Annotated in this window: 101 protein-coding genes and 1 pseudogene (3 of these 102 only partly in view); 39 read left to right on the forward strand and 63 right to left on the reverse strand. The window is 52.7% G+C overall.

The window, feature by feature from the left end:
- Positions 1–222, reverse strand: the 5' end (the start) of a protein-coding gene (locus tag ACLHV9_RS22775; protein WP_028018020.1) for a PilN domain-containing protein. Its footprint begins 273 nt before the window's first position; the window shows 222 of its 495 coding nt (coding positions 1–222); its start codon is at positions 220–222; its stop codon lies beyond the left edge, outside the window.
- Entirely contained in the window at positions 219–995 is a 777-nt protein-coding gene (locus ACLHV9_RS22780) for a DNA utilization protein HofM (protein ID WP_407221095.1), read from the reverse strand. The genes ACLHV9_RS22775 and ACLHV9_RS22780 overlap by 4 nt, the downstream gene beginning before the upstream one ends.
- Before the next feature lie 120 nt (positions 996–1,115).
- Between ACLHV9_RS22780 and mrcA the strand changes: the two genes are divergently transcribed.
- On the forward strand, positions 1,116–3,668 hold the full coding sequence (gene mrcA, locus ACLHV9_RS22785; RefSeq protein WP_407221096.1) for a peptidoglycan glycosyltransferase/peptidoglycan DD-transpeptidase MrcA: 2,553 nt from the start codon (positions 1,116–1,118) through the stop codon (positions 3,666–3,668).
- Positions 3,669–3,745: 77 nt separating this feature from the next.
- Here the strand turns inward: mrcA and nudE are convergent, their stop codons facing one another.
- Positions 3,746–4,306, reverse strand: a complete 561-nt coding sequence (gene nudE / locus ACLHV9_RS22790; protein ID WP_108091125.1) for an ADP compounds hydrolase NudE — start codon at positions 4,304–4,306, stop codon at positions 3,746–3,748.
- A 325-nt stretch (positions 4,307–4,631) separates the two neighbouring features.
- On the opposite strand from nudE, the gene ACLHV9_RS22795 reads away from it, so the two are divergent.
- The 5 genes from ACLHV9_RS22795 (at position 4,632) to pckA (ending at position 10,768) form a co-directional block, all read left to right on the forward strand.
- Positions 4,632–6,767, forward strand: coding sequence for an intracellular growth attenuator family protein (locus ACLHV9_RS22795; RefSeq protein ID WP_407221097.1), 2,136 nt, complete (start codon positions 4,632–4,634; stop codon positions 6,765–6,767).
- Positions 6,768–6,833: 66 nt separating this feature from the next.
- Positions 6,834–7,517 (forward strand): GMP/IMP nucleotidase, encoded by a 684-nt coding sequence (yrfG, locus tag ACLHV9_RS22800; RefSeq protein ID WP_049007368.1) that lies wholly within the window; start codon positions 6,834–6,836, stop codon positions 7,515–7,517.
- Positions 7,514–7,915, forward strand: coding sequence for a ribosome-associated heat shock protein Hsp15 (hslR, locus tag ACLHV9_RS22805; protein ID WP_023333710.1), 402 nt, complete (start codon positions 7,514–7,516; stop codon positions 7,913–7,915). The genes yrfG and hslR overlap by 4 nt, the downstream gene beginning before the upstream one ends.
- 23 nt (positions 7,916–7,938) lie before the next feature.
- Positions 7,939–8,817: an Hsp33 family molecular chaperone HslO gene (gene hslO, locus ACLHV9_RS22810; RefSeq protein WP_023309492.1), complete on the forward strand. Its 879-nt coding sequence runs from the start codon at positions 7,939–7,941 to the stop codon at positions 8,815–8,817.
- Between the two features lie 331 nt (positions 8,818–9,148).
- The gene (pckA, locus tag ACLHV9_RS22815) at positions 9,149–10,768 is read left to right on the forward strand and encodes a phosphoenolpyruvate carboxykinase (ATP) (protein ID WP_407221098.1); all 1,620 of its coding nucleotides are present in this window, start codon (positions 9,149–9,151) and stop codon (positions 10,766–10,768) included.
- 79 nt (positions 10,769–10,847) lie between these two features.
- Here pckA and ACLHV9_RS22820 read toward each other — a convergent pair whose 3' ends face one another.
- The 4 genes from ACLHV9_RS22820 to ompR all read right to left on the reverse strand — a co-directional run bounded on the left by ACLHV9_RS22820 (position 10,848) and on the right by ompR (position 14,128).
- Positions 10,848–11,417, reverse strand: a complete 570-nt coding sequence (locus ACLHV9_RS22820; RefSeq protein ID WP_407221099.1) for a transposase — start codon at positions 11,415–11,417, stop codon at positions 10,848–10,850.
- Between the two features lie 23 nt (positions 11,418–11,440).
- Positions 11,441–11,809, reverse strand: coding sequence for an IS110 family transposase (locus tag ACLHV9_RS22825; RefSeq protein ID WP_410397563.1), 369 nt, complete (start codon positions 11,807–11,809; stop codon positions 11,441–11,443).
- 256 nt (positions 11,810–12,065) lie between these two features.
- The gene (gene envZ, locus ACLHV9_RS22830; protein WP_410376078.1) at positions 12,066–13,412 is read right to left on the reverse strand and encodes a two-component system sensor histidine kinase EnvZ; all 1,347 of its coding nucleotides are present in this window, start codon (positions 13,410–13,412) and stop codon (positions 12,066–12,068) included.
- Positions 13,409–14,128, reverse strand: coding sequence for a two-component system response regulator OmpR (gene ompR, locus ACLHV9_RS22835; protein ID WP_001157751.1), 720 nt, complete (start codon positions 14,126–14,128; stop codon positions 13,409–13,411). The genes envZ and ompR overlap by 4 nt, the downstream gene beginning before the upstream one ends.
- Positions 14,129–14,356: 228 nt before the next feature.
- Here ompR and greB point away from each other — a divergent pair, with 228 nt between their 5' ends.
- From greB to feoC, 5 genes are all read left to right on the forward strand, one after another.
- Positions 14,357–14,830, forward strand: coding sequence for a transcription elongation factor GreB (greB, locus tag ACLHV9_RS22840; protein WP_022649631.1), 474 nt, complete (start codon positions 14,357–14,359; stop codon positions 14,828–14,830).
- Between the two features lie 86 nt (positions 14,831–14,916).
- A complete protein-coding gene (locus ACLHV9_RS22845) occupies positions 14,917–17,247 on the forward strand; it encodes a Tex family protein (protein WP_407221101.1) in 2,331 nt (776 codons plus the stop codon).
- Positions 17,248–17,512: 265 nt separating this feature from the next.
- Positions 17,513–17,740: a ferrous iron transporter A gene (feoA, locus tag ACLHV9_RS22850; protein WP_010436417.1), complete on the forward strand. Its 228-nt coding sequence runs from the start codon at positions 17,513–17,515 to the stop codon at positions 17,738–17,740.
- Positions 17,741–17,770: 30 nt separating this feature from the next.
- The gene (gene feoB / locus ACLHV9_RS22855; protein WP_129324596.1) at positions 17,771–20,089 is read left to right on the forward strand and encodes a Fe(2+) transporter permease subunit FeoB; all 2,319 of its coding nucleotides are present in this window, start codon (positions 17,771–17,773) and stop codon (positions 20,087–20,089) included.
- A gap of 10 nt (positions 20,090–20,099) precedes the next feature.
- Positions 20,100–20,336: a [Fe-S]-dependent transcriptional repressor FeoC gene (feoC, locus tag ACLHV9_RS22860; protein WP_028018031.1), complete on the forward strand. Its 237-nt coding sequence runs from the start codon at positions 20,100–20,102 to the stop codon at positions 20,334–20,336.
- 33 nt (positions 20,337–20,369) lie between these two features.
- Here the strand turns inward: feoC and ACLHV9_RS22865 are convergent, their stop codons facing one another.
- Both ACLHV9_RS22865 and bioH read right to left on the reverse strand, forming a co-directional pair.
- Positions 20,370–20,639, reverse strand: a complete 270-nt coding sequence (locus tag ACLHV9_RS22865; RefSeq protein WP_129324595.1) for a YdgH/BhsA/McbA-like domain containing protein — start codon at positions 20,637–20,639, stop codon at positions 20,370–20,372.
- Positions 20,640–20,750: 111 nt separating this feature from the next.
- Complete coding sequence (bioH, locus tag ACLHV9_RS22870) at positions 20,751–21,524, reverse strand: pimeloyl-ACP methyl ester esterase BioH (protein WP_129324594.1); 774 nt, start codon at positions 21,522–21,524, stop codon at positions 20,751–20,753.
- 37 nt (positions 21,525–21,561) lie between these two features.
- On the opposite strand from bioH, the gene gntX reads away from it, so the two are divergent.
- From gntX to gntT, 3 genes are all read left to right on the forward strand, one after another.
- Positions 21,562–22,245, forward strand: a complete 684-nt coding sequence (gene gntX, locus ACLHV9_RS22875) for a DNA utilization protein GntX (RefSeq protein ID WP_407221102.1) — start codon at positions 21,562–21,564, stop codon at positions 22,243–22,245.
- Positions 22,246–22,306: 61 nt separating this feature from the next.
- Positions 22,307–22,882, forward strand: coding sequence for a Fe-S biogenesis protein NfuA (gene nfuA, locus ACLHV9_RS22880; protein WP_028018035.1), 576 nt, complete (start codon positions 22,307–22,309; stop codon positions 22,880–22,882).
- Between the two features lie 307 nt (positions 22,883–23,189).
- Positions 23,190–24,506 carry a gluconate transporter gene (gene gntT / locus ACLHV9_RS22885; protein ID WP_014171973.1) on the forward strand — a complete coding sequence of 439 codons (1,317 nt, stop codon included), beginning with the start codon at positions 23,190–23,192 and terminating at the stop codon, positions 24,504–24,506.
- 36 nt (positions 24,507–24,542) lie between these two features.
- Here the strand turns inward: gntT and malQ are convergent, their stop codons facing one another.
- Positions 24,543–26,624 (reverse strand): 4-alpha-glucanotransferase, encoded by a 2,082-nt coding sequence (gene malQ / locus ACLHV9_RS22890; RefSeq protein WP_407221103.1) that lies wholly within the window; start codon positions 26,622–26,624, stop codon positions 24,543–24,545.
- Between the two features lie 9 nt (positions 26,625–26,633).
- On the reverse strand, positions 26,634–29,027 hold the full coding sequence (gene malP, locus ACLHV9_RS22895; protein WP_407221104.1) for a maltodextrin phosphorylase: 2,394 nt from the start codon (positions 29,025–29,027) through the stop codon (positions 26,634–26,636).
- Positions 29,028–29,614: 587 nt separating this feature from the next.
- Between malP and malT the strand changes: the two genes are divergently transcribed.
- Entirely contained in the window at positions 29,615–32,320 is a 2,706-nt protein-coding gene (gene malT / locus ACLHV9_RS22900) for an HTH-type transcriptional regulator MalT (protein ID WP_028018038.1), read from the forward strand.
- An 82-nt stretch (positions 32,321–32,402) separates the two neighbouring features.
- Here malT and ACLHV9_RS22905 read toward each other — a convergent pair whose 3' ends face one another.
- Genes ACLHV9_RS22905 through glpE form a run of 3 tightly spaced genes read right to left on the reverse strand, consistent with a single transcriptional unit; the run spans position 32,403 to position 34,388 of the window.
- Complete coding sequence (locus ACLHV9_RS22905) at positions 32,403–33,161, reverse strand: DeoR/GlpR family transcriptional regulator (protein ID WP_008503060.1); 759 nt, start codon at positions 33,159–33,161, stop codon at positions 32,403–32,405.
- 16 nt (positions 33,162–33,177) lie between these two features.
- Positions 33,178–34,008 (reverse strand): rhomboid family intramembrane serine protease GlpG, encoded by an 831-nt coding sequence (gene glpG, locus ACLHV9_RS22910; RefSeq protein WP_028018039.1) that lies wholly within the window; start codon positions 34,006–34,008, stop codon positions 33,178–33,180.
- 47 nt (positions 34,009–34,055) lie between these two features.
- Positions 34,056–34,388, reverse strand: a complete 333-nt coding sequence (gene glpE, locus ACLHV9_RS22915; protein WP_014885552.1) for a thiosulfate sulfurtransferase GlpE — start codon at positions 34,386–34,388, stop codon at positions 34,056–34,058.
- Positions 34,389–34,576: 188 nt separating this feature from the next.
- Between glpE and glpD the strand changes: the two genes are divergently transcribed.
- On the forward strand, positions 34,577–36,085 hold the full coding sequence (gene glpD / locus ACLHV9_RS22920; RefSeq protein ID WP_407221105.1) for a glycerol-3-phosphate dehydrogenase: 1,509 nt from the start codon (positions 34,577–34,579) through the stop codon (positions 36,083–36,085).
- Between the two features lie 88 nt (positions 36,086–36,173).
- On the opposite strand, the gene glgP is transcribed toward glpD, so the two are convergent.
- The 6 genes from glgP to asd all read right to left on the reverse strand — a co-directional run bounded on the left by glgP (position 36,174) and on the right by asd (position 46,876).
- The gene (gene glgP / locus ACLHV9_RS22925; RefSeq protein WP_407221106.1) at positions 36,174–38,621 is read right to left on the reverse strand and encodes a glycogen phosphorylase; all 2,448 of its coding nucleotides are present in this window, start codon (positions 38,619–38,621) and stop codon (positions 36,174–36,176) included.
- 18 nt (positions 38,622–38,639) lie between these two features.
- Entirely contained in the window at positions 38,640–40,073 is a 1,434-nt protein-coding gene (glgA, locus tag ACLHV9_RS22930) for a glycogen synthase GlgA (RefSeq protein ID WP_028018042.1), read from the reverse strand.
- Positions 40,073–41,368: a glucose-1-phosphate adenylyltransferase gene (glgC, locus tag ACLHV9_RS22935; RefSeq protein ID WP_049005379.1), complete on the reverse strand. Its 1,296-nt coding sequence runs from the start codon at positions 41,366–41,368 to the stop codon at positions 40,073–40,075. Before glgC ends, glgA begins: the two co-directional genes overlap by 1 nt.
- 17 nt (positions 41,369–41,385) lie before the next feature.
- Positions 41,386–43,359, reverse strand: a complete 1,974-nt coding sequence (glgX, locus tag ACLHV9_RS22940; RefSeq protein WP_108091135.1) for a glycogen debranching protein GlgX — start codon at positions 43,357–43,359, stop codon at positions 41,386–41,388.
- Positions 43,356–45,542, reverse strand: a complete 2,187-nt coding sequence (glgB, locus tag ACLHV9_RS22945) for a 1,4-alpha-glucan branching enzyme (RefSeq protein WP_108091136.1) — start codon at positions 45,540–45,542, stop codon at positions 43,356–43,358. Before glgB ends, glgX begins: the two co-directional genes overlap by 4 nt.
- 230 nt (positions 45,543–45,772) lie before the next feature.
- Positions 45,773–46,876: an aspartate-semialdehyde dehydrogenase gene (gene asd / locus ACLHV9_RS22950; protein WP_407221108.1), complete on the reverse strand. Its 1,104-nt coding sequence runs from the start codon at positions 46,874–46,876 to the stop codon at positions 45,773–45,775.
- A gap of 177 nt (positions 46,877–47,053) precedes the next feature.
- On the opposite strand from asd, the gene yhgN reads away from it, so the two are divergent.
- A complete protein-coding gene (gene yhgN, locus ACLHV9_RS22955) occupies positions 47,054–47,647 on the forward strand; it encodes an NAAT family transporter YhgN (protein WP_025759646.1) in 594 nt (197 codons plus the stop codon).
- A 63-nt stretch (positions 47,648–47,710) separates the two neighbouring features.
- Here yhgN and tusA read toward each other — a convergent pair whose 3' ends face one another.
- The gene (tusA, locus tag ACLHV9_RS22960; RefSeq protein ID WP_028018047.1) at positions 47,711–47,953 is read right to left on the reverse strand and encodes a sulfurtransferase TusA; all 243 of its coding nucleotides are present in this window, start codon (positions 47,951–47,953) and stop codon (positions 47,711–47,713) included.
- Positions 47,954–48,120: 167 nt separating this feature from the next.
- Between tusA and ACLHV9_RS22965 the strand changes: the two genes are divergently transcribed.
- Both ACLHV9_RS22965 and ACLHV9_RS22970 read left to right on the forward strand, forming a co-directional pair.
- On the forward strand, positions 48,121–48,786 hold the full coding sequence (locus tag ACLHV9_RS22965) for a 7-cyano-7-deazaguanine/7-aminomethyl-7-deazaguanine transporter (protein ID WP_028018048.1): 666 nt from the start codon (positions 48,121–48,123) through the stop codon (positions 48,784–48,786).
- A gap of 72 nt (positions 48,787–48,858) precedes the next feature.
- Positions 48,859–49,416, forward strand: coding sequence for a DcrB family lipoprotein (locus ACLHV9_RS22970; RefSeq protein WP_407221109.1), 558 nt, complete (start codon positions 48,859–48,861; stop codon positions 49,414–49,416).
- A 4-nt stretch (positions 49,417–49,420) separates the two neighbouring features.
- Here ACLHV9_RS22970 and ACLHV9_RS22975 read toward each other — a convergent pair.
- A pseudogene (locus tag ACLHV9_RS22975) lies at positions 49,421–50,673 on the reverse strand (MFS transporter).
- Between the two features lie 109 nt (positions 50,674–50,782).
- Between ACLHV9_RS22975 and ACLHV9_RS22980 the strand changes: the two are divergent.
- Together ACLHV9_RS22980 and acpT are read left to right on the forward strand one after the other, a co-directional pair.
- Positions 50,783–51,832 (forward strand): AI-2E family transporter, encoded by a 1,050-nt coding sequence (locus ACLHV9_RS22980; protein WP_108091139.1) that lies wholly within the window; start codon positions 50,783–50,785, stop codon positions 51,830–51,832.
- A 104-nt stretch (positions 51,833–51,936) separates the two neighbouring features.
- Complete coding sequence (gene acpT, locus ACLHV9_RS22985; RefSeq protein ID WP_028018052.1) at positions 51,937–52,539, forward strand: 4'-phosphopantetheinyl transferase AcpT; 603 nt, start codon at positions 51,937–51,939, stop codon at positions 52,537–52,539.
- On the opposite strand, the gene arnF is transcribed toward acpT, so the two are convergent.
- The 8 genes from arnF to ACLHV9_RS23025 form a co-directional block, all read right to left on the reverse strand.
- On the reverse strand, positions 52,490–52,894 hold the full coding sequence (gene arnF, locus ACLHV9_RS22990; RefSeq protein ID WP_028018053.1) for a 4-amino-4-deoxy-L-arabinose-phosphoundecaprenol flippase subunit ArnF: 405 nt from the start codon (positions 52,892–52,894) through the stop codon (positions 52,490–52,492). The two genes, acpT and arnF, sit on opposite strands and share 50 nt — an antisense overlap.
- Positions 52,891–53,226 (reverse strand): 4-amino-4-deoxy-L-arabinose-phosphoundecaprenol flippase subunit ArnE, encoded by a 336-nt coding sequence (arnE, locus tag ACLHV9_RS22995; protein ID WP_032666873.1) that lies wholly within the window; start codon positions 53,224–53,226, stop codon positions 52,891–52,893. Before arnE ends, arnF begins: the two co-directional genes overlap by 4 nt.
- A complete protein-coding gene (arnT, locus tag ACLHV9_RS23000; RefSeq protein WP_407221110.1) occupies positions 53,226–54,881 on the reverse strand; it encodes a lipid IV(A) 4-amino-4-deoxy-L-arabinosyltransferase in 1,656 nt (551 codons plus the stop codon). Before arnT ends, arnE begins: the two co-directional genes overlap by 1 nt.
- Entirely contained in the window at positions 54,878–55,780 is a 903-nt protein-coding gene (gene arnD, locus ACLHV9_RS23005; protein ID WP_407221111.1) for a 4-deoxy-4-formamido-L-arabinose-phosphoundecaprenol deformylase, read from the reverse strand. The genes arnT and arnD overlap by 4 nt, the downstream gene beginning before the upstream one ends.
- Complete coding sequence (gene arnA / locus ACLHV9_RS23010) at positions 55,777–57,759, reverse strand: bifunctional UDP-4-amino-4-deoxy-L-arabinose formyltransferase/UDP-glucuronic acid oxidase ArnA (protein ID WP_028018057.1); 1,983 nt, start codon at positions 57,757–57,759, stop codon at positions 55,777–55,779. Before arnA ends, arnD begins: the two co-directional genes overlap by 4 nt.
- Complete coding sequence (gene arnC, locus ACLHV9_RS23015; RefSeq protein WP_028018058.1) at positions 57,756–58,739, reverse strand: undecaprenyl-phosphate 4-deoxy-4-formamido-L-arabinose transferase; 984 nt, start codon at positions 58,737–58,739, stop codon at positions 57,756–57,758. Before arnC ends, arnA begins: the two co-directional genes overlap by 4 nt.
- A gap of 1 nt (position 58,740) precedes the next feature.
- Complete coding sequence (arnB, locus tag ACLHV9_RS23020; protein ID WP_028018059.1) at positions 58,741–59,880, reverse strand: UDP-4-amino-4-deoxy-L-arabinose aminotransferase; 1,140 nt, start codon at positions 59,878–59,880, stop codon at positions 58,741–58,743.
- Positions 59,881–60,330: 450 nt separating this feature from the next.
- Positions 60,331–60,837, reverse strand: a complete 507-nt coding sequence (locus ACLHV9_RS23025) for a phenolic acid decarboxylase (RefSeq protein WP_028018060.1) — start codon at positions 60,835–60,837, stop codon at positions 60,331–60,333.
- Between the two features lie 99 nt (positions 60,838–60,936).
- Here ACLHV9_RS23025 and ACLHV9_RS23030 point away from each other — a divergent pair, with 99 nt between their 5' ends.
- The gene (locus ACLHV9_RS23030) at positions 60,937–61,818 is read left to right on the forward strand and encodes a LysR family transcriptional regulator (protein WP_407221112.1); all 882 of its coding nucleotides are present in this window, start codon (positions 60,937–60,939) and stop codon (positions 61,816–61,818) included.
- Between the two features lie 32 nt (positions 61,819–61,850).
- The gene (locus ACLHV9_RS23035; protein ID WP_028018062.1) at positions 61,851–62,645 is read left to right on the forward strand and encodes an SDR family NAD(P)-dependent oxidoreductase; all 795 of its coding nucleotides are present in this window, start codon (positions 61,851–61,853) and stop codon (positions 62,643–62,645) included.
- 5 nt (positions 62,646–62,650) lie between these two features.
- Here ACLHV9_RS23035 and ACLHV9_RS23040 read toward each other — a convergent pair whose 3' ends face one another.
- Entirely contained in the window at positions 62,651–63,178 is a 528-nt protein-coding gene (locus tag ACLHV9_RS23040; RefSeq protein ID WP_049005363.1) for an NlpC/P60 family protein, read from the reverse strand.
- Between the two features lie 239 nt (positions 63,179–63,417).
- Here ACLHV9_RS23040 and ACLHV9_RS23045 point away from each other — a divergent pair, with 239 nt between their 5' ends.
- Entirely contained in the window at positions 63,418–64,077 is a 660-nt protein-coding gene (locus ACLHV9_RS23045) for an HAD family hydrolase (RefSeq protein ID WP_028018064.1), read from the forward strand.
- Between the two features lie 44 nt (positions 64,078–64,121).
- Here the strand turns inward: ACLHV9_RS23045 and ACLHV9_RS23050 are convergent, their stop codons facing one another.
- The 12 genes from ACLHV9_RS23050 to pcoA form a co-directional block, all read right to left on the reverse strand.
- The gene (locus ACLHV9_RS23050; RefSeq protein ID WP_028018065.1) at positions 64,122–65,147 is read right to left on the reverse strand and encodes a TerC/Alx family metal homeostasis membrane protein; all 1,026 of its coding nucleotides are present in this window, start codon (positions 65,145–65,147) and stop codon (positions 64,122–64,124) included.
- A 68-nt stretch (positions 65,148–65,215) separates the two neighbouring features.
- A complete protein-coding gene (locus tag ACLHV9_RS23055; protein WP_028018066.1) occupies positions 65,216–65,614 on the reverse strand; it encodes a potassium channel family protein in 399 nt (132 codons plus the stop codon).
- 340 nt (positions 65,615–65,954) lie between these two features.
- Positions 65,955–67,493 carry an IS66 family transposase gene (tnpC, locus tag ACLHV9_RS23060; RefSeq protein WP_003843773.1) on the reverse strand — a complete coding sequence of 513 codons (1,539 nt, stop codon included), beginning with the start codon at positions 67,491–67,493 and terminating at the stop codon, positions 65,955–65,957.
- 49 nt (positions 67,494–67,542) lie between these two features.
- Entirely contained in the window at positions 67,543–67,890 is a 348-nt protein-coding gene (gene tnpB, locus ACLHV9_RS23065; RefSeq protein ID WP_003843771.1) for an IS66 family insertion sequence element accessory protein TnpB, read from the reverse strand.
- A complete protein-coding gene (gene tnpA / locus ACLHV9_RS23070; protein ID WP_032939119.1) occupies positions 67,887–68,267 on the reverse strand; it encodes an IS66-like element accessory protein TnpA in 381 nt (126 codons plus the stop codon). Before tnpA ends, tnpB begins: the two co-directional genes overlap by 4 nt.
- A 241-nt stretch (positions 68,268–68,508) precedes the next feature.
- Entirely contained in the window at positions 68,509–68,943 is a 435-nt protein-coding gene (gene pcoE, locus ACLHV9_RS23075; protein ID WP_000723069.1) for a copper resistance system metallochaperone PcoE, read from the reverse strand.
- Between the two features lie 217 nt (positions 68,944–69,160).
- Complete coding sequence (gene pcoS, locus ACLHV9_RS23080; RefSeq protein WP_001211180.1) at positions 69,161–70,561, reverse strand: copper resistance membrane spanning protein PcoS; 1,401 nt, start codon at positions 70,559–70,561, stop codon at positions 69,161–69,163.
- Complete coding sequence (pcoR, locus tag ACLHV9_RS23085; RefSeq protein ID WP_001188930.1) at positions 70,558–71,238, reverse strand: copper response regulator transcription factor PcoR; 681 nt, start codon at positions 71,236–71,238, stop codon at positions 70,558–70,560. Before pcoR ends, pcoS begins: the two co-directional genes overlap by 4 nt.
- A 54-nt stretch (positions 71,239–71,292) precedes the next feature.
- Positions 71,293–72,171 carry a copper resistance inner membrane protein PcoD gene (gene pcoD, locus ACLHV9_RS23090; RefSeq protein WP_229692861.1) on the reverse strand — a complete coding sequence of 293 codons (879 nt, stop codon included), beginning with the start codon at positions 72,169–72,171 and terminating at the stop codon, positions 71,293–71,295.
- 55 nt (positions 72,172–72,226) lie between these two features.
- A complete protein-coding gene (gene pcoC / locus ACLHV9_RS23095) occupies positions 72,227–72,607 on the reverse strand; it encodes a copper resistance system metallochaperone PcoC (protein ID WP_000025662.1) in 381 nt (126 codons plus the stop codon).
- Positions 72,608–72,646: 39 nt separating this feature from the next.
- Positions 72,647–73,537, reverse strand: coding sequence for a copper resistance outer membrane transporter PcoB (gene pcoB / locus ACLHV9_RS23100; RefSeq protein WP_001378118.1), 891 nt, complete (start codon positions 73,535–73,537; stop codon positions 72,647–72,649).
- A 5-nt stretch (positions 73,538–73,542) separates the two neighbouring features.
- Complete coding sequence (gene pcoA / locus ACLHV9_RS23105) at positions 73,543–75,360, reverse strand: multicopper oxidase PcoA (RefSeq protein WP_407221113.1); 1,818 nt, start codon at positions 75,358–75,360, stop codon at positions 73,543–73,545.
- Positions 75,361–75,594: 234 nt separating this feature from the next.
- Between pcoA and ACLHV9_RS23110 the strand changes: the two genes are divergently transcribed.
- Positions 75,595–76,044 (forward strand): copper resistance protein, encoded by a 450-nt coding sequence (locus tag ACLHV9_RS23110; RefSeq protein WP_001023257.1) that lies wholly within the window; start codon positions 75,595–75,597, stop codon positions 76,042–76,044.
- Positions 76,045–76,332: 288 nt separating this feature from the next.
- Positions 76,333–77,070 carry a peptidoglycan DD-metalloendopeptidase family protein gene (locus ACLHV9_RS23115; RefSeq protein WP_000287501.1) on the forward strand — a complete coding sequence of 246 codons (738 nt, stop codon included), beginning with the start codon at positions 76,333–76,335 and terminating at the stop codon, positions 77,068–77,070.
- A 33-nt stretch (positions 77,071–77,103) separates the two neighbouring features.
- Here ACLHV9_RS23115 and ACLHV9_RS23120 read toward each other — a convergent pair whose 3' ends face one another.
- From ACLHV9_RS23120 to silC, 7 genes are all read right to left on the reverse strand, one after another.
- Positions 77,104–77,301 carry a DUF2933 domain-containing protein gene (locus tag ACLHV9_RS23120; RefSeq protein ID WP_000843494.1) on the reverse strand — a complete coding sequence of 66 codons (198 nt, stop codon included), beginning with the start codon at positions 77,299–77,301 and terminating at the stop codon, positions 77,104–77,106.
- 40 nt (positions 77,302–77,341) lie between these two features.
- Complete coding sequence (gene silP, locus ACLHV9_RS23125) at positions 77,342–79,789, reverse strand: Ag(+)-translocating P-type ATPase SilP (RefSeq protein WP_001353604.1); 2,448 nt, start codon at positions 79,787–79,789, stop codon at positions 77,342–77,344.
- 126 nt (positions 79,790–79,915) lie between these two features.
- On the reverse strand, positions 79,916–80,356 hold the full coding sequence (locus tag ACLHV9_RS23130; RefSeq protein WP_000758225.1) for a DUF411 domain-containing protein: 441 nt from the start codon (positions 80,354–80,356) through the stop codon (positions 79,916–79,918).
- An 86-nt stretch (positions 80,357–80,442) separates the two neighbouring features.
- Positions 80,443–83,589 carry a Cu(+)/Ag(+) efflux RND transporter permease subunit SilA gene (gene silA, locus ACLHV9_RS23135; RefSeq protein WP_000574029.1) on the reverse strand — a complete coding sequence of 1,049 codons (3,147 nt, stop codon included), beginning with the start codon at positions 83,587–83,589 and terminating at the stop codon, positions 80,443–80,445.
- A 10-nt stretch (positions 83,590–83,599) separates the two neighbouring features.
- Positions 83,600–84,892, reverse strand: coding sequence for a Cu(+)/Ag(+) efflux RND transporter periplasmic adaptor subunit SilB (gene silB, locus ACLHV9_RS23140; protein WP_000157620.1), 1,293 nt, complete (start codon positions 84,890–84,892; stop codon positions 83,600–83,602).
- Between the two features lie 113 nt (positions 84,893–85,005).
- Entirely contained in the window at positions 85,006–85,359 is a 354-nt protein-coding gene (cusF, locus tag ACLHV9_RS23145) for a cation efflux system protein CusF (protein ID WP_001246155.1), read from the reverse strand.
- A 27-nt stretch (positions 85,360–85,386) separates the two neighbouring features.
- Complete coding sequence (gene silC / locus ACLHV9_RS23150) at positions 85,387–86,772, reverse strand: Cu(+)/Ag(+) efflux RND transporter outer membrane channel SilC (protein WP_000475506.1); 1,386 nt, start codon at positions 86,770–86,772, stop codon at positions 85,387–85,389.
- Between the two features lie 189 nt (positions 86,773–86,961).
- Between silC and silR the strand changes: the two genes are divergently transcribed.
- The 4 genes from silR to ACLHV9_RS23170 all read left to right on the forward strand — a co-directional run bounded on the left by silR (position 86,962) and on the right by ACLHV9_RS23170 (position 90,290).
- Positions 86,962–87,642 (forward strand): copper/silver response regulator transcription factor SilR, encoded by a 681-nt coding sequence (silR, locus tag ACLHV9_RS23155; protein ID WP_000697968.1) that lies wholly within the window; start codon positions 86,962–86,964, stop codon positions 87,640–87,642.
- Positions 87,635–89,116 (forward strand): copper/silver sensor histidine kinase SilS, encoded by a 1,482-nt coding sequence (gene silS, locus ACLHV9_RS23160; RefSeq protein ID WP_000555736.1) that lies wholly within the window; start codon positions 87,635–87,637, stop codon positions 89,114–89,116. The genes silR and silS overlap by 8 nt, the downstream gene beginning before the upstream one ends.
- 244 nt (positions 89,117–89,360) lie before the next feature.
- Positions 89,361–89,792 (forward strand): silver-binding protein SilE, encoded by a 432-nt coding sequence (gene silE / locus ACLHV9_RS23165; protein ID WP_000790485.1) that lies wholly within the window; start codon positions 89,361–89,363, stop codon positions 89,790–89,792.
- Positions 89,793–89,939: 147 nt separating this feature from the next.
- Positions 89,940–90,290 (forward strand): DUF305 domain-containing protein, encoded by a 351-nt coding sequence (locus ACLHV9_RS23170; protein ID WP_000647571.1) that lies wholly within the window; start codon positions 89,940–89,942, stop codon positions 90,288–90,290.
- 168 nt (positions 90,291–90,458) lie between these two features.
- Here the strand turns inward: ACLHV9_RS23170 and ACLHV9_RS23175 are convergent, their stop codons facing one another.
- From ACLHV9_RS23175 to ACLHV9_RS23210, 8 genes are all read right to left on the reverse strand, one after another.
- On the reverse strand, positions 90,459–92,285 hold the full coding sequence (locus ACLHV9_RS23175; protein WP_001239419.1) for an AAA family ATPase: 1,827 nt from the start codon (positions 92,283–92,285) through the stop codon (positions 90,459–90,461).
- A gap of 563 nt (positions 92,286–92,848) precedes the next feature.
- On the reverse strand, positions 92,849–93,148 hold the full coding sequence (locus tag ACLHV9_RS23180) for a helix-turn-helix domain-containing protein (protein ID WP_001097216.1): 300 nt from the start codon (positions 93,146–93,148) through the stop codon (positions 92,849–92,851).
- Between the two features lie 352 nt (positions 93,149–93,500).
- Positions 93,501–94,427, reverse strand: a complete 927-nt coding sequence (locus ACLHV9_RS23185; protein WP_407221114.1) for a hypothetical protein — start codon at positions 94,425–94,427, stop codon at positions 93,501–93,503.
- An 11-nt stretch (positions 94,428–94,438) separates the two neighbouring features.
- Positions 94,439–95,995, reverse strand: a complete 1,557-nt coding sequence (locus ACLHV9_RS23190) for a TnsD family Tn7-like transposition protein (RefSeq protein WP_001324699.1) — start codon at positions 95,993–95,995, stop codon at positions 94,439–94,441.
- A gap of 40 nt (positions 95,996–96,035) precedes the next feature.
- A complete protein-coding gene (locus ACLHV9_RS23195) occupies positions 96,036–97,484 on the reverse strand; it encodes an ATP-binding protein (protein WP_001049180.1) in 1,449 nt (482 codons plus the stop codon).
- Complete coding sequence (locus ACLHV9_RS23200; RefSeq protein ID WP_000351437.1) at positions 97,484–99,607, reverse strand: transposase; 2,124 nt, start codon at positions 99,605–99,607, stop codon at positions 97,484–97,486. The genes ACLHV9_RS23195 and ACLHV9_RS23200 overlap by 1 nt, the downstream gene beginning before the upstream one ends.
- Positions 99,594–100,436 (reverse strand): TnsA endonuclease N-terminal domain-containing protein, encoded by an 843-nt coding sequence (locus ACLHV9_RS23205; protein ID WP_000090707.1) that lies wholly within the window; start codon positions 100,434–100,436, stop codon positions 99,594–99,596. Before ACLHV9_RS23205 ends, ACLHV9_RS23200 begins: the two co-directional genes overlap by 14 nt.
- 142 nt (positions 100,437–100,578) lie before the next feature.
- Entirely contained in the window at positions 100,579–101,781 is a 1,203-nt protein-coding gene (locus tag ACLHV9_RS23210; RefSeq protein WP_407221115.1) for an NAD(P)/FAD-dependent oxidoreductase, read from the reverse strand.
- A 228-nt stretch (positions 101,782–102,009) separates the two neighbouring features.
- Between ACLHV9_RS23210 and pitA the strand changes: the two genes are divergently transcribed.
- The 3 genes from pitA to ACLHV9_RS23225 all read left to right on the forward strand — a co-directional run bounded on the left by pitA (position 102,010) and on the right by ACLHV9_RS23225 (position 104,459).
- Complete coding sequence (gene pitA / locus ACLHV9_RS23215) at positions 102,010–103,509, forward strand: inorganic phosphate transporter PitA (protein WP_028018333.1); 1,500 nt, start codon at positions 102,010–102,012, stop codon at positions 103,507–103,509.
- 175 nt (positions 103,510–103,684) lie between these two features.
- Positions 103,685–104,074: a polymorphic toxin type 44 domain-containing protein gene (locus tag ACLHV9_RS23220; RefSeq protein WP_336215455.1), complete on the forward strand. Its 390-nt coding sequence runs from the start codon at positions 103,685–103,687 to the stop codon at positions 104,072–104,074.
- Positions 104,052–104,459, forward strand: a complete 408-nt coding sequence (locus ACLHV9_RS23225; protein ID WP_129324576.1) for a hypothetical protein — start codon at positions 104,052–104,054, stop codon at positions 104,457–104,459. Before ACLHV9_RS23220 ends, ACLHV9_RS23225 begins: the two co-directional genes overlap by 23 nt.
- A 42-nt stretch (positions 104,460–104,501) precedes the next feature.
- Here ACLHV9_RS23225 and uspB read toward each other — a convergent pair whose 3' ends face one another.
- Positions 104,502–104,837, reverse strand: a complete 336-nt coding sequence (gene uspB, locus ACLHV9_RS23230; protein ID WP_028018336.1) for a universal stress protein UspB — start codon at positions 104,835–104,837, stop codon at positions 104,502–104,504.
- Between the two features lie 282 nt (positions 104,838–105,119).
- Here uspB and uspA point away from each other — a divergent pair, with 282 nt between their 5' ends.
- On the forward strand, positions 105,120–105,557 hold the full coding sequence (uspA, locus tag ACLHV9_RS23235) for a universal stress protein UspA (RefSeq protein WP_003861223.1): 438 nt from the start codon (positions 105,120–105,122) through the stop codon (positions 105,555–105,557).
- Positions 105,558–105,596: 39 nt separating this feature from the next.
- Here uspA and rsmJ read toward each other — a convergent pair whose 3' ends face one another.
- On the reverse strand, positions 105,597–106,349 hold the full coding sequence (gene rsmJ, locus ACLHV9_RS23240) for a 16S rRNA (guanine(1516)-N(2))-methyltransferase RsmJ (protein ID WP_407221116.1): 753 nt from the start codon (positions 106,347–106,349) through the stop codon (positions 105,597–105,599).
- 7 nt (positions 106,350–106,356) lie between these two features.
- On the reverse strand, positions 106,357–108,399 hold the full coding sequence (gene prlC / locus ACLHV9_RS23245) for an oligopeptidase A (RefSeq protein WP_407221117.1): 2,043 nt from the start codon (positions 108,397–108,399) through the stop codon (positions 106,357–106,359).
- Positions 108,400–108,576: 177 nt separating this feature from the next.
- On the opposite strand from prlC, the gene ACLHV9_RS23250 reads away from it, so the two are divergent.
- The 3 genes from ACLHV9_RS23250 to ACLHV9_RS23260 all read left to right on the forward strand — a co-directional run bounded on the left by ACLHV9_RS23250 (position 108,577) and on the right by ACLHV9_RS23260 (position 112,674).
- Complete coding sequence (locus ACLHV9_RS23250; protein WP_108091144.1) at positions 108,577–109,419, forward strand: 23S rRNA (adenine(2030)-N(6))-methyltransferase RlmJ; 843 nt, start codon at positions 108,577–108,579, stop codon at positions 109,417–109,419.
- A 71-nt stretch (positions 109,420–109,490) separates the two neighbouring features.
- The gene (gene gorA, locus ACLHV9_RS23255) at positions 109,491–110,843 is read left to right on the forward strand and encodes a glutathione-disulfide reductase (RefSeq protein ID WP_108091145.1); all 1,353 of its coding nucleotides are present in this window, start codon (positions 109,491–109,493) and stop codon (positions 110,841–110,843) included.
- Positions 110,844–111,024: 181 nt separating this feature from the next.
- Entirely contained in the window at positions 111,025–112,674 is a 1,650-nt protein-coding gene (locus ACLHV9_RS23260) for an alpha,alpha-trehalase (protein ID WP_407221197.1), read from the forward strand.
- On the opposite strand, the gene ACLHV9_RS23265 is transcribed toward ACLHV9_RS23260, so the two are convergent.
- On the reverse strand, positions 112,675–114,264 hold the full coding sequence (locus tag ACLHV9_RS23265; protein ID WP_108091146.1) for an STY4199 family HEPN domain-containing protein: 1,590 nt from the start codon (positions 114,262–114,264) through the stop codon (positions 112,675–112,677).
- A gap of 148 nt (positions 114,265–114,412) precedes the next feature.
- On the opposite strand from ACLHV9_RS23265, the gene ACLHV9_RS23270 reads away from it, so the two are divergent.
- Both ACLHV9_RS23270 and ACLHV9_RS23275 read left to right on the forward strand, forming a co-directional pair.
- Positions 114,413–114,952: a GNAT family N-acetyltransferase gene (locus ACLHV9_RS23270; protein ID WP_108091147.1), complete on the forward strand. Its 540-nt coding sequence runs from the start codon at positions 114,413–114,415 to the stop codon at positions 114,950–114,952.
- Positions 114,953–115,023: 71 nt separating this feature from the next.
- A protein-coding gene (locus tag ACLHV9_RS23275) for a lysozyme (RefSeq protein ID WP_049005586.1) crosses the window boundary here: on the forward strand, positions 115,024–115,343 show its 5' portion. The gene runs 19 nt beyond the window's last position; only the first 320 of its 339 coding nucleotides appear in the window; its start codon is at positions 115,024–115,026; the stop codon falls past the right edge of the window.
- Positions 115,341–115,343, reverse strand: partial view of a response regulator transcription factor gene (locus tag ACLHV9_RS23280; RefSeq protein ID WP_108091148.1) — the final stretch only. 600 nt of this gene lie beyond the right edge of the window; 3 of the gene's 603 nt are visible here — the last part of the coding sequence; its start codon lies off the right edge, out of view; the stop codon is at positions 115,341–115,343. The genes ACLHV9_RS23275 and ACLHV9_RS23280 overlap by 22 nt on opposite strands.

A 115,343-nucleotide genomic window follows, 5' to 3' on the forward strand; every position in this document is an offset into this window, starting at 1 on the left:
CACCTCTGTGGTCAGCGTCTGGCGAGACATAAGCGCGTGACGCACGGACTGCATTCCCGCCAGTTCAGCTCGCAGAGCGTGCAGCCTCACCAGGTGGTTTATCCTCAGGCAGAAAATGACCATCAGCATCACCAGCCATGCGCCGACGAACATCGCGCCCCAGAAACGCAGACAACGCGCCCGCCGTTGCTGTCGCCACGGTATAAAGTTCGTCATGTTCACTCAGGGACCTCGCTCATGGCCAACGCCAGCGCGACGGTGTAATCAGCACCGCATTCCGGTAGCGGGGCATGGCAGCGCTCCAGGGTTTCCCATGGGTCACGTCGGCTATCAAACAGAGCGATATCGCCCGGACTCAGGGCCAGTAGCGCCGCCAGCTCCGTCACGTTTGCAGCTTCTGTGGTAAAGCGGCGTCCCCACTGATGACGCATAGCCCAAAGCCACTGATGTTCATCTCGCCAGGCGACGCAATGCGCCGGGGCAACTGCGGGAAGAAGGTTCGCCAGTGCGCTGGCATCCGGGGTAATCGTCACCAGCCGCAAACGTAGCGTTTTCGCCAGCGCCAGGAGAGTTTCAACCTCTTTGTTTTGTGCGGCGGTAACATGAAATATGTTGCTGAACGTGTCCTGCACGTAATCGAAACAGAGCGTTTCTGCTGGTATCTCCAGTTCGCGCGATAGTGCCGCGCCCAGCCATGAAAGTTGCTCGCTGTCGCGCAGCGCAATGGCCGGACGGGGAAGTGAGCGTTGCAGGGTGCGTGCTGCCGGGAAAGAGAGGAACACACGGTGCTGGAGTGGCAACGTCTTACGCCAGTCGCGCAACGCGTCAACCAGCTGTTCTGGCTGGCATATTTTACCTTCCCGAATGACGCCTTCGGTCAGAGGGATTGCCCACCAGCGACGCAAGCACCAGCCAGTTCTCTCCCGGGCCAATGCGACGATGAGCACCCTATCCTGTTGAATATGAACGCCCGTTTGCCATGTTTTGAAAGCCATGCTTCACGATCTCCTTATCGCCCGTCACCGTGACGGCTATATCAATGAATCAGGCTTGCCTTTATACTACCGCGCGATTGTTTAGAAACTGCCCAAGTGAAACCAAATGGGAAATCTCCGGTGAAGTTCGTAAAGTATTTATTCATCCTTGCAGTCTGTTGCATTCTGCTGGGAGCAGGCTCGATTTACGGTTTGTACAAATATATTGAGCCACAGCTACCTGATGTCGCTACGCTTCGCGATGTGCGACTCCAGATCCCGATGCAAGTCTATAGCGCCGATGGCGAGTTGATGGCGCAGTATGGCGAGAAGCGCCGTATTCCGCTGACCTTAAACCAAATTCCACCTGTTATGGTGAAAGCCTTTATCGCCACTGAGGACAGCCGTTTTTACGAGCACCATGGTGTCGATCCGGTGGGAATTTTCCGTGCCGCAAGCATTGCGTTGTTCTCCGGTCATGCCTCTCAGGGGGCGAGTACCATTACGCAACAGCTGGCACGTAACTTCTTCCTCAGTCCGGAAAAGACGCTGATCCGTAAGATCAAAGAGGTCTTCCTTGCGATCCGTATCGAGCAGCTGTTGAGCAAAGACGAGATCCTGGAGCTGTACCTCAATAAAATCTATTTGGGCTACCGCGCCTATGGTGTGGGGGCTGCAGCACAGGTGTACTTCGGTAAACCAGTTGAGCAACTCACCTTAAGCGAAATGGCAACCATCGCGGGTCTGCCGAAAGCGCCTTCTACGTTTAACCCGCTCTACTCGCTCAATCGCGCCACCGCACGTCGTAACGTCGTTCTGTCCCGTATGTTAAGCGAAGGCTATATCAGCCAGAGCGAGTACGACCAGGCGCGTAATGATGTTATTGATGCCAACTATCACGCCCCTGAGATCGCCTTCTCTGCCCCTTATCTGACCGAAATGGTTCGCCAGGAGATGGTGAATCGTTATGGTGATAAGGCCTACGAAGATGGTTATCGCGTTTACACTACTGTTACCCGCAAGGTTCAGCAGGCAGCACAGGAAGCGGTGCGTAATAACGTGCTGGATTACGATATGCGTCACGGCTATCGCGGCCCGTCAAACGTGCTCTGGAAAGTGGGCGAAAGCGCGTGGGACAGCAAAAAAATCACCGGTACGCTGAAAGCGCTGCCAACCTATGGTCCGCTCCTTCCTGCCGTGGTCACTCAAGCCGATCCTCAGGAAGCCGTTGCAATGCTCGCGGACGGAACCTCAGTGTCCCTGCGTATGGATGGCATCCGTTGGGCGCGTCCGTACCGTTCAGATACCCTGCAAGGTGCAACGCCGCGTAAAGTGACCGATGCGGTACAAACCGGACAGCAAATCTGGGTGCGCAAGGTAGGTGAGGCCTGGTGGCTGGCGCAAGTTCCGGACGTTAACTCGGCTCTGGTCTCCATTAATCCTCAGAACGGCGCTGTAATGGCCCTGGTCGGTGGGTTCGATTTTAACCAGAGCAAATTTAACCGTGCTACCCAGGCACTGCGTCAGGTCGGTTCCAATATCAAGCCGTTCCTCTACACTGCCGCGATGGATAAGGGCCTGACCCTTGCCAGCATCCTTAACGACGTTCCCATCTCTCGCTGGGATGCCGGTGCCGGTTCCGACTGGCAGCCGAAGAACTCCCCGGCGGAATATGCCGGCCCTATTCGTCTTCGTCAGGGTCTGGGACAATCGAAAAACGTGGTAATGGTGCGTGCCATGCGCGCGATGGGCGTCGACTATGCTGCCGAGTATCTGCAACGCTTCGGTTTCCCGGCGCAGAACATCGTTCGCACCGAATCGCTGGCGTTAGGCTCAGCCTCCTTTACACCGCTTCAGGTTGCACGCGGATACTCGGTAATGGCCAACGGTGGCTTCCTGATTGATCCGTATTTTATCAGTAAAATCGAGAACGATCAGGGCGGCGTACTGTTTGAAGCGAAGCCGAAAATTGCCTGTCCTGACTGCGATATTCCGGTCATTTACGGCAATACGCCGAAATCTGACGTGCTTGAGAACAAGGACATGGAAGACGTTGCCGTGTCTCAGGAGCAGCAGAATGGCGTTGTGCCACAGCCACAACTGGAACAGGCGAACCAGGCGCTGGTGGCGCAGACAGGTGCACAGGAGTATGCCCCGCATGTGATCAACACGTCGCTGTCATTCCTGATCAAAAGCGCGCTGAACACTAACATCTTCGGTGAACCAGGCTGGCAAGGTACCGGCTGGCGTGCAGGACGTGATTTGCAGCGTCATGACATCGGCGGTAAGACAGGGACAACCAACAGCTCGAAAGATGCGTGGTTCTCCGGCTACGGCCCGGGTGTGGTGACCTCAGTCTGGATCGGTTTCGACGATCATCGTCGCGACTTAGGCCGTACAACGGCATCTGGCGCGATTAAAGATCAGATTTCCGGCTATGAAGGCGGTGCGAAAAGTGCGCAACCTGCCTGGGATGCCTATATGAAATCTGTTCTTGAAGGTGTTCCAGAGCAGCCGCTGACGCCACCACCAGGCGTGGTGACAGTCAATATCGACCGCAGTACGGGCCAGCTCGCCAACGGCGGGAATAGTCGCGAAGAGTATTTCATCGAGGGCACGCAGCCAACCACACAGGCGGTGCATGAGGTGGGTACTGAGATTATTGATAACGGCGAAACGCACGAGCTGTTCTAAATAAAAATGCCCGATAAAAATCGGGCAAAGCATCGCAGGCCGGGTAAGGCGAAGCCGCCACCCGGCTTTTTTGTGGCCTACAGTCGCCCCTGCCCCTTCAACCACTCCCGTACCAGGAATAGTGCACTCACATTACGCGCTTCGTTAAAGTCCGGGTCTTCCAGCAAATCCATCAGGTGTGCTAGCGGCCAGCGAACCTGCGGCAACGGCTCCGGCTCGTCTCCTTCCAGCGATTCTGGATAGAGATCTTCGGCTACCACGATATTCATTTTGCTGGAAAAATAAGAGGGTGCCATGCTCAGTTTTTTCAGGAACGACAGCTCATTCGCGCCAAACCCCACCTCTTCTTTTAGCTCGCGGTTTGCCGCTTCAAAGACAGTTTCACCCGGGTCGATAAGCCCTTTCGAGAACCCAAGCTCGTAAGACTCCGTTCCCACAGCGTATTCGCGGATCAAAATCAGATGATCGTCGACAATAGGAACAATCATCACCGCTTCGCGCGCAGAGGGGCGCATACGCTCATAAACGCGACGCACACCGTTGCTGAACTCCAGGTCCACGCTTTCGACATTAAACAGGCGCGATTTTGCGACAGTTTCAACATTCAGAATGGTGGGTTTTTGTAGTGGTTTGCTCATCTTGACGGGTCTTAGCAGTGAGAACGGGCTTTATTGTGCGATATGCCGCACGGTTTCGGCAATGTCAATCGTTCTTTATTTACATTTATGCAACGTAATAAAGATCAATCCTCAATTCAAAACAAATGTCAAGAGGTTGAAATGTTTCCAGGAATTTGCTGATATCGCGCCATAACAGGCTTTGCTATCATCATCGGTCACTGGGATGCGCTTCAGAATGCTCAAGTTCGACTCCATACTTGCCGATAGCCAACCACAGACTCTCATTCAATATTAAAGGTGCTACAGACTACACCTGTAAGAAGATAAGTAAGATGGGGAAAGCATGAGCACCATTTTGATTGTTCTCGCTGCTATGCTGGCCGGCGCATTGTTTGCAGGATGGGTATACAGGCGTCGCATACAACGCCGTTACCGGTTGCCTTTTTTAAATGCGTTCGCTGGCGCAACGACGCGTAAACTCACGCAGGACGAGCGCGATGCAGTTGAAAACTATCTCGAAACGCTGAACCGTTCTCAGTTAACCCCTGGGCCGACGGGAGCCACTACTGCGCCAGTCTCACTTAAGCTTAATGCGCAAAGTGATACCGTGCTGTGCCTGACGCGCTCCATCACGCGCTATGGCATCACCACCGATGATCCCAACAAATGGCGCTATTACCTTGATTCTGTCGAAGTGCATCTGCCCCCATCCTGGGAGCAATACATTACTGACGAAAACAGCGTTGAACTGATCCACACCGATTCATTACCTCTGGTCATCTCGCTTAACGGTCACACGCTGAGTGAATACCTTCAGGAAGCACCGAGCTTTGCGCTGGAGCGTGCAAGTTCAACCCAGGCTTCCATCCGTGGCGAAGAGTCAGAGCAGATCGAACTGCTGAATATCCGCCAGGAGACGCATGAAGAATATGCCCTGAGCCGCCCGGATGGCATTCGTGAAGCCATCCTGATCGTTGCCGCTTTCCTGCTCTTTTTCTGCTGTCTGCTGACGCCGGATGTGTTTGTGCCCTGGCTGGCTGGCGGAGCGGTGTTACTGTTGGCTGCCGGGCTTTGGGGGCTTTTTGCCCCACCAGCAAAAACCTCGTTGCGTGAGATCCACTGCCTGCGCGGTACGCCGAAGCGCTGGGGTCTGTTTGGTGAAAACGATCAGGAGCATCTCAACAATATCTCACTCGGCATTATCGACCTTATCTACCCGCGCCACTGGCAACCATGGATTGCGCAGGATTTAGGACAGAAAACCGATATTGATATCTACCTTGACCGCCACGTTGTGCGTCAGGGCCGATTTTTATCTCTACATGATGAAGTGAAAAATTTCCCGCTCCAGCACTGGTTACGTAGCACGGTTATTGCCGGAGGCGCCGCGCTGGTCTTTGTCATGCTGCTGCTTTTCGTGCCGCTGGATATGCCCATCAAATTCACCCTTTCGTGGATCAAAGGGGCGCAAACCATCGAAGCGACCAGCGTCAACAAACTGGATGAAGCCGGTGTGCGCGTAGGAGACACGCTGCGCCTGAAGGGAACCGGGATGTGTAATATTCATACCCCAGGGGCGTGGAATACGCGCCAGAACTCACCGTTCATGCCGTTCGATTGCTCGCAAATCATCTGGAACGACGCGCCGCCGCTGCCGTTGCCGGAATCCGAAGTGGTGAATAAAGCTACCGCCCTCACTCAGACGGTCAACCGCCAGTTACATCCGAAGCCGGATGATGATTCGCGCGTCAGCCCTGCGCTGCGCTCAGCCATTCAGAAATCAGGCATGGTTCTGCTGGATGATTTTGGCGACATCGTTCTAAAAACGAAGGATTTATGCTCCTCGCAGGACGAGTGTGTGCGTCTCAAAAACGCCCTGGTAAACCTGGGGAACAGTAAAGACTGGGACGCGCTGGTGAAACGTGCCGAAGCGGGTCGGCTGGATGGCGTCAACGTGCTGCTGCGTCCGGTTAGCGCGGAATCGCTGGACAACCTGGTGGCCACTTCGACGGCACCGTTCATGATGCGCGAAACCACCCGTGCGGCTCAGGCGCTGAACAGCCCGGCACCGGGTGGCTTTGTCATTGTCAGTGATGAAGGTAGCGACCTGGTCGATCAACCTTATCCGCAGGTTGCGCTTTATGATTACCCGGCACAAGAGCAGTGGAGCCAATTTCAGCGCCTGGCGCAGATGCTGATGCAAACGCCGTTCAGTGCCGAAGGGATCGTCACGAGTATTTATACTGATGCCAACGGTACCCGTCATATCGTTCTGCACCGGATGCCGGATAGCGCAGGTTTGTGGCGCTACATTGGTACCTCGCTGCTGATGCTAGCCATGCTGTTCTCCATCTTCTGGAACGGTTTTATGGCCCTGCGTCGCTACCAGCGCTCACGCACCCGGCTGGCTGACATCCAGCAATATTACGAAAATTGCCTCAATCCTAAGCTGCTCCCCTCCTCTGAGAGCCTGATCTGATAACGTCCTTGCGCGACAAGATGTGCTACCCTGTCGCGCACGTTTCTTCTGGCTGGAGTACCCCTTATGCATCTTGATATCGCCTGGCAGGAGGTTGATACCGTTCTGCTGGATATGGACGGCACACTGCTCGATCTCGCCTTTGATAACTATTTCTGGCAAAAGCTGGTTCCGGAAACCTATGGCGAACAGCAGGGGATCTCCCCGGCAGAAGCGCAGGCATTCATTCGTTCGCAATATAGCGCGGTGCAGCATACGCTAAACTGGTACTGTCTTGACTACTGGAGCGAACGCCTCGGTCTGGATATTTGTGCCATGACTACCGCTCAGGGTCCACGCGCCGTGCTGCGTGAAGATACTGTACCTTTTCTGGATGCGCTGAAAGCCAGCGGCAAGCGCCGTATTTTGCTGACCAATGCGCATCCTCATAATCTGGCGGTAAAGCTGGAACATACGGGTCTGGCTTCACACCTTGATTTATTACTTTCTACCCACACATTTGGTTATCCGAAAGAGGATCAGCGGTTGTGGCACGCGGTGAAGGAAGAGACGGGTTTGCAGCCTGAACGTACGCTGTTTATTGACGACAGCGAGCCCATTCTGGATTCCGCAGCCACCTTTGGCATTCGCTATTGTCTGGGGGTCACTAATCCTGACTCTGGCCTGGCTGAAAAAAGCTATTTGCGCCATCCGGGGCTGAACGACTACCGCCAGATGATCCCCTCACTCACCGTGAAGGAGACGCCATGAAAGAAAAACCCTCTGATGGGGTAAGACTGGATAAATGGCTGTGGGCAGCGCGTTTTTATAAAACACGCGCCCTTGCCCGCGAGATGGTTGACGGCGGAAAAGTGCATTACAACGGCCAGCGCAGCAAACCGAGCAAGCTGGTTGAGTTGAATGCCACCCTGACGCTGCGTCAGGGCAACGATGAACGAACGGTGGTGATTAAAGCCATTACCGAACAACGGCGGCCTGCGACCGAAGCCGTACTGCTTTATGAAGAGACGGCTGAAAGCATTGAAAAGCGAGAGAAAACCGCGCTGGCGCGCAAAATGAACGCGCTGACTATGCCACACCCGGACCGGCGGCCGGATAAAAAAGAGCGCCGCGATCTGATGAAATTTAAACACGGTGAGACTGAGTAACCTCACCCGCACGAGAGACTAAAATGGCCCAACACGACCAATTACACCGCTATCTGTTTGAACAATTCGCCGTGCGCGGCGAGCTGGTCACCGTATCCGAAACCTGGAAACAGATTCTGGAAAACCACAACTACCCGCTGCCGGTGAAGACCCTGTTGGGCGAACTGCTGGTTGCCACCAGCTTGCTGACGGCGACGCTGAAATTCGCGGGTGATATCACCGTACAATTACAGGGTGATGGCCCGATGACGCTGGCGGTGATCAACGGCAATAACCAGCAGCAGATGCGCGGCGTGGCACGCGTTCAGGGCGATGTACCTGAAAATGCAGATTTGAAAACGCTGGTGGGTAATGGCTACCTGGTGATCACCATCTCCCCTGAGGAAGGTGAACGCTATCAGGGCGTGGTCGGTCTGGAAGGCGATACGCTGGCGGCCTGCCTGGAAGATTACTTCATGCGTTCTGAACAGCTGCCAACCCGCCTGTTCATTCGCACCGGTGAAGTGGACGGCCAGCCTGCTGCGGGCGGTATGTTGCTGCAGGTTCTGCCTGCGCAGGACGCACAGACCAATGATTTCGAGCACCTGGCGACGCTGACCGAAACCATCAAAGCGGAAGAGCTGTTCAACCTGTCGGCGACCGACGTGCTGTGGCGTCTGTATCACGAAGAAGAAGTGACCGTTTACGACCCGCAGTCAGTAGAGTTTAAGTGCACCTGTTCACGTGAACGCTGTGCCGGCGCACTGAAGACGCTGCCGGATGAAGAGATCGACAGCATCATGGCGGAAGACGGCGAAATTGATATGCACTGTGACTACTGCGGTACGCACTATGTGTTCAATTCGATGGATATCGCTGAGATCCGCAATAACGCCTCCCCGGCAGACCCACAGGTTCACTAATACTTTCCCCTCTCCCCTTTGGGGGAGGGGGAAAATCCCCGCCCATGCTGAATCGTTTTCATAATGTAACTCTTACGTAATTTTCTTACGTGTATGCGATTACATTCACATTCCTTCCGATAATATCACCAGCCTTTAACCTTTTCGGAACATTTTCCCCAACCAAAAAGCGATTCCTGCGATAATCCGCCTGCCCTGTGACTGGAGTCGCAGCGTTTTCCGTTAGTAAGGGTTTTGTCCAGATGCGTAAATCTATGAGCCCCGTCGCGGTTAACAACCTCAGAAAAACCCTACAATTTCAGGTAGTACATATTGGCTAAGGAGCAGTGATATGCGTGTTACTGGTTTAACCCCGCAAGATCTCAAGGCTTATGGTATTAACGACGTCCAGGAAATCGTCTACAACCCCGACTACGATACGCTGTATCAGGAAGAGCTCAATCCAGCCCTGGAAGGATACGAGCGCGGTGTGTTGACGAATCTTGGTGCTATCGCCGTCGATACCGGTATCTTTACCGGTCGTTCGCCGAAAGATAAGTATATCGTCCGCGACGAAACCACCCGCGATACGCTGTGGTGGGCTGACAAGGGCAAAGGGAAGAACGATAACAAACCGCTCTCCCCGGAAACCTGGCAGCATCTGAAAGGGCTCGTCACCCATCAACTTTCCGGCAAGCGTCTGTTCATTGTCGATGCTTTCTGTGGCGCTAACGCCGACACCCGTCTCTCCGTGCGTTTTATTACCGAAGTGGCCTGGCAGGCGCATTTCGTGAAAAACATGTTTATTCGTCCAACCGACGAAGAGCTGAAGAATTTCACCCCGGATTTCATCGTGATGAACGGTGCGAAATGCACTAACCCACAGTGGAAAGAGCAGGGTCTGAACTCCGAAAACTTTGTTGCCTTCAACCTGACCGAGCGTATCCAACTGATCGGCGGTACCTGGTACGGCGGCGAAATGAAGAAAGGGATGTTCTCCGTCATGAACTACCTGCTGCCGCTGCGGGGCATCGCCTCCATGCACTGCTCGGCTAACGTCGGTGAAAAAGGCGACGTGGCAGTGTTCTTTGGTCTTTCCGGTACCGGGAAAACCACCCTGTCCACCGATCCGAAACGTCGTCTGATTGGCGATGACGAACACGGCTGGGATGACGACGGTGTATTCAACTTTGAAGGCGGTTGCTACGCGAAGACCATTCGCCTGTCTGAAGAGGCCGAGCCGGATATCTTCCACGCTATTCGTCGCGATGCGCTGCTGGAAAACGTCACCGTGCGTGCCGATGGCTCCATCGACTTCGACGATGCGTCGAAAACGGAAAACACCCGCGTCTCTTACCCGATCTACCACATCGACAATATCGTGAAGCCGGTGTCAAAAGCGGGTCATGCCACGAAGGTCATTTTCCTGACGGCCGATGCGTTCGGCGTGCTGCCTCCGGTGTCTCGCCTGACGGCCAGCCAGACACAGTACCACTTCCTCTCTGGTTTCACCGCTAAGCTGGCGGGTACCGAGCGCGGCGTGACAGAACCCACCCCAACCTTCTCAGCCTGCTTCGGCGCGGCATTCCTGTCGCTGCACCCGACGCAGTACGCTGAAGTGCTGGTAAAACGCATGCAGGCTTCCGGCGCGCAGGCGTACCTGGTGAACACGGGCTGGAACGGTACCGGCAAGCGTATTTCCATCAAAGATACGCGCGCCATTATCGACGCCATTCTGGATGGTTCTCTGGATAACGCTGAAACCTTCACGCTGCCAATGTTTGATCTGGCGATCCCAACAGAGTTACCGGGTGTGGATACGCATATCCTCGACCCACGCAACACTTACGGTTCGCCGGAACAGTGGCGCGAGAAAGCGGAATCGCTGGCGAAGCTGTTTATTGAGAACTTCGAGAAGTACACCGATACCTCGGCGGGTGAAGCGCTGGTGAGTGCGGGACCGAAGCTGTAGGTAAAAGCAAAAAGGCAACGAAAGTTGCCTTTTTTAATGTTTTCTCCCTCTCCCCGTGGGAGAGATACCGTCTTGCCGGTTATCCGGCAAGCGGTATTTCAGCATTAAATTCATGCCCGGATTTCACCACACCATAAGCCAGTTGCAGTAATTTCCTCATTCCGGCACATACTCGTTCTTTTCCTGTCTTTCCCCGGGCTGCAAGCCTGTCCATCAGGTTTTTCACCACCTCATTGCATCTTCCTGCCACAATCGCTGGCATATACAGTGCGCTGCGTAGCTCTGCATGGCCCACTTTCGACAGCCTGCTTTTTCCTTTCCACATCCCTGACTCACAACGACGCGGATTCAGACCGGCGTATGCCACCAGAGCTTTGCTGTCGCTGAACCGTCGCAGGTTACCTGCGAACGCCAGCAGGCTCACACTCAGCATGTCTCCTATTCCGGGGATACTCTTCAGTAGCTCCCGGTCCCGCTTCAGATCCGGGTTGTCATCGATGTGCCGGTTGATTTTCTTGTGCGTTTCTTCAATCAGTTCCTCCAGCATCGCAACGTGTTCATTCAGGGAAGGAACAATGACTTCATCCGCTGCTTCAAGACGATTTATCTCCATCTGACGCATCTCTTCCAGGTTACGCAGGTGGCGCACCAGAGCTGTCAGTTGCCGTTCGCTCAGCGGAGCAGGATGCCAGGGGCGGGCTGATGCAGGGCGCAGTAGCGTGCTATCAGCGCCGCGTCGCTTTTGTCCGTTTTATTGCGGGTCAGTTCAGTGCTTGCGAACGCATGGATACGTGCCGGGTTTTCAAGGCTGACGCAGCAGCCATTATCGGCCAGCAGGGTGGCCAGTTCAGTGCTGTAGCAACCTGTTGCTTCCATGCAGACGTGGCAGTCGCCAAAACGTGCCAGCCAGTTCAGGAATTCACGGCATCCGGCAGACGTATTAGAGAATTTTTTGGTTTTGTACTTCTGATTTGGCAGCAGGACAGCAACATCAAATTTGAGTTTGGCAATATCAACGCCGACAGGGACAAGATTCATCATGGCACTCCGTAACCTTATGAATAATATCGCCGGACCATCCTTATATGTGGGTGCTCAGGGCACAGGATACCGTTCGGTCTTGAGGCGACAGGGAAACGGGTTACCGGGGCATAATCTCTCCCGCGGGCTCAGGGGCGCCAGGGCCGGGTGATGCTCACCGGTAACCTCCCGATGATCAATCGGGGATCTTCTCCGCCGGAGCAGAGAAGATCAATACATAAGGGCCGGGGTGAGGGCATCAGGCCGCACCCTTTTGTTAACTCTCTTTCACCTGCCCGCGCGTCACCGGTACCGGCAACCAGGCGCGAATGCTCAACCCGCCCCGCTCGCTGGTGCCAATCTCCAGCAACCCGTTATGGTTATCGATGATACGCTGTACAATCGCCAGACCTAAACCTGTACCGCTGGTGCTGCGCGCGCTGTCGCCACGCACAAACGGCTGGAACAGATGCTTACGCTGCTCAGGCTTGATGCCCGGACCATCGTCTTCCACCTGGAACCAGGCGCGGTTAAGTTCAGACCCGCTGCTGACTTTAATCCAGCCATTGCCGTAACGCGCCGCATTGACCACCATGTTGGCAACCGCACGTTTGATAGAAAGCGGATGCATGCGAACCTGGATCTCCCCCGCCTGAAGGTCGGTATCAATCTCGCGCTCGTAGCCGCTTTCCGCCGCCACCACTTCGCCCAGCACCGCGTTCAGATCCGCCATCTCCATTGGCATCTCCTGGCCGGTGCGCAGGTAGTCGATGAACTGCTCAATGATGGCATTACACTCTTCGATGTCCTTGTTGATGGACTCGGCAAGATAGCCGTCCTCTTCCCCCATCATCTCCGTCGCCAGACGGATACGCGTTAGCGGTGTGCGCAGGTCATGGCTCACACCGGCCATCAGCAGCGTACGGTCATCTGCCAGTTGCTTCACACCGGCCGCCATATGGTTAAACGCACGCGTCACCGAACGGACCTCAGAGGCACCATACTCACGCAATGGAGGAGGAATAATCCCTTTACCGACCTGCAGCGCAGCGTGCTCCAGGTCGACCAGCGGTCGGTTCTGTATACGAATAAACAGCCAGGCTCCGCCTATCGCCAGCAGCATAATCGCCAGGGTGTAGCGGAATATCGGTGAGAAGTCGCCCTGATGGATTTCGGTCAGCGGAACGCGAACCCAGATATTGGGTGACAGCCAGGTTTTCAGCCAGACAACAGGCGAGCTTTTGTTGACCTCGACGCGCACTTCCGTCGGGCCGCCGAGCTGCTGCGCCATCTGCTGGCTAAGGAATTCATAATGCTGCGCCCAGCGCAGGCCCGCGTCTTCCGCCGCTTCGTTTGAGTAGAGAGAAATACCCAGCTCACGGTAAATTTCACGACGGAAGGCAGGGGGGACAACCAGCTGCGTGCCATCCTCCAGCTGCAGCTTATCGGTCATCAGCATACGCACTTCGTAGGCCAGGACCTTATTAAACTGCTGGAGGCTCGGCAGGATCGCAAAGTTCAGCACCACCAGATAGGTCGTCACCAGGCTGACGAACAGCAGGGTGACGATCAGTAACAGGGTGCGGGCAAACGAGCTTCGCGGCGAGAAGCGCATTCGCCTCATGCTTTAGAGCCGTCCGGAACGAACACGTAGCCCAGACCCCAAACGGTCTGAATATAACGAGGATGCGCCGGATCTTCTTCCACCATGCGGCGCAAACGAGAGATCTGCACATCGATGGAGCGTTCCATTGCGGAGTATTCGCGGCCACGCGCCAGGTTCATCAGCTTGTCACGGGACAGAGGCTCACGTGGGTGGCTAACCAGTGCTTTGAGAACTGCGAACTCGCCGCTGGTGAGTGGCATAGGTTCGTCTTCACGGAACATCTCGCGCGTGCCGAGGTTCAGTTTGAACTTACCGAAGGCAATGACAGCCTCTTCCTGCGACGGTGCGCCAGGCAGTTCATTTGCCTGACGGCGCAGTACGGCGCGAATACGTGCCAGCAGTTCACGCGGGTTAAACGGTTTTGGAATGTAGTCGTCAGCACCAATTTCGAGGCCCACGATACGGTCAACTTCCTCGCCCTTCGCCGTCACCATGATGATCGGCATCGGGTTGCTCTGGCTACGCAGACGACGGCAGATAGAGAGCCCATCCTCACCTGGCAGCATCAGGTCGAGCACCATCAGGTGGAAAGATTCACGGGTCAGCAGACGATCCATCTGCTCAGCGTTCGCGACGCTACGAACCTGGAAGCCCTGCTCGGTCAGATAACGTTCCAGCAGCGCACGCAGGCGCATGTCGTCATCCACGACCAGAATTTTGTAGTTCTCTTGCATTGTATTTACTCCCAAAGGTTCGGATAGTCTTTGTAACAGCGTATTCTAAAAAAGTGCACGTGTTCGACCAGCTAATTCTGGTATAAATTCTAGTCGAAATTGTTACAAAGCATATTTAACAGCAGCTTATCTGCTCATTTCATCACATAAATCATTATTAATCCTGTCTGTTACACTGTGTGGTACGTATTGTGCGCAAGACAGAAAACCGGCAGCAAAGGCTTTACCATGAAAACGCCCCTGATCACCCGCGAAGGGTACGAAAAACTCAAAAAAGAGATGGATTACCTGTGGCGCGAAGAGCGTCCTGAAGTGACGAAAAAAGTCACCTGGGCCGCGAGCCTGGGCGATCGCAGCGAAAATGCTGATTATCAGTACAACAAGAAGCGGCTGCGTGAGATCGACCGTCGGGTACGCTATCTGACGAAATGCCTTGAGAACCTTAAAATTGTCGATTACTCCCCGCAGCAGGAGGGCAAAGTGTTCTTCGGCGCATGGGTGGAGATTGAAAACGATAACGGCGATACCCTGCGTTTTCGCATCGTCGGCTACGATGAAATTTTTGGTCGAAAGGATTACATCTCCATCGACTCCCCGATGGCCCGCGCGCTGCTGAAAAAGGAAGTGGGCGACCTGGCCGTCGTTCAGACCCCTGCCGGTGAAGCCAGCTGGTACGTCAATGAGATCGAGTACGTAAAATAGTCTGAGAGCGCCCTCCACGGCTGGCATTTTGCCGTGTCAGCCCGTATAACTATCCCCTGATTTTTGACCCACAAGATGATAAAGCCATGATGAAAGATTCGCTCTGCCGCATTATTGCGGGTGAACTTCAGGCCAGAGCCGAACAGGTAGAAGCTGCCGTTCGCCTGCTTGATGAAGGGAACACCGTGCCGTTTATTGCACGTTATCGTAAGGAAGTCACCGGCGGTCTGGATGACACACAGCTACGTAACCTGGAGACCCGTCTGGGTTATCTGCGCGAACTGGAAGAACGTCGTCAGGCGATCCTCAAATCCATCGGCGAACAGGGTAAACTGACCAGCGAGCTGGAAAGCGCTATTAACGGTACCCTGAGCAAAACCGAACTCGAAGACCTCTATCTGCCGTACAAACCAAAGCGCCGCACGCGCGGGCAGATTGCGATTGAAGCGGGTCTTGAGCCGCTGGCCGACCTGCTGTGGAACGAACCTTCCCACGATCCAGATACCGAAGCGGCGAAATTCATCGACGCTGACAAAGGCGTAGCGGACACCAAGGCCGCCCTCGACGGCGCGCGTTATATTCTGATGGAACGCTTTGCCGAAGACGCCGCCCTGCTCGCCAAAGTACGTGATTACCTGTGGAAGAATGCCCACATCGTCTCGACCGTCGTCGCGGGTAAAGAGGACGAAGGCGCGAAATTCCGCGACTACTTCGATCACCACGAACCGATTTCAACGACCCCGTCTCACCGTGCGCTGGCAATGTTCCGCGGCCGCAACGAAGGCGTGCTGCAGCTTTCCCTGAATGCCGACCCTCAGTTTGACGAGCCGCCGAAAGAGAGCCACTGCGAGCAGATCATCATCGATCACCTCGGCCTGCGTCTGAACAACGCCCCGGCAGACAGCTGGCGTAAAGGTGTGGTGAGCTGGACGTGGCGTATCAAAGTGCTGATGCACCTCGAAACCGAGCTGATGGGCACCGTGCGCGAGCGCGCCGAAGATGAAGCGATCAATGTGTTTGCCCGCAACCTGCACGACTTGCTGATGGCCGCCCCGGCGGGCCTTCGCGCCACCATGGGTCTCGATCCGGGTCTGCGTACGGGCGTAAAAGTGGCGGTAGTTGACGGCACCGGTAAGCTGGTGGCAACCGACACCATCTATCCACACACTGGCCAGGCAGCGAAAGCGGCTGTCGCAGTGGCAGCACTGTGCGAGAAATACAACGTGGAGCTGGTTGCTATCGGCAACGGTACGGCGTCCCGCGAAACCGAACGTTTCTACCTCGACGTGCAGAAACAATTCCCGAAAGTAACGGCGCAGAAAGTGATCGTCAGTGAAGCGGGGGCATCCGTCTATTCCGCATCTGAACTGGCGGCGCAGGAGTTCCCGGACCTGGACGTTTCTCTGCGCGGCGCGGTCTCTATCGCTCGTCGTCTGCAGGATCCGCTGGCAGAACTGGTGAAGATTGACCCGAAATCCATCGGTGTGGGCCAGTATCAGCACGACGTGAGCCAGACTCAGCTCGCCCGTAAGCTGGATGCGGTGGTGGAAGACTGCGTAAACGCCGTCGGTGTAGACCTGAATACCGCCTCAGTTCCCCTGTTGACCCGTGTTGCAGGCTTAACCCGCATGATGGCGCAGAACATCGTCGCCTGGCGTGATGAGAACGGTCAGTTCCAGAACCGTCAGCAACTGCTGAAGGTGAGCCGTCTGGGACCGAAAGCCTTTGAGCAGTGTGCGGGCTTCCTGCGCATCAACCACGGTGATAACCCGCTGGATGCCTCAACCGTTCACCCGGAAGCGTACCCGGTGGTAGAACGCATTCTGGCTGCCACTCAACAGGCACTGAAAGACCTGATGGGTGATAACAGTGCGCTGCGCAACCTGAAAGCCGCGGATTTCACCGACGATAAATTTGGTGTGCCAACCGTCACTGACATCATCAAAGAGCTGGAAAAACCGGGCCGCGATCCACGTCCTGAGTTCAAAACCGCGACCTTTGCCGACGGCATCGAGACCATGAACGACCTGCTGCCAGGCATGGTGCTGGAAGGCGCGGTGACCAACGTCACCAACTTTGGCGCATTTGTGGATATCGGCGTGCATCAGGATGGCCTGGTCCATATCTCATCCCTTGCCGACAAGTTCGTTGAAGACCCGCACACCGTGGTCAAAGCGGGCGATATCGTGAAGGTCAAAGTGCTGGAAGTGGATTTACAGCGCAAACGAATTGCCCTGACCATGCGTCTGGATGAACAACCCGGCGAAACCAACGCGCGCCGTAGCGGCAATGGTGGTGGCCGCGAGCAGCAGCGCCCGGCCGCTAAAGCCGCGAAACCGCGTGGGCGTGATACTCAGCCTGCAGGCAACAGCGCGATGATGGATGCGCTGGCGGCCGCGATGGGTAAAAAACGCTAACCTCTCACCCTCTCCCCACAGGGGAGAGGGGATCGCGCAGTACGGTATATTCTCTCACTCCTTTATTTAAACCAATAATTAGCACGCCATTAACAAATAGGCCGCTTCTCTCGTCGCCGCATATTCAGCAAATATTGAGCAAGGTCAAACAGGCCGTAAATTAATCCCGCAAACAACATTCCGTCACAGTTTTATTATTGCTGATACAAACTATTCTCATTATCATCGCATAGTAGATTATTTAACCTTCGTGGGATCAGGCATTATGCAATTCACTCCAGACAGTGCATGGAAAATTACCGGTTTTACCCGTGAAATTAGCCCGGCCTATCGGCAAAAGCTGCTGTCACTGGGCATGCTACCCGGCTCGTCTTTCCAGGTCGTGCGCGTTGCCCCGTTAGGTGATCCCGTTCATATCGAAACCCGCCGCGTGAATTTGGTGCTGCGTAAGAAAGACCTCGCATTAATAGAAGTCGAAGCCTTATCTCAATAACAAGCCAGCGGTTTCAGTGAGTCTACTAAAATGAAAAAATTAACTATTGGCTTAATTGGTAATCCAAATTCCGGCAAGACCACGTTATTTAACCAGTTAACCGGAGCGCGTCAGCGCGTGGGTAACTGGGCAGGTGTGACGGTTGAGCGTAAAGAAGGCCAGTTCACGACGACAGACAACCAGGTGACGCTGGTTGACCTTCCCGGCACCTACTCCTTAACCACCATTTCGTCGCAAACCTCGCTCGATGAGCAAATTGCCTGCCACTATATTCTTGGCGGCGACGCGGATCTCCTGATCAACGTGGTCGATGCTTCCAATCTTGAGCGTAACCTCTATCTGACGCTGCAACTGCTGGAACTGGGTATTCCCTGCATCGTGGCGCTTAACATGCTCGACATTGCGGAGAAACAAAAGCTGCGTATCGACGTCGATGCCCTCTCCGCACGCCTGGGTTGCCCGGTGGTTCCGCTGGTGTCGACGCGTGCTCGCGGCATTGATGCCCTGAAGTTGGCGATTGACCGTCATGCGGGGAATCGCGACGTTGAGCTGGTGCATTACGCGCAACCACTTCTGCACGAAGCCGGTCTGCTGGCAGAGGAAATGGACAAAAGCATGCCCGCAAAACAGCGTCTGTGGCTCGGCCTGCAGATGCTGGAAGGGGATATCTACAGCCGTGCATACGCCGGGCATGCGGCAGATAAACTGGATGTCACAATCGCCCGTCTTAGCGACGAGCTGGATGACCCAGCCCTGCACATCGCCGATGCACGTTACCAGACAATTGCCTCGATTTGCGACGTTGTCAGTAACGCCCTTACGGCGGAACCGAGCCGTTTTACCGCTGCGGTAGACAAGATTGTGCTTAACCGTTTCCTGGGTTTGCCGATCTTCCTGCTGGTGATGTACATAATGTTCCTGCTTGCCATTAACATCGGTGGCGCGCTGCAGCCTATTTTCGATGCGGGCTCCGTCGCGGTCTTCGTACACGGTATTCAGTGGGTGGGTTACACCCTGCACTTCCCGGAATGGCTAACCATTTTCCTGGCCCAGGGGATCGGTGGCGGTATCAACACCGTTCTGCCACTGGTGCCGCAAATCGGCATGATGTATCTGTTCCTCTCCTTCCTGGAGGATTCCGGTTACATGGCGCGCGCGGCGTTTGTCATGGACCGTCTGATGCAGGCTCTTGGTCTGCCGGGCAAATCCTTCGTCCCGCTAATTGTTGGCTTCGGCTGTAACGTGCCGTCGGTGATGGGCGCGCGCACCCTTGATGCGCCGCGTGAACGTCTGATGACCATCATGATGGCGCCGTTTATGTCCTGCGGTGCGCGCCTGGCCATCTTTGCGGTTTTTGCGGCAGCCTTCTTTGGCCAACAGGGCGCGCTGGCGGTCTTTTCGCTGTATGTGCTGGGTATTGTGATGGCGATCCTCACCGGTCTGATGCTGAAGCACACCATCATGCGCGGTGAAGCGTCGCCGTTTGTGATGGAGCTGCCGGTGTATCACGTGCCGCATCTAAAAAGCCTGGCGATCCAGACCTGGCAGCGCCTGAAAGGCTTTGTGCTGCGCGCCGGTAAGGTAATTGTCATCGTCAGCATTTTCCTGAGCGCGTTGAACAGCTTCACCCTCAGCGGACAGGCGGCAGATAACATCAACGATTCTGCTCTTGCCTCCGTCAGCCGCGTCATCACGCCAGTCTTCAAACCGATTGGCGTGCATGAGGATAACTGGCAGGCGACGGTTGGCCTGTTCACGGGTGCGATGGCAAAAGAAGTGGTTGTCGGCACCCTGAACACGCTTTACACCGCTGAGAACATTCAGGAGCAGGAATTTAATCCGGCAGAGTTTCACCTCGGTAACGAACTGTTGGGTGCAGTAGAGGAAACCTGGCAGAGCCTGAAAGACACCTTCAGCCTGAGCGTGCTGGCAAACCCTATTGAAGCCAGCAAAGGCGACGGTGAAATGGCGACGGGGGCTATGGGCGTGATGAGTGAGAAGTTTGGCAGCGAGTCTGCAGCTTACAGCTACCTCATCTTTGTCCTGCTCTATATTCCGTGCATCTCCGTGATGGGGGCGATTTCCCGTGAGTCCAGCCGTGGCTGGATGGGATTCTCCATTCTGTGGGGGTTAAACATTGCTTACTCGCTGGCGACGCTCTTTTACCAGACCGTTAACTTTAGCCAGCACCCACGTTATAGCCTGGTCTGTATTCTGGCAGTTGTCCTCTTTAACGTGTTAGTTATCAGTCTGCTACGCCGGGCACGAAGCCGCGTCGATATCGACCTGCTGGCAAACCGTAAAACCGCCGCCACTTGTTGCAGCAGCCCGGCGGGTGACTGTCACTAAGGAGTAAGCCATGGCATCGTTGATTCAGGTTCGTGATCTGCTGGCATTACAAGGGCGGATGGAGGCGAAACAACTGAGCCTCAGCCTGCATACGCCGCAGCCGATGATCGATGCCATGCTGGAAAGGCTGGAAGCCATGGGGAAAGCCGTGCGGATTCAGGAAGACGCGGACGGCTGTCTCTCCGGCAGTTGTAAAAGCTGCCCGGAAGGTAAAGCCTGCCTCAAGGAGTGGTGGGCCTTGCGTTAATAAAGCCGGGCAGAGATGCCCGGCTTTATCGTATTACTTATAGACTTCCGCCGTTGCGCGCACGTTTTTTGTATCTTTATTCGCACTGGTCACCACGTAGTACGTCCCGCCCAGTTCATCCGCCTTTTTCGACAACTCTCTGCGAGCGTCCATCGGCGCGGTGGTGTCAGACGTAGAAATCTCACCAATTTTGGTCAGATTCATCCCGGCAACTTTATCTTTTTCCAGCTCTTTTGCCGCAAAGACGCCAAATGAAAGTGACCCAATAACCAGAGAAGTGACAATACCTGTAACAAGTTTCATAGCCTGACTCTCCTTAGGATTGTTGTTTTGATTGTCGTAGGCAGAACCACCGCAACGACATCTGGAGTATGGTTGCGGTGTAAGACTTTTTCCAGGCTGGATAGAAATTAATCAGTCTAAACGTTGACTTAACGCAATGAGCGCTGAGCAAAACTCCGCCGGATGAGAGATAAACGGGGCATGCGCCGCTTTGGCAATGATCTGCGATTCACTTTCCGGCCAGAGCGAATCCAGCAATGGAACCACTTTCCGTGGAACCAGTCCGTCGAGGTAGCCATAGATACGCAGATGCGGCATCGTCAGCGCAGACAGCGGTTCACGCAGGTCAACCGTTTTCAGGATCTCAAGACCACCGTTAAGCACCGCCACGTCCGGCATCGGCAGGGAAAGCACGGTCTGCTTCAATGCTCTCGCATCCTGACGTGCGGTTTCGGTCCCCATCGTTTGCAATGCGAGGAACCGTTCAACGGTCCGCTGAAAATCTTCACTCAGCTGTTGCTGGAAGCCCGCCAGCACATCCGGTTTTATACCCGGCCACGACGCTTGCGCACTAAAGCATGGCGACGAGGCCACGGTCACCAGCGCGCTCACGCGTTCTGGTCGGGAGAGCGCAATCTGGCTTGCTACCAGCCCGCCCAGGCTCCAGCCCAGCCAGATAGCGTTTTGTGGCGCGGCGGCAAGAACCTGCTGCGCCATCTCATCAAGCGACATAGGGCCAAAACCACGGCTGCGACCAAAACCCGGTAAATCCACCAGATGCAGCGTGAAATGCGAGGCCAATTCCTCGTTTATGCAATTCCATACTTCCGCATTCAGGCCCCATCCGTGCAGCAGCACAAGATGGCAATTTCCTGTCCCTACAGTCTGCCACCACAGCGTCTTCATCAGTTACTGTTCTCTTTATTTCACATGGAGGTTGCACATGCTAACAGTGCCTGGCTTGTGCTGGCTATGCCAAATGCCACTTACACTCAGTGGGTGGGGGATCTGTTCCGTCTGCACGCGGTCGCTGGAAGGACGTCTCACGGTCTGCCCACAATGTGGTTTACCGGCCACGAGCCGACATATACCCTGCGGACGCTGCCTGAAAAAATCCCCGCCCTGGAGCGCGCTGGTGGCGGTGGATGATTATGTTCCACCGTTGAGCAGGCTCATTCACGCCCTGAAGTTTTCCGGCCAGAGTTCGCTGGCGCAACCTCTCGCCCGCCTGTTATTGCTGGCGGTGTTACAGTCTCGTCGTAGCCGCACCCTGCCGAAAATCGACAGAGTGGTGAATGTCCCCTTATACCGACGCCGACACTGGCGGCGCGGCTACAACCAGAGTGACCTGCTCTGTCGACCACTCGCCCGCTGGCTCGGCTGTGAGTATGATGCCTCTGCGCTCACGCGTGTCCATGCCACCGCCATCCAGCATCAGCTCAACGCCCGGCTTCGCAAAAGAAACCTCAAAAATGCCTTTCGCCTTGAATTAGCGGTCAAAGGCCTCCATATCGCGATTGTGGATGATGTCGTCACCACAGGCAGTACCGTTGCTGAACTTTCCCGACTGCTTTTGCGAAGCGGCGCCGCGTCGGTTCAGGTATGGTGTCTGTGCCGTACCTTGTAGCCCTTCTTCAATGGGCGTATGATTATACCCAGGTAATTTAGTCAACTATTAGGCCAAAGCTATGATCCGTATTTCCGATTCTGCACAAGCGCACTTTGCCAAACTGCTGGCAAATCAGGAAGAAGGGACGCAGATCCGCGTGTTTGTGATCAATCCAGGCACTCCGAATGCAGAATGTGGTGTCTCTTATTGTCCGCCGGATGCGGTAGAAGCAACTGACACAGCCCTTAAATTTGAACAGCTCACCGCCTACGTTGATGAGCTGAGCGCACCGTATCTTGAAGATGCGGAGATCGACTTCGTCACCGACCAGCTGGGTTCTCAGCTGACTCTGAAAGCGCCGAACGCGAAAATGCGTAAAGTGGCAGACGATGCGCCGCTGATGGAGCGCGTAGAGTATCTTCTGCAGTCCCAAATCAACCCACAGCTGGCGGGCCACGGTGGTCGTGTTTCCCTGATGGAAATCACCGACGAAGGCTTCGCCATTCTGCAGTTTGGCGGCGGCTGTAACGGGTGTTCCATGGTCGATGTGACCCTGAAAGAAGGGATTGAAAAGCAGCTGCTGAACGAATTCCCGGAACTGAAAGGCGTGCGTGATCTGACCGAGCACCAGCGCGGCGAGCACTCTTACTACTGATTCAGTGCCCGTCTGTATCGCCCGGTGGCGCTGCGCTTACCGGGCCTCGCTTCTCCCCCTTCATTCCCTCCATATGTTGACCTGCGTCTCATAATTCAAATTTAGCCTCCCAGGGTGATTCTCAATCACATCATGTTACCCGTATCATTCTCGTGGGCACTAAGCACTCTCATAACAGCCGACTAAACTTATTGGTTTCCAAGGTATCAGTACTAGTGCCGTAATCACTCTGTTCCCAGTTGGGACAATCGGAATTTGTCGTTGAAACAATGACGTTACCCATAACAATTCAAAGGCCAGGTAAATCATGCCATTAGTCATCGTTGCTATCGGTGTTGTGTTATTACTGCTCTTGATGATCCGTTTCAAAATGAACGGATTTATCGCTCTGGTTCTGGTGGCACTTGCAGTCGGTCTGATGCAAGGGATGCCGCTGGTGAAAGTCATCAGCTCCATTAAAGCCGGTGTCGGCGGGACGCTCGGCAGCCTGGCGTTGATCATGGGCTTCGGTGCCATGCTCGGCAAAATGCTGGCGGACTGCGGTGGTGCTCAACGTATTGCCACCACGCTCATTGCCAAATTTGGTAAGAAGAACATCCAGTGGGCGGTGGTTTTAACCGGTTTTACCGTCGGTTTCGCGCTGTTCTATGAAGTGGGCTTTGTGCTGATGCTGCCACTGGTGTTCACCATTGCGGCGGCGGCAAACATCCCTCTGCTGTATGTCGGTGTACCAATGGCCGCTGCGCTGTCCGTGACGCACGGCTTCCTGCCACCGCACCCGGGTCCAACCGCTATCGCGACCATCTTCCACGCCGATATGGGTAAAACGCTGCTGTTCGGCACAATTCTCGCTATCCCAACAGTGATCCTGGCAGGCCCGGTGTATGCCCGTTTCCTGAAAGGCATTGATAAGCCAATCCCGGAAGGTCTGTACAGCGCAAAAACCTTCACCGAAGAAGAGATGCCTGGCTTTGGCGTCAGCGTCTGGACCTCTCTGGTGCCGGTTATCCTGATGGCGATGCGTGCCGTGGCAGAGATGATCCTGCCGAAAGGTCACCCATTCCTGTCCGTTGCGGAGTTCCTGGGCGACCCGGTGATGGCAACCCTGATTGCGGTATTGATCGCGATGTTCACCTTTGGTCTGAACCGTGGTCGTTCAATGGATCAGATCAACGACACGCTGACCTCCTCCATCAAAATCATTGCCATGATGCTCCTGATCATCGGCGGTGGCGGTGCGTTCAAGCAGGTACTGGTCGACAGCGGCGTGGATAAATACATCGCGGCCATGATGCATGAAACTAACGTGTCACCGCTCCTGATGGCCTGGTCTATCGCCGCGGTTCTGCGTATTGCACTCGGTTCTGCGACCGTGGCCGCCATCACCGCCGGTGGTATCGTTGCACCGCTGATTGCCACGACGGGTGTTAGCCCTGAGCTGATGGTTATCGCAGTCGGTTCCGGTAGCGTGATTTTCTCTCACGTAAACGATCCGGGCTTCTGGCTGTTCAAGGAGTACTTCAACCTGACTATCGGTGAAACCATCAAGTCCTGGTCTGCGCTGGAAACCATTATTTCAGTGTGCGGTCTGGTCGGGGTTCTGCTGTTGAATATGGTTATCTGATGTAAAAAAAGAACCCGCCAGTTGGCGGGTTCTTTTTTATTTCTTCTTCACTACTGCTCTTCTGCGCTTATCCAAATCCTTAATCAGCTTGTTCACCCCATCATCGGCAAACATCTTCTCAAGACTCACGGACAACTTGCGACGCCAGTTCTTGTACTGATAGCTGGTTCCCGGAATGTTCACCGGCCCGGCCATATCAATCCAGTCTTCCGGTTGCAGACCCAGCAGGGCACTGTTGCTGTCAGCAATATAGCGCTGCAAGCCACGGTTGAGCGTCGGGGTCATCGCCATCAGCGACGCCTTATGCCCGGCACGTTTCGGCAGACAGCCATGCTTATGCAAGGCATCCAGCAAGCCCTGTTTCGCCAGCTCACGATCCTGATACAGACCGCGTAACACCTCCTCATCAGGATACAGCCCCAGCGTTTTACCGAGCGTCAGATCACCGCTTTCCCAATAGCCACGCAGCGTAGGAAGATCATGCGTCGTCGCGACTGCCATTGACTGTTCAGGGTACGCTTTCGGCGCGCGGAAGGTTTTCTCATGGTCGTTTTCAAAATAGAGCACTTTATAGGAATACACACCGCTATCACGCAGTTTACTGACAATCTCCACTGGCACAGTACCCAGATCTTCACCGATCACCATGCACTGATGGCGCTTACTTTCCAGCGCCAGGATCGACAGCAGATCGTCAACCGGATACTGTACATACGCCCCGTGGTCCGCCGTTTCACCGTATGGGATCCACCACAGACGCAGCACGGACATCACATGGTCGATACGCAGCGCCCCGCAGTTCTGCATGTTAGCGCGCAGCAGGTCGATAAACGGCTCGTAAGCACGCGCCGCCATCACGTGCGGATCCATCGGCGGTAAGCCCCAGTTCTGACCGAGCGGGCCAAGGATATCCGGTGGCGCCCCCACAGAGGCTTTCAGGCAGTAAAGTTCACGGTCACACCAGGTTTCCGCCCCGCCTTCAGCCACACCCACGGCCAGGTCACGATACAGGCCGATCGGCATCTTGTAGCCCTGGCTTACCTGCCAGCAGGCAGCAAACTGGCTGTACGCCAGCCACTGCAGCCACAGGTAGAAATCCACCTCGTCAGCATGCTTCTTACAGAACGCTTTCACTTCCGGGGTATCAACAGATTGATACGCTTGCGGCCATACCGGCCAGCCCCAGCGCATTTCATCCTCTTTCACCTGGTATGCGTGCAATGCGTCAAATGCCGCCTGCCAGTAAAGGCTTTCGCCCTCCTGGGTAACAAACTGACGAAAAGCCGCCATCTGCTCATCATCGCGCCGGGCAAAACCTTTCCACGCCAGGCGTAAAGCCGCCATCTTCAGCGAGGTAACCGTAGAGTAATCAACCCATTCTGCGTCACGAGCCTGCTTCAGCATCTGCTGGGTGGTCGGAAGTTTCCACCATGCCTGGGCTTCTTTGTTGATTTTGAAGTCATCTAACGCGTTAACGTCGATATAGATGACGTTCAGCCAGCGACGGGACGACGGGCTATACGGGCTGGCACTTTCCGGGTTGGCCGGATAGAGCGCGTGAATAGGGTTAAGACCAATAAATGCGCCGCCGCGCTCCCCCACCGATGCCAGCATTTTTTTCAGGTCGCCAAAATCGCCAATGCCCCAGTTGCTGTCGGAACGCAACGTGTAGAGCTGCACGCAGGCGCCCCACAGCTTTTTACCTTCAAGCAACGCCTGCGGTTCATAGCAACGTTTTGGCGCCACAATCACCCGACAAGGGTATCGCTGGTCGTCCTGAGTGAGCGTTAAGGTGTGATAGCCCTCCGGCAGTTTTGCCGGAAGGTTTAGCATTTTGCCGCCGGTGGCGTGGCCTTTGTGCTGATGCCCTTCTTCGGTGGTGAGCAGCCAGCTAAACTCGCCCCGCCCCTCCACCGCCAGTGGCATCTTTTTGCCTGAAGTGAATACCTTCACATTCGGCACCGGCGCAACCGACGCTTTCGCGTCGGTTTTGTGCATGGCATCCAGCAAACGTCTTTTGGTGTCTGCGCCAATAGACTGCGGTTTGCCGTGAGCATTAATGTAACTGAGGCTGATCCCCGCCGCCTGCGCGGCGCTGTCCAGACGTTTACTCTCCATCGCGCTTCCTTAGCGTTTTGCCTGCCAGATACGGGCCTGATAATCACGAATTGAGCGGTCAGAGCTGAACATACCGCAGCGGGCGGTATTCAGAATGCACGCCCGGGTCCAGGCTTCCTGGTCGCGATACAGAACATCAACCTGTTTTTGTGCGTCGACATAGGCTGTGAAGTCCGCCATCACCAGATACGGGTCACCGCCATGCTTGTCCATGCTGTGCAGCATCTGGTCAAACGCGTGCTTGTCGCCGTCGCTGTATTTACCGCTTTCCAGTTCCTTCAGCACCGCATCAAGCACTTTGTCTTTCTTACGCCATTTCACCGGGTCATAGCCTTTGGCCTTGATGGCTTTCACCTCTTCCACGGTATGACCGAAGATGAAGATATTCTCTTCACCCACTTTCTCGGCGATTTCGACGTTTGCACCGTCCAGTGTGCCAACCGTCAGCGCGCCGTTAAGCGCCAGCTTCATGTTGCCGGTACCGGATGCTTCTTTACCCGCCGTAGAAATCTGCTCAGAGATGTCCGCCGCCGGGATCAGCATTTCAGCCGCCGAGACGCAGTAATCTGGCAGGAATACGACCTTCAGCTTGTCGCCCACTTTCGGGTCGTTGTTTATAGCTTCAGCAACCTTGTTGATGGCCAGAATAATGTTTTTCGCCAGGTAGTAGCCCGGTGCCGCTTTCGCACCGAACAGGAACACGCGTGGTACGCGGTCAGCCTGCGGGTTCTCGCGGATCTCTTTGTACAGCGCCAGAATGTGTAGCAGATTCAGGTGCTGACGTTTGTACTCGTGCAGGCGTTTGATCTGAATATCGAAAATGGCATTCGGGTTGATCTCAATTCCGGTACGCGCTTTGACAAACGCTGCCAGGCGAACTTTGTTTTCCCGCTTGATCGCACGGTACTGCTCGCGGAATTTCGCGTCGTCGGCGTATTTTTCCAGGTTGATGAGCTGGTCCAGATCGTTGGCCCACTCTTTCTTCAGGGTTTTGTCCAGCAGCCCTGCCAGCAGTGGGTTGCACTGCTTGATCCAGCGACGCGGCGTGATGCCGTTGGTCACGTTGTGGAATTTGGTCGGCCACAGCTGGTGATATTCCGGGAACAGATCTTTTACCACCAGATCCGAGTGCAGCGCTGCCACACCGTTTACGGCAAAGCCGCTCACCACGCACATGTTCGCCATGCGCACCTGTTTGTCATGAACCACTGCCAGCTTCGCCCAGACTTCTTTGTCGCCAGGCCAGGTCTTTTTCACCAGCACTTTAAAGTTGTCGTTAATCTTGTTGATGATCTGCATATGACGCGGCAGCAGGGCTTTCACCAGCTTCTCGTCCCAGCACTCCAGCGCTTCTGGCATCAGGGTGTGGTTGGTGTAAGCGAATGTGCGGCTGGTGATGGCCCAGGCGTCATCCCAGCTCAGCTGATGCTCGTCGATCAGCACGCGCAGCAGTTCAGGGATTGCGATCGTCGGGTGTGTGTCGTTGAGCTGAATCACTTCGAAATCAGGCAGCTGCGCCAGCTTGCGGCCCGCCAGATGATGACGACGCAGGATATCCGCCACGGAACAGGCACACTGGAAGTACTGCTGCATCAGACGCAGTTTTTTACCCGCCAGATGGTTGTCGTTCGGGTAGAGGACTTTTGTCAGTTTTTCGGCGTCGATACCTTGCTGTTCAGCACGCAGGAAATCGCCGTCGTTGAATTTGGTCAGGTTGAACGGATGCGCGTGCTTCGCCTGCCACAGACGCAGAGGCTGCGCCACGCCGTTACGGTAACCCAGCACCGGCAGGTCCCAGGCTTCGCCAGTAATGGTGAATGCCGGTTCCCAGAGACCTTGCTTCGTCACTTTCCCGCCAATCCCGACCTGCACATCCAGCTGCGCGTTGTGGCGGAACCACGGGTAAGTATTGCGGTGCCAGTCGTCCGGCGCTTCCATCTGATGACCATCGGCAAATGACTGACGGAACAGGCCGTACTGGTAGTTGAGACCATAGCCAATTGCTGACTGGCCGACGGTTGCCATGGAGTCAAGGAAGCAGGCAGCCAGACGTCCCAGTCCACCGTTACCCAGCGCGGGGTCAATCTCTTCTTCCAGCAGGTCGGTCAGATTAATGTCATGCTCTTTGAGCACATCACCAACGTCCTGATACCAGCCAAGGTTCAGCAGGTTGTTGCCCGTCAGACGGCCAATCAGGAATTCCATCGAGATGTAGTTCACGTGTCGCTGGTTTTTCACCGGCTTTGCCAAAGGCTGAGCATCCAGCTGTTCCGCGAGCGCACCACTCACCGCCTGCCACCACTGGTGAGGCGTCATTTCGTTTGCCGCATGAAGGCCAAAACGCTGCCACTGACGCGTCAGGGCAGCCTGGAATTGAGCTTTGTTGAAGGTAGGCTGTGACATAGGGGATCGGCATCCTTTAGAAAGAAAACACAAGTTGGCGCTAGTGTGCCTGGCTCATTTCACCTCTTCCTCCTCCTGTGGGGGATTAGACAGGGAGGAGTAGCGGGGATGAGCATGAAAATGTGATCGAGGCCACTCTCAGAGCATAGTTCGAGTGTGCCCTGAAGATAAAAAAGTAACCGGGGAGAATGTCAAAGAAATGAAATGCAGTTTCGGGGGTTAATTAAACCCCTCTGAAATGATTACTTACGTAGAATAATATTTCTGCAATCGGGTAATAACTAAGGAGATTATTAATCACTTATAATTTTACCCGAACTTTATTACATTTGACGTCACTATCCCTTTCTGAAACCAGTTTCAGCGCAGCCGTACCAGAACCATACAAGCCAGCATTGACGCGGTGTTAAAGCCTATTCCAGAAAGTTCCATCATCTGTCTGAATGTTTTGTGACAGAGTGCAAATTCAGAGCCACCAAATCCAGACATAACTTGCAATAGTTCTCTTTCTGGCCGACCTTATATCGTATTAATTACGAAGCGCAAGAAAAATAAAATCTCTCGTTCCCCACAGTGAAGTGAAACCTATGTTGATTCCGTCTAAATTAAGTCGCCCGGTTCGCCTTGACCATACAGTGGTCCGCGAGCGCCTGTTGGCTAAACTTTCCGGCGCGCATAATTTCCGACTGGCGCTGGTTACGAGCCCTGCAGGCTATGGAAAAACAACGCTCATTTCGCAATGGGCCGCAGGTAAGAGCGATCTTGGCTGGTACTCCCTTGATGAGGGCGATAACCAGCAAGAGCGTTTTGCCAGCTATTTGATTGCCGCTATTCAACAGGCCACCAATGGACACTGCGTCGCCAGTGAAGTGATGGTGCAAAAGCGCCAGTACGCCAGCCTGTCCTCCCTTTTCTCTCAGCTATTTATTGAACTGGCCGAATGGCATCGCCCGCTGTATGTGGTGATTGATGATTATCATCTCATCACTAACCCGGTAATTCATGAGTCGATGCGTTTCTTCCTGCGCCATCAACCGGAAAACCTGACTCTGGTGGTACTGTCACGAAACCTGCCGCAGTTGGGTATTGCCAACCTGCGCGTGCGCGATCAACTTCTGGAAGTGGGCAGCCAGCAGCTGGCTTTTACTCATCAGGAAGCGAAACAGTTCTTTGACTGCCGTCTGACCTCCCCCATCGAGGCATCAGAAAGCAGCCGGATGTGTGACGATGTCGCAGGCTGGGCCACCGCATTGCAGTTAATTGCCCTCTCTGCCCGGCAAAACAACAGCCCGGCGCATCAGTCAGCGCGTCGACTGGCTGGGATCAATGCCAGCCATCTTTCTGATTATCTTGTGGATGAGGTGCTGGACAGCGTCGATCCGTCTACCCGTAACTTCCTGCTGAAAAGCTCCCTGCTGCGTTCCATGAACGACGCGCTGATTGTGCGCGTGACGGGCTGCGAAAACGGCCAGCTACAGCTTGAAGAAATTGAACGTCAGGGCCTGTTCCTGACGCGTATGGACGATCCCGGCGAATGGTTCAGCTACCATCCGCTGTTTGGCAGTTTCCTGCGCCAGCGTTGCCAGTGGGAGCTTGCGGTTGAACTGCCGGAAATTCATCGCGCTGCCGCCGAAAGCTGGATGGCACAAGGCTTCCCGAGCGAGGCGATCCATCATGCGCTGGCCGCAGGTGATGCCAACATGCTGCGTGATATTCTCCTCAACCATGCGTGGGGCTTGTTCAACCACAGCGAGCTGACGCTGCTTGAAGAGTCTCTCAAAGCGCTGCCGTGGGAAAGTCTGCTGGAGAACCCGCGTCTGGTGTTGCTGCAGGCCTGGCTGATGCAGAGCCAACATCGCTATAGCGAAGTGAATACCCTGCTGGCACGTGCGGAGCAGGAGATGGAAAGCAACATGGACACGCCCCTGCACGGTGAATTTAACGCCCTGCGGGCCCAGGTGGCGATTAACGACGGCGACCCGGATGAAGCCGAACGCCTGGCGATGGTCGCACTGGATGAACTGCCGCTGGCCAACTTCTACAGCCGGATCGTTGCCACGTCGGTACACGGTGAAGTGCTGCACTGCAAAGGCGAGCTGACGCGCTCCCTTTCGCTGATGCAGCAAACGGAACAAATGGCACGGCGCCATGATGTCTGGCACTACGCGTTGTGGAGCCTGATCCAGCAAAGCGAAATTCTGTTCGCTCAGGGGTTCCTGCAGGCTGCCTGGGAAAATCAGGAAAAAGCCTTCCAGCTGATTCGGGAACAGCATCTGGAACAGTTGCCGATGCACGAGTTCCTGTTGCGTATTCGCGCTCAACTCCTGTGGGCATGGTCACGTCTGGATGAAGCTGAAAGTTGCGCCCGCCAGGGTGTGGACGTGCTTTCTGGCTTCCAGCCGCAGCAACAGTTGCAGTGTCTGGCGCTGCTGGTGCAGTGTTCGCTGGCGCGTGGCGATCTCGATAACGCCCGTAATCATCTTAACCGTCTCGAAAACCTGCTGGGCAACGGTCAGTATCATAGCGACTGGGTATCGAACGCCGATAAGGTCCGGGTGATTTACTGGCAAATGACAGGCGATAAAAAATCCGCCGCCAACTGGCTGCGTCAGACGCCAAAACCGGAATTTGCTAACAACCACTTCCTGCAGAGCCAGTGGCGTAACATTGCCCGCGCGCAGATCCTGCTCGGTGAATTAGAGCCCGCGGAGATTGTGCTGGAAGAGCTGAACGAGAACGCGCGCGGCCTGCGTCTGATGAGCGATCTGAACCGCAACCTGCTGCTGCTGAACCAGCTCTACTGGCAGGCGGGTCGTAAAAATGATGCTCAGCGTGTACTGCTGGAAGCGCTGCAACTCGCGAACCGCACCGGGTTTATCAGCCACTTTGTGATTGAAGGTGAAGTGATGGCGCAGCAGCTGCGTCAGTTGATTCAGCTTAATACGCTGCCGGAACTCGATCAGCATCGTGCTCAACGTATTCTGCGCGAAATCAACCAGCACCATCGCCATAAGTTTGCGCATTTCGATGAGAACTTTGTCGAACGTCTGTTGAACCACCCGGAAGTACCGGAGCTTATCCGCACCAGCCCGCTCACTCAACGTGAATGGCAGGTACTGGGGCTGATCTACTCCGGCTACAGCAATGAACAAATTGCGGGTGAACTGGCGGTGGCGGCGACCACCATCAAAACGCATATCCGCAACCTGTATCAAAAGCTGGGCGTGGCGCACCGTCAGGATGCGGTCCAGCATGCGCAGCGATTGTTGAAGATGATGGGGTACGGAGTGTAATTCATTGCCCGGCAGCGCTACGCTTGCACGGGCCTACGGAGTTTTGTAGGTCGGGTAAGCGCAGCGCCACCCGACACAATTCCTAGCACAATTCCAGCTGCAAATTATTATCTTTAATCACCTGCATCACGCCCGCCGGCGGCATCACGTCGGTATAGACCGCATCCACCATGCTGATGCTTCCCATGTTTACCATCGCATTACGGCCAAACTTCGAATGGTCTACCACCAGCATCACATGACGTGAGTTTTCAATAATCGCGCGCTTGGTACGCACCTCGTGATAATCAAACTCCAGCAGCGAGCCGTCGCTGTCGATGCCGCTGATCCCGAGAATGCCAAAATCGAGGCGGAACTGAGAGATAAAGTCGAGGGTCGCTTCGCCGATAATCCCGCCGTCGCGGCTTCGCAGTTCGCCGCCCGCGAGAATAATGCGGAAATCGTCTTTCTGCATCAGGGTGTTGGCGACGTTCAGGTTGTTGGTGACCACGCGCAGGTTCTCGTGATCCAGCAGCGCATGGGCGACCGCTTCCGGCGTGGTGCCGATATCAATAAACAGCGTCGCCCCGTTAGGGATCTGGCTGGCGACCTTACGGGCAATGCGTTCTTTCTCTGCCGTCTGCGTGGCTTTACGATCGTGCCAGGAGGTGTTGACCGAGCTGGACGGCAGCGCCGCCCCGCCGTGGTGGCGCAGAATACGGTTCTGATCGGCCAGATCGTTCAGGTCACGACGGATGGTTTGCGGGCTGACGGCAAACTGCTCAACCAGCTCTTCAGTACTGACGTATCCCTGTTTTTTTACCAGTTCGATAATGGCGTCATGACGTTGTGTTTGTTTCATCAATTATCCCTGAGAATTATGTTCGTTTTCGCGCATGGAGCGTATCGGCAAAGGCCATTGCCAACCCGACAACCAGGCCAGTGACGTGTGCCCCATTGGCGATAGACATACCAAACAGATCAAACCATCCGGCAATTAGCCATATTAACGCAAAGGTTATGAGTCCGCGTTGCAAATAGATGCCGCTTTCCGGGTCGCGTTCCCCGCGAAGCCAGACGTAGCCCATCAGGGCGTATACCACGCCAGACAGCCCACCGAACCACGGACCGCTGAATTTATGCTGCACATAGCCGCTCAGCAGGGCGCTAATAATGGTGATAACGATCAGCTTGCCGCTGCCGAGCCGCTTCTCAACGATACCGCCGAGATACCACCACCACAGCAGGTTAAAGAGGATGTGCATCACCGAGAAGTGCATCAGCGCGTGGGTAAAGTAGCGCCAGACATCAAACTCCAGAGAGGGGTCGTACGGCCACGCCAGAGCGATCATCACGCTCTGGTCACCCACCACGTTCATAATGATAAAGACGACAATACAGGCCGCCATCAGCAGTAGCGTAAACGGCCCTGCACGTTCACGCACGGTGGCGAAGAAAGGAAAACGACGATAATGCAACCCACTGCCCGTCTGGCCAGATTGCCAGCTGGCAGCCAGATAGCGCGGGTCGCCGGGGTTCTCAAGAAAACGCGCCAGCTCCTCGTTTACCCGCCCTGCCTGGCTCTCGTCGGCCAGCCAGACATCGGTCTGAGTATGTTGCTGGATGGTCAGAATAACACCCTGCGTCGCCATGTAGTCGACAAACGCCTGGGCGACACGCGGGTTGGTAAAAGAGGTGATCATCAACATGGGTAGCGGTCGCTTATTTCCACACAAAAGGGGACAGTATAGCGGGATCAGCGCTCAAACGCGTACTCAACTTCTGCCGGGAAATGGCGATGCCAGGCATCGAATCCGCCGTCGACGCTGTATACCGCATCATAACCCTGCTGAAGCAGGTACTGCGCCGCACCTTTACTGCTGTTGCCGTGGTAGCACATGACCATCACCGGTGTGTCGAAGTCGTTATCGCGCATAAACGCGCCCAGCGTGTCGTTGGTAAGGTGGAACGCGCCCGGCGTGTGGCCCATCGCAAAACTCTGCGGATCGCGGATGTCCACCAGCACCGCCGTTCCCTGGTGCATTTTCTGATGGGCTTCTTCTACGTTAATACATTCAAACTGATCCATGGTGTTCTCTTTACATTGGTCAACGGCACTATTTTACCCCGTAGTGTACGTCCTGGCGGCGGGTAAACGCCATTATGTTATCCATATCACTCTAAATTGTTTTTTTGATGTTACCAAAAGCGCGTTCCTTTGCTATTATGAGCGATATCGAACATTTCTGAGCTTTAACGAAAGTGCATGAGGGTGTTATGGAAACCAAAGATCTGATTGTGATAGGCGGTGGCATCAACGGTGCCGGTATTGCGGTCGATGCCGCAGGACGCGGATTATCCGTACTGATGCTGGAAGCTAACGATCTCGCCTGCGCGACGTCGTCCGCCAGCTCCAAACTGATTCACGGTGGCCTGCGCTACCTGGAACACTACGAATTCCGCCTGGTCAGCGAAGCGCTGGCTGAACGTGAAGTATTGTTGAAAATGGCACCGCATCTGGCGATTCCGATGCGTTTCCGCCTGCCCCATCGCCCGCATCTGCGTCCGGCCTGGATGATCCGAATCGGTCTGTTTATGTACGATCACCTGGGTAAACGCACCAGTCTGCCGGGTTCGAACGGTTTGCGTTTTGGTTCAGAATCGGTCCTTAAACCTGAAATCGTGCGCGGATTCGAATATTCCGATTGCTGGGTAGACGATGCACGTCTGGTTCTGGCGAACGCACAGATGGTGGTGAAGAAAGGCGGCGAGGTGAAAACCCGCACCCGCGCGACCTCTGCTCGTCGTGAAAACGGTCTGTGGATTGTCGACGCGGAAGACATCGATACCGGCGAGAAATTCAGCTGGAAAGCACGCGGCCTGGTCAACGCCACCGGTCCGTGGGTGAAACAGTTCTTTGACGAAGGCATGCACCTACCTTCACCGTACGGTATTCGCCTGATCAAAGGCAGCCATATTGTGGTGCCGCGCGTACATACTCAGAAGCAGGCTTATATTCTGCAGAACGAAGATAAGCGCATCGTGTTTGTGATCCCGTGGATGGACGAGTTTTCGATTATCGGCACCACCGACGTGGAGTACAAAGGCGATCCGAAAAACGTTGAGATCGACGAGAGCGAGGTCAACTACCTGCTGAAAGTGTATAACGCGCACTTTAAGAAACAGCTGTCTCGTAATGATGTGGTCTGGACTTACTCCGGCGTGCGTCCGCTGTGCGATGACGAATCGGATTCACCGCAGGCCATCACCCGCGACTATACGCTTGATATTCACGACGTAGATGGGCAGGCACCGCTGCTGTCGGTGTTTGGCGGCAAACTCACCACTTATCGTAAGCTGGCCGAGCACGCGCTGGAAAAACTGGTGCCGTATTATAAAGGCATTGGCCCGGCATGGACCAAAGGTGCCGTGCTGCCTGGCGGAGATATCGGGGGTAACCGCGATGATTATGCCGCGAAGCTGCGTCGCCGCTATCCGTTCATCACCGAAGGGATGGCACGCCATTATGCCCGTACTTACGGTAGCAACACGGAGTGGATCCTGGGTGAAGCCAAAGAGATTGCCGATCTGGGCGAACATTTCGGCCATGAACTGTACGAAGCCGAGTTGCGTTATCTGGTTGAACACGAGTGGGTGCGCCGCCTGGATGACGCCATCTGGCGTCGTACTAAAGAAGGGATGTGGCTGGATGCCGAGCAGCAGTCTCGCGTGGCGCAGTGGTTACTGCAAAATGCGGGGAAGCGTGAGCTGTCGCTGGCGTCCTGATGTGAAAAAATGCCCGGTGGCGCTACGCTTACCGGGCCTACGGGATCAAGTAGGCCGGGTAAGGCGTAGCCGCCACCCGGCTTTGTTTTTACAACCTTACCGGATCAATATGCCAGATCGTCTCGGCATACTCTTTGATGGTCCTGTCTGACGAGAAATACCCCATATTGGCGATATTGTGCATCGCGGCACTGGTCCATTTCTCCTGCTGCCGGTACAGTTCGTCTACTTTATCCTGACAATCCACGTAGCTGCGATAATCCGCCAGCACCTGATAGTGATCGCCAAAGTTAATCAGCGAATCCACCAGGTCACGATAGCGGCCAGGCTCGTCAGGGCTAAACACGCCGGTGGCGATTTGCGTCAATACCTGGCGTAGCTCTTCATCCTCTTCGTAATATTTACGCGGCGAGTAACCCTGCTTACGCAGCGCTTCGACCTCTTCCGTTGTGTTACCGAAGATAAAGATGTTATCTGCACCGACATGCTCCAGCATCTCAACATTCGCCCCGTCCAGCGTACCAATGGTCAGCGCGCCGTTAAGGGCAAACTTCATGTTACTGGTACCGGACGCTTCCGTACCTGCCGTGGAAATCTGCTCAGAGAGATCCGCCGCCGGGATGATCAGCTGCGCCAGGCTGACGCTGTAGTTCGGGATGAACACCACCTTCAGCTTATCGCCAATTTCCGGATCCAGGTTGACCACCTTCGCCACATCATTGATGAGGTGGATGATATGCTTGGCCATGTAGTAGGCGGAAGCCGCCTTACCGGCAAAGATCTTCACCCGTGGCACCCACTCGGCCGTGGGATCGGCCTTGATGCGGTTGTAATGGGTGATCACATGCAGCACGTTCATGAGCTGACGTTTGTACTCGTGGATGCGCTTGATCTGCACATCGAACAGCGCTTTCGGGTTGGCGACTACGTTCAGGTGTAGTGCAAGATATACTGACAAACGCTTTTTGTTCAGCAGCTTGGCTTCACGCACGGCTTTGTTGACCGTCGGGAAATCAATGTGCTGTTCCAGCTCGCTCAGCTGGCTCAAATCGGTACGCCAGGTGCGGCCGATATTCTCATCCAGCACCTCAGAGAGCGGCTGATTGGCCAGCGCCAGCCAGCGTCGTGGCGTCACGCCGTTGGTCACATTGCAAAAACGTGTCGGGAAGATCTTCGCGAAGTCAGCAAACAGCGACTGTACCATCAGGTTTGAGTGCAGTTCGGACACTCCGTTAACCTTGTGGCTGATCACCACCGCCAGCCAGGCCATGCGCACACGGCGGCCGTTCGACTCATCAATGATCGACGTACGACTCAGCAGGCCGGTATCGTTCGGGTACTGCTCCTGCAACGTCTTGAGGAAGTAATCGTTAATCTCAAAGATGATCTGCAGATGGCGCGGCAGGATTTTGCCGAGCATATCCACCGGCCAGGTTTCCAGCGCTTCGCTCATCAGCGTGTGGTTGGTGTATGAGAACACCTGACAGGTCACTTCAAACGCATCATCCCAGCTGAACTTATGTTCGTCGATCAGCAGGCGCATCAGTTCTGGAATGGAGAGCACCGGGTGGGTGTCGTTGAGGTGAATCGCGGTTTTCTCCGCCAGGTTGGCGTAGGTTTTGTGCAGCTGGTAGTGACGGCTCAGGATATCCTGAATTGTCGAGGACACCAGGAAATACTCCTGGCGCAGACGCAGCTCACGCCCGGAGTAGGTTGAGTCATCCGGGTAAAGGACACGGGACACGTTCTCGGAGTGGTTTTTATCTTCCACCGCCGCGAAGTAGTCACCCTGGTTGAATTTACCGAGGTTAATTTCACTACTGGCCTGGGCGCTCCACAGGCGCAGCGTGTTGGTGGCGTCAGTGTCGTAGCCCGGGATGATCTGGTCATAGGCCACGGCCAGGATCTCTTCGGTTTCCACCCAGCGGGATTTTTTCCCTTCCTGTTGAATACGTCCACCGAAGCGCACTTTGTAGCGCGTGTTATGGCGTTTGAACTCCCAGGGGTTGCCATATTCCAGCCAGTAGTCCGGCGACTCTTTCTGACGTCCGTCGACGATGTTCTGCTTGAACATGCCGTAGTCATAGCGAATACCGTAACCACGACCCGGCAGCGCCAGCGTCGCCAGCGAATCCAGGAAGCAGGCTGCAAGGCGTCCCAGACCGCCGTTACCGAGACCCGGGTCATTCTCTTCGTCAATCAGTTCTTCTAAATCTAACCCCATCTCTTCCAGGGCGTTTTTGACGTCGTCATAAATACCGAGCGACAACAGCGCATTGGAAAGTGTGCGGCCAATCAAAAATTCCATCGACAGGTAATAAACCTGACGCGTTTCCTGTGAGAGCTGGGCACGGTTGGAGCGCAGCCAGCGTTCAACTAAGCGGTCACGCACGGCAAACAGGGTGGCGTTCAGCCACTCGTGTTTGTTCGCGATGACCGGATCTTTCCCGATGGTAAACATCAGCTTGTAGGCGATAGAGTGCTTTAACGCCTCAACGCTGAGTGTGGGTGAAGAGTAGCTAAAAGGTGCATTCATATCAGTGACTCCGCCTTGTTACATCAAGCGTTGATAAAGATCGCGGTATGACTGCGCCGCAACGTGCCAGCTAAAGTCCATGCTCATCGCCTGGCGCTGAACATAACGCCACAAGGAAGGCCGGGACCATAAAACAAAAGCACGCCGAATCGCCCGTAACAACGACCAGGCATTACTGTCTTCAAACACAAACCCGCTGGCGATACCGTCCGCCAGGTTTTCCAGAGAGCTGTCGGAAACCGTGTCAGCCAGCCCACCCGTGCGACGCACCAGCGGTAACGTGCCGTATTTCAGGCCGTAGAGTTGCGTCAGGCCGCAGGGTTCGAAACGGCTTGGCACCAGGATGACGTCCGCGCCGCCCATAATGCGGTGCGAAAACGCCTCGTGATAGCCAATCTGCACCCCAACCTGACCGGGATGTTCCGCCGCAGCAGCCAGAAAACCCTCCTGCAGCACCGGATCACCCGCGCCAAGCAGCGCCAGTTGCCCTCCCTGCTCCAGTAAACCAGGCAGCGCTTCCAGCACCAGATCCAGCCCTTTCTGGCTGGTCAGACGGCTGACCACGGCGAACAACGGTACTTTGTCGTTCACCTTCAGACCCATGGCAATTTGCAGCTGGCGCTTGTTTTCGGCTTTGTCCTCGACCGAATCACGGCCATAGCGCGACGCCAGCAGGAGATCGGTTTCCGGGCTCCAGATCTTTTCATCCACACCGTTCAGAATACCCGACAGGCGCCCTTCACGATGCCGCTGTCGCAGTAGCCCTTCCAGGCCATAACCAAACTCCGGCTGGGTAATTTCCCGGGCGTAAGTCGGGCTCACGGCGGTAATATGATCGGCATAGTAAAGCCCGGCTTTCAGAAACGAGATCTGCCCGTTAAACTCCAGCCCGTGCATGTTATAGAACGACAGTGGCAGATCGATTTCATGCATGTGATGGGCATAGTACATCCCCTGATATGCCAGGTTATGCACGGTAAAGACTGACCTTGCCGGGTGGCCGCGCGCGGCCAGATACGCCGGGGCAAGCCCGGCGTGCCAGTCGTGCGCGTGCACCACATCCGGACGCCAGAACGGATCCAGCCCCGTCGCCATTTCTGCACCGACCCAGCCGAGCAACGCAAAGCGCAGCACGTTGTCCGGGTAAGCAAACAGGTTGGTGTCGTGATACGGACTCCCGGGCCTGTCGTATAAGTGCGGCGCGTCAATCAGGTAGATCCCAACGCCGTTGTAATGTCCAAACAGCAGGGTGATGCGCCCGGCAAAAGTCTCACGACGCGTCACCACTTTTGCATCAGGAATACCACGCCGGATATCCGGAAATGCGGGCAGCAGGACTCGGGTATCCACCCCTCCGGCGATTTGCGCCGCCGGTAATGCACCAAGAACATCCGCCAGGCCGCCCGTTTTTAACAACGGAAACATCTCAGAACATACGTGTAAAACCTGCATCATCGCTCCTGTTTGATCTGCAGCTTCCGCAACATTTCCCGTGTTACTAACACGATTCCCTCTTCCGAACGGTAGAAGCGACGCGCGTCTTCTTCCGCATTTTCACCAATGACCATCCCCTCTGGAATGACACAGGCGCGGTCGATAACGCAACGACGCAGGCGACACGAACGTCCTACCCAGACATCCGGCAATAAGACTGCCGAATCAATATTACAGAATGAATTTATCCGCACGCGGGGGAACAGCACAGACTGCACCACCACCGACCCTGAAATAATGCATCCGCCAGAAACCAGCGAGTTCAGTGTCATACCGTGGCTACCCGAACGGTCCTGAACGAATTTGGCTGGCGGCAGCGATTCCATATGAGTACGAATCGGCCAGTTCTGATCGTACATATCCAGCTCAGGGGTCACCGAAGCCAGGTCGAGGTTCGCCTTCCAGTACGCCTCCAGCGTTCCCACATCGCGCCAGTAAGGTTCCGCATTTGGGTCGGATTGCACGCAGGACAACGGGAAGGGATGTGCATACGCCATGCCAGCTTGCGTAATTTTCGGGATGATATCTTTGCCAAAGTCATGGCTGGAGTTTTCGTCTTTGTCGTCTTCTTCGAGCAGTTCATAAAGGTAATCTGCATCAAAGACATAGATCCCCATACTGGCGAGTGATTTCGTATCATCTCCCGGCATGGTCGGCGGGTTTGCAGGTTTTTCGACGAAGTCGATAATTTTGTCGTCCGCATCCACGTGCATTACGCCAAACGCCGTCGCTTCAGCAACGGGCACCGGCAGACACGCCACGGTGCAACGCGCCCCTTTTTCGACATGGTCGATGAGCATGTGGGAGTAGTCTTGCTTGTAAATATGATCCCCGGCGAGGATCACGATGTATTCCGCGTTATAACGACGAATGATATCGAGGTTTTGCGTCACCGCATCCGCCGTGCCCCGGTACCAGTTTTCGCCGTGAACGCGCTGCTGGGCCGGGAGGAGATCGACAAACTCATTCATCTCTTCGCTGAAGAAGGACCAGCCGCGCTGGATATGCTGCACCAGCGTGTGTGATTGATACTGCGTAATGACGCCAATGCGGCGGATGCCAGAGTTGAGGCAATTGGAGAGTGCGAAATCAATGATACGGAACTTACCACCAAAGTGAACAGCCGGCTTGGCGCGTTTGATGGTCAAATCTTTCAGACGGGTACCACGCCCACCAGCGAGTATCAGGGCAACCGTTTTTAATGGTAGCTGGCGTGCCAACATTAAGGGATCGTTCTTCTCTAATCTAACCATGACTAACTCCTTTTTTATCATCTTTGGAATACACACACTCCGTGCGCAGGCCCGTGCCAGACAGCCATTACTACCGGATTATCCGCTCCGGCAAAGGGGGGAACGGCGCGCCATTCCCCTTCAGGTAAAACAATCTCTGCGACATCATCCGTCGCGTTCAGCGTAACCAGCCATTTATCCGAAAGCAGGATTTGCAGCCGTGGTACACCGTGTTGCCACTCTTGCGCGCTTAGTGGTTGCGCGTCTTTATTCAACCAGCGAACGTTTCCGTCCCCCTCTTCCCACCAGCGGTCGGTGGTCAGGGCCGGGATTTGCTGGCGAAGGTGGATCAGCGCAGCGGTAAAATGGATCAGCCCGCTGTTCGCCTCCCCCCAGTCAAGCCAGGTTAAGGTGTTGTCCTGGCAATACGCATTGTTGTTACCGTGCTGGCTGTGGCCGTGCTCATCGCCCGCCAGCAGCATCGGCGTCCCCTGCGACAACAGAAGCGTTGTCAGCAGCGCATGAACGCTGGCGCGCCGCCGCTCGATAACGTCAAGGCTTCCGCCTAACCCTTCTATACCATGATTGAAGCTATGGTTATTGTTAGTGCCATCGCGATTCTCTTCGCCGTTAGCCTCATTGTGTTTCTGATTGAAACAAACGCAGTCCCTGAGCGTAAAACCGTCGTGCGCCGTCAACAGGTTGACGGTTGCCGACGGTCGTTTACCGTCGCGCTTAAAGAGATCGCTTGACGCGGCAAAGCGCCCGGCAAATTCCCCCAGCGAGAGATTTCGCTCCAGCCAGAAGCGGCGCGCGGCATCGCGATAGTGATCGTTCCACTCGGCAAACAGCGGAGGGAAATTCCCGACCTGATAACCGCCTTCGCCGATGTCCCACGGCTCCGCGATGAGCTTCACCTGCGAGAGCACCGGGCAGTTTTTTATCGCCTCAAACAGCGGCGCCTGCTGGCTGAACGCCGGCGTGCGTCCCATCACGGGCGCCAGGTCGAAACGAAAACCGTCCACGTGGAACGTTTCCACCCAGTATTTCAGGCATTCATAAGCAAAATGCGTGACCGCCGGATGGCTGAGATTGAGCGTGTTACCGCAGCCGGTCCAGTTCTCGTAATCGCCATCCTGCCTGATCCAATAATAGCTACGGTTATCAATTCCGCGCATGGAGAGCGTCGGACCATCGAGATCGCTTTCTGCGCTGTGGTTCAACACCACATCCAGAATGACTTCAATTCCCGCAGCATGGAGCGCTTTCACCGCATCGCGGAACTCGTCCCGCGCTTTTTCCGGATGGACGGCATAGCGGGGTTCGAGCGCGAACATCGCCAGCGGGTTGTAGCCCCAGTAGTTGCTCAACCCCAGCCGCTGCAGACGCGGCTCGCTGGCAAAATGGGCAACGGGTAACAGTTCAAGAGCGGTGATGCCGAGGTGTTTCAGGTAGGCGATCATCGTCGGATGCCCGAGCGCCTTGTAGGTGCCGCGCATCTCTTTGGGGATGGAAGGATGCAGATACGTCAGCCCTTTGACATGGGCCTCATAAATGACGGTTTTGCCCCACGGCGTGGCCGGTGGCGCATCGTCCTCCCAGTCATAGAGATCGTGCACTACCACGCTTTTTGGCACCACATGGGCACTGTCGCGATGGTCAGGCTCACCATAACCAACATGGAAAATCGGGTCGTCTTTAAACTCACCGTCCACGCGATGCGCACACGGATCAATCAACAGCTTTGCAGGGTTAAACCAGTGCCCTTGCGCAGGTTCCCACGGACCATGAACGCGAAAACCATAGTGCATACCTGGCCGTCCTCCGGCCAGGTAACCGTGCCAGGTATCCCCCGTGCGCGACGGCAAATCGTAACGGTGCTCGTTACCCTCACCGTCAAAAACACACAGTTCTACCCGCTCAGCGTGAGCAGAAAAGAGGGTGAAATTCACACCCTTTCCGTCAAAACTCGCCCCGAGCGGTTCGGGTTGACCTGCCGTAAGCTGCGTCATTCACCCTCCCTCATCAGCCAGATAGTGCCAAGCGGCGGTAGCGTGAGACTCAGGGAGTTTGGCCGCCCGTGACTTTCGATGGCATCGCTTTGCACCAGACCACCATTGCCGGTGTTGCTGCCATGGTAGTGCATGGAGTCGGTATTCAGGATTTCGCGCCATTTACCCGGCTGATTAATGCCAAAGCGATAGTGTTGACGCGGTACAGGCGTGAAGTTGCTGGCGACGATGATCTCGTTACCCGCTTTATCTCGCCGCACAAAGACAAACACCGAGCGCTCATGGTCATCCACCACCAGCCACTCAAAGCCGTACGGGTCAAAGTCGAGCTCATGCAGCGCTTTGTGATGACGATAGGTCAGGTTCAGGTCACGCACCAGACGCTGCACGCCGTGGTGCCAGTTGTCACCGCCTTCCAGCAGATGCCAGTCGAGGCTGGCGTCGTGGTTCCATTCGCGTCCCTGAGCGAACTCATTGCCCATAAACAGCAGTTTTTTGCCCGGGAACGCAAACATCCAGCCGTAGTAGGCGCGCAGGTTGGCAAATTTCTGCCACGCATCGCCCGGCATGCGGTCGAGAATGGATTTCTTGCCGTGCACCACTTCATCGTGCGACAGCGGCAGCATGAAGTTTTCGGTGTAATTGTAGAGCATCCCGAACGTCAGCTTATCGTGATGGTACTTGCGGTGAACCGGATCCAGCTTCATGTAGTCGAGCGTGTCATGCATCCAGCCCAGGTTCCACTTGTACCAGAACCCCAGTCCACCTAATGACGGCGGACGGGAGACGCCCGCAAAGTCGGTCGACTCTTCCGCCATGGTCACGGCACCGTCCACCTGCTCACCGATAATGCGGTTGGTGCTGCGCAGGAACTCAATCGCTTCCAGGTTTTCACGGCCGCCAAACTCGTTCGGGATCCACTCTCCCTCTTTGCGGCTGTAATCGCGATAGATCATGGATGCCACGGCATCAACACGCAGAGCATCAATGCCAAAGCGCTCAATCCAGTACAGGGCATTTCCGACCAGGTAGTTCGCGACTTCGCGGCGACCGTAGTTGTAGATCAGCGTATTCCAGTCCTGGTGATAACCTTCTCGCGGGTCGCTGTGCTCGTACAGATTCGTACCATCAAACTCTGACAAGCCAAAGTCATCCGACGGGAAATGGCCTGGTACCCAGTCGAGGATCACATTCAGCCCGGCGGCATGCGCGGCATGGATGAAATAGCGGAAGTCATCGCGCGTGCCGAAGCGGCGCGTAGGCGCATACAGCCCGGTTGGCTGATAACCCCAGCTACCGTCGAACGGGTGTTCGTTGACCGGCAGCAGCTCAAGGTGAGTAAAGCCCATCCATTTGGCATACGGCACCAGCTGGTCGGCAAGCTCCCGGTAGCTGAGCCAGAAGTTGTTATCGGTGTGGCGGCGCCAGGAGCCAAGATGCACTTCATAGACGGAGATAGGTGCATCGAAGCGGTTGGCCTGTTTGCGCTCTTCCGTCTGAGTGATCTTCTCTGGCAGGCCACAAATCAGCGATGCCGTATCCGGGCGCATCTGGGCTTCAAAGGCGTACGGGTCGGCTTTAATGCGCAGCTTGCCGTGGGCATCGATCATCTCGAATTTGTAGAGCTGTCCGTTGTGCGCCCCGGGGATAAACAGTTCCCAGATCCCCGTTTCCCGGCGCAGGCGCATCGGGTGGCGACGACCGTCCCAGTAGTTGAATTGTCCGACAACGGAGACGCGTTGGGCGTTGGGTGCCCACACGGCAAACCGCGTGCCGGTGATACCATCCATCGTGTCTGCATGGGCACCCAGCGTTTCATAAGGCCGCAAATGGGTTCCTTCAGACAGCAGCCATGCGTCCATCTCCTGCAAAAGAGGACCAAAGCTGTAGGGATCATCAATGAGATTTTGCTGGCCGTGCCAGATGACGGCGAGCTGATAACGGAAAGGGTTTTTACGACGGGGCATCACGCCAGAGAAGAAACCGCGCGAGTCGAGGCATTCCAGATTGCCCACTTTGCGGCCGGTTTTGGGTTCGATAACCCACACTTCTGTCGCATCCGGTAACAACGCCCGGACTTCCAGCCCGGTCTCTGTACGGTGCATCCCCAGCACGGAAAAGGGGTCGGCAAAATGACCCGCAATAAGCGCATTAATCACGTCTCTATCCACACGATCGGACATGGTATTCATCCTGTTTTTTATGTCGTCCTTTTTTAGCGCCTGGGACGACTTTAATGTGACCTGAACGAGCATCCTCACAGCCCGTCCTAACCTCAGGTAAGAAATGACTCTTCCTTAAAGCATAGCCAACGCTCTAAATGACTCCTGATAAAAAATAAGACATACGCGTTTTACTCCATGTAGTACGCAAAAAAAGGGGGTGAAAATCACCCCCGGTCGTTAACAAATTATTACGCCAGCTGGCGCAGCATGCGGCGCAGCGGCTCGGCGGCACCCCATAAGAGCTGGTCGCCAACGGTGAACGCGGAGAGGTACTCCGGCCCCATGTTCAGCTTACGCAGACGGCCAACAGGCGTGGTCAGCGTGCCGGTCACGGCTGCAGGGGTCAGTTCACGCATGGTGATATCGCGATCGTTTGGTACCACTTTCGCCCACGGGTTGTGCGCGGCCAGAAGCTCTTCCACGGTCGGAATAGACACATCTTTTTTCAGTTTAAGGGTGAAGGCCTGGCTGTGGCAGCGCAGCGCGCCGATGCGCACGCACAGACCGTCAACCGGAATGGTGTTCGCGGTGGAGAGAATTTTGTTGGTCTCGGCCTGGCCCTTCCACTCTTCGCGGGTCTGGCCGTTATCCAGCTGTTTATCGATCCACGGGATCAGACCACCTGCCAGCGGTACGCCGAAGTTGTCCACCGGCAGCTCGCCGCTGCGGGTCAGCTGGGTGACTTTACGCTCGATATCCAGAATCGCGGACGCCGGGTCTGCCAGCTCGGTCGCGACGCTGTGGTGCAACTGGCCCATCTGGGTCAGCAGCTCGCGCATATGACGCGCACCGCCGCCGGAAGCTGCCTGGTACGTCGCCACGGAGACCCACTCCACCAGATCTTGCGCGAACAGGCCGCCCAGAGACATCAGCATCAGGCTGACGGTGCAGTTACCGCCAACAAAGGTTTTCACGCCGTTGTTCAGGCCGTCGGTGATCACGCCCTGGTTAACCGGGTCAAGAATGATGATGGCATCGTCTTTCATGCGCAGCGAAGAGGCCGCGTCAATCCAGTAGCCCTGCCAGCCGCTTTCACGCAGCTTTGGATAGATTTCGTTGGTATAATCGCCGCCCTGGCACGTGACAATAATGTCGAGTGCCTTCAGCGCTTCCAGATCGTAAGCATCCTGCAACGTGCCTGTGGTACCACCAAAGGACGGAGCAGCCTGGCCGAGCTGGGAAGTGGAGAAGAAGACCGGGCGGATAGCGTCGAAATCGCGCTCTTCAACCATGCGTTGCATGAGTACAGAGCCGACCATACCGCGCCAGCCGATAAAACCAACGTTTTTCATAGCATTTTTTTCCTGCAGAGGGTGTGTGCTGTTTGTGCAAGCCAGTATTGAACTGGGATATGCTTCACATTACAAAATGCTGCCAAAGTCGCAAGCGAAATTAATCGATGATTGCCCGGCAATCAGAAAAAGAGCTAATCATCATAATAACCATAGAGAGTTTCAGGGATAATTTACATGAGTGAAATCATTTCCGCGGCGGTTTTATTGATCCTGATAATGGATCCACTCGGAAACCTGCCGATCTTCATGTCGGTGCTGAAGCACACCGAGCCAAAGCGCCGTCGGGCGATCATGATCCGCGAGCTGCTCATCGCGCTGCTGGTGATGTTTATCTTCCTGTTTGCGGGCGAAAAAATCCTCGCCTTCCTGAACCTGCGTGCCGAAACCGTGTCGATTTCCGGCGGGATTATCCTGTTCCTGATTGCCATAAAGATGATTTTCCCGAGCGCGGAAGGCAGCAGCAGCGGCCTGCCTGCGGGTGAAGAGCCATTTATTGTGCCGCTGGCGATTCCTCTCGTCGCCGGGCCGACCATTCTGGCGACGCTGATGCTGCTGTCACATCAGTATCCGAACCAGATGAGCCATCTGGTGATTGCCCTGCTGATCGCCTGGGGTGGGACATTTATCATCCTGCTGCAGTCGTCCCTGTTCCTGCGCCTGCTGGGTGAGAAAGGGGTGAACGCGCTGGAACGCCTGATGGGGCTAATTCTGGTGATGATGGCGACGCAGATGTTCCTGGACGGGATACGGACGTGGATGAAGGGGTGACGTTCTCCCTCTCCCGAAAGGAGAGGGTCGGAGTGAGGGCATCAGGCCGCAGGGGCTGCCCATCTACCCTTTACGAATCAAATACCGGTACGGCAGCGCTTCAGTCTGCTGAGCCACCAGCTCATGCTCCATAAAGGTACAAAATCCGGGGATATCGCGGGTGGTCGCCGGGTCGTCGGCGATGATCAGCAGCGTTTCGCCGGATTGCATGTTACGCACGGTTTTGCGCACCATCATTACCGGCTCCGGGCAGCGAAGGCCCTGGGCATCAAGAGTGTGGTCCGGGCTGGAAAACAGGTCGGTCATGATTTTCTCGGTCAGGTAAAAACGGCTGTAGTTTACGCCCCGTAGCGATCAATGCAAACCAGGTTAACGATTGCGTAAAAACTAACCATTGCAATGTCTGCCCAAAGCAGTATCATGCTGCGGTTTTTATTGGGTTCCCTCACCCCAACGTATAAAAAGGTCACAATATGACGCAGTTTTCTGAATCTCAGCGCGTAAAAGCGTTGTTCTGGCTTTCGCTTTTTCATCTGCTGGTGATCACCTCCAGCAACTATCTGGTACAGCTTCCCATCTCCATTTTTGGTTTTCATACCACCTGGGGGGCGTTCAGTTTTCCGTTTATTTTCCTCGCCACCGATTTGACCGTGCGAATTTTTGGCGCACCGCTGGCTCGCCGCATTATTTTTGCGGTCATGCTCCCGGCGCTGTTCGTGTCTTACGTGATTTCGTCCCTGTTCTATATGGGCAGTTGGCAGGGTTTTGAGGCGCTAACCCACTTCAACCTGTTTGTCGCCCGAATCGCCACCGCAAGCTTTATGGCTTATGCGCTGGGGCAGATCCTCGACGTGCATGTGTTTAACCGCCTGCGCCAGAATCACCGCTGGTGGATGGCACCGACCGCCTCGACGCTGTTCGGTAACGTGAGCGATACGCTGGCCTTCTTCTTCATCGCCTTCTGGCACAGCCCGGATGCGTTCATGGCCGAGCACTGGATGGAGATCGCCCTGGTGGACTACTGCTTCAAGGTGCTCATCAGTATTGTCTTCTTCCTGCCAATGTATGGTGTGCTGCTGAATATGCTGCTGAAAAGGCTGGCAGATAAATCTGAAATCACGGCATTGCAGGCTGGTTAAGGGTTCGCTTTATCAGTTGTGATAAGATGAGCGAATGAGCCGTTATGGCCGTTTATCGAAAGGAAGAAGTCAATGCGCAATCTGGTTAAATATGTCGGGATTGGCCTGCTGGTTGTGGGTCTTGCAGCCTGTGATAACAGCGACACGAAAACGCCTGCTCAGGGTGCATCTGCAGAGAGCAATGCGACCGGTCAGCCGGTGAATCTGCTGGATGGCAAACTCAGTTTCTCTCTGCCAGCCGATATGACTGACCAGAGCGGTAAGCTGGGCACTCAGGCGAACAATATGCACGTTTATTCCGACGCAACCGGGCAGAAAGCCGTCATTGTGATTGTGGGTGACGACACCAGCGAAGATCTGAGCGTACTGTCAAAACGTCTGGAAGATCAGCAGCGCAGCCGCGACCCGCAGCTGCAGGTGGTGACCAATAAGTCCATCGAACTGAAAGGCCACACGCTGCAACAGCTGGATAGCATCATCTCCGCAAAAGGCCAGACCGCGTACTCGTCTGTGGTGCTGGGTAAGGTCGATAACAAACTGCTGACTATGCAGATCACCCTGCCAGCGGACGATCAGCAGAAAGCGCAGACTGCGGCTGAACACATCATTAACACCCTCGTGATCCAGTAATCCTTCACGAGGATGACGTGGCCTCCGGTGCCTGCACCGGGGGCCATTTTTTTAGCCGCCATGTCAGCATCAAGGCGATAACCACCAGACCCGCCGCAGCAAGATAAATAACCGGTACTCCTGCCCAGGTCATCACCAGCCCTGCCAGCGGGCCGGTAATGCCCAAAGACATATCCATAAATACCGTGTAGGTTGCCAGCGCCGCCCCCTGGTTCTGCTGCGGCACGGCTTTTACCGCCACCACCCCCAGCGCCGGGAAGACCAGTGAAAAACCTGCTCCCGCAAGGAAGACGCCCACTTTTGCGACCCATGGCATCATCGCTATGCCGGTCAACAGCAGCCCGACTATCTCTACCGCAAAGCAGATCATTGCCACGTTCAGCCCGCCCAGACGGTTGATACCGTTCGGGAAAAGCAAACGCGCGCCAACAAACGCGCAGCTAAACAGGGTTAACGCGAAAGCTGCGCCGTCCCACCCTTTGGCGTCATAGAAAAGGGTAATGAAGGTCGCAATCACACCGAACCCCGTTGTCGCCAGCGCCAGGGCCATACCATACGGCCAGACGCGCCCGAGCACCGCCCGAAACGGCAGTGGCTTGCCCTTGCTGGCCTTCACTTTCGGGCGCGGCAGCGCAAAGAGGATCGCCAGAGCCGCAACCGCCATAATGGTAGTCGCCAGCCCATACAGACCACCAAACGCATAACAGGCCACACCAAGCGGCGCACCCAGCGCCATTGCGCCGTAGGTGACAATGCCATTCCACGAAATCACCCGACCAATGTGCGGCGCGCCTACCACCCCCACGCCCCACAGTGTCGAACCGGTTCCCGCCAGACTTTGACCGATACCCAGGATCACGCGACCCAGGCAGAGCAGTACCAGGCTAACCAGGGGCCAGTGGCTGGTGGTGGCGGCCAGAAAATAGCTCAGGCCACTCAGAAAGCAACCGCACAACCCTACAACCACGATGCTTTTTGGGCCGAAAAGGTCCGCGTAACGCCCGGCATGCGGACGGCTCAGAAGCGTGGCGAAATACTGCAGGCTAATCACCAGCCCCGCCCAGAAGGCGCTAAAGCCCATCACGTCATGGACATAGCCAGGCAAAACCGCCAGCGGCAGGCCAATGGTCAGATAACTGGCGAAATTGAAAATAACAACGGAGACGATGCGCAGATTGAGGCGCAGTCCGCTCAGCGCCGGTTCAGCGGCAGGTTCGGGCATGAGGTTCTACCTGGATTTTTACAACAGTGTTTCACTATTACCACGACACAATAAGAAAATCAGCACCGACTTTCAGATTAACAGCCCCAGACGAAGCGAACCGCGGACACTACACTTACCGGGTCATCATTTTAAGGAACGCGTATGATCGCTAACCCGTCCGACAAAGCTGGGCTCCACATCTTATTAAAACTCGCCTGCCTGGTGGTTATCCTTGCGGGTATCCATGCCGCGGCTGACATTATTGTGCAGCTCCTGCTGGCGCTCTTTTTTGCCATTGTGCTTAATCCGCTGGTGAGCTGGTTTTTACGTCGGGGCGTCAGTCGCCCGGTGGCCATCACCATCGTCGTCATCGTGATGCTAATTGCCCTGACGGCGCTTTTCGGCGTGCTGGCGGCTTCGCTGAGCGAATTCTCCACGATGTTGCCACAGTACAACAAAGCGCTGACGCGGAAGATCGTGGCGCTGCAGGAGATGGTGCCTTTCCTTAACCTGCATATCTCGCCAGAGCGGATGCTGCGTCGGATGGATTCAGAGAAAGTCATGACCTACGCCACCACCCTGATGACGGGACTTTCCGGCGCGATGGCCAGTATTCTTCTGCTGGTCATGACGGTGGTGTTTATGCTGTTCGAAGTGCGCCACGTCCCCTATAAGCTGCGCTTTGCGCTGAATAATCCACAAATTCACATCGCCGGATTACACCGCGCGTTAAAGGGCGTCTCCAAATATCTGGCGCTGAAAACGCTGTTGAGCGTCTGGACCGGCGTGATTGTCTGGCTGGGGTTGATGTTGATGGGCGTGCAGTTTGCGTTGATGTGGGGCGTACTGGCGTTTTTGCTCAACTATGTGCCCAATATTGGCGCGGTACTCTCCGCCGTACCACCGATGATTCAGGCATTCCTGTTTAATGGTTTCTATGAATGCATGTTGGTCGGGGCACTTTTCCTCGTCGTGCATATGGTGCTGGGGAATATTCTCGAACCGCGCATGATGGGGCACCGGCTGGGTATGTCGACGCTGGTGGTATTCTTATCGTTACTGATCTGGGGATGGCTGCTGGGCCCGGTCGGGATGCTACTGTCGGTCCCGCTAACCAGTGTGTGTAAGATCTGGATGGAAACCACCAAAGGCGGAAGCAAGCTGGCGATCCTGCTCGGGCCAGGGCGACCGAAAAGCCGATTACCAGGGTGAGCATCCCTGTCTGGTTAGCAATTCAAGGGGGCAATGGATTATAGTAATAGTTTCGCCGCTCAACTTTACGGCTATCATCGTTTTAACTGAAGGCCAGACGCTATATGTACCAGGTTTTTCTGGGAAAAATTTCCTCGCTGAGCACAAACTGCTGGGCTGAAGCACTCTCCCGACACGCACCGGAAGGCGCTCAGCGTGCTCGCTGGCTGGCCGATCACGGGTTGCTTTCTCGGCTGTTGGCTCCAGAACAACTCCCGGAGATTATCTACAGCGAACAAGGGAAAGCCATTTTTGCTGGCGACTATCCACTGTGGTTCAGCAGTAGCCACTCGGGCGACGATATTGCTTTAATTATCAGTGATGAAGGCGATGTTGGCTGTTCGCTGGAACACATTCGCCAGCAGGATAACTGGCGTACGCTTGCCAATGCCGTGTTCAGCAATGCCGAGCATGATGAGCTGGAAAAGGAAACGCCAGAAGGCCAGCTTACGGCATTCTGGCGCATCTGGACGCGAAAAAAGGCGATTCTTAAACAACGTGACGGTCATGCCTGGCAGATGGTCAGCATTGACAGTTCAGCCCGCGCGCTCCATTCATCAAGCCAGTGCCAGGTCGGTTTACTCAGCCTTGCCGTTTGCACCGCAACACCCTACGAACTCACTGACGCGCGGATTCATTCGATTGACGACGCACTGGTCGGAAAATAGTCAACACGCCCAGAATAATAAACCCCACCCCCACCAGCCCGTGCCAGGAGAAACGTTCCTCCCAGCCTGGCAACAGGATTGCGGCGCCCCACACCAGGATATAACTGAGGCTCAGCAAGGCATACGCTTTGCTGAGCGCCATACGATGCAAGGCCAGATACCAGCAGCCCATAGAGGCTACATACCCCGTTAACCCCAGCAGCAGCGCACCGGTACCGGATGAGAAATCCCAGAGGGCAGAAATTAACGCCAGGACATCACTGACGGGGGGAAGCGCCTGCATGGCGCTTCGCAGCAGGAGCTGCGCGGCGCTGACTAACAGTACGCTGCATAGGGCCCAGAACGTTCCTTTCACAGGCTTCCTCCCAGCACAATAATGCCAATGATGATAAACCCAACACCCAGCCAGTGATGCGAAGCAACGTTCTCACGCCAGACGGTCTTCGCCGCCAGCGTCACCCAGACAAAATTGAGGCTTAACATAGGGTAAGCAATGCCCACAGGCATACGTTGTAAGACCACCAGCCAGACCAGCATCCCGCAGCCCAATGCCAACAGGGCCAGGCCAAGCCACAGCACGATATGTACACCACGCCGCCCGGCTTTCGCCGGACGGGTGGCTTGTTTCTGGCAAAGTTGTCCCGCACAGCTGAGCAAGCTTGCCAGTATCAGCCAGAGCCAGGTCATCACTTCGGTAGATACTGAAGGTAGGCCAGACGACCCTGGATATACAGGCTATCCGGTTCTGGCAAATTAGCCCGCTTAAGATCGTCGCTTTTTGACAGCAGAATCACCAGCGATATGCGCCCCTGCTGTCGATGTTCCGCCAGCCACTCTGCGAAATCAGCTTTACCCACAAAACGATCTTTCACATCAGGGTAATCCAGGCCATAGCGCAGTTCTCCACTCTGACCAAACAGAATGATGTCATTACGCTTAAGCTCCCACGCCAGGCCAGAGGCCACACCGACGTTATTGGCCAGCACAAACCGACTGTCCTGCAGCGGATCGCGCACGGTGTCGACCAGCGACTGCGGCTGTTTGGAATCCACCACCAGGTTAGGAATGGCAAAACCAATCAACAACGCCAGCCCGGCAGGACACAACGCCGCTAACCACCAGCGCTGCTGACTCTGCCTGAGCGTAAACCAGCCCACCACGGCCCAAATCAGGAACGCGACCACCGCGCAGAAGACTTTATACAGCTCAACCGACGTCCAGACAGGGTGTTTAGAAAGCCCCCACGGCGAGACAACCAGAGCAGCCACCACGCCAATGGCGCCAAATGCCAGGTTGATCCCCCCGTTAATGCGCAGCACGCGAGCACCTTTTTCCGCCGCGAGGCAGGCATAGCGCGCCATCAGAATCGCCAGCGGGGCGAAGCACGGCAGGATATAGGTCGGCAGCTTGCCTTTGGCAATGCTGAAGAACAGCAGCGGCATAACCACCCAGCCCAACAGATAGAACCCGCCAGCCGCGTTTTGTCTGTCATTCCAGCCAAGACGGAACGCGCCTGGCAACAACGCTAACCACGGTAGACTACCCGCGACCAGGAACGGCAGGTAATACCAGAATGGCGCTTTGTGCTGGGCATCGCTCTGGGCAAAACGCTGAATATGCTCAACCCAGAAGAAGTAACGCCAGAAATCAGGCTCACGATGGGCAATCGCCAGTGCCCAGGGAAGGACAATCAGCACACAGCTCAGGATTGCCAGCCAGCCAAAAATCAGCACCTCTTTCCAGCGCTTTTGGGCAATGACCCACGGCAGTACGCCAATCACCGGTACTGCCAGCGCCAGGAAGCCTTTGGTCATCACCCCCATACCGCAGGCCAGCCCAAGCAGCACGTACCCCCCTGCTTTTCCGGCAACCGTCTCAGCCTGGGATGCCAGCCAGAAGCTGCACATCGCCGCTACCAGCCACAGGGTGATGATGGGATCCAGCACGGCATACGTACCGATGCCATACACCAGGAACAGCGTCAGGAAGATCAGGCCGGAGAATATGGCAATACGTTTATCTCGCCACAGACGCCAGGCCATCCAGATGACCAGCAGCGCCGCAAACCCGGTGGAGAATATGGCACCGGCACGCACGGCAAGGTTCGTATTCCCAAACAACAATTGCCCGATACTGTTGATCCAGTAGCCCGCAATCGGTTTTTCAAAGTAACGCAGCCCCAGGAAATGCGGGACAACCCAGTCTCCTGATGCCAGCATTTCGCGGCTAATTTCCGCATAGCGCGTTTCATCAGGCTGCCACAGCAGGCGGATATCGACAGGGATGAGGTAGTAAACGATAAACAGTGCGAGAAGCGCTAAGCCATAACGGGCTGTTTTCATGGGGCCGGACTCACGGTTTGTTGATAGCCAAGCCAGCCTTCCCGGCCAGCCAGTTCATTACGTACTATTTTGCCCACGGGCAGGACGCTGAGATCGTCTGGCAGCAGTTCACTCAACGGACAGAACTGAATCCCCTCCTGAGCAGCCATCGTCAGCAGCTCATCGAAATCATGCTGATACGCAATCCCTTCCACTTCTGCGTGGATGGTATACACCGGCGTACCGGTATCGCGATGCATGCGGTCCAGAATATAGCGATTGAAATCCTCTGCCTTCACCTCGCGGCCAACCACTTCATCCCAGGTGGGAAGCGTGACCGGGATCTGCACCGTCCCGTAGCGATTTTCCCCTAACAGCGGTAAAAATGGCCCGGTCCCGCGACAGTCGCTGTTGTAGCGGAATGCGAAGGGTTCTTTAGCTTTCACAACACGTTGGTCCGCACGCCATCCCGCCACGGCGGAGCAGCGCACAGGCTGGCAGGTAATCGCCTCCAGCTCCAACATACCGCGCTCGACTTCACGGGTCAGGCGCGATATGTCCCAGACGCCAGCCCACGCTTGCCAGGCATGGTGATCCCAGGCATGCAGGCCGACCTCGTGTTGTCGTGTCGCTTCACGGATAATCGCTTCATTACCCGCGCCGATACGTCTGCCGGGCCATGCGGTCCCGGCCAGCAAAATATCCCAGCCATAGAGGGATGCTGCGCGTGAGCGCAGCATTTTGAACAGAAACGCCGGTTTAATCAGACGCCATAAATGGCGTCCCATGTTGTCAGGCCCCATGCTGAAGAAAATGCTTGAACGCACATCGTGCTTGCTCAGCAGTTCCAGCAGTTTGGGTACGCCGTCACGCGTCCCCCTGAAGGTGTCGACATCAATGCGTAAACCGACTTTTTTCATGAGTCCTGTTCCGACAGCTCCACAGTGCGCAGGAAGAAATCGAGCGTCTCATCAATAGTCAGCTCCATTTTCACCGTCGGCGTCCAGTTCAGGCAGCGTTTCGCATTGCGAATGCTTGGCTTACGGTGCTCAACGTCCTGATACCCTTTACCGTAGTAGCTGCTGCTTTCCACTTCACGGAAACCGGCAAACGGCGGGAATTTATCGCGCAGTGGATGGCGCTCAAAGCTTGCCAGCAACATCTCTGCCAATTCACGAATGCTCGCTTCGTTGTCCGGGTTACCGATGTTGATGATCTCACCGTTGCAGCGGTTATCTTTGTTTTCGATGATGCGGAACAGCGCTTCGATACCATCGCTGATATCAGTAAAGCAGCGTTTCTGTTTGCCGCCTTCGATAAGCTTGATTGGGGAGCCCTCAACCAGGTTGAGGATCAGCTGCGTGATCGCACGTGAGCTACCGATACGCGCCGCGTTCAGGTTATCCAGACGTGGACCCATCCAGTTAAACGGACGGAACAGGGTAAAGCGCAGGCCTTCTTTCTCACCGTAGGCCCAAATCACGCGGTCCAGCAGTTGTTTGGAGACGGAATAAATCCAGCGCTGTTTGTTGATCGGCCCGACCACCAGATTGGAGGTGTCTTCATCGAAGTTTTTGTCGGTACACATGCCGTACACTTCAGAGGTGGACGGGAAGATGATGCGTTTGTCGTATTTTACGCAATCGCGGATGATCTTCAGGTTCTCTTCGAAGTCCAGCTCGAACACGCGCAGCGGGTTACGGGTGTACTCAATCGGCGTAGCAATGGCAACCAGCGGCAGCACCACGTCGCATTTTTTAATGTGATATTCGATCCATTCGGAATGGATGCTGATATCCCCTTCCACGAAGTGGAAACGCGGGTTATCAAGGAAACGGCTGATCGCATCAGATCCGATATCCAGACCATAGATTTCGTAGTTATCGTCTTTGAGCAGACGTTCGGTCAGGTGGTTCCCGATAAAGCCGTTCACGCCGAGGATCAACACGCGAGTGCGGCGTTTGATGGCAACAACTGGCGCACTGGTGATCAGCGCCCCGGTCACCAGACCTAAAGACTGTGCCAGTTGAGTACCCTGAACATACAGACCGTTATCGGTTTGTCCGGTAACGATCTCCAGAGCTTGCTCACCACAGCTCACGATCAGCGGGGAGACAGAGACAACGGTACCCGGTTTTGCCGCTGGAATGTCGTCGCGCACGCGGGATTTCCAGACGATAAATTTGCTGACACCCGCAAAACTGTAAGCGCCAGGCCATGGATCGGTCACCGCACGCACCAGGTTGTGCAGCTGGCGAGCGGGTTTGTTCCAGTCCAGACGACCATCTTCCGGTGCGCGGCGGCCAAAGGTGCTCGCTTTGCTCTCATCCTGCGCAGTCTCGCTGAACGTACCGCCAAGGATCGCTGGCAGTGCATCACGCAGCAGCGTCTGCGCGGTTGCATTCAGCTTTTGATGCAGCTGCAGCGCCGTCTCGTCGGCATCAATAGCCACTTTCTGCTGTGCCACGATAGCGCCCGCATCCGCACGATGCACCATACGGTGCAGGGTCACGCCGGTTTCGGTTTCACCATTGACCAGTACCCAGTTCAGCGGCGCGCGGCCACGGTAGGCCGGCAGCAGGGAGCCGTGAAGGTTGAATGCCCCTTTGGCGGCCAGACCTAAGATCTCGTCGGAAATCAGGTTACGGTAGTAGAACGAGAAGATAACATCAGGCGCGAGCGCGCGGATGCGATCCACCCACAGCGGGTGGTTTACATCGTCCGGTGCATAAACCGGAATACCACGCTCAGCGGCGATACGCGCTACAGAGCCGAAAAAGTTATTCTCTCCCGCCGTGTCCGGATGAGTAAAGATCGCAGCAATGTCGTAGCCCGCTTCCAGCAGGGCCAGCGTGCCCGTGCACCCCATATCGTGATAGGCAAATACAACAGCTTTCATGGGTGGATTTCCTCTTGAGATGCTTTGTGTTCCTGACGGACAACACGTTGAATAAAGTAGCGCGGACGTGCGCGAACATCGTTATAGATACGGCCAATGTATTCACCCAGCAGGCCCATTCCGACAAACTGGGCGCCGATGAACATAAACAGTACGGCAAAGAGCATGAAGACCCCTTCCGCCGCCCACTGCGGGCCAAAGACCAGGCGCAGCACGACCAACAGTACGGACAGCGCAAACCCGGCCACGGCGATGATGCTGCCGAAAACGCTCAGCAGGCGCAGCGGTGTGGTGGTCAGGCAGGTGATGAGGTCGTACATCAGGTTGATGAGGCGCATAAAGCTGTACTTCGACTCCCCATGCTCGCGCTCGGCGTGCATAACCGGAATTTCCGTGGCCTTGCGGGCAAAGGTGTTAGCGAGAATCGGAATAAAGGTGCTGCGTTCATGGCAATGAAGCATGGCGTCGACAATATGGCGGCGGTAGGCGCGCAGCATGCAGCCATAATCGCCCATCGCTTTACCGGTGGTGCGCTGGATAAGGCGGTTGATGGTGCGTGAGGCCAGCTTACGGAACATACTGTCCTGACGGTTTTGACGCACCGTGCCGACGACGTCATAGCCTTCATCGGCTTTCGCCACCAGGCGCGGGATCTCTTCCGGCGGGTTTTGCAGGTCAGCGTCCAGGGTGATGATCAGATCGCCCGTGACGTGGCTGAACCCGGCCATAATGGCGGAGTGCTGGCCGTAATTACGGTTGAGCAACACGGCCACAACATGGCTGCCTTCTACCTGTGCGGCTTCGGTCAGCATCAGGGCGGAATTATCACTGCTGCCATCATCCACCAGCAGAATTTCATACGCTTTGCCCATGGTGTCGCAGGCGGCGGTTGTGCGGCGGATCAGTTCAGGCAGGCTCTCCTGCTCGTTATAAACAGGGATCACCACAGAAACTTTTTGTACAGGCGGTGCACTGAACATATCAATTTCCTGCAAGCTGATGGAGCGCGGTAATGACGCGGGTTGTGTCGTCATGAGTCATGTCCGGGAAAAGAGGGAGAGAACAAATACGCGCGCTATTCCATTCTGAATTCGGGAGCGATACATCAGGAAAACGCTCGCGGTAGTATTTTTGCGTATGCGCCGCGCGGAAGTGCAGGCCAGTACCGATGCCTTTCTCTTTCAGCGCTGCCATCAGGTTGTCGCGTGAAATCCCGCAGCGCGCTTCATCAACGCGAATGATAAACAGGTGCCAGGCGTGCACATGCGGCCATGACGGAATGGTGAGCGGCTGGAACGGCGTATCGGCAAGCTCCCGCAGGTAGCGTTCAGCAATTTCCTGGCGTCGTTTGTTGGCTTCCTTCAGTTTGCCCAACTGCACCAGCGCCAGCGCGGCGTTGATATCCGCCAGGTTGTATTTATAGCCCGGGGAAATCACTTCTGCCTGCGGCGCACGACCGTGCGTCTGGCGGTCATACGCGTCAACACCCAGACCGTGGAATTTCAGGCTGCGGATCCGCGCAGCAAGTTGCGCGTTATCCGTCACCACGAGACCGCCTTCTGCACAGGTCATATTTTTAATGGCGTGGAAAGAGAAAATCGCCGTTCCCTTCCAGCCGACATGACGGTCTTTATAGTAAGTACCGGCTGCATGAGCCGCATCTTCAATCACCGGAATACCGTGGCGTTCACCAATGGCGTGGATGGCGTCGATTTCACATGGTGCGCCGGCATAATGAACGGGGATAATCGCTTTGGTACGCGGGGTGATGGCAGCTTCAACCGCTTCGGGTGTCACCATCAAGGTATCTTTGTCCACATCAATCATTACCGGCGTTGCGCCCAGTAAAACGATCATATTCAGAGTGGAGACCCAGGTCTGGGAGGGGGTAATGACTTCATCGCCCGGGCCAATATCCAGCGCCATCAGCGTGACATGCATTCCTGCTGTTGCAGAACAAACGGCAATTGCATGCTGGTTCCCGGTAAGTTGACAGAATGCCTCTTCAAGTTCCTGATTCTTAGGCCCCGTGGTGATCCAGCCCGACATCAAAACGTCCTGAAGCGCCGCAATTTCCTCAGCGCCCATCGACGGTCGCGAAAAAGGCAGAAAATCACTCATTATTAATTTCCTTGCTGTATTAAAGGCGTCATCTTTTACTGCGCTGTCGTAATGGGCAGCTCAATGGGATCATGCAAGATGGTTATTAAATAAAGACCAAATAAAATTAAGTCGCTATAACAGTTATGTCAACAAACCATCAACTGAAACAAAGTAGCGGTGTTTTCTTAGGAAAAAATTAAGACAGGTGAGAAGCAGAAGGGGGACAGCACATTAAGAATGACAAGAAGTCTTTTTACAACAGCAAGATAGCTGTCATGTTAAATTTTTCACGTTTTTGTGGGAAGCCTCACAACACTTACGACAATATTTCATTTCTTTTACATTGAGATTATAAGAAAAGTAAATGAATACTCAACCAAAATTAAAATCCCGGCGGTTTCGGCGGAAATAGACCGTCCTCCGGGAACTTTTTATTAATATGAATTGTCGCGGAATCAACTGTCGCGCTTAGTTAAGATTAGCAGGAAAATCATTTGGTAATTCACTGGCTGCGCAGGCAATAACGCTTTCATTATCCGCACCGCAATCGCGTACAAAGGTGATCGTAGCAAACTCATCAATCACTTCAGTTGGATAGGCCGGACCTGCATCGCGATAGCTATTCATAAGAGGAATATGATCGTTCTGGAAGCAGACGGTTTTTTCCGGATTGTTCATGACCCAGCGCGGGAAGAAGATGGTACCGTGAAACAGTTTATCGCCCAGGTTTACAATCAGGCTCACATCCGTCCCGGTTGGCTCTGTCCAGGAAATTTTATAGATACTCTCCCCTACCCGTACGATATAGGCCTGCTGATCTTTTACCCAACGGTTTGCCACAAGACCGCTATGAATACGGTAATCAAGGGTGGTCTCATTTTTTACGTAAATCTCGTAGTTCCAGCCATTGTCATAGGTATAAACAAGGTGTTTGCCAACGAAGCCGCTTAAGTCGTGTTTGTCGAAGGTGTTCATAAGATGTCTCCTTTGTTTTGATGAGACGATCGTACCCCTTCAAAAAATGGATGAATAACGCTATGTTTTAATCAAACTCATCCAAAATTTAGATATATCATGCACAAGACGACGCTGGAACAATGGTCTTTACTGGTGAAAGTGGTTGAGGCCGGTAGCTTTGCCAAAGCAGCGGAAGAAACCCATCGCAGCCAGTCCTCCGTCAGCTATAACCTGGCGTTGTTGCAGGAGAGGCTGGGCGTGGCGCTGCTGGCGCCGGAAGGACGACGAGCGGTGCTAACCCCAGCCGGAGAACTTCTTCTCAACCAGGTGAAACCGTTGCTGAAAGCGTTTTCGTATGTTGAGACGCGCGCAGGTACCCTTCGCAACGGGATGCGCACACGGTTGGATCTGGTCGTAGACACGGTTTTCCCGCGTCGCCGCCTGTTCGCCATTCTGCGTCAGTTCCAGCAGCAGTATCCACAAACCCACGTACGCCTCACCGAAGTGCTTGAAACGTCCCGTGCCGATGCCATAAATGACGAAGCCGATATCATGGTTCTGACGCGCCGCCAGGACATGACAGGGCTCGGCGAATGGCTGATGAATATCGACTTTGTCGCCGTGGCGCATCATCAGCATCCCCTTTTCACCCTCGACGTACCGCTTAACGATGACATGCTGCGCCCGTGGCCGCTCATCCAGATTGCGGACAACCAGACTACCGCGCGCGCTGCCGGCGAGTCGTGGACGTTTTCCACCATTGATGCCGCCATTGAAGCCGTTGTCTCTCAGGTTGGCTACGGCTGGCTGCCAGAAGAACGCATCCAGCCCCAGCTGGATCAAGGTGTACTGAAACGTCTGCCGCTGAGCCACGGCGCGCGCAGAGCAACGCCGCTTCACCTGATTGTTAAACGCTCCCTCACCCCGCTTGATGAGCAGGTTGAGACGCTGGTGCACCTTTTTAGCCATGAGCCATCATCACCACCTGCTACGCTTTAAGGTCCGAACGTTAAAACGATAAGGAGTGGATGATGAAAATCGACTTTGCGGGGAAAGTGGCGCTGGTGACGGCCTCAACCGGCGGGATCGGGTTCGCTATTGCCAGAGGTCTGGCGGAAAGTGGTGCGGAAGTAATCGTCAATGGCCGCAGCACGGAATCGGTGAATAAAGGTATTCAACAGCTTCAGCAGGTAGTGCCAGGCGTGCAGGTGCGTGCCGCGATCGCCGATCTCAGTACGGCAGAAGGGGTCGAGTCGCTTGTGAAGGTCGCGGGCCACGTTGATATCCTGGTCAACAACGCCGGAATTTACGGACCGCAGGATTTCTATGCCACCGACGATGGCACCTGGGAGCGTTACTGGCAGACCAACGTGATGTCCGGCGTACGCCTCTCCCGAGCCTTGCTGCCGGGCATGGTGCAGAAAGGCTGGGGACGCGTTGTGTTTATTTCCTCCGAGTCGGCCTGCAATATCCCGGCGGATATGATCCACTACGGCGTGACCAAAACGGCGCAGCTTTCGCTCGCACGCGGCCTCGCGAAGTTCGTGGCGGGAAGTGGTGTGACGGTCAACAGCGTATTGCCAGGACCGACGATGTCTGATGGTTTCGCCGAAATGATGAAGGATGAAATCGAAAAAACCGGTAAGTCGCTGGAACAGCTGGCGAAAGAGTTTGTGATGGCCAACCGCCCCAGCTCGGTTATCCAGCGCGCGGCCACGGTTGAAGAGGTGGCCAATATGGTGATTTATGTCTGTTCGACCCAGGCCTCCGCCACCTCGGGCGCGGCATTGCGCGTCGATGGCGGCGTCGTGGATGACATCATTTGATATCGTCAGGCTGCACTGCCCGCGACCCGACGGGCAGTAATGTAGTGCTCTTGCCAGTAGTCGTCCGTCAGGGTTGAGACCGTTACCCCCTGGCTACTTGAAGCATGAATAAACTGGCTATTGCCAATATAAACGCCTACGTGCTTGCGGTTCGGTCCCGTCTGGAAGAACACCAGGTCTCCTGCCTTCAGGCGATATTGCGCCACCTGCACGCCGCGATGGATCTGTTCGCTCGTCGTGCGCGGTAAATTAAGGTGTACCGCATCGCTGAACAGATGTTGCATCAGTGCCGAGCAATCCACCCCGCGATGCGTGGTTCCGCCCCACTGATACTGGGTCCCCTTCCACTTCTGGTATTGATCGAGGATGCGCGAGCGTAGCGGGCCTGTTTCGTGGTGAAACAGAGCCGATTTCGCTGGCGATACTGCAAATGCGCTGTTCATCGAGATCATGGATGCAGGCAGCTCAAAACTGAATGCGGAAAATGAAGCAAAACTTAACGTGAGGATTGAAATAAGCGATCTGAACGTCATATCAAAAAAGGATCTGAGAGTGAATTATTCCTTACCTGTGGGGGCCAATGTTCCCCCGAAAAGTCTTTCAATGCGGCGATAATATAGACAGGGCATTTTTTAACCAATCTTTATCGAGGCCAAAAATGGACTCACTTTCAGATCGCAAGATCGATAAAAAAATGGTTGTGATGTAAGGACTGTCCAGGTAAAGCAGGTAAACTAATCAACAGAATGTGTATTTCAGCTAAGACGTATTTATGACCAATATGATTGCCGACGAGACGGTGGCAAAATCCAACGTGCTCTCTGTCTTTGACTTTGATGGAACATTAACGCACCACGACAGCTTTATCCCTTTCCTGCGTTTTGCCTTTGGTAAACGTTACTTCGCGGGCCGTCTGGTGCGTATGGCGCTGCCAACGCTCCACTGCGTGCGCCGCAAGCTGACGCGCGATGAGCTGAAAGAAGTGCTGATTAAAACGTTCCTGACAGGCGTGGATGAACACTGGTTACGCCAGCAGGCGGAAGCCTTTTGCGAAAAATACTGGGATAAGCTGATGCGTCCGGCTGGCGTGCTGGCCGTCGCTGCAGAGGTGAACTCCGGCGCGGAAGTGACAATCTGTTCCGCTTCTCCTGCCCTGGTGCTACAGCCGTGGGCTGACAAACTCGGCATTAAGCTGATTGGCACACAGCTGGAAGTGAAAAACGGTAAGCTGACAGGACGTATCACGGGCAATAACTGCCGCTGTGCTCAGAAAGTGGCAAGGCTGGAAAAGGTGTATGGCGATCTCAACGCGTATCACCTGCGCGCCTGGGGAGACACTCGCGGCGATCACGAACTGCTGGCAGCCGCGCAGGATCCACACTGGCGGCATTTCCATCACCCGCGTAAGCGTCGGAATTCACCGATTAAATAGCCTTTTCACCCTCTCCCCACGGGGCGAGGGTGAAAAGCGGTGCATCAGGCCTCACGTTTCCCAGGGAACATCACACTCGCAATAATGCCCAGCGCCAGCACGCCTAATACCACAAACAGGCTGGCCGTCGCGCCAATGCTGTAACCATGATGCCAGAAGTGGTCGGTTGCATTCAGACCCAGCTTGAAGGCCACGAAGAACAGTAACAACACCACGGCTTTCTCAAGGTGCACCAGATACTGTTTCAGCGCTTCCAGTACGAAATAGAGCGTACGCAGGCCGAGAATGGCGAACATCATGGCGCTATAGATAATCAGCGGTTCGCGACTCACGGCAATAATCGCCGGGACCGAGTCAAACGCGAACATCACGTCAGAAAGCTCCACAACCGCCACGCAGAGCAGCAGTGGTGTTGCGTAGCGCTTCGCCTTCTTCACGCGTCCAACCATCACGTCCTGGTTTTCCGGTTTTTCAAGTTCAGCATCGACCTCTTTCTGGGTCAGAATAAAGGCATTGCTGCTGATTTTCGGCCAGACAGGATAGAAACGTTTCACCAGGCGATAAGCGAGATGACCAGAGTAATCTTCCACTTCGTCACTCTCTTCATTGCGTTTGAGCATCATCACCGCTGTCCAGCCAACGACCAGCGCGAAAATCACTTCGACGTAAGGCCCCAGACTCAGCAGGCTTGTCCCAATAGCCACAAAGATGCCACGGAATACAATCGCGCCGAGCACGCCCCAGTAAAGTACGCGGTGACGATACTTATCCGGCACACCAAACCAGGCAAAAATGGCCATCATTACAAACAGGTTATCGACAGAAAGCACCTCTTCAAGCGCGTAACCCGTGAGGAACAGACTTGCCATCTCGGCGCCGTGGTGAACATACAGGAATCCGGCGAACGCCATTGCCATCATGACCCAGAACAGGGACCACATGGCGGCACTTTTGAGCGAGATCGGTTTATCGTGACGGTGCATAAAGAGGTCGATAAACATCGCCCCTACGGCCATCACAACAAAGACAACAACGGTTTCCGTCGGGAAACCGAGATGAGCAGCAGACATACACAACACCATACAAACTGACATAAGCCAGTAACAGAAAAAGATCGTTACTTTAGCACACCCGTCGTTCAGGCGCTCATGCCACGCAAACGCTGCAGTACCGCCACCAGAACCGCCACAGACCAGCCCACCATTAGCGCGCCCACGAGCCCTTCCACACCGCCGATGAGCCGCCAGTTCTCGGGTAACGTGACGTCGCCGTACCCGACAGTGGCATAACTGACCAGTGAAAAGTAGAAACTGGTGTTCCAGTCATTAAATGCATCAATGACGAAATAAAACGCCGCAAATAGCCCGGCTTCAAGAAGATGGGCGAAAATCATGGAGATAACGATGCCAACATTACGTAAAACAATACGTACCGCAGAATCGACTTCTAACTTAATGAATTTGAGAACGATAAACATCCACAGTGAATGGATCACCACGGTTAGGGTAAGCAAAATAATAATGCTGAGTATCTGCATGACGTGTGCTCTGACCAAAAGGAGTATGGCCCCGCGAACACTGCGGGGCATCTGGTCGAAGCTTAGTTGAATGGAGAGAAAAAGTTGGTGCAATAATTGCGGGGCGTGATTATTTCTCTGCTGTGTAGAGACATTAAAGTTGTATCCTTTAACCTGAAAAAGACTTTAAAGTTGTAAAGTTTTAAAAAAACACATACAAAACATGATGCTAAGTGTGTATCACACGCTGTTCCAACATTATGCCTTGATGTTCTTGCAGGAACTGCAATTTACAGGAGGAAAAAGGTGTTTTTGTAGTTATCTGTAAGCGTACAGCGAGAACCGTATTGACGGGAACGGGTTATTCAGTTGGCAGGGTTATTCGCCAGGGTAACAGTTCGCTGACCTGATTGACCGGCCAGTCAGCTATGACGTTGAGCACATGACAGAGATACCTCTCTGGCTCCACGCCGTTCAGTTTGCACGTCCCGATCAGGCTGTACAGCAGTGCTCCGCGCTCACCACCGTGGTCAGAGCCGAAGAACAAGAAGTTTTTGCGGCCCAGGCTGACCGTCCGCAGCGCATTTTCAGCGATATTGTTATCGGCTTCAGCCCAGCCATCGTCTGCATAGTACGTCAGTGCTGGCCACTGGTTCAGTGCGTACGCGAACGCCTTCGCCAGCTCTGAGTGTCGCGACAGCGTTTTCATCTTTTCACGCAGCCAGCTTTCCAGGGATTTCAGTCGCGGTTTAGCTTTCTGCTGACGCTCACCAAGACGCTGCTCTGCCGGCATTCCCCGTATTTCAGCCTCGATAGCATACAGTTCGCCTATCCGTTTCAGGGCTTCCTCCGTCAGCACTGATGGAGTACGAACGTGCACATCATGGATCTTGCGGCGGGCGTGAGCCCAGCAGGCTGCTTCAGTTATCTGTCCATTGCGGTACAGCTCGTTGAACCCGGCGTACGCATCCGCCTGCAGAACACCGCTGAAGCCCGCAAGATGGCTCTGCGGATGGATGCCTTTTCTGTCCGGGCTGTAAGCGAACCACACGGCCGGCGCCAGCGCTGACCCGGCGTTGCGGTCGTCGCGAACGTACGTCCACAACCGCCCGGTCTTCGTCTTTTTATTACCTGGTAACAGTACCGGGACGGGCGTGTCATCGGCGTGGAGTTTGCCACCCATCAGGACATAGTCCTGAAGCGCCTCTTCCAGCGGCGACAGTAGCCGGCAGCATGCATCCACCCAGCCCGACAGCAGTGAGCGACTCAGTTCCACGCCCTGGCGGCCGTATATTTCAGACTGGCGGTACAGTGGTGTGTGCTCTGCATACTTTGAGGTCAGCACGCGGGCCAGCAACCCCGGGCCGGCGATACCCCGCTCAATGGGCCGTGAAGGCGCCGCTGCCTGCACGATCGCATCGCACTGAGTACAGGCATGTTTTTCACGTACTGTCCGGATAACCCGGAAGGCGCTGCGCATCAGCTCCAGCTGTTCGGCGGCATCTTCACCCAGGTAACTCAGCGAACCACCGCACTCCGGGCAACAGGATTCTGCCGGAAGCATACGCTTTTCATCACGCGGGAGTGATTCGGGGAACGGTCTGCGGGTGCGGGTCTGACGCAGCGAGCGCTGCACTTCCGGGTCATCCACACGACCGGTCAGCGTATCGCTTTCTTTCTGAAGCACCTTCAGGTCAGCTTCCATCTGTGCGATACGACGGGATACTTTTTCGGAACGGCTGCCGAAGTTCATCCGGCGGAGTTTATCCAGCTGCGCCTGCAGGTGGTCTATTTCGCGCTCACGGTCGGCCAGCTTTTCCAGCAGGGCGCGGTTCAGCGCTTCCTGTTCGGCAAGCCGCTGTTTCAGCAGAAGGATTTCGTCAGAAGAGGTGTCGTTCATAAGCCCGTATTTTACCAGGCTTATTCAGCAACAACCAGGATAAAGAGGCCTACAACATGGTCAGAGATGTCAGCAACCGTTTAGGTTGTCGCCAGTCGATGCCTTCCATCAGCATCGCCAGCTGGGCCGGGGTCAGGAACACTTTGCCATCACGGGCAGAGGGCCAGGCGAAGCGACCACGCTCCAGCCGTTTGGTCAGCAGGCACAGCCCGTCGCCGGTGGACCACAGCAGTTTGACCTGGTTGCCGCTGCGACCCCGGAAGATGAAGACGTGGCCGGACATCGGATCGTCTTTCAGCGCCGTCTGTACTTTTGCGGCAAGACCGTTGAAGCCATTTCTCATATCAGTGGTACCGGCAACCAGCCAGATTTTGGTACCTGTTGGTAACGGGATCATCGCTTCAGCTCCTGTATCAGCAGAGCCAGGAACTTTTCGCTGACAGTGCCGTTGAGGCGGAGCGTCCCGTGCCGGAACGTTATCTCACAGCTGATACTGAGGGCTTCCGGGCTCTCAGTGGGCGGCTCTGGCTGTACGTCAGCGGCATCGAGAGTCACAGGAAGTAGCTGCGGGTTCTCTGAAGAAGGTAATAGCAGCTTTCCCTCGCGCCATTGTTGGCGCCATTTGAACAGCAGATTGGCGTTAATGCCATTTTCAAGCGCCAGTTTTGAGATGGATGTTCCTGGTTCGCAGGAGGCAGCAACGAGTTGTTGCTTAAACTCAGGAGAATAATTAGGGCAGCCTTTTCGCCTGCCGGGAGTCACATTTTTCTGCATATCTGACACTTTGGTTCCCACTACTTATTTGGTGGACACCACTTTGTCGGATGCTTCGGATTATGACCAGACGGTTCACGCTGTACGCTTACAGTTATCTGGCGTTACGTGACAGTGTTGGTCAGATACTTCCACCTCTTCAGAGTTAAAGTTTGATATATGGGAAAAAAAACGCTCCCGGACGGGAGCGTAAGCCAGTGACTTCGGCGTCAAATGAGGGTCTAACAAGTGGAGCTGCGGGTTAATTCTGGGTGATCTGACTGCGATGCTTATCAGCCTGCTGCTGGTGAACAACGGAAGACTGACCATTATTCGCCTTCTCATGTACAGCTGCGGCCTTCTCATGCTCGCTCATTTCAGAAAATGACTTTGCTGTTTCGTTGGTAGCTCCGGGTTTAGCTTTCATCATTTTTTTATGCATTTCAGCCATGTCCTGGTGGGCAGCAGAATTGCTGTTTTGCATCATGTCATGGGACATTGCGGCCTGATCGTGACTGCTCATATCCATCATTGTCATGCTGTCTCCCTGAATTGCACTTTTTTCAGCAGATGACTGCATCTGGTGGGCAGGTGCCTGTGCATTATTTACCTGGTCATGCATGTTCATTGTCTCTGCAGCCATGGCAGATGAAGCGGCAGCCATAATGGCAACAAATGATACGAGAATCTTTTTCATGGTTGGGTCTCCGGTGTTTACATACCCAAACAATCAATGGCTTATAACAGAGAAAGCAGTTGATCTCAGGGCGGGTTAATCATCACTCCAGGAACCAGGTGATTGTGTTATCACGCTGCTCCTGATTTATGAATAATTATAAAAAACCGCCTCTGTTTATCGCGTGACTGAATGATGACAATTTTGTCACCTTCCAGGTTTCTCCTGAACAACGGGATTAATCCATTAACAGGCGCACTTTGAACACAATTTCACGCCCCTGCTGTTCTGCTGACAGCTCGCCGCCGTGAGCATGAATGATCGACCTTGTAATTGATAATCCCAGCCCCGCGCCTTCCGTGTTGTAGAACCTTGATGAGTCTGCGCGATAGAACCGGTCAAACAAACGTTCCAGATTAGCGGGAACCTGGCCGGACATCGTATTCGTAATCATCACGTTCACACAGTCACTGTCACGCTCAAGGTGTATCGCTGTACAGGTGTTATCGGGAGAATACTTGATTGCATTGGAAAGCAGGTTACTGAAAGCACGTCGGAGCATATCGCTGTCTCCGGCAACAACGCCCTCTCCTTCAACCGTGATTGTCTTTCCTGTTTCGTCTGCCAGGGGCTCGAACAACTCACGTAATTCATTCAGTTCGGCTGCCAGATCCACATCATGTTTATCCAGCCGCAGCAGACCATGCTCTGAACGTGCCAGAAAAAGCATGTCACTGGTCATTCGTGACAACCTTTTCAGTTCTTCCAGGTTAGCGAATAAAATTTCGCGGTAATGCGAAACATCCCTTTCCTTAGCCAGTGCAAACTGCGTCTGCATCATCAGATTACTGACTGGTGTGCGCAGCTCATGCGCGATGTCAGACGAGAAATCTGACAGTTTCCGGAATGCCCCCTCCAGGCGATCAAACATATTATTGAACTCCTGCATGGTCTCAGAGATTTCCGGCGGAGCCAGATCGGGATTTAGACGCTGATCCAGGCTGTGTACGGTCATGGAGGAAGCCAGACTGGTCATTTCCCGTAGCGGTTTCAGACCAATACGTGTGGTCAGCCAGCCCAGAAAAACAGAAATAAAGACCAGACCGATATTGAACCAGAACAGCCAGGTACTGAGTTTGTCCATAAACAGGGTGTGATACCCAGTATCCGTGGCAACCGTAATGATGACATGTTTGCTTTTACCCTGTTCCGGCGTCACGGCAACCCGCCGCGAGATACTGCGGTACACGGTGTTATTTTCTTCCGTCTGGATCATATAGTCGAGAATATCACCCGACTTATTAAGCAGGACCGCTGGAACAACAGAATTTTTGGCATAGAGTTCAACAATTTTTTCATTTTCCATGTTTTTTATAGAAATGAATAAGCCATTGTGCCCCACCATCGCATCGTTTATTTTTTCTGATAATGACTTAATATCCGTTTTGTTCCTGAACGTCTCTGTTTTAAGAAACTCTTCGGTGAGCTGAAGTTTACCTGTCAGAAAATCGCGGTCCTGATTATCGAAATAGCCATTAAGGGTGCTAATCAGGATAAAACTTGATAACCACCATACCGTAAGCATCACCGCAGAAAAAATCAGGCTCAGGCGTGTGGTCAGGGAAATTTTGAACCTCACTCTTCTCTGATCTCCAGGACATATCCGGCACCGCGAACGGTATGGATCAGTTTTGGCTCAAAGTCATCATCAATTTTACTTCTCAGACGTCTCACGGCGACATCAATCACATTCGTATCACTGTCAAAATTCATGTTCCAGACCAGGGACGAGATAAGACTCCTGGGTAACACTTCTCCGGTGCGTTGCAGCAGCAACTCAAGCAGAACGTATTCTTTACCGGTGAGATGGATCTTCTTCCCCGAACGGATCACGGTCCGGCGCACCATATCAACGGTCATATCGGCGATGGTGCAGACTGTTGCGGCCTGCGAGCGTGCCCGGCGCAGTAGGGTTCTTACACGTGCAACCAGCTCCGTAAAATCAAAGGGCTTAATCAGGTAGTCATCTGCGCCAAGCTCCAGTCCTTTCACTTTGTCCCGCACGTTGTCCTTTGCGGTTAAAAACAGGACCGGTTCTTCGTGCCCGGACTCCCTCAGTGCGCTGATGATTTGCCACCCGTCGAGGAAAGGCAGCATCACGTCCAGTATTATCAAATCATACTGTCCCTTCGACGCGGCCCCGAGACCATCGCGGCCATTATTAAAGAGATCGGCCTGATAGCCTTCCTCAACCAGTCCCTGCTGCAGGTAACGACCTGTTTTTTGTTCGTCTTCAACGATTAAAATACGCTGCATGGTCAACTCGCTGATATGAAAGTAAAAATCTCACGCATGAGCTTTGGCTGTCCCCTAGCTGACCTGAGACGGAGCAAGCATTCCGAGCCACGCTACGGCGCCCAGAATGATAATCGCAACAACGAATTCTGTCAGGATGCTGTTTCGCATCAGGGCAACGCTGCGATCATAATTCCCTTCCCTGACCATAACTTCAAGCCGGGGACCCAGGTGAAACCGGTTTGCTGCAGCCAGAAGAAGCATCAGAACAAACAGAGCCGTCTTGGCAAGCAATATCCTCCCCCAGGAACTGTTGAATAAGGGAGTTAAGTTACCCTCAGCAATATACAGATAGTTGACCAGCGCACTCAGGATCAGGGCTACAACAATCACCGTTCCTGCCGTGGCAAATTTTGCCAGGGAGTCAGATATCACAATGACGCTCTGTGCATTATGCTCGTTTCTGCGCATCAGCAGGATAGCAAATGCAACCAGAGCACCTGTCCAGGCACCTGCAGCGCCGAGATGGGTCAGATCGCTCAGTAAATGGAGATAGTAATGCAGACCGTCATGCATAACGGCGTGTCCTCCCCAGGCAAGTGTAGCCAGCGCCACGCCCCCACTCATCGTCATCAGCAGGCAGGACAATACTCTCTTATTAGTGTAAAGGAACAAAGCACCGAGTGTGGTAAACAGGGCACAGAGCCTGACAATCCAGCTAATACCCACATCAGTTTCTTCTATCACCATCTCGATAACATGGATGGATAATTCTCTGAGGTCAGTTACTCCACTCATGGCATTAGATACCAGGAGCATATTAATGCCAGTAAGAATGATGCCTGTAACAACAGCAAAAGTTATAAACGACCTGAAATTAGTCAGGTTATAGGTTTCATGTCTGACACCGCTTATTCCATATATCTGAAAAAATGGCAATCCAAATATTACCATCAAATCCAGATAAAGAAGAAAACGAATAACAATCATAATCAGGTCGTTCATAATATTACTTCACTGTAAAGGTGTAATTACCGGTAATAGGGTGCGTATCTGAAGAAACCGCGCGCCAGTCAACACGATAAGTGCCAGCGGGTAAAGGCTCTCGCGGAATAATGACCATCGATTTAGGGTCAGCGCCTGGCGCCACTTTTGCCGCGACCGGCATCGGAGAATGTGATGACATGCCTTTCATACCCGTCATCGTTAATTTTGCACCTGAGAATTTCACGGTCAGATTTTCCGAGAAATTAAGCTGAATCTTTTCCGGGGCCGCTACGGCTGAATCAGCCTGTGGCACAGAGCTTTTTAATTCCGGATGGGCCATAGCAGAGAAAGCAACGCCCATAACGAGGCCACCTGTAAGAATGGCTTTATTTAAAATCGACATTTTATTTACCTGTTTAGTTGAGTGTTTTATATCAGTGCGTTAAAACCAGATTCTGGCTCCCGCCAGGAATACTACCTGATGGTCTTTCTCACCTTCTCTTTTCGCCATATCGGATGTTTTCCCGTAAAGTTGATTCCAGGAAACGCCTATATAGGGTGCAAACTCACGGCGTATTTCATAGCGCAGCCGGAGCCCCAGCTCTGTGTCAGTCAGTCCCCTGCCGCGACCCCGCGATTCATCATCCTGACTGTAGAAATTCACCTCATAGGATGGCTGGAGTATGAGCCGGTTAGTCAGTAAAACGTCGTATTCTCCTCCCAGACGAAGGGCTGCTTTTCCGCCATTACTGACAAAACCCGTAATTTCAGACTCAAAATTATAGAGTGCCAGCCCCTGAAAACCGACAGCAGCCCAGGTCCGGGCAGAAGCAGGTCTGAAATCCTGCCTGACACCCGCAACCAAATCCCACCATGGGCCAACCGCATGTCCCCAGAGTAACTGCGCTTCAGCCGCCTCCGTTTCCCCATTGCTTCGTTCACCTTCACTCTTTAGCCAAATCCGATCTGTGTCGCCTCCAATCCAGCTGTTAACACTCCAGCTGAAATTGTTGGTGTTATCCGACCGTTGCCATTCCAGTTGATCCAGCAGAACCAGATAATTAATCGCACTGTCGTGAATCGCATGCCCCTGTAAATTGCCGAATGCAGCCTTCCGGTCGGCATCGGTAACAGGCGGAATTGGCGTTCTGCTCTCAGTTACAATGGGCTCCATTGACGTCATCTCAGTGAAATTCTCATCTGCTGGCATCTGCATGGCAGACATGTCGTGCCCGGCGTGGGGATCTGCAGAGACGGAGCCCGCCGCAATAGAAAGCTGTGAGGTAAACAAACCGGCGACCAGAACAGGTATGGCCTTCAAATTTCTCTTCATTCGCATCATTCCTCCACCCGGACTTCACGAAACATTCCCATTTCCATGTGATAGAGCAAATGGCAGTGATACGCCCAGCGGCCAAGCGCATCTGCTGTCACTCTGTAACTGCGTTTTGTACCAGGGGGAACATCTATTGTGTGTTTACGAACCATGAAATTACCGTTTTCATCTTCCAGATCGCTCCACATACCATGCAGGTGAATGGGGTGAGTCATCATGGTATCGTTGATCAGCGTGATCCTGAGCCGCTCACCGTATTTCAGCAGCACCGGTGCGGCATCTGAAAACTTGATTCCGTTAAATGACCAGGCAAACTTTTCCATGTGGCCGGTTAAATGCAGTTCTATGGTACGGCCAGGTTCACGTCCGTCAGGATCCTCAAAGCGGCTTTTCAAATCCGCGTACGTGAGAACCTTTCTTCCGTTATTTCGAAGACCAATACCCGGATCATTTAACTTCGGAGAGACGCTCATCGCCTGCATATCAACCAGTGGGTTATCCGTTTCTGACGCAGGATGACTTTGCATACCCGGCATTCCGGCCATCCGGGAATGATCCATACCGGCCATGCTGCTGTGATCCATGGGCGCGGAGGATGTCCCGCTATCCGGAAGGTCAGCACCTTCCATAGACATCATCTCTCCGCTGTTATCCATGCCTCCCATCTGGCTGTGGTCCATTCCTGCCATATCATGTCCCATTCCCCCCATACCCATATCTTCCATGGTCAACAGAGGACGGGGATCGAGGGGGGGAACGGCAGCACTTAACCCCTCTCTCGTGGCCAGTGTCCCTCGAGCGTAACCGGTCCTGTCCATGGATTGTGCGAAGATGGTATAGGCCTCACCCTGAGGCTCCACAATGACATCATAGGTTTCGGCAACGGCAATCCTGAATTCGTCAACGGTAACCGGGTTTACATACTGGCCATCTGCAGCCACGACCGTCATTTTCAGCCCGGGGATACGGATATCGAAATAGGTCATTGCCGAGCCGTTGATAAACCGTAAGCGTATCTTTTCACCGGGACGGAACAGTCCGGTCCAGTTTTTCAGCGGGGCCTGCCCGTTCATGAGATAGGTGTAGGTGTAGCCACTGACATCCGCGAGGTCAGTCGGATTCATTTTCATTTCAGCCCACATTTTCCGATCGGCAATGGTGGCTGACAGCCCCCTGGTATTCACGTCGCGGAAAAAAGAGCCAACGGTTGGTTTATTGAAATTGTAGTAATCCGACTGTTTTTTTAATTTTTTCAGCAGGCTGTGAGGATTTTCATCGGTCCAGTCAGACAACATGACCACATGCTCACGATCGTAAGTAAACGGTTCTGGCTCCCCGGCATCGATGATAATGGCACCGTATACCCCCTCCTGTTCCTGCAGACCGGAATGGCTGTGGTACCAGTAAGTCCCGTTCTGCTTAACCTTAAAGGTGTAAACGTAGGTATCATCAGGCTCTATGCCCATAAAACTCAGCCCCGGAACACCATCCATATTGGCCGGAAGAATAATGCCGTGCCAGTGAATGGACGTCTGTTCATTAAGACGGTTTTTGACCTTCAGGGTAATGGTGTCACCTTCTTTCCAGCGAAGAACGGGCCCCGGCAGGCCTCCATTGATTGTTTTGGCCTGACGCTCACTGCCCGTGATATTGACGGCCGTTTCACCAATGGTCAGGTCAAACTGAGTACCCTGCAGGGATGCGGCAACTGGCAGGCTCAGACTGGAACGCGCATTGAAACTCCATACGCCAAGACTTCCGGCTACGCCAGAGAGGGTTAACCCCTTCAGGAAAGTTCGTCGAGACGTTTTCAACAGCATGCGCATTCCCTTATTTAAAGTATGGTTACTGACAGAATTCGAGAACCGATTTAAATTAAATTACTGGTTCATCCACTTACAATGAAATGAATCTAGCACACCTTAAGAAACAAATTCATTACAATCGTGTAATGTACATAGCTGTATTACATTTACGTCATCTTCCCCACAGGTTGATTATTTTTATATATGATCATAAGGACATCTTTTATGTACCTCAGAAGGTAATTACACATGAATATATTAATCACGACCACTGCGTTTACAGCTTTATTTTGTGGGGCAGCTTTTGCTCAGTCCAGTGATATTGCCCATGAAGCACATCGATTTGTTAATAATGCCTCAGCCGTCAGTCATGTGAATTCCTCGACGCATGAAAACTTACCGGACAGGGTTAATAAAAACAACACGCCCTCATTCTCTGAAATGAATGAACATGAAAGGGCCATTGTTGCTCATTCATTTATGAACAACAGCGCGTCCTATGCGCATCAGAAAATGATTGAGGAACATAAAAAAATGCTGTCCGGCAGTGATGCAAATTCAAAGACCTCGTCTTCTTCTTTTAACGAACTGAATGCCGGAGAAAAAGCCGCTCTCGTGCATGAGCAGGTCAATAATGCCGGTGCGGAAGCACATCAGACGCAGGCAAGAAAGCTTCGCGGGCTGTATTCGACCAGGTAACTGCAGGCGGGTTAGTGCTTAGCGTCAGGTGCGCAGCAGGGCTTTACTGACGGGTTACGTAGCAGGACATGAGCCCCATATTGCTCTGCCGTAACCTGTTTCAGTCCCGTTAATCATCACCGTCGGGCTGGTCATACAGTTCCCAGAGCTTCAGGAGCAAACGGGAAACAAGATATGTTACAAAAATGACGACCATCAACGGTGCTCCCGATTAACTGACAGATGACACGCCTCCTGAAAACCCCTAGCATACGCCGCAGTGTTCATGCTAACGGCGAATTCCAGTAAATGTATTCTACCGATGTCGTAAAAGAAAATGCCTACCTTTCAGCCACCCGCTCGGGGCTGGAATCGAACGAGATCGCTACTCTTCAGCGCTCCTTGCCTTCCCGGTTTAATCTGCGGCATTTGAAAAAAAATGAATCATTAAAACTCGTACTGCAAAAGAAAGCGGGAAAATCACGTGTCGTGGCCTATAAATTTACGTCCGGTTCATTTAATTACACGGCGTATCGTATATCAGATAAAAAGTTCTATAACCTTTCCGATACTTCCGGGAAAGGCAGTCTCGATTATCCGTTACCGGCCACAGCAAGACTCAGTTCGCCTTTCAATCCTGCAAGACTTAACCCGGTATCGGGAAAAGTGAGTCCCCATAATGGCATTGATTATTCCATGCCCATGAACACGAAAATAGTCAGCGTCATCGACGGAAAAATCACCCGGGCCGAATACAACAGTACCATGGGATATTTTGTTGAAGTAACGGGAAAAGCCGGTGTTAAAACTCGCTATCTCCACCTCAATAAAATACTCGTTACTAAAGGGGCCAGGGTTACACGGGGAGGTGCTATTGCGTTATCCGGTAACAGCGGACGTTCATCCGGTCCTCATCTGCATTACGAGCTGGTCATCAATAACAACCCTGTTAACTCTCTGGCGTTCCGGGCAGCGGCACCCGCTGATAACAAACTCGAACAGCATGCCTTTGCGCATGCCAGAGACTACGAACGATACCTGGACTGATAACGGGACCGCGACGCGGCCCCGTCTGCCGGATTAATTTTTTTTATCGTTTTCACTTCCGTGATGTTGATGATCTCCATGCCCTCCGTGGCCGTGGAAAAGATGCATTAGCGGGCAGACCAGCAATAACAGATATGGCCAGTAACCTGCCACATGTGACCAGTGTTCGCGCAGGAGGGCAAATGCCGCGATCGCGGCGACAGCAATAAGCGCATAGGTGGTACTTTTCATACTGGACTCCTTCTGTTCGTAACTGACCCTTCACTCAGTGTTATTTCCCGAGCCTGACACTTTTCAGACGCAACGCATTCACAATGACGCTGACGGAGGAAAGAGCCATGGCCGCCGCCGCAATAACTGGCGACAGCAGTATTCCATACACAGGATAAAGCAGACCTGCAGCCACAGGCACGCCAAGTGCGTTGTAGATAAATGCAAAAAACAGATTCTGACGGATATTTTTCATGGTGATCTCTGACAGATGACGGGCCCTGTTCAGTATCATCAAGTCGCCTTTGAGAAGGGTGACTCCGGCACTTTCAATTGCCACATCTGTACCCGTTCCCATGGCTATACCCACGTCAGCCGCTGCCAGCGCCGGGGCATCATTCACACCGTCTCCGGCCATCGCAACCACATGGCCAGACTCTTTCAGTCGGGTTATCACTGCTTTTTTGCCATCCGGCAGAATTCCGGCTTCAACCTCATCTATTCCCAGTTTCCGTGCGACTGCTTCAGCAGTAAGCTGGTTATCCCCGGTGAGCATAACGATGCGGATCCCCGCCTGACGCAAAGCTTTAAGCGCATCCGGCGTGGTTGTTTTCACGGGATCCGAGATAGCTATCAGGCCTGCAAGGTCCCCGTCTGTGGCCACATAGATAACGGTAGCGCCTTCCATCCGCAACGTATCCGCAACGGCCTTTTGATTATCAATAACTATACTGTTTTCCTGCATAGCCAGTTCATTACCAATAACAACCCGTTGACCTTCGACATCGCCTGAGACACCTTTACCCGACGGTGCATCGAAATGAGTGACTGCGGGTATTGCGATCCCCTTTTCCTGTGCTGCTTTAACTACTGCCATACCCAGCGGATGCTGCGAGCCTTTTTCCACTGCGGCTGTTACACGCAAAAGAGATGTTTCCCCACCCGGATTGAGACTGATAATCCCTGTCACCGTAGGCGAACCTTCCGTGAGCGTGCCTGTTTTGTCGACAACCAGCGTGTCCACTTTTTCAAGACGCTCAAGGGCTTCGGCATTCCTGATTAACACCCCGGCCTGGGCTCCTTTGCCCACCCCCACCATTATCGACATCGGCGTGGCCAGCCCCAGCGCGCAGGGACAGGCAATAATCAGGACCGACACAGCCGCAATGAGACCGTGCGCCATCCTGGGCTCGGGCCCCCAGACAGACCAGATCACGAAAGCAACAACCGCGATAAGTATCACCAGAGGAACAAACCAGCCTGAAACGCTGTCAGCCATTCTCTGGATGGGGGCACGCGAACGCTGTGCATCAGCGACCATCTGAACAATTCGTGAGAGCATTGTTTCATCACCGACTTTCTCTGCACGGATGATGAGACTCCCTGTCTGATTAATGGTCCCCCCGATGACAGGGTCACCCTCCGTTTTGGTAACCGGCATAGATTCCCCGGTCACCATCGATTCATCAACGGTTGTTTTGCCTTCGATCACGATACCGTCGACCGGAATACTCTCTCCAGGTCTGATGCGGAGCTTATCGCCAGGCAGGACATCTTCCGCATTAATATCCGTTTCATGACCGTCATGATCCAGCCGTCTGGCGGTTTTGGGGGCAAGGTTCAGAAGCGCAGTAATGGCGCCTGAGGTTTGTTCCCGTGCCCGCAGCTCAAGAACCTGTCCCAGCAGAACAAGCACCGTAATAACTGCTGCGGCTTCAAAATAAACGGCCACCAGGCCATCCATGTTTCTGAACGATGCAGGAAACCAGGAGGGGAAGACGGTTGCAATGACGCTGTAAACCCAGGCTACGCCGGTCCCCATTGCAACAAGGGTAAACATATTCAGGGAGCGGTTACGTAACGACATTCCGGCCCGGGCGAAGAATGGCCAGCCACACCACAACACGACAGGGGAGGCCAGAAGCAGCTGCAGCCATGTGTTGTACTGTGGCGGTACTGTATTCCTCAACTCGGGAAACAGATGAGATCCCATTTCGAGTACCAGAACCGGAAACGCCAGCAACAACCCCAGCCAGAAGCGTCTTGTCATGTCGTGAAGTTCATCACTCGGCCCCGTGGATGCCGTAGCTACGAGCGGCTCCAGTGCCATTCCACAGACAGGACAGCTTCCGGGACCACTGCGGCGTATCTCCGGGTGCATCGGACATGTCCACACACCTTCAGAATTCTCTTTTTCCGCCTGGTGGTGAGGCTGTTTTATCTGATCAGGGCTGACTTCGTGATGATCGTGGTGATGGTGATGGGAATGTTCACTGGCATCTTCGGTAAGATAACGATCGGGATGGGCTTTAAATTTACTCTCACAGCTGGCGGAGCAGAAATAAAGTTGATGGTCCTGGTATCGAATGCTGCTGTGCGCCCTGTCGGGCAGGATGGCCATCCCGCACACGGGATCTCTCACCTTATGCAATACGTGGCCCTCGTCCGGGGATAATGTCTGCTCAGAAGCAGTCTGGTTGTTGTGTTGCACTGCATTGTCATTTTTCACAGTAACTCTCCTTATGCATACCGAAGCATCTTCTGTCTTCAGGGTATGTCATGGATGCGATTACCACGAATATCGCCGGCACAGGAGTGCCTGCTACCGGCGTCCCGTTATCAGCCGTTCCGCTGACTATTCGATTCGCTGGAAGACTTTTTTACTTCCATCCGGTGAGAATGCGATAACATCGTAAGCCTCTTTTCGGGCTCCCATCTCCATTCCAGGACTTCCTGCTGGCATACCGGGGGTGGCGAGACCGTATATACCTGAACCAGACTGCATTGCCTTATGTATCGTTGTCGCAGGCACATGGCCTTCAATGATCAAATTACCGGCAACCGCGGAATGACAACTTCGCAGTCCTGCAGGAATAGCATGCTTTTCTTTCAGGGCTGACAGCGCCTGATCATTCATGACGTGAGTTCGTACTTCAAACCCGTCTTTTTCCATCGCCTTGCCCCACAGGGAACAACAGCCACAGTTTTCAGATTTGTACATATCAATCACTTTTTCACTCGCCATCGCGGGCAGTGAAAGGCCGAGAGCCAGCGCCATCAGAACCACTTTTTTCATACTCACCTCTGTATATTATCGATTTAAACCCTGACGTCAGGGTGAATCAGTAAAGAAGGACACCCACAGGGGGTGCCCTTTCAGGTTCAGGACACGCTTTTTTTATGTCTGCGCAGCCAGATTAATTTGTAGGCGGCAGGAATAATGAACAGGGACAGCAGCGGAGCCGTGATCATCCCACCAATCATGGGTGCCGCGATACGGCTCATGACTTCTGAACCTGCACCGGTTCCCCAGAGTATTGGCAGCAGACCCGCAATGATCACCGCCACGGTCATGGCTTTCGGCCGGACACGCAGTACGGCACCATGATAGAGGGCTTCATCAAGGCCTTCCGGTGTGAACGTCTCTTTACGGGACAATTCCGGGTGCGCTTCAATGGCATGACGCAGATACATCAGCATGACCACGCCAAACTCTGCTGCCACCCCGGCCAGAGCGATAAACCCCGTTCCGGTTGCGACAGACATATGGAAGCCCTGCCAGTACAGGAACCATATCCCGCCAACCAGGGCGAACGGCAGGCTCATCAGGATCAGCAGGGCTTCATCAACCCGGCGGAATGCCAGATACAACAGGATGAAGATGATCATCACCGTCATCGGCACCATCAGCTTCAGTTTCTTGTTGGCATGCTCAAGCAGTTCAAACTGTCCGGAGAATGACACGCTGGTACCCGGTCTCAGTTTCACTTTCTGACTGATCGCCGTTTTAATGTCATTAACCACCGACACCATATCCCTGCCGCGCGCGTCAATGTAAATCCAGCTGGCTGGACGGGCATTTTCCGTTTTCAGCATAGTCGGCCCGGAAACGACCTTAATATCCGCAACATCGCCCAGCGTGATCTGCTGCTTCATCGGGGTCAGGATCGGCATCTGTTTCAGGGCCTGCGGGCTGTTCCGGTAATCCTGCGGATAGCGGATATTAATCGGGTACCGGGCCACGCCTTCAACCGTTTCCCCTACCGTCGCGCCGCCGATGGCTGATGAGATGAACAGCTGCACATCGCCCACCGTCATTCCGTAGCGGGAGGCTTTTTCCCGGTTGATATCCACATCAATGTAGCGCCCGCCTTCCAGTCGCTCTGCGAGAGCAGACACTACGCCGGGTACGGTTTTGGCGACCGCTTCGATACTCTGCGCCGTTGCATCGATATCGGACAGAACCGTTCCGGACACCTTGATACCTATCGGGCTTTTGATCCCGGTTGAGAGCATATCAATACGGTTACGGATTGGCGGCACCCAGAGGTTTGCCAGCCCCGGTAAACGGACGGTCCTGTCGAGTTCTTCAATAATCTTGTCAATCGTCATGCCTGGACGCCACTGATCCTCAGGTTTGAGCTGGATCGTGGTTTCAACCATTTCGAGCGGTGCGGAATCCGTGGCGGTCTCTGCTTTACCGGTCTTGCCAAATACAGAGGCCACTTCAGGAACGCTTTTGATTAACTTGTCCGTCGTCTGCAGGAGCGCTGCAGCTTCAGCCGGAGAGACACCCGGCAGGGTCGACGGCATATACAACAGGTCGCCCTCGTTAATCTTCGGCAGAAACTCACCGCCCACCTGGCTCAGCGGCCAGATAACGGTGAAAATGGACAAGGCCGCAACCAGCAGGGTTGTTTTTGGCCAGTGGAGAACCCGCAACAGCAATGGATGATACGCTTTGATCAGTACCCGGTTCAGGGGGTTACTGGTCTCTGCAGGAATTTTCCCCCGGATCCAGAATCCCATCAGAATCGGAATGACGATGATGGCCAGCGCGGCCGCGCCCGCCATGGAGTACGTTTTCGTGAATGCCAGCGGGCCAAACAGACGTCCTTCCTGACCTTCCAGGGTAAAGATAGGAATAAAGGACAGGGTGATGATCAGCAGGCTGATAAACAGTGCGGGTCCCACTTCAACGGAGGCATCGGTAATCACCTTCCAGCGGGTGGCGTTGTCAATCTGCTCACCCGGATGCTGATGATCCCACTCCTCAAGCCGCTTATGCGCATTCTCAATCATCACAATGGCGGCATCCACCATCGCACCGACGGCAATCGCTATCCCTCCCAGCGACATGATATTGGCGTTCAGTCCCTGGAAGTGCATGACGATAAAGGCGATACACAGACCAAGCGGCAGAGAGATAATCGCCACCAGGGCAGAACGTACGTGCCACAGGAACAGGGCACAGACGATGGCCACCACGATAAACTCTTCCAGAAGTTTGGAACTGAGGTTATCAATCGCCCGGTCGATGAGCTGGCTGCGATCGTAGGTGGTCACGATTTCAACGCCTTCCGGCAGGCTGGCCTTCAGCGTCTCAAGTTTATCCCTCACTGCCGTGATAACGTCGCGTGCATTTTTACCCGACCGCAGGATCACCACGCCGCCAGCGACTTCGCCCTGGCCGTTCAGCTCGGCAATACCACGCCGCATTTCAGGCCCGGTCTGCACGCGGGCAACATCCCGCAGATAAACCGGCACGCCGTTCTCGCCTGTTTTCAGGACGATGTTATTAAAATCATCAATGCTCTGAAGATAACCGCTGGCACGGACCATATACTCAGCTTCGGCCATTTCAACGGATGAGCCACCGGCCTCCTGGTTAGACGATTCAAGGGCCTGTTTCACTTCGGGCAGGCTGATACCATACTGAGACAATTTTACCGGATTGACCTGAATCTGGTACTGTTTCACCACGCCGCCAACCGAAGCGACCTCAGCCACGTTCGGGATGGTTTTCAGCTCAAATTTCAGGAACCAGTCCTGCAGAGAACGCAGTTCTGAAAGGTCGTGTTTTCCGCTGCGATCGACAAGGGCATATTCAAATATCCAGCCCACCCCCGTGGCGTCCGGACCGATTTCAGAACTCACACCGGCGGGCAGTTTTCCCTGTACCTGGTTCAGGTACTCCAGCACGCGGGAACGGGCCCAGTACAGATCGGTGCCGTCTTCAAAAATGACATACACATACGAATCACCGAACTGTGAAAAACCACGCACGGTTTTTGCGCCAGGCACGGACAGCATGGTGGTGGTAAGTGGATAGGTGACCTGGTTTTCTACAATCTGCGGGGCCTGGCCGGGATAGCTGGTTTTGATAATGACCTGCACATCTGACAGGTCAGGCAAGGCATCGACAGGCGTGTTAATAATCGTCCATGTGCCCCAGATGCTGAGAAACAGGGCCCCCATCATGACCAGGAAACGGTTGGCGACAGAGCGCCGGATAATCCATTCAATCATCGTCGTCTCCTCAGTGCCCTGAATGCATATTTACAGGCTGGTCAGACATTGCTGGCATACTGCTTTCTGTTTTTTCAGGGTGGCGCATACGTTCCAGTGCGCCCGTAATATTGGCTTCAGAGTCAATGAGGAACAGGCCACTGACCACCACGGTATCGCCTTCATTCAGGCCGGAGCCGATGCCGGACTGTTGCTGTGACTCATGCAGAACGTGGATCTGTTTCGGCACAAACTTGCCTTCATCATCAACAGTAATCACGCGCTGTTCTTTGCCGGTATCGATAACGGCCTGGCTTGGTATCAGCAGCATCTCCTGGCTTCTGGTATTCAGTTTCAGATAGGCATTCATGCCCGGCTTGAGAAACTCATCCTTATTAGAAACCTGGAGACGGACCTGAAGCGTACGGGTTGTCTGATCCACGCTGGGAAGAATATTCCATTTTTCGACATGGAATGTTTTATCCGGATAAGCCGGTACCGAAATTTCAAACTGCGACGTATCTTTCAGCAGATAGGCGATAGATTCTGGCACTGCAGCGCTGATCCAGACCGGGTCCATTCCCTGAATCTGAGCCACCACCTTATCTTTCGAAATATTCATGCCGGTGCGCAGGTCAAATGCAGTAATGACACCATCAATAGGTGCTTTAATGGTAAAACGGGTCTGAATGCTCCGGGTAGAACGCAGTCTCTGAATATCCTCTTCCGGCATACCTGCCAGGCGAAGCCGTTCCAGAACGCCTTTAATTTGCGTGGAAGTACCACCGGTGCTGGATAACAGAAGGAATTCACTCTGTGCTTCCACCCAGTCCGGAATGGTAATATCGATAAGTGGCGTCCCCTTCTTCACATGATCGCCAATCGTCATGGGGTAGACTTTTTCGACAAACCCGTCAGAACGCGCCTGCACAATAACAAACTGATACTCGTTATAGCTGACATTAGCCGGGATTGTCTGAGAATAATTCAGCATTCCTCGCGTGACTTTTTGCGTTTTTAATCCCAGATTCTGAACCTGGGTTGGGTCGATACGGATCCCGCCACTGCTTTTATCGCCACTGTCATCAGCATATTTTGGCACCAGGTCCATATCCATAAAGGGCGATTTTCCGGGTTTATCAAATTTGGTATCCGGTTTCATTGGGTCATACCAGAAAAGCACCTTTCGTTCCGGTGCCTTTTGTTCTGTTTTTTCTGTCTTTTGTGCTGAGTTTACATACTGCCAGGCAGTAACCGATATCAGCCCCCCTGCTATGAGGCTGCTGATAATTATTGCAGCATATTTTATCTTTAAAGAAGCCATACAATTTTCCGCTAAAAAATCAAAACACCTGGCATATGCGCCTGACGGTTAACTCACACATATACCTATGTGAATGTACAGGCGCACAGGATGTAATCGCTCCGGACAGCCAATCAGGACTGCGTCACGTTAATGCTTTTGAGTAAGGAGATATTGCCCTGCTGAATAAACGAGAAATCGACATGGTTGCCTGTTTTCAGGGCATTAATAGCATCGTCTGCATTAACAAAAGTAAAGCGCATGGTCATTGCAGGCCAGCCCACCGCTGGAATTGCTTCATGCGAAATGGTGATTTTCTTAGTATTCATATCAATGTCTTTAACGACACCGGTGCCCTTGATAACTTGCTGTACCGAAGCATCACTGGCAGTATTCATATCGCCATGCTGATGTGTTTCAGCATGAAGACCGGCAGAAAACATGACAGAGAAGGCACCAAATAAAACGGCTTTAAGTGAATTACGCATTTTAATTTCCTGATTAATTAAATAAATTTACTCTACCCAACCGCCACCCAGCGCGGTAAACAGATTAATTTCGTTAACCTGCCGGGAATAGGTAAGATCGAGAATGGTTTGCTGGGTAGCGAAGAGGGAACGTTCTGCATCCAGCACTTCGATGTAACTGACAGCACCACTTGCATACAATCCTCTGGCACGCTGGAGAGTTATCTGAAGTGAATCAAGATAACGCTGCTGTGACTCAAGTTGCTGGCTAAGGCTGTCGCGCAGCGCAAGCGTGTCGGAAACATCCTTAAAGGCTGACTGAATTTTTTGTTCGTAATTAACCACCGACTGTTGCTGGCGAATTTCAGCCAGCTTCAGATTGGCTTTATTCCTGCCAGCATTAAATATAGGAATTTCAATTTTAGGGATAAAATTCCACATTCCACTTCCTGACGTAAACAGGCTGGACAGCTCCGTACTGCTTGCGGAAAGACCACTGGTCAGGGTAATTGAGGGGAAAAAGGCCGCTCGCGCTGCGCCAATATTGGCATCAGCCGCTTTCAGCTGATATTCCGCTTCCATAATATCCGGTCGCTGCAGCAAAATTTGTGAAGACAGATTTGGTGGCAATTTTACTGGGGCTATCTCCCCGCCTTTCATCCCTTTTTCTGACGGAAGTGCGCGGTACGTTCCCAGCACCAGTTGCAGGGCATTGTTTGCCTGAGCCAGATCGCCTTCTCGTTTGGCTATTTCGGCGCGGGTACTTTCGATTTGTCCTCGCGCCTGTTCAAGTGCCAGAACGTTCGTACTCCCGGTCACGAGCTGCTGCTCAACGAAAGCATAGGACTGTTGATAATTTTTCAGCGTTTCCCGCGCAATACGAAGTTGTTCGTACGCCAGTTGCTGGCTGAAATAGCTTTGTGAAACGTTGGATACCAGCAGGATGTGTACGGCCCGACGGGCTTCTTCGCTGGCAAAGTAGTTCTGGCGATCAGCATCACTCATGTTCTTAAGTTTGCCGAAAAAATCGAGCTCATAGCTGAGCTCCAGTCTCGCGTCGTACTCCTGTGTGGTCGGCTTGTCACCTTTCAGACCACCGCTGTATGTTATCCCGGATGAGGCATTCAGCTGGGGATAACGATCTGCATCCGTGACGTTGAACTGGGCTCGGGCCTCTTCAACCTTCAGGGCAGCCATTCTCAAATCACGGTTATTAGTCAGAGCTTCACCGATCAACCGGGTAACCTGGGGATCCACAAAAAAGTTACGCCAGCCCGTATCCTGATAGCCATTTACCGCTGGCGTCAGGCTGTTATGGGACAGTGAAAACTGCTGGGGTACCGGTGCTGCGGGCCGCTGATATTCAGGCGCAAGCGACACGCAGCCTGCCAGGATGAATATCGTGCTAATGCTGAGTAATTTTAATTTGAACATAACGCTTCTCGTCCAGGCAGACCTGGTAAATGGTTCAAATGAAGTCCAGAGTATTGATAGGGGTACTTTACCTAACGCTCTCTGTTTGCCGGGTGACAGGATAATGACAATGTTGTCATTTTTGCTGTAATCCGTTGATAACGATCGTGGGCGCAATAGAATGACATTAGCAGCCAGCCGGGGAGCAAGATGAAAATATTGATCGTCGAAGACGAAATTAAAACAGGTGAATATCTCAGCAAAGGGCTTACAGAGGCAGGGTTCGTAGTGGATCACGCTGATAATGGTCTTACCGGATATCATCTCGCCATGACAGCCGAGTATGATTTAGTCATTCTGGATATCATGCTACCTGATGTGAACGGCTGGGATATCATCCGCATGCTGCGCACTGCCGGAAAGGGTATGCCGGTCTTACTGCTGACAGCCCTCGGCACGATCGAACATAGGGTCAAAGGACTGGAACTGGGTGCGGACGATTATCTGGTTAAACCCTTTGCGTTTGCCGAACTGCTCGCCCGGGTGAGAACCCTTCTGAGGCGGGGAAACACGATGATCACGGAAAGCCAGTTTAAGGTGGCTGACCTCTCGATTGATCTCGTATCCAGAAAAGTCAGTCGCGCCGGAAACCGCATTGTGCTCACCAGTAAAGAGTTCAGCCTGCTGGAATTCTTCATTCGCCATCAGGGAGAGGTTCTTCCCCGCTCCCTGATTGCCTCTCAGGTCTGGGACATGAATTTTGACAGCGACACTAATGCGATCGATGTCGCAGTAAAGCGACTCCGCGCTAAAATAGACAACGATTACGAGACAAAGCTGATCCAGACAGTCCGGGGCGTGGGCTACATGCTGGAGGTCCCGGATGCATAGCAAACCTTCCAGACGCCCTTTCTCACTCGCTCTGCGGCTGACCTTTTTTATCAGCCTGTCCACGATACTGGCTTTTATCGCATTCACCTGGTTTATGCTGCATTCTGTTGAAAATCATTTTGCCGAGCAGGATGTCAGCGATCTTCAACAAATCAGCACCACACTGAACCGTATACTGCAGTCCCCGGTGGATCCGGATGATAAAAAAATAAGCAAAATAAAGGAATCAATTGCCAGCTACCGCAACGTTGCCCTTTTGCTCCTCAATCCCAGGGGGGAAGTGCTCTTTAGCTCAGCTCAGGGGGCGGCACTACGCCCGGCAGTGAATTCAGCAGATTTTAGCGAGCACAGCCGCGCACGGGATGTCTTTCTCTGGACGGTGGAGGATCCTGCGGGACCGATGGATACCGGGTCCGAAATGAAGATGGAAACATACAGGATTATCGCCTCCTCTGGTCAGGCGATATTTCAGGGCAAACAGCAGAACTATGTCATGCTGACTGGCCTATCCATTAATTTCCATCTCCATTACCTCGATGCGCTGAAAAAGAACCTGATTGCGATTGCCGTCGTGATAAGCCTGTTGATTGTTCTGATCATTCGAATCGCTGTCCGTCAGGGGCACCTGCCCCTTCGTAATGTCAGCAATGCCATTAAAAACATCACCTCCGAGAATCTTGATGCGCGACTGGAACCGACACGCGTTCCCATTGAGCTGGAGCAACTGGTTATCTCGTTCAATCATATGATTGGAAAGATTGAGGATGTCTTTACCCGCCAGGCCAATTTCTCTGCCGATATCGCGCATGAGATCAGAACGCCCATCACCAATCTGGTGACGCAGACTGAAATCGCACTGAGTCAGGATCGAACACAGAGGGAACTTGAGGATGTCCTCTATTCCAGTCTTGAAGAGTATAACCGGATGACCAAAATGGTCAGCGATATGCTGTTCCTGGCACAGGCAGATAATAATCAGCTGATACCTGACAGGGTCATGTTTGACCTCAGAGCGGAAGTCATGAAAGTCTTCGAGTTTTTCGAAGCCTGGGCCGAAGAACGCAATATCACGCTCAAATTTAACGGGATGCCCTGCCTGGTTGAGGGAGATCCACAAATGTTCAGAAGGGCGATCAATAATCTGTTATCCAATGCCCTGCGTTATACCCCGGAGGGACAGGCAATCACCGTCTCAATAAGAGAGCAGGAGAGCTTTTTTGACCTTGTGATTGAAAATCCGGGGAAACCAATCCCTGAAGAGCATTTATCAAGGTTGTTTGACCGTTTTTATCGGGTGGATCCGTCCAGACAACGAAAAGGAGAAGGCAGCGGCATCGGCCTTGCGATTGTGAAGTCAATCGTGGAAGCACATCACGGAAGAGTGCAGGTGGAATCGGACGTACACTCAACGCGTTTTATCTTATCCGTGCCCAGACTGGAGAAAATGATTCCGGACACCCAGTGCTGGGAATAAAGATTTAAATGACAAAGATGTCATTAGCCTGTCATGCAGCAAACAGAAGCCATTCGATATAATTAGTGCAACTTATCAGGAAGGCTGGATTGCTTTATCAATATCCGGCGTCAGTGGACGCCAGGAAATGAATATCCAGTCCCCTCCCGGAGAAATAAACACTTCCGAACCTGTTTCAGTTATGGAACTGAAAACACCGGTTGTACTCCCCCGGACATCACTAATTAAGAAATGGAGAGTTATCATGAAAAATATCGTATTAGCATCCTTGCTGGGCTTTGGCTTAATTTCTTCGGCCTGGGCCACTGAAACCGTGAATATCCATGAGCGGGTCAACAATGCACAGGCACCTGCTCACCAGATGCAGTCTGCTGCGGCTCCTGTCGGGATCCAGGGGACTGCACCTCGTATGGCCGGTATGGACCAGCATGAACAGGCCATTATTGCTCATGAAACCATGACGAACGGGTCGGCGGATGCGCACCAGAAAATGGTGGAAAGTCATCAGAGGATGATGGGAAGTCAGACCGTTTCCCCTACCGGGCCGTCGAAGTCATTAGCGGCAATGAATGAGCATGAAAGAGCTGCAGTTGCCCATGAATTTATGAATAACGGTCAGTCTGGCCCACATCAGGCCATGGCCGAAGCGCATCGTCGCATGCTCAGTGCAGGCTGACGGCGAGGGAAGTATCTGTGCTGTCCTTATTTCCTTGATAGATTTTTCCGTAACCGGATATATGGCAACATCTTTGCCCCCTACAGGGGGCATTTTTATCAGATTCTGCTACAGTTAACGGGCATCAACGCTAAAAGGATATTTTTTATGAAAGCCAGAAACACTTTATTTGCAGTATTAATGTTATCCCTGCCAGCGATTTCAGCAGAACATTCAGAAATGAAAATGACTGATATGTCTACCTCGGCTTCGTCACAGGAATATATGGCTGGCATGAAAGACATGCATGACAAAATGATGGCTGCCGTAAATGAGTCCGATCCCGACAAGGCTTTTGCGAAAGGCATGGTAGCGCACCATGAAGGGGCAATAGCAATGGCTGAGACCGAGCTCAAATACGGAAAAGATCCGAAAATGAGAAAGCTCGCGCAGGACATCATTAAAGCTCAAAAAGGTGAAATTGAGCAGATGAATAAATGGCTTGATAGTCAAAAGTAAACATTGTAGAAATGTCACGACAAGCGTGATTTTACATCGTTCCTGGGCGCGGGAGTCGGTTAATCTTTATATAATTCAAACCCGATTAATTTCGGGTTTTTACTACTCTGTACTCCGGTCCTTTGTTGAGGACCGGAATATATGCACCTGAGATGCTTATTTAATACATTATCTCGTCATGGATACAATGTCGCTCAGGATCTCAACCAGCTCGCTTCTCTCCTGCGTTCCGTCATGATAGGTTGATCTTGAGATGATTCTTTCTGATGTCATCTGAGGCCAGAATTTATCTAGTACATTATCGGGTTTCATTCCCACAGCCCGGCCGATTATTTTTTTAGCGTCACAGGTGTCCGTAAACGTGACGGCTACACCAGTAATTTCCTCGATAAGATCCGGGCACAGATAGTTTTCTATCTCACGTTTGCGCGTAGCGAAAAATACCTTACCGGCCTCCTCTACTTCTTTTTTACGCTTCTGGATGGACAGAACCTGTGCAGGGTCTCCCCCAATATCGGAGTCCAGAAATACGCACCAGGGAAGCCCCAGATCTTTGGCCAGATTCAATGTAACCCAGTGTTTGACGCTACCACACCCTCCTATGAGGACTGGCACTATTTTCACGTCCTCCAGAGAGGCTGGCAGCGCACCTGACTGTTTTAATGAACTGGCCGCATGCCTCAGGAAAGTAACATCCGACTTTCCCTCTACCAGAACAATCCCCTGCGCCCTTTCCATACCGGTCTCTGGCAGCACCCCCAGGCTTTCAGTGGCTTCCTTCAGCACTGCGTCATCCGGCATTTTTACTACGGGTTCACCCGCCTCATTTCGGGTAACATAACGTACGCCTTCGACAGGGATTAATCCGGCCAGCGCCGGGACATGGGTGGTGACGATAATCTGACGGTGCGGCTGGCCTGCCAGTGCCAGTAACGCTTTCATCAGCATCATCTGATAGTTCGGATGCTGTGACGTTTCAGGCTCCTCTATGGCATAAATCACATTTCTGGGCGTCCCCGCGACATTCTTTTCAGCCTCAGCCCGAAAAAAATTCAACAGGATAAGCCTCCTTATCCCGCTGCCGCGCTTATTGATGGGGATGCCATTTTCCCCGTCCAGGGTGAAATTGAAGGTCCACTTGGGTTTCTCCTTAAATCGTGGAGTCAGTTCACTGGCGAGTTCGGGGGCCATTTCACGTAATTTATCCAGCGTTCTCTGTGCGACATCCAGGACGCTGTCCTGAATCTCATTTTCCAGCGCTGTAATTTTGTCCTGCAGCGCAGCCTGAGCGTCTTTTACGGCCTGCTGTAAGGGGTTTTTAGCTTCGGAATCCCCGTCGCTGCTTTCCCTGTCGGCTTTGAAAATCGCATACGTGGGCAGCAAATCGAGGATCTTACCCCATAATGATTTTGTGTCGGTTCCGAACTCTTTATCGACATCCAGCATAATTTCCGAACAGGTATAGGGGGCTGCGGCTTCCCTGATGGCCTGACGCCATAACGATGCAGTGCGTTTATCCGCCACATTTTTTTCAACTTCTTTTCCCACCGCCTTGAGCTCAGAAATTTTCATGCCCAGTAAATTTCTCAGGGGCTCCTCATCCGGGTGGATGCAGCGGATGCAGGTCTGCTCCGGTTTTCCTGAGGTCGTTGCTTTAAACGTTTTGACGATTTCAAAATTGCCGTCCTCATTCAGCAGATGTTCTGAGGCGAGCGTGGTCTGCACCCTGTCGTCGATCATGATAAAATCGGGCAGGTCATCAAATTCACAGGCTATTTCAAAACGGCCGTCCCCTTCTCTTAGGCTGAAACAGTTCATGTCATTCTTGTCAGCCTTCATTCCTTCTGTTTCAAAAAAAATAGCCAGCGCTTCCAGAAGCGTTGATTTCCCAAAGTCATTACGACCGACAATACCCGTCATGCTTTCATCAATAATGATTTCAGTAGAGTTTCTGTAGCCTCTGAAGTTTTTCAGTTTTAATTTTCTGAGCCGCATATGAAGTCCTGTGTGTAAGAAAGCGTTTTGCTGCAACCTGAATACAAAATATATTTTCAAATGCCTGCCAACAAGCAGGGATAACCGTTATTCAGAATATCTTAACGACATTTCGGGATTATGATCTGGTCGCGCTTTCAGAACTTTACTGCCCCTCAAAACACCGGAAACTAACTTGTGGTTGGTTACATGGCAAAGTTAAAACTCCAGAATCACGGGTAATGATTTCAATGCTTATTATATTTTTTGGAATTGACTCATGAGCTTTATAATTTAAATGATAATAATAACCATTCTTTTATGCGTAATATTTGCTACTGACACTGATGAATTTAAAAGAAGATAGATTTTCATTTACGGATTATTTCCTAAATTCATCGATAATGTGATCGACATAAAATTTTCACTGAAGAATGAAGAGATAATTTAAGGCCGAGCGAAATAGCTCAAAATGGTGTATTTAACATAACAGAAGAAATGAAAGGCTCTATCGCAACCTGATACTTCAGGCCGCTAAGGGGTTAATCTTGTTGAAGAAAAATTAGACCGGGAAGCGCCAGGCGTCACCATTTCTCCCGCCTGGCTGGAAGTGAAGAATAATTGTGCATAGCTCCGTATTCGGGCTTTGCATCTGACAATGGTTCCCTGGATGAAAGTACGATCTCCACTCCAAGGACGCTGAACACCCTAAACAAACGCTCAAAACCCGCACTTGCAGGGTTGGCCTCTAGTCGGGCATAAGTTTGCTGTGTTATACCCAAACGTTCAGAAACATCTTTTTGCGTCAGTCCATTGGCTTTGCGAAAGCCGATTAAAACAGGACGTAACTGATTCAAAGTCTTCAAAGCGTATTGAGTGTTCATAAGTGACCTTCCGTATCGACGAGTTAACAAGCATAACGCAGGGATTTACAGCATATAGGCTGTAATGCTCATTAACAGACTATAGGCTGTAATACGAATCCTGCCAAGATGCGGCATCTTTCAAATACAAGGCCGTATTGGGTAAGCAGTACACCGTTATATAGCACCCCTTGCCCCTTTGCTGGAGAGGGACCCACGTGATCGCAGGTCTTTTAGACGTTGTTGCTAACCGGCATCATACACAGGTGGTAACCCCCAGGGAAACTCTATGAGTGATAATTTATTCCTGCCCCAGTCAAAATATAAAACCTTATCTAACTAGCTTTCTTAGTATTTTATAAATGAAGTGAAATTAGCGAAGAAGTTTTACATTGTAAAGTGAGCAAAAATATTTACCATTCAACTGGCAAAATTTACAATCTGCAGCCCTTAGCCTGAGAAAATGCACATTAACAGAATAATCATCAAGTCCGATAGAGGCATAACTTACGTCCTCAAAAATATCAGAAATAAATGAGTTGAAATTACAAAAATTAACTTCACTTAAAATCTTGAACACCGCAGAAATATATCTATCATGCATTATCTTGACTTCGATAACCTTAGATAAACTTGAATGCGACTTACATTTGAAGAGATCAAAGAGAAAGTAAATCAGCATATTTTTATTGTCCGAAATCCATTTTAAAATTTTATTACGTGCACATGGTAATATATACACTGGATTTTTGAAAGGGTTTGAAACGTCAACCACAAGGGAACAATAACCATGAGGATTTATTCCACTTATAATTAAGTCACTAAGTCCTTTCACTGCATTCAAATAGTTATCAAAACAAACCTCATATAAACTGGTACTATGAACTGCACATTTAGATTCAAACAACCATCTATGACGCAGATAACCAATGCCTTTAGAGTGTATATCTTCAACAATACATTTGTGACAGTAACGAATGTTTGAGATGTTTACCAATGGATATGAATTAGTTATGTGAAAATTTTTCCGACAGGCATCTTCAACAGCGTTAAAATACCCGTAAACACCAGAAGATAACGACACTATATTGGAAGTTAGTATATAACCATTTCTAGTGGCAAGAATGTCATATATATCCTGCAAGCTATGCAATTTGTACATATCAATCAGTTCGAAACGAGGAAAGGCATCGTACCTTAGTGCGCCATGCTTTGATATTATGTTCCTGCAATTGGATAAGTTATACATTATCTGTGAACGCAGAAGAAAACTGTGCCACAATTCATTTTCGTAAACCATATAACTCCCTCTTATTTAATTAGTTCCATTTTTCTGAGAAGTATCATTGTCATTGGTAGTTTATCTCTGTATTTCAAAAGCCAGCCATGCCCTCCCAGTAAAGCATCTAGACTTGTAAGTGACATCGAGTACTGCCCCTGAGATAAAACATCATTTATTAATGATGATGAGATAATATCTCTCTCGCTCCAGTCTACTCTTTTATTTTTATAGCATCGTATTGTTTTAGGAAGACAGGAATTAAGCCAGTCACATTCATGTTTATTTAGCCAATAGAAACTTGCATAACAACTTTCTTTGACTAACTTTCGTGTTATAGAAACGGATTGATTATGTATAAATCTTAATATTTTCTGCTTATGACGCCGTCTTAAAGAATCTTTTTTACATTTTTTACGCCATGAGCATAAACCGTAACAAGATGAAATTACAGAGGATACAGCTCCTTCCGATAATGAGTTTTTCTCAGCTATGGATGCCAGACTAAACCCCCTTACAGCCATAGACTTGATAAGCAATTCAGTGAATATATTAATTTTTGTGTTTCGCTTAAACGCCCTCAGGTATTTTTTATAAATAAGTGTTTTAATGTAACATCTGCTGCGACTAAATTCCTTCCCAAGGTTGCTAACACTAGTATTATTTTCAACTATATGAAAACTGTATTTCTTATGACTTTTAAAGATTTCTTTCTTTTTATTAGTACGACTTCCTGCATACGTTGGCCAGCAAGTATTTAACAAACAATAACAAAGCAAAAGATGCTTTGTGGGATGCTGACAACATTTGTCTTTGAGTATAGGCTCCCAGTAATGATAATCAGTTAGGGATGTTGGTATAAGTCCCGATGAACCCTCCCCAAATAACTGGCACTTAGCATAAACATGTGCGTAGAATACATTTTTCTTTAAATTTCCATCCAATGATAATAAATTCAACTTTTTAAGTACATCCATGTAATTGGGGTGTGTAATATCTTTTCTTCTGATTATATTTAGGGACTCATAACAAAACTTAGCAAAATCGAAGTCTATCTCATTGCTAAGTTGTTCTGTATACGAAACAGGAGGCATCAGTCCAATACGTATGTGCGGTGAAGAAGGGACATGGATGCTTTCAAGCGCTACCGGATGCCGATGGCAGGTTGTAACCCCATGAAGCTGATGCGCCAGATGCCAATAAGTAACACCATAATGAAAAGTATCTTCACGAGCGCAAACCGGGCAAAACTTCAATAGTGTGCGCTGCCCTAGTGAAAAATTACTAAGGCGGCACAATCGATTAAGCCTGGCAGGGGTCGTGTTGAAATCCATAATTTCATTACGACTGATTGGTAGTGCCCAGGCAAAAAGAGGGAGTAAAGTCTGTTCATGCCAGAGCTGATCTGCACTTTCGGATGTATGAAGAGAAATAGCCTTTAATCCTGAATTGAGAATTGGATGGACGTTCATATCAGGTTTGTTGAAAATGATCGTTAACAGAGAAGATGGGGACATACCGTACACGGTAGTTGTCCGACAAAACCGGCTGAACAAGGATTCATCAGGCAAAACAGGCAACATTCTCATTTCCCACACCTCTCTTTGACCGTTACGAACTGTTACCTCATTACAATTTATTAAGTGGATCTATATTTATAAGCCCGCAACGCTGAAGAGCATCGTAGGTATTTTTCTTTTCAGCTGTTCTGTTGATAACAAGATCGTGGTCAAGAGACAGTATTTTCTCGTCGAAATTGCGCAAAACCTCGTCTATTTTTCCTACGAATTCCTTGTGCTGTGGCCTGTCTATATCCCCAGGGATCAAAGACTTTAGGGACTTCTCTGCCATGATTTTAGCCGAAGCATCACCCTCATTAGATGCAGAGAGCCATTTAGCTTCCTCATCTTCAGTCGCGGCCCCCGGGAGTGGAGTATCCTTATATTCCTCCGTATGACTCACGAGTACCGGTACAGAGGCCGACAAGACTGCGCCAGTGATGATTTCATTGCCGCTACCGATAACCTTTAATTGTGCCCCCCGATAAATCATCTGAGCCAATCCAATATTGCCTTTAGATAAAATGAATAATTTTTCGTTTAACTCATCATTTAATGGAGTTTCAACATTTGTCCATTGTAATGGCCATAAATAATGAATAAACGATTGCCAGTCTTGTGAATCGTATCTAACATTCTTAATTTTCATGTAACCACCAGACTCTGCCCGCCTGGCAATTCTCATTTTCTTTGTCAGCGTCTCGTCAAAAGGATGATTTCCACAAAAAACCATAGATACCCCCATGGAATCTACAATTTCATGTAAAAAATCAATCAACTTACTCTCACCCCCGGTTCTTGAAAATTTAAGCCTCTGCATTTCATCAATAACAAGGATACCCAAAAATGATGATTTAATTCTTTGTGCAATCTGGCGAGCCAGAGCACCATTTCTAATCTCAGGTGTAGTTCGTTCAATACCAATTGCATCATCTAATTTTTGTAAAATCTCTTCACAAAGGTCTCTCACACTTGAATTGTATGGACAATTAATCTTTACCCATACAATTTGCTTACTGAAGCCGGGAAAAACTCCTTTATAGCTGCTGTGTTCTATAATCTGAGGGAAATGATCCATGACTTGCTCAATCATGGTAGTTTTTCCAGAACCACTCATTCCAACTATCGTAATAGTTTCAGCCTGGGATTTAAAATATCCACTTTCTGGCTCAATATCAGGACGCTCATTTCCATAGTAATGAAGATATTGAATTGTTCCGCTTTTTAAAGGATTACGAGCTGCATAGCTTTCCCTAAGTGCCCGTAAGATCATCTTATAAGCCTGGATAAGATTGGTTTGAGGGCAACGGAATTTCTTTATACGTTCGACATACTGCTCTCTAACATTCGCCGGGGCAGTCCAGCGGATTTTTTCGTCAATTTCGGGGAAATAACTCATTTCCAGAAGTACTTCATCTTCCGTAAGCGCTTCAGGAAGTGCTTCAATTAAGGGATTGCCACGATACTCAGGTAACTCCTGTTCTTTATATATCGCTGAAACGCGCCGTATAAGATTCATTATTCTGCGTCCTCAGTCTTCTTCTTACCTTTTAACCATCTTTGTTTCTCCTCCCGGCCAGGCAAAAGCAGAACATTACTGGATGAAGGAAGTAGGGGTTCAGATCTTCCATTAGCAACATGAGTTCGCCCTAATGAATCAAGTTCATTTTTCCTGTTCTTTTTAATATCTTTACCATGTACCCGGCGAGATTCGTATATTTCATTTAATCTTTCGTTACCTTTCCTGTTAAATTCATCTTTATTATTGATATTGCTGAGCGAATCCAGAGTAAATAAATTAATTTCTTTTTGAGTATCTACCCAATCAGCCATTACATCTGTATCAAGATGAGCTTTCCCTTTAAATACATCTCTTTTCTTAAGTAGGTAATGTTTTTTGAAAATGCTATTTTTGTCAAATCTTACATATATATAATCTACGCAATTGTCATCTATTCTTGCTTCACAAGTGGTTCTTCCAAATACTCTGACACCTGATGCAATTTCAGGATCACATTCATAAAAAAGATTATTGTACTGAATCCCACCGGCGGTAATGTTAGCGTTCACAGGGATTAACAATCGTGCGATCACTTCGTCGGCCCCAACGGCTCTTGCGCTGAATCTCCCGTGCTTTAAGCTTATCATCCAACTATTTTTTGGTGATATTACGAGATCATTTTCAATCAGTAAGGGATTGATATAAGCCAGTTCCTCATACGTTCTCTGATTATGTGCAAGTATCTCCCGAATCAGTAAAGACGTGACCTCCTGAATCGTTAAACAAGCCCTGGATTGCGGTGTTGGCTCTCCTTTAACAATCTTTCCCCTTCGTGTTGTTCCAATAAGCCTATGAATAACCTCATCATTCAGAATGCCGAAACAGCGTTCAACAATGCTTTTTCTGTCGCCTCTACCGACTGGCGCAAACTCAAGTTTTGTCAGGGGGGTCATCTCTTCCTGAGGTTTAAGACCAATCATCTCCCCGTTGTCACACATCAATGTTAATGGAATGTGAGAACAAGGCCAATCATCATCAGTAATAGAGATTCCAAATAATCTACAATATTCTTTTTTTGGCATAAAGCAATTTGCTAACGCTTGTCGGGCGGCTCGCCATGAAGCATGGTATAAAGAAACATGAAGGCCAACAATCATTCTTGTTGCACGATCCACCACTGTATAAATAGTAGGACGCCCAATGACTTTTCGTCTGTTTAAACTCGAAATAAGATGTACATCAGCGACAGTTGAGTCTATTTCGAAAACATCACCCGGCAAAACAGTTGTATTAGCCACACTACCTAAAAGCGCCCGCATTTTGAGGTCTATTTCTTTTTTCGTGTTCTTCTTATTTATCGAGAAATCTTTAGTGAAGAGTTTTTTATTCCAGTATGAAAATTGTTTTAAAGAAGGAACATATGGAGCTCTATTTTCTAGGTTTGCTGTTTTAATTTCATCCCTAAAATACAAATCAATATGTCTCTCTAATGTTTTCTTTATCGTATCTCCGTTAACTTTATAATGATACGTAATGAGAGATTTTCTAATATTATTTATATCTCTTTCATTAAGAATGAAAACACGTGATCGTTCATTAGGTAATGCTCTGTTTTTTTTGGAATTCCCAAGTTTAATTTCATGTTTGATTCTACTTTTCCCAGCGGCGCCACAGTTCGAGAATGCGGGTAGCAATGCATAAATATCCTGCCCATGTCGCCAATACAACGCCAGAAGCGTTCTGATAGTATATTGTGATATTTTTTTATTTCTTGAGTAATCCATTAAAAGGTGCGACTTTTTATGTAATGCATAGTCGAACAGAAACATTCTGTCATCTACAAGATCTTTAATGATATTGTAATTTTCATCTCGCCTTCCTCTGTCTTTATCTGTTAATTCTTTCTCATCTACTAACATATATGAAGGATATATATAATCTTTACAAGTTATGCTATTTGATTCAATATAATATTTAAACATTGAAAATGAGAAAGGGATTGGCTTACCCGTTCTTTCTGATTTTATTTTAAACAAAATTAACAAATCGACCTTTCTGTCAAAATCCAAAACACGGTAAAGTCCCTCTGCAAGCAAATCAGTGCCTTGAGAGAGCCAGACTGAATTCCTAATAATATCCATTTGCGTTCAGTCCTATATAGTGGTCATTGGAAATTATCTTTATCAGACCGGTTTCGAGTATTGGATATGATAAATCAACATTTATCATTTTTAATCCAATCATTGCCTGCAATAACATCATCGCTTCTTGTGCGTCTACCCCAAAGATTGATGAAATCATTGCACGTAGTCCTACTATGGGATAAACATCTGGTTTAAGCTTCCATAGGATTTTATCAAGAGGATATTTATCATAAAATTCAGAACCATCTCTTAATACAGAAGTAGCCCAGCAAATGTTTTTACCGACGACGTTATTGAGTTCCGAGCCAACATAAATTTGAAACTCAACATCAATCAACTGCCAAAACATCCTCTCTATTTCAAGTTTTTGGGCTTCGCGTTCAGGTATGCTCTCGTTATGTTTTACTGCTATAGCTTTGTATCGAAGTCCGCCTTCAGGAGTTCTCAAGGTCAGTAAAAAATCGGTTGTCATAACATTCAGAACTTCGACAGGTACTCCTCTTACTCCCCTCACCATAGGATGTTGAAAATGTAGATGATTTGCTATTTGTTGGGTAAGCCGGAGAGGAAAGAGTGGGAATTGTTCCCGGATATCAATCACCGAGTCATTAAACTCAGCCAGATAGAAAAAGTTACTTTCGACAGAAGAAAGGAGATGATGGTTTCGAAACGTCTTAAGGCCAAAGACTATCGAACGGTTTCCACGGGATTTAACGTCCTGAGCTCTAAGCCAGGGCTGATAACTTTGGCCATAGCCCACTCCTATGCCGTCACCTAGCGCATTTTCATAATCCAAATAGGATTTGAGACGCCTACCCCTAGCCATGATCGTACCCTAAAAACGACATTGATACGTACCTATATGTGCATTTTATAGTCTCCAACCCTATAACCACACATTCAGTAAGTATACAACATTAGCGTCGTTTTTTGAGAATGGTTACAACTTTAGTGCTTTGTGTACAACTTTATTGTCCTCGGACATCTGCCAGCGCCTGAGCACATGCCCAGGCACTTGCCCATGCCCACTGGAAGTTGTACCCGCCAAGCCAGCCGGTGACGTCCATCACTTCGCCAATAAAATAGAGCCCCGGCACGTTGCGCGCTTCCATGGAGCGGGAAGAGAGTTCATTCGTGTCGACCCCGCCCAGCGTGACTTCTGCGGTGCGGTAGCCTTCCGTGCCGTTTGGCTGCACGCGCCAGTTTGTCAGCGTCTCCACCAGCGTCTCCTGCTCGCGGCTGTTAAGCTGCTTGAGCGAAACATCCGGGATCTGCCCCAGCACCTGCAAACATTCCACCAGACGCTTCGGCAGCTGCATTGCCAGGGTGTTTTTCAGGCTCTGATTCGGGTGCGCCACACGCTGCTCGTTGAGGAAGGCATCCAGATCGCAATCGGGAAGCAGGTTAACCGTGACAAACTCCCCCGGCTGCCAGTAGCTGGAGATCTGCAGTACCGCCGGGCCAGAGAGGCCGCGGTGAGTGAAGAGCAGGTTTTCGCGGAATACCGTACCGTCTTCGGCGGTGATGACCGACGGAACCGAGACGCCAGAAAGTGTCTGGAGTTGTTCCAGCAGCGGTTTATGCAGCGTAAACGGCACCAGCCCCGCACGCGTTGGCAGCACCTTCAGGCCGAACTGCTCGGCAATCTTGTAGCCAAATGGCGAGGCACCCAGACCCGGCATAGAAAGACCACCGCTGGCGATCACCAGGCTGTCGGTGCTGACGGTTTCACCGTTGAGTTGCAGCGTGTAACCTTGCTCATCACGCGCAACGTCCAGCACTTCCGTGCGCAGGCGCATCGTTACACCGCCCTTCTCGCACTCGGCCACCAGCATATCGACAATCTGCTGCGCGGAATCGTCGCAGAACAGCTGACCCAACGTCTTCTCATGCCACGCAATACCGTGTTTACCCACGAGGTCGATAAAGTCCCACTGGGTGTAACGCGCCAGCGCAGATTTGCAAAAATGACGGTTTTGGCTCAAATAGGCCGCGGGTTCAACATACAGATTAGTAAAGTTGCAGCGCCCACCGCCAGACATCAGGATCTTACGGCCTGGTTTTTTACCGTTATCCAGTAACAGCACGCGACGACCCGCTTGTCCGGCCATCGCCGCACAAAACATACCCGCCGCACCGGCGCCAATGACCACGGCATCAAACCTTTCCACGTCAAAACCCTCTTTGTTCACTGCCGCGGATTGTAAAGTTTCCTCTGTGGTCACACCAGCGTAAAAAGATATTACAAAGCCATTTCATTGAAATTTAAAGAATATCCTTTCAGGCACTTTTCCCAAATCAGGTGGTATGTCAAAAAAAGTCTATATTTCACTTTGCCCGCCGTGCATTTGTCCTGGATAATGCGCCGCGTTCATGTCCTCAAAATGGCGTAACGTCCTATGCTACATTTGTTTGCCGGCCTGGATTTACATACCGGGCTTTTATTATTGCTTGCTCTGGTTTTTGTACTGTTTTACGAAGCGATCAACGGCTTCCACGACACTGCAAACGCAGTAGCAACGGTTATTTACACTCGCGCAATGCGATCGCAACTGGCGGTTGTTATGGCGGCGGTATTTAACTTTTTTGGTGTCCTCCTGGGCGGACTGAGCGTTGCGTATGCCATTGTGCATATGTTGCCAACGGATCTGCTGCTTAACGTAAGTTCTGGCCATGGCCTCGCTATGGTGTTCTCAATGCTGCTTGCTGCAATTATCTGGAACCTCGGTACCTGGTATTTCGGCCTGCCTGCATCCAGTTCTCACACTCTCATCGGCGCGATTATCGGTATCGGGTTAACCAATGCCCTGATGACCGGTACATCGGTTGTTGATGCGTTAAACATCCCGAAAGTGCTGGGGATTTTTGCCTCGCTTATCGTCTCCCCAATTGTGGGTCTGGTGGTTGCAGGTGGATTAATTTTCATCCTGCGTCGTTACTGGAGCAACACGAAAAAGCGCTCCCGTATTCACCTGACTCCGGCAGAGCGTGAGAAGAAAGACGGTAAGAAAAAACCGCCATTCTGGACACGTATCGCTCTGATCATTTCTGCAATCGGCGTGGCTTTCTCACACGGTGCGAACGATGGTCAGAAAGGCATTGGTCTGGTGATGTTGGTTCTGATTGGCGTTGCGCCAGCAGGTTTCGTGGTTAACATGAATGCCTCCGGATACGAAATCACCCGTACCCGTGATGCGGTGAATAACGTCGAGATCTATTTCCAGCAGCATCCTGATCTTCTCAAGAAAGCGACCGGCGTTGACCAGTTGATTCCTTCTCCGGAAGCGGGCGCTACCACCGTACCAGGCGAGTTCCACTGCCATCCGGCAAACGCGATTAACGCGCTGGAACGTGCGAAAGGCATGCTGGGCACTATCGAGAGTTATGACAAACTGACCGTTGAACAGCGTGGTCAGCTGCGTCGCATTATGCTGTGCATCTCTGATGTGACGGATAAAGTGGCGAAGCTGCCTGACGTGAATGCTGATGACCAGCGTCTTCTGAAGAAACTGAAAGGCGATATGCTCAACACCATCGAGTACGCGCCAATCTGGATCATCATGGCGGTCGCGCTGGCGCTCGGTATCGGTACGATGATTGGCTGGCGCCGTGTGGCGACCACCATCGGCGAGAAGATCGGTAAGAAAGGCATGACCTATGCGCAGGGTATGTCCGCGCAGATGACGGCAGCCGTGTCTATCGGTCTGGCGAGCTATACCGGTATGCCAGTGTCTACCACCCACGTACTTTCTTCGTCCGTGGCAGGAACCATGATTGTTGACGGTGGCGGTCTGCAGCGCAAAACCGTGACCAACATTCTGATGGCCTGGGTATTCACTCTCCCGGCCTCTATCCTGTTATCTGGCGGTTTGTACTGGATTTCGCTGAAGCTGATTTAATCGGTTGAAGGCGACAAAAAAGCGGGTCAGGAAACTGACCCGCTTTTTTTATGTGCTGATAACTATCATGAAACGTTTGAAAACATAAGGATTTTCTGAACATTTTTTGCTCAAACCAATTTCGAAGATAAAACTATGATAGCGGTCAGAAGAAAAACCACACAAAGGAGGATGTATGGCTTCTGTCCCTATTTCAGGCCCCGGCTCAATTGTTATAGCTAACAACATGCGTGAAGCACGCCTGCACGGCATGTCGCGTAATATGGCCACTTCCTCAACGTATTATTGGTTCTACCAAAAAGTTCGTAATGGCGGTCCCTGGGATTATAAAAAATTCGACCCATATTTTGCTGCATTTGGTAACTTCAACTTCGGAGCCGCTGGCACTGCGGCGGGTATCCCTGCAAACATCCTTCTTATGGGAGCTGGCTGGGCTCAAGGTCGTGCAGGCACCTCAAAACCTGAATGGGGAAAATGGTACGAAAAGCCGCCTTACGGAGACGACCCAACCGACCAACGCAATATCAGAGAAGGAATAGACTATGCCATTCAAAACGGCTATTAAATGGATTCATCGCCTTGTTACCGTTTCGCTTCTGGCGCTGGTCATTGGTTTTCTCTGGCTAAACCACCAGCCCAGTCAGCAAAAGAGCGATGAGCTACAGCGCGTTTATAAATTATCTGATAGCGTCTGGCTCTATATGACCGTGAACAATCAGGGTGGCGCAACCGTGCCAACAATCTACCGTTACTACCTCTCGGGGGAAATATCAGGGAATGATGCTGACGTTATCCATCAGCTTGCTATGAAGCATCCTGTTATTGAAGGTACAGGCACGATTACCACTGCCAGTATGGATACAAACGGGGAAGTGAAAATTACCTATAGCGGGAAAGTTATCTCAATTCAGGACAATATCTCAAATCTCCGGTTCTCAGTTACGCCCTGAACCAGATGAAATCAGGCGGGCTTACCCCGCCTGCTGTGAAGCTCAATGCCAAATCATCAATGCAACCATACTGACCACGACCAGACCACATAAGGCGCTGGTCAAAATGAACTGACGACGCAGGCGCTCGCAACGACGGATAAACTCTTCATCGTGATGATCGCGGTAGCGCTGGTAGTAGATGTATCCCACCAGACGCATCTGTTTGCTGGGCTGTCCATGCGAGGTGAAGAAACCTCCACCGTCCACATACTGATAAAGCAACGGATCGCAACCACGAAGTACCACCAACAGCGCACGTAACGATGAGAAGTAGCGCGCCATATTCACTATGCAAACCACACATAGCGCCCAAAACAATGCGACGGTGCTAATCATACATCCTCCCCGGCGTCCGCCCACGAAGCAAGGCTTCTGAGCTACCGCACCCCAATGCCCTGACAGACAGTTCAGTGAAAGAATGACCAAAATCGATCCGGTTCGCATTTTAAAATCCGAACGGCTCATTAAATAGTGTAGGAGATCCGTTAATTTTTTTGCCACAAGGTTAATCGTTATCAACACCAAAGCTTGAAAAATATGTTTAACTGGGCCGTAATAAAGTATCAGACGGCGGCATTCTCGTAATAGTCATCGATAACTTAAGGAAGGAGTAACACTATGGCTTACAAACACATTCTCATCGCGGTAGACCTCTCCCCGGAGAGCAAAGTACTGGTTGATAAAGCAGTATCCATGGCACGTCCCTACAACGCGAAAGTTTCTCTGATTCACGTTGATGTGAATTACTCCGACCTCTATACCGGTCTGATCGACGTCAATCTCGGCGATATGCAGAAACGCATCTCCGAAGAGACTCACCATGCTCTGAGCGAACTGTCGACTAACGCAGGTTATCCGATCACCGAAACCTTAAGCGGTAGCGGCGACCTGGGCCAGGTGCTGGTCGATGCAATTAAGAAATACGATATGGATCTGGTGGTATGCGGTCACCATCAGGACTTCTGGAGCAAGCTGATGTCTTCAGCGCGCCAGCTGATTAACACCGTTCACGTGGATATGCTGATTGTTCCACTGCGTGACGAAGAAGACGAATAAGTGCAAAATGCCCGGTAGCGCTAGCGCCACCGGGCTTTGTTATTCCGGCGTACCGGCATAAATATCAAACCGGTGCCCTTTGGTAGTCACCGCATTGGTCGTCACAACGTCCGCCAGCGGCGGCGCATAGTCCGGGCGTTTCACTACCACACGCTTGGTCGCTAACTGGCGAGCAGGCCCCAGCAAACCATCTGCATCCAGGTCCGGACCCACGAGCGACTGAAACACACGCATCTCTTTTTTCACCAGCGCGCTTTTCTGCTTATGCGGGAACATCGGATCAAGATAGACCACCTGCGGGCGCGGGGTAATATCGGTCAGCGCCGTCAGGCTGGAGGCGTGGATCAGCTGCAAACGCTCCTGCAACCACGGGCCGATTTCCGGGTCTGCATAGCCACGCACCAGACCGTCGTCGAGCAGTGCGGCCACCACAGGATTCCGTTCCAGCATCCGCACATGACAACCCACGGATGCCAGCACAAACGCATCACGCCCTAACCCCGCCGTGGCATCCACCACATCCGGCAGATAGCTTCCCTTGATGCCGACCGCTTTAGCAACCGCTTCACCACGACCGCCACCAAACTTACGTCGGTGTGCCATTGCACCGCCAACAAAGTCGACAAAAATACCGCCGAGTTTTGGTTCGTCGCGCTTACGTAATTCGAGATGCTCTGGCGTCATCACCAGCGCCATCAGGTTTTCATCATCGTGCTCCAGCCCCCAGCGGGCGGCCAGAACAGATAAGGCGCCGTCTCCGGCGCCTGTTTCATCAACTAAGCAGATCTTCACGTAGCAATCAGCCTTTGATCCCGTAATGCTCCAGCATCGCATCCAGCTGCGGCTCGCGGCCACGGAAGCGTTTGAACAGCACCATAGGCTCTTCAGAACCGCCACGGGTCAGGATGTTATCTAGGAACGACTGGCCTGTTTCGCGGTTAAAAATCCCTTCCTCTTCGAAGCGAGAGAAGGCATCTGCCGCCAGCACGTCGGCCCACAGGTAGCTATAGTAACCTGCCGCGTAGCCGCCTGCGAAGATGTGGCTGAACGCGTGCGGGAAGCGGCCCCAGGTTGGCCCAGGAATGACGGCAACCTGCTTTTTAATCTCAGCCAGGGTCTCGAGGATTTTAGCCCCTTGCTCCGGGCTGAACTCGGCGTGCAGGCGGAAATCGAACAGGCCGAACTCCAGCTGACGCAGGATAAACATCGCCGCCTGGTAATTTTTCGCCGCCAGCATTTTATCCAGCAGTTCTTTCGGCAGCGGTTCGCCGGTCTCATAGTGACCAGAGATAAACGCCAGTGCGTCCGGCTCCCAGCACCAGTTTTCCATAAACTGGCTTGGCAGTTCGACCGCATCCCACGGCACACCGCTGATCCCGGCCACGCCAACGGTTTCGATGCGGGTCAGCATATGGTGCAGACCGTGACCGAACTCGTGGAACAGGGTGATCACTTCGTCGTGGGTAAACAGCGCAGGTTTGCCATTCACCGGACGGTTGAAGTTACAGGTCAGATAAGCGACCGGCTTCTGCAGAGAACCGTCGGCTTTACGCATCTGGCCCACGCAGTCGTCCATCCACGCCCCGCCGCGTTTGTTCTCACGCGCGTAGAGATCGAGGTAGAAACTGCCACGCAGCTCGTTCTTCTCGTCATACAGTTCGAAGAAACGCACGTCCGGATGCCAGACGTCAATGTCGGTACGTTCTTTTGCGGTGATGCCATAGATGCGTTTAACCACTTCGAACAGACCGTTAACGGCTTTGTTTTCCGGGAAGTACGGGCGCAACTGCTCGTCGCTGATGCTGTAGAGGTGCTGCTTCTGTTTTTCGCTGTAGTAAGCGATGTCCCACGGCTGCAACTCGTCCACGCCGAACTCCGCCTTCGCGAAAGCACGCAACTGAGCCAGCTCTTTCTCACCCTGAGGACGGGCGCGTTTGGCCAGGTCGGTCAGGAAATCGAGTACCTGCTGTGGGTTTTCCGCCATTTTGGTGGCAAGGGATTTATCAGCATAGTTTTCAAAGCCCAGCAGTTGCGCCAGCTCGTGACGCAGAGCTAGAATTTCAGCCATCACCGGGCTGTTGTCCCATTTACCGGCATTCGGCCCCTGGTCGGAGGCGCGGGTGCTGTAAGCGCGGTACATCTCTTCGCGCAACGCCTGGTTGTCGCAGTAGGTCATCACCGGCAGGTAGCTCGGGATATCCAGGGTTAACAGGAAACCTTCCTGCTCTTTCGCTTCGGCCTGCGCTTTTGCCGCCGCCAGCGCGCTTTCCGGCATCCCGGCCAACTGCGCTTCGTCGGTAATCAGCTTCGTCCAGCCCATGGTGGCGTCGAGCACGTTGTTGCTGTACTGATTACCCAGTTCAGACAGGCGCGCGGCAATTTCACCGTAGCGGGTCTGCTTCTCTTTTGGCAGACCAATCCCGGACAGCTCAAAATCACGCAGGGCGTTATCGACCGATTTTTTCTGCGCCGTGTTCAGTTCAGCATAGTGGTCGCCGTCGCGCAGGTCGCGATACGCTTTGTAGAGCCCTTCGTGCTGGCCGACCCAGGTGCTGTACTCAGAGAGCAGCGGCAGAGTCTGTTCGTAGGCTTCACGCAGTTCCGGACTGTTTTTAACCGAGTTCAGATGGCTCACCGGGGAGAAGATACGACCCAGCACGTCGTCCACTTCGGCCAGCGGCTGACACAGATTTTCCCAGCTGTACGGCGCGCCCTGCGCTACCACGCTTTCTACCGCCGCGCGGCAGTTGTCCAGCGATTGCGTAACGGCTGGAACCACATGCTCAGGGAGGATTTTAGAAAATGGTGGCAACGAAAAAGGCGTCAGTAATGGATTGGTCATAAACGCTGTCCTGTTGAATAAGATGAATGAAGCGCGCATCCGGCGCTGTGCATATGGTCCAGTAATGGGGTTAAGTGTAGAGGATTTCAATGCCTGCGCTTACCGGGCTGACGGGTAATCTGTGCCGTTCTGCTGTAAACTGTGGCAAATCGTCATTTCAGCGGAATTTCATTACTCATGCTCAGTTATCGCCACAGCTTTCACGCAGGCAACCACGCCGATGTCCTCAAACACACCGTTCAGAGTCTGATCATCGAATCACTCAAAGAGAAAGAGAAGCCGTTTCTCTATCTGGACACCCACGCGGGCGCGGGGCGCTATCAGCTGAGCGGCGAACACGCCGAGCGTACCGGTGAATATCTGGAAGGAATCGCCCGCATCTGGCAGCAGGATGACCTGCCAGCAGAACTGGAACCCTACATCGGTGTAGTGAACCATTTCAACCGCAACAGCCAGCTGCGTTACTACCCAGGTTCTCCGCTGATTGCCCGTCAGCTGTTGCGCGAACAGGACAGCATCCAGTTGACCGAGCTGCACCCAAGTGATTTCCCACTGTTGCGCGCTGAATTCCAGAAAGATAACCGCGCTCGCGTGGATAAAGCCGATGGATATCAGCAGCTGAAAGCCAAATTGCCGCCGGTTTCCCGTCGTGGCCTGGTGCTGATCGACCCGCCGTACGAAATCAAAACCGACTATCAGGCGGTGGTGACCGGCATCCACGAAGGTTACAAGCGCTTTGCGACCGGTACCTATGCCCTGTGGTACCCGGTGGTACTGCGCGCGCAAATCAAACGCATGATCAAAGATCTGGAAGCGACCGGCATCCGTAAAATCCTGCAGATTGAACTGGCGGTACGCCCGGATAGCGACCAGCGCGGTATGACCGCCTCCGGTATGATTGTCATCAACCCGCCGTGGAAGCTCGAAGCGCAGATGAATAACGTGCTGCCGTGGCTGCACAAAACGCTGGTGCCAGCAGGTACAGGCCACGCCACCGTCAGTTGGATCGTGCCTGAGTAATCACAGCCATCGGTGGAACCTATTGATTTCAGGTATACAATCGCGGCAATTCACGATTAAGGATAAAAGCTATGACTAAGCATTATGACTACATCGCAATCGGCGGCGGCAGCGGCGGCATCGCCTCCATCAACCGTGCGGCCATGTATGGCCAGAAATGTGCGCTGATTGAAGCCAAAGAACTTGGCGGCACCTGCGTGAACGTGGGTTGTGTACCGAAGAAAGTGATGTGGCATGCGGCGCAGATCCGTGAAGCTATCCATATGTATGGCCCGGACTACGGCTTTGACACCACCATCAACCACTTCGACTGGGACAAACTGATCGCCAGCCGTACCGCCTACATCGACCGTATTCACACCTCGTACGACAACGTACTGGGTAAAAATAACGTCGACGTGATCCGTGGTTTTGCCCGCTTTGTGGACGCGAAAACGATCGAAGTGAACGGCGAGACGATCACTGCCGATCACATCCTGATCGCCACCGGCGGCCGTCCGAGCCACCCGAATATCCCGGGTGTGGAATACGGTATCGACTCCGACGGCTTCTTCGAACTGCCAGCCCTGCCAAAACGCGTTGCCGTGGTGGGCGCGGGTTACATTGCGGTTGAGCTTGCCGGCGTGATTAATGGTCTGGGTGCCGAAGCGCATCTGTTCGTGCGTAAACACGCACCGCTGCGTAGCTTTGACCCGCTGATCGTCGACACGCTGGTCGAAGTGATGAACGCCGAAGGCCCAACCCTGCACACCAACGCCGTACCAAAAGCGGTAGTGAAAAATGCAGACGGCAGCCTGACCCTGGAGCTGGAAGATGGCCGCAGCCAGACCGTCGATTGCCTGATCTGGGCGATTGGCCGTGAACCAGCGAACGATAACTTCAACCTGGCCGTCACGGGCGTGAAAACCAATGATAAAGGCTATATCGTCGTTGATAAGTTCCAGAACACCAGCGTACCGGGCATTTATGCTGTCGGTGATAACACCGGTGCGGTTGAGCTGACCCCGGTTGCCGTTGCAGCGGGTCGCCGTCTCTCCGAGCGTCTGTTTAACAACAAGCCGGAAGAGCATCTGGACTACAGTAATATCCCGACCGTGGTCTTCAGCCACCCGCCAATCGGCACCGTCGGCTTAACCGAGCCGCAGGCGCGCGAGCAGTATGGCGACGATCAGGTGAAAGTGTATAAATCCGCGTTTACCGCGATGTATACCGCTGTTACCTCTCACCGTCAGCCGTGTCGTATGAAGCTGGTGTGCGTTGGGCCAGACGAGAAGATTGTCGGTATTCACGGCATTGGCTTTGGCATGGATGAGATCCTGCAGGGCTTCGCGGTGGCGCTGAAGATGGGCGCAACGAAGAAAGACTTCGACAACACCGTGGCGATCCACCCGACGGCTGCGGAAGAGTTCGTGACCATGCGATAATCCTGAAGCCCCTCTCCGGAGGGGCTTTTTTTTAACATTCATACACCGTTGCAAAACGAATGCTCCGAAAATAGTGATCTAGCGCACATATTCCTCCCCATCTACCGAAGCGAATGTCTACGCTTTAAAGACACCCGGAAGAACAATCTCTTTGAACACACAACCGGAGGTCCTTATCACCATGTTCAACCAGAAGACACAGGCTACCGAGAACATCGAATTCGGGATTGAAGAAGAGCTGCGCTACGAGACCGATCCCTGTGAGTTGAAACTGGATGAAATGATTGAAGCGGAGCCGGAACCCGAGATGATCGAAGGGCTACCCACCTCTGATGCCCTGACGCCCGCCGATCGCTATCTTGAACTGTTCGAACACGTGCAGTCTTCACGGCTGTTTGCAGACAGCAAAACCTTCCCCGACTGCGCGCCGAAGATGGACCCACTGGATATTCTGATCCGCTACCGCAAGGTCAAACGCCACCGGGATTTCGACCTGCGCCAGTTTGTGGAGAACCACTTCTGGTTGCCTGAGACTTACAGCACAGAATATGTCTCCGACCCCGGCCTTTCGTTAAAAGAGCACATCGACAGTCTGTGGCCAGTGCTAACGCGCGAGCCACAGGATCATATTCCCTGGTCATCCCTGCTGGCACTGCCGCAAGCGTATATCGTACCTGGCGGCCGATTCAGCGAGACCTATTACTGGGACTCTTATTTCTCCATGCTGGGGTTGGCCGAGAGTGGCCGGAACGATCTGCTGAAATGTATGGCGGATAACTTCGCCTGGCTAATCGAACGCTACGGTCATATTCCGAACGGCAACCGCACCTATTATCTCAGCCGCTCCCAACCCCCCGTTTTTGCCCTGATGGTGGAGTTGTTTGAAGAGGACGGCGTGCGCGGGGCAAAACGTTACCTTGAACACCTCAAAATGGAGCACGCCTTCTGGATGGACGGCGCTGAGTCATTGCTGCTTAATCAGGCCTATCGGAGTGCGGTACGTATGCCGGACGGTTCGCTGCTCAACCGCTACTGGGACGACCGTGACACACCGCGCGACGAATCGTGGATTGAGGATGTGGAAACGGCCCGCCACTCGGGTCGTCCGCCCAATGAGGTGTATCGCGACCTGCGTGCGGGAGCGGCGTCAGGTTGGGATTATTCGTCCCGCTGGCTGCGCGATCCGTCACGGCTCGCCAGCATCCGCACGACGCAGTTTATCCCCATCGATCTGAACGCCTTCCTGTTCAAGCTGGAAAGTGCAATTGCCAATATCTCAGCATCGAAAGGAGATAAAGAAACCGCCGACCTGTTCCGCCAGAAAGCCAGCGATCGCCGCGAGGCAGTGAACCGCTATCTATGGGATGAGGAGAGCGGCTGTTTCCGCGATTATGACTGGAGACGCGAGGAAAAGGCGCTGTTCTCAGCAGCCAGCATTGTGCCTCTGTATGTGGGTATGGCAACCCATGAGCAGGCCGAACGCCTGTCTGATGCGGTCAAAGCGCGGCTCCTGACCCCAGGCGGTATTCTCACCACCGAGTATGAAACCGGCGAACAGTGGGATAAACCCAACGGCTGGGCCCCGCTACAATGGATGGCAATTCAGGGGTTCAAGCAGTATGGAAATGATTCGCTAGGGGATGAGATCGCCTGGAGCTGGTTGCAGACGGTGAACCATTTTTATAATCACCACCATAAGCTCATTGAGAAGTACCACATCGCCAGCAGTACACCACGCGAAGGGGGCGGTGGTGAATACCCCCTGCAGGATGGCTTTGGCTGGACGAACGGCGTGGTGCGACGGCTGATTGGGTTGTATGGGGAACCTTAATCAGCGAATCACCTCATAAATGGCGGTCTGGATGGACTGCCATTTTTTCGTGGTGGCATCCGGTTGTGACTGCGCACGACGGGTCGCCATATCAAGATCGTGCTGCTGGCGTTTCACCACGGCTGGCACAGTACAGAATGCTTTCAGATACTCTTTACGTTTTGACGTCAGAGGCTCGCCATTCGACATGGCGTGGCTGAGCGTATTGATAAAGCGACGGCACGGCTTCTCTTCGACCATGTTCTGCCGGTAGCGTAACATCAGCTCCAGCACGTCGTCATAACCTGCCGACATCGCCTCTTCGGTCCATGACAGCTTCCAGTCCATGCCGCCCTGTAAAAAGAGCTGAACCACGCGGGTATCGTTGCGGTTAATGGCCGAACGGAAGTTATTTTCGTCCCAGGTTACGCCCATGCGTGTCAGCGTTTCACGCGAGGAAGGCGTCTCACGCATTTCCTGTGGTGGCGCTGTTTCTGCGGCGCTGACGGTCGCAGGCCGTGGTTTACCACTGGTCACCAGCCAGAAGCCCCCTGCCACGATGGCAATCACCATGACGCCAACCGCCCCCCATAACGCACCAGAAATAAGCTGCTCGCGTTGTTCTGGGGTGCGCGGTGCGCGCTGGGTCGGCTTTTCAATGGTGTCACGAACTTCAAACAGATCCCCGCCAGTGACCCGATCCATTTTCTGCGCCTTTTCCCAGAAGGTATGCAATTCGCTGGCATCTACCGCCATTAACCCGGTCGGATTGACGCGGGTTCTCCCCTCTTCAAACGCACGCTGAACCGGTCGGCTGATCTGCGTGTAATAGTTATCCAGCAGCTGAATTTGCGCCGAACTTAATGTTTTCTGAACCGTGATGTTGTTGCGGATTTGCCGAATGTCATCGAGGAAAGTTTGCAGCGTTTTACGCGGTTCCACCAGCAGCGTCAGCATGGACGGGTCACTGAATAGCGAAGCGTAATAGCGGCTGAACTCTTTTTTATCCACCAGCATCTGCGCCAGTTCACTGAACATCATGCCGCTCAGGACATCGTTAATCTCGCCAAGCTTCAACCAGCGTCTTACCCGGTCGGCGTTAAAAAGCGTCTTAAGATGGTTATTCAACCGCACCTGATCGGGCCAGGCCTGCTGGATGAGCCCTTTTAACATCAGCTCAATCGCACGCACCTGTTTGTGCGCCTGTTGCTGCTGGAGTTCACTGCCCGGTGCCAGCTCTGTGCTGTAGGTCAGAAGCGGCTGCTGCAGACGAAGGTGTTCCAGCGCAGTCACAAACCGCATTGCCGCAATCAGCTGGTTTTCACTCACATCCTGTCCGCTTTCATACTGCGGCACGCGCTGCTGCAGCAGGCGCAATTGCAGCGTAAATTCCGACATCTCGGCATCATTCAGATTGAGCTTCTTCGCAACGGCTCCCCAGCCCCCCAGAGCTAATCGCGCGCTGTCCAGTTGTTCAAGAAACCAGCGTGGATCTTTGCCCTCAGAAGCATGTACATTCAGAAGAAGCAAAATTTCCACAGACGCCTGGCGAATGACCGCCAGACAGTGTTCGAACTGTTCGCGAACGTGATGTGATGTACTGAGAGCCATTGTTTTCCTTAAGCGCCAACGAAGACATCCGGAATGGGTACGTAACTGCCGTTTTTCTTTTTATTTATACGAGGTTAACCATACCTGACTTTCTATTGAAATAAAGTGACAACCCTAAAATCATTTAAAAAGTGTCAGGAGAATCTGAATGCCTGTTTTAAACACCCCACGCCTTAGCTGCTCGCCCCTGCAGGAACATGACTGGCCCTTTTTTCTGGCATTACAGCAACATCCTGATGTCATGCGCTTTGTTGCGCAAGATCGCCCTGTAGCAGAGATCCGCGAGGCTTTTGACGCTCGTCTGACGCCATGGACACCTGGCAGCACACACTGGCTTTGTCTCGTCGTGCGTGATGCCACCACCCGAACGGCGCTGGGCGTCACCGGGTATATTCATCGGGAGGAGGATTGTGCTGAAGTGGGTTTTCTTTTTGCGCCCGCGGCGCAGGGGAAAGGTTACGGCTTCGAATCCCTGCAGGCACTTTGTGACTATGCCTTCCGTCAAGGGGGGATTCGCCGACTGACCGCGACCGTCACTGCGGGGAATGTCGCCTCAAGGCGCCTGCTGGAAAAAGCCCATTTTCGTCTGGAAGGTGAGTTACGCGAGAGCTATTACCTTGCCGGGCGCTGGCATAATGACTGGTTGTTCGGTTTATTGAGGCAGGACTACCTGAGCAATAACGCCTGATCAACAGCCATTTGGCGGATATTTCTCTGACGTTGATTCCTCTACAGTGTCGCTATTAAGAGGACACAAATATGAAAGGTCATGCACTGAAAATATCGGATGCCGCCATTGCGTTAATAAAAAACCATCAGGGACTTTCACTGGCGAAATATCGTGACGAATACGGCTTATGGGTTATTGGTTATGGCCACGTTATCCGCGACCGGGAAACATTTAACGGTCTGATCACCCCTTCTGAGGCAGAATATTTGCTTCATAAGGATATTCAGTTATGTGAGAGGCTGCTGCGGGAAAATATGGCTCGGCCCTTAACCCAACAGCAGCATGACGCACTGGTGCTAATGCTATTCAGCTTCGGTGAGACGTCCTCGCTCCCGCAAGCGGTTCTTCA

It is taken from the genome of Enterobacter sp. CPE_E890 (genome assembly GCF_046521475.1).
GTDB classification, from domain to species: domain Bacteria; phylum Pseudomonadota; class Gammaproteobacteria; order Enterobacterales; family Enterobacteriaceae; genus Enterobacter; species Enterobacter adelaidei.

What these genes read in the sequence shown, in the direction of transcription:
- ACLHV9_RS22780 (WP_407221095.1), bottom strand. Translation starts at nt 995, where the DNA reads ATGGCTTTCAAAACATGGCAAACGGGCGTTCATATTCAACAGGATAGG.
- nudE (WP_108091125.1), bottom strand. Translation starts at nt 4,306, where the DNA reads ATGAGCAAACCACTACAAAAACCCACCATTCTGAATGTTGAAACTGTC.
- ACLHV9_RS22795 (WP_407221097.1), top strand. Translation starts at nt 4,632, where the DNA reads ATGAGCACCATTTTGATTGTTCTCGCTGCTATGCTGGCCGGCGCATTG.
- yrfG (WP_049007368.1), top strand. Translation starts at nt 6,834, where the DNA reads ATGCATCTTGATATCGCCTGGCAGGAGGTTGATACCGTTCTGCTGGAT.
- hslR (WP_023333710.1), top strand. Translation starts at nt 7,514, where the DNA reads ATGAAAGAAAAACCCTCTGATGGGGTAAGACTGGATAAATGGCTGTGG.
- hslO (WP_023309492.1), top strand. Translation starts at nt 7,939, where the DNA reads ATGGCCCAACACGACCAATTACACCGCTATCTGTTTGAACAATTCGCC.
- pckA (WP_407221098.1), top strand. Translation starts at nt 9,149, where the DNA reads ATGCGTGTTACTGGTTTAACCCCGCAAGATCTCAAGGCTTATGGTATT.
- ACLHV9_RS22825 (WP_410397563.1), bottom strand. Translation starts at nt 11,809, where the DNA reads ATGATGAATCTTGTCCCTGTCGGCGTTGATATTGCCAAACTCAAATTT.
- envZ (WP_410376078.1), bottom strand. Translation starts at nt 13,412, where the DNA reads ATGAGGCGAATGCGCTTCTCGCCGCGAAGCTCGTTTGCCCGCACCCTG.
- ompR (WP_001157751.1), bottom strand. Translation starts at nt 14,128, where the DNA reads ATGCAAGAGAACTACAAAATTCTGGTCGTGGATGACGACATGCGCCTG.
- greB (WP_022649631.1), top strand. Translation starts at nt 14,357, where the DNA reads ATGAAAACGCCCCTGATCACCCGCGAAGGGTACGAAAAACTCAAAAAA.
- ACLHV9_RS22845 (WP_407221101.1), top strand. Translation starts at nt 14,917, where the DNA reads ATGATGAAAGATTCGCTCTGCCGCATTATTGCGGGTGAACTTCAGGCC.
- feoA (WP_010436417.1), top strand. Translation starts at nt 17,513, where the DNA reads ATGCAATTCACTCCAGACAGTGCATGGAAAATTACCGGTTTTACCCGT.
- feoB (WP_129324596.1), top strand. Translation starts at nt 17,771, where the DNA reads ATGAAAAAATTAACTATTGGCTTAATTGGTAATCCAAATTCCGGCAAG.
- feoC (WP_028018031.1), top strand. Translation starts at nt 20,100, where the DNA reads ATGGCATCGTTGATTCAGGTTCGTGATCTGCTGGCATTACAAGGGCGG.
- ACLHV9_RS22865 (WP_129324595.1), bottom strand. Translation starts at nt 20,639, where the DNA reads ATGAAACTTGTTACAGGTATTGTCACTTCTCTGGTTATTGGGTCACTT.
- bioH (WP_129324594.1), bottom strand. Translation starts at nt 21,524, where the DNA reads ATGAAGACGCTGTGGTGGCAGACTGTAGGGACAGGAAATTGCCATCTT.
- gntX (WP_407221102.1), top strand. Translation starts at nt 21,562, where the DNA reads ATGCTAACAGTGCCTGGCTTGTGCTGGCTATGCCAAATGCCACTTACA.
- nfuA (WP_028018035.1), top strand. Translation starts at nt 22,307, where the DNA reads ATGATCCGTATTTCCGATTCTGCACAAGCGCACTTTGCCAAACTGCTG.
- gntT (WP_014171973.1), top strand. Translation starts at nt 23,190, where the DNA reads ATGCCATTAGTCATCGTTGCTATCGGTGTTGTGTTATTACTGCTCTTG.
- malQ (WP_407221103.1), bottom strand. Translation starts at nt 26,624, where the DNA reads ATGGAGAGTAAACGTCTGGACAGCGCCGCGCAGGCGGCGGGGATCAGC.
- malP (WP_407221104.1), bottom strand. Translation starts at nt 29,027, where the DNA reads ATGTCACAGCCTACCTTCAACAAAGCTCAATTCCAGGCTGCCCTGACG.
- malT (WP_028018038.1), top strand. Translation starts at nt 29,615, where the DNA reads ATGTTGATTCCGTCTAAATTAAGTCGCCCGGTTCGCCTTGACCATACA.
- ACLHV9_RS22905 (WP_008503060.1), bottom strand. Translation starts at nt 33,161, where the DNA reads ATGAAACAAACACAACGTCATGACGCCATTATCGAACTGGTAAAAAAA.
- glpG (WP_028018039.1), bottom strand. Translation starts at nt 34,008, where the DNA reads ATGTTGATGATCACCTCTTTTACCAACCCGCGTGTCGCCCAGGCGTTT.
- glpE (WP_014885552.1), bottom strand. Translation starts at nt 34,388, where the DNA reads ATGGATCAGTTTGAATGTATTAACGTAGAAGAAGCCCATCAGAAAATG.
- glpD (WP_407221105.1), top strand. Translation starts at nt 34,577, where the DNA reads ATGGAAACCAAAGATCTGATTGTGATAGGCGGTGGCATCAACGGTGCC.
- glgP (WP_407221106.1), bottom strand. Translation starts at nt 38,621, where the DNA reads ATGAATGCACCTTTTAGCTACTCTTCACCCACACTCAGCGTTGAGGCG.
- glgA (WP_028018042.1), bottom strand. Translation starts at nt 40,073, where the DNA reads ATGCAGGTTTTACACGTATGTTCTGAGATGTTTCCGTTGTTAAAAACG.
- glgC (WP_049005379.1), bottom strand. Translation starts at nt 41,368, where the DNA reads ATGGTTAGATTAGAGAAGAACGATCCCTTAATGTTGGCACGCCAGCTA.
- glgX (WP_108091135.1), bottom strand. Translation starts at nt 43,359, where the DNA reads ATGACGCAGCTTACGGCAGGTCAACCCGAACCGCTCGGGGCGAGTTTT.
- glgB (WP_108091136.1), bottom strand. Translation starts at nt 45,542, where the DNA reads ATGTCCGATCGTGTGGATAGAGACGTGATTAATGCGCTTATTGCGGGT.
- asd (WP_407221108.1), bottom strand. Translation starts at nt 46,876, where the DNA reads ATGAAAAACGTTGGTTTTATCGGCTGGCGCGGTATGGTCGGCTCTGTA.
- yhgN (WP_025759646.1), top strand. Translation starts at nt 47,054, where the DNA reads ATGAGTGAAATCATTTCCGCGGCGGTTTTATTGATCCTGATAATGGAT.
- tusA (WP_028018047.1), bottom strand. Translation starts at nt 47,953, where the DNA reads ATGACCGACCTGTTTTCCAGCCCGGACCACACTCTTGATGCCCAGGGC.
- ACLHV9_RS22965 (WP_028018048.1), top strand. Translation starts at nt 48,121, where the DNA reads ATGACGCAGTTTTCTGAATCTCAGCGCGTAAAAGCGTTGTTCTGGCTT.
- ACLHV9_RS22970 (WP_407221109.1), top strand. Translation starts at nt 48,859, where the DNA reads ATGCGCAATCTGGTTAAATATGTCGGGATTGGCCTGCTGGTTGTGGGT.
- ACLHV9_RS22980 (WP_108091139.1), top strand. Translation starts at nt 50,783, where the DNA reads ATGATCGCTAACCCGTCCGACAAAGCTGGGCTCCACATCTTATTAAAA.
- acpT (WP_028018052.1), top strand. Translation starts at nt 51,937, where the DNA reads ATGTACCAGGTTTTTCTGGGAAAAATTTCCTCGCTGAGCACAAACTGC.
- arnE (WP_032666873.1), bottom strand. Translation starts at nt 53,226, where the DNA reads ATGACCTGGCTCTGGCTGATACTGGCAAGCTTGCTCAGCTGTGCGGGA.
- arnT (WP_407221110.1), bottom strand. Translation starts at nt 54,881, where the DNA reads ATGAAAACAGCCCGTTATGGCTTAGCGCTTCTCGCACTGTTTATCGTT.
- arnD (WP_407221111.1), bottom strand. Translation starts at nt 55,780, where the DNA reads ATGAAAAAAGTCGGTTTACGCATTGATGTCGACACCTTCAGGGGGACG.
- arnA (WP_028018057.1), bottom strand. Translation starts at nt 57,759, where the DNA reads ATGAAAGCTGTTGTATTTGCCTATCACGATATGGGGTGCACGGGCACG.
- arnC (WP_028018058.1), bottom strand. Translation starts at nt 58,739, where the DNA reads ATGTTCAGTGCACCGCCTGTACAAAAAGTTTCTGTGGTGATCCCTGTT.
- arnB (WP_028018059.1), bottom strand. Translation starts at nt 59,880, where the DNA reads ATGAGTGATTTTCTGCCTTTTTCGCGACCGTCGATGGGCGCTGAGGAA.
- ACLHV9_RS23025 (WP_028018060.1), bottom strand. Translation starts at nt 60,837, where the DNA reads ATGAACACCTTCGACAAACACGACTTAAGCGGCTTCGTTGGCAAACAC.
- ACLHV9_RS23030 (WP_407221112.1), top strand. Translation starts at nt 60,937, where the DNA reads ATGCACAAGACGACGCTGGAACAATGGTCTTTACTGGTGAAAGTGGTT.
- ACLHV9_RS23035 (WP_028018062.1), top strand. Translation starts at nt 61,851, where the DNA reads ATGAAAATCGACTTTGCGGGGAAAGTGGCGCTGGTGACGGCCTCAACC.
- ACLHV9_RS23040 (WP_049005363.1), bottom strand. Translation starts at nt 63,178, where the DNA reads ATGACGTTCAGATCGCTTATTTCAATCCTCACGTTAAGTTTTGCTTCA.
- ACLHV9_RS23045 (WP_028018064.1), top strand. Translation starts at nt 63,418, where the DNA reads ATGACCAATATGATTGCCGACGAGACGGTGGCAAAATCCAACGTGCTC.
- ACLHV9_RS23050 (WP_028018065.1), bottom strand. Translation starts at nt 65,147, where the DNA reads ATGTCTGCTGCTCATCTCGGTTTCCCGACGGAAACCGTTGTTGTCTTT.
- ACLHV9_RS23055 (WP_028018066.1), bottom strand. Translation starts at nt 65,614, where the DNA reads ATGCAGATACTCAGCATTATTATTTTGCTTACCCTAACCGTGGTGATC.
- tnpC (WP_003843773.1), bottom strand. Translation starts at nt 67,493, where the DNA reads ATGAACGACACCTCTTCTGACGAAATCCTTCTGCTGAAACAGCGGCTT.
- tnpB (WP_003843771.1), bottom strand. Translation starts at nt 67,890, where the DNA reads ATGATCCCGTTACCAACAGGTACCAAAATCTGGCTGGTTGCCGGTACC.
- tnpA (WP_032939119.1), bottom strand. Translation starts at nt 68,267, where the DNA reads ATGCAGAAAAATGTGACTCCCGGCAGGCGAAAAGGCTGCCCTAATTAT.
- pcoE (WP_000723069.1), bottom strand. Translation starts at nt 68,943, where the DNA reads ATGAAAAAGATTCTCGTATCATTTGTTGCCATTATGGCTGCCGCTTCA.
- pcoR (WP_001188930.1), bottom strand. Translation starts at nt 71,238, where the DNA reads ATGCAGCGTATTTTAATCGTTGAAGACGAACAAAAAACAGGTCGTTAC.
- pcoD (WP_229692861.1), bottom strand. Translation starts at nt 72,171, where the DNA reads ATGGTAATATTTGGATTGCCATTTTTTCAGATATATGGAATAAGCGGT.
- pcoC (WP_000025662.1), bottom strand. Translation starts at nt 72,607, where the DNA reads ATGTCGATTTTAAATAAAGCCATTCTTACAGGTGGCCTCGTTATGGGC.
- pcoB (WP_001378118.1), bottom strand. Translation starts at nt 73,537, where the DNA reads ATGAAGAGAAATTTGAAGGCCATACCTGTTCTGGTCGCCGGTTTGTTT.
- pcoA (WP_407221113.1), bottom strand. Translation starts at nt 75,360, where the DNA reads ATGCTGTTGAAAACGTCTCGACGAACTTTCCTGAAGGGGTTAACCCTC.
- ACLHV9_RS23110 (WP_001023257.1), top strand. Translation starts at nt 75,595, where the DNA reads ATGAATATATTAATCACGACCACTGCGTTTACAGCTTTATTTTGTGGG.
- ACLHV9_RS23115 (WP_000287501.1), top strand. Translation starts at nt 76,333, where the DNA reads ATGTATTCTACCGATGTCGTAAAAGAAAATGCCTACCTTTCAGCCACC.
- ACLHV9_RS23120 (WP_000843494.1), bottom strand. Translation starts at nt 77,301, where the DNA reads ATGAAAAGTACCACCTATGCGCTTATTGCTGTCGCCGCGATCGCGGCA.
- ACLHV9_RS23130 (WP_000758225.1), bottom strand. Translation starts at nt 80,356, where the DNA reads ATGAAAAAAGTGGTTCTGATGGCGCTGGCTCTCGGCCTTTCACTGCCC.
- silA (WP_000574029.1), bottom strand. Translation starts at nt 83,589, where the DNA reads ATGATTGAATGGATTATCCGGCGCTCTGTCGCCAACCGTTTCCTGGTC.
- silB (WP_000157620.1), bottom strand. Translation starts at nt 84,892, where the DNA reads ATGGCTTCTTTAAAGATAAAATATGCTGCAATAATTATCAGCAGCCTC.
- cusF (WP_001246155.1), bottom strand. Translation starts at nt 85,359, where the DNA reads ATGCGTAATTCACTTAAAGCCGTTTTATTTGGTGCCTTCTCTGTCATG.
- silC (WP_000475506.1), bottom strand. Translation starts at nt 86,772, where the DNA reads ATGTTCAAATTAAAATTACTCAGCATTAGCACGATATTCATCCTGGCA.
- silR (WP_000697968.1), top strand. Translation starts at nt 86,962, where the DNA reads ATGAAAATATTGATCGTCGAAGACGAAATTAAAACAGGTGAATATCTC.
- silS (WP_000555736.1), top strand. Translation starts at nt 87,635, where the DNA reads ATGCATAGCAAACCTTCCAGACGCCCTTTCTCACTCGCTCTGCGGCTG.
- silE (WP_000790485.1), top strand. Translation starts at nt 89,361, where the DNA reads ATGAAAAATATCGTATTAGCATCCTTGCTGGGCTTTGGCTTAATTTCT.
- ACLHV9_RS23170 (WP_000647571.1), top strand. Translation starts at nt 89,940, where the DNA reads ATGAAAGCCAGAAACACTTTATTTGCAGTATTAATGTTATCCCTGCCA.
- ACLHV9_RS23175 (WP_001239419.1), bottom strand. Translation starts at nt 92,285, where the DNA reads ATGCGGCTCAGAAAATTAAAACTGAAAAACTTCAGAGGCTACAGAAAC.
- ACLHV9_RS23180 (WP_001097216.1), bottom strand. Translation starts at nt 93,148, where the DNA reads ATGAACACTCAATACGCTTTGAAGACTTTGAATCAGTTACGTCCTGTT.
- ACLHV9_RS23185 (WP_407221114.1), bottom strand. Translation starts at nt 94,427, where the DNA reads ATGGTTTACGAAAATGAATTGTGGCACAGTTTTCTTCTGCGTTCACAG.
- ACLHV9_RS23190 (WP_001324699.1), bottom strand. Translation starts at nt 95,995, where the DNA reads ATGAGAATGTTGCCTGTTTTGCCTGATGAATCCTTGTTCAGCCGGTTT.
- ACLHV9_RS23195 (WP_001049180.1), bottom strand. Translation starts at nt 97,484, where the DNA reads ATGAATCTTATACGGCGCGTTTCAGCGATATATAAAGAACAGGAGTTA.
- ACLHV9_RS23200 (WP_000351437.1), bottom strand. Translation starts at nt 99,607, where the DNA reads ATGGATATTATTAGGAATTCAGTCTGGCTCTCTCAAGGCACTGATTTG.
- ACLHV9_RS23205 (WP_000090707.1), bottom strand. Translation starts at nt 100,436, where the DNA reads ATGGCTAGGGGTAGGCGTCTCAAATCCTATTTGGATTATGAAAATGCG.
- pitA (WP_028018333.1), top strand. Translation starts at nt 102,010, where the DNA reads ATGCTACATTTGTTTGCCGGCCTGGATTTACATACCGGGCTTTTATTA.
- ACLHV9_RS23220 (WP_336215455.1), top strand. Translation starts at nt 103,685, where the DNA reads ATGGCTTCTGTCCCTATTTCAGGCCCCGGCTCAATTGTTATAGCTAAC.
- ACLHV9_RS23225 (WP_129324576.1), top strand. Translation starts at nt 104,052, where the DNA reads ATGCCATTCAAAACGGCTATTAAATGGATTCATCGCCTTGTTACCGTT.
- uspB (WP_028018336.1), bottom strand. Translation starts at nt 104,837, where the DNA reads ATGATTAGCACCGTCGCATTGTTTTGGGCGCTATGTGTGGTTTGCATA.
- uspA (WP_003861223.1), top strand. Translation starts at nt 105,120, where the DNA reads ATGGCTTACAAACACATTCTCATCGCGGTAGACCTCTCCCCGGAGAGC.
- prlC (WP_407221117.1), bottom strand. Translation starts at nt 108,399, where the DNA reads ATGACCAATCCATTACTGACGCCTTTTTCGTTGCCACCATTTTCTAAA.
- ACLHV9_RS23250 (WP_108091144.1), top strand. Translation starts at nt 108,577, where the DNA reads ATGCTCAGTTATCGCCACAGCTTTCACGCAGGCAACCACGCCGATGTC.
- gorA (WP_108091145.1), top strand. Translation starts at nt 109,491, where the DNA reads ATGACTAAGCATTATGACTACATCGCAATCGGCGGCGGCAGCGGCGGC.
- ACLHV9_RS23260 (WP_407221197.1), top strand. Translation starts at nt 111,025, where the DNA reads ATGTTCAACCAGAAGACACAGGCTACCGAGAACATCGAATTCGGGATT.
- ACLHV9_RS23265 (WP_108091146.1), bottom strand. Translation starts at nt 114,264, where the DNA reads ATGGCTCTCAGTACATCACATCACGTTCGCGAACAGTTCGAACACTGT.
- ACLHV9_RS23270 (WP_108091147.1), top strand. Translation starts at nt 114,413, where the DNA reads ATGCCTGTTTTAAACACCCCACGCCTTAGCTGCTCGCCCCTGCAGGAA.